This window comes from Streptomyces sp. NPDC028419 (assembly GCF_055565515.1).
Genome location: NZ_JBVHUE010000011.1, coordinates 1 through 111,087 on the forward strand (window position 1 = coordinate 1; position 111,087 = coordinate 111,087).

A 111,087-nucleotide genomic window follows, 5' to 3' on the forward strand; every position below is an offset into this window, starting at 1 on the left:
CCCCCCCCCCCCCCCCCCCCCCCCCCCCCCCCCCCCCCCCCCCCCCCCCCCCCCCCCCCCCCCCCCCCCCCCCCCCCCCCCCCCCCCCCCCCCGCCCCGGCAGGAGGGCGCCGGTGAGGAGTCGGCGCGGGATCCGCGGCCGCACATCCACGCGCTGGCGACCTCCGGCCGGCACACCGAGGCCGCCGCGCTCGCACGGGCGTGGGAGGAGCACGTCATCCAGCGGACGGGGCACGGGTCGCCGGAGGCGACCCGCTGGCTGGAGATCCGCGCCGACCTGGCCAGAATGGCGGGGACCTTCGGGACCGCGACCCGGCTGTGGACCAGCGCCGGGCTGATCCGGCTGGCCCGCCAGTCCCCCGACGCGCCGGAGGTGCACGCCGCGGCGGCGGGCGCCCTGTACTGCTGGACGCAGCTGAGGGACCAGGAGACGGCCCTCGACACCGCCCCCGAACTGATCAGGTTCCTGCGCGCGCTGCGTTCCTTCGACTCCCGGCACATCGAAATGGCCCAGCAGCGGCTGGAGTTCCTGCACCGCGCGCCCAGCCGGAGCTGACCCCGCGGGCTACGGCGCCTGGTGCGGCTCCGCGTACAGGCCCTCGATCAGCGCCCCGTACTTCTCCCGCACGACGCGCCGGCGCAGTTTCAGCGACGGGGTCAACTCCCCGGACTCCGGGCCCCATTCCTCGGTGAGCAGCCGGTAGCGCTTGATCTGCTCCGTGCGGTTGAGCCGCGCGTTGGCGGCCTCGACGGCGCGCGCGATCTCCCGCGCGACCTCCGGGTGTCCGGCCAGCTCGGCGGGGGTGGTGGCCGCGATGCCGTGGGCGGCGGCCCAGGCGGGGGCCAGTTCCGCGTCGAGCACGAGCAGGGCGACCAGGTAGGACCGGCCGTCGCCGTGCACCAGGGCCTGGCCGATCAGCGGGTGCTCCTTGACGGTGTTCTCCACCAGGGCGGGCGAGACGTTCTTGCCGTTCGAGGTGATGATCAGTTCCTTCTTGCGGTCGGTCAGCCAGAGGAAGCCGTCCTCGTCGATCCGGCCGATGTCCCCGGTCGGGAACCACCCCTCGGCGTCGGTGGCACCGTCCACCGTCCCGTCCGGCCGCAGGTAGCCGCTGAAGACGGTGGCGCCGCGGGTGAGGATCTCCCCGTCCTCGGCGAGCCGCAGTTCCAGCCCCTCGATGGGGCGGCCGACCGAGCCGAGCCGGAAGCCGTCGGCGCTGTTGACGGTGCACACGCCGGAGGTCTCGGTGAGCCCCCAGGCGTCCATGATGGTGATGCCCCAGCCCGCCCAGAACCGGACCACGTCCAGCGGCATCGGCGCGGTGGCGCTGGCCGTCCAGACCAGCCGGTCGAGCCCGGCCATGACCAGCAGGGGGTCCAGCACCCGCTCCTTGGCCAGGGCGTAGGCCGCCTCGACTGCGGGCGGGACCGCCTCGCCGCGCTCGCGGTGGCCCGCGCGGGCCCGGGCGGTGTCGTTGGCCGCCTCGATGGCGCTGCGCTGCTCCGGCGGCAGCCCGGCGAGCACCGCCCGTACGGACGCGGCGAGCTTCTCCCAGACCCGGGGCACGCCGAAGAACTGCACCGGGTGCAGTTCGCGGACCGCCCCCGCGACGGCGGTGGGATCGGCGCACAGCCGTACGTGGGCGGCGCGCAGCAGCGGCAGGTAGATGCCCAGGACCCGCTCGGCGATGTGCGCGAAGGGCAGGTAGCAGATGTGCTCGGCGTGCTCGGGCAGCTCGACGTGGCGGTCGAGGCGGACCGTCTGGAGCATCAGGTTGCGGTGGCTGAGCCGGACCCCCTTGGGGTCGCCGGTGGTGCCCGAGGTGTAGACGACGGTCAGCGGGTCCTCGGGACGGGCCTGGCGCCAGCCCTTCTCGAAGGCGTCGGAGCGGAAGGTCCGGGCGCCGCTCGCGAACAGCGAGCCGTACGTCCGGTGCGGGCCGGCGTCGGCGGCCTCGGCCACCACGAGCCGTTCCAGGGGGACCTCCGGGTCCGCGAGCAGCGGCTCCCAGCGGGCGAGTTCCCCGGCCCCTTCGACGACGGCGAGGCGGGCCCGGCTGTGCCGGGCGATGTGCGCGATCTGTGCGGGTGCGGAGGTCCCGTAGACGGTGACGGGCACCGCGCCGAGGTGGACGAGGGCGAGGTCGCTGAGCCAGTGCTCGGGGCGGTTGCCCATCATCATCAGGACGTGGTCGCCGCGCTCGACGCCCAGGGCCGCGTAGCCGGCGGCGAGGACGCCCACCTTGCGGCGCGCCTCGGACCAGCTGAGGGTGGTCCAGCCGGGGCCCTCGCGCCAGGAGAGGGCGGGGAGGTCGCCGTGGTCGGTGGCGTTGCGGGCGAGCAGCGCGGGCAGGGTGATCCCGTCGGGGCTTCCGGGCAGTCGCAGGTTCGTCGTCATGGGCAGCTCCTGGCCGTTTCACATCGTTGGTGCGACAGCAATACTGTTGAACACGAACGGGCCGAACGTAAGCCGAATGCAACGTGCTGATCAGAGAGCGAGGCGCAGACCATGACCACCCAGGCGCCCGAGCCCACGCTCACCGTCGACGAGCTGGCGTCCCGGGCGGGCGTGACCGTCCGCACCGTACGTTTCTACAGCACGCGCGGGCTTTTGCCCCCTCCCGTGATCGGACCGCGGCGGGTCGGCCACTACGGGCCGGAACACCTCTACCGGCTGGCCCTGATCGAGGAGTTGCAGCACCAGGGCATGACCCTGTCGGCGATCGAGCGCTACCTCGACGCGCTCCCGGACGACCTCAGCGCGCACGATCTGGCGATCCACCGCGCGCTGGTGGCGACCTGGGCCCCCGACGCGGCGCTGGAGTCCTCGCGCGAGGAGTTGGAGAAGCGGGTGGGGCGGCCCCTGTCGGACTCCGACGTCCAGCGGCTGACCGCGATGAACGTGCTGGCGCCGGCGCCGGACGGGGACGCCTTCCGGGTGGATCCGGGGCTGTTGCGGCTCGGGGTCGCGCTGCTCGACGTACCGATCGCGCACGAGACGATCATGACGGCGCGGACCGTGCTGATGGAGCACGCGCGGACCGCGGCGCACGAACTGACCGCGCTGTTCCGGGACGAGGTCTGGGGTCCCTTCACGCAGGGCGAGAGCGATCCGGAGCGGGTCGAGGCGATGAAGTCACTGTCCGCCCACATGCAACCGATGGTGGTCCAGGCTCTGGTGACGGCGTTTCAGCGTTCGCTCAAGGACGAGTTGCGGGCGGCGTTCACCGCGCCCGAGTGACCGGCGGGAGGGGGTGGGCCGGGTGCGGGGGCGCCGTGGCGGCGGGGTAGCTTTCCTGCCATGGCGATCATCCACAGGACCACGATGGACCCCGGCAAGCTGGAGCTCCTCGCCGCATGGCTGCCGGAGCGACCCTGGTACACCGCGAGCGGGCGGCCCCCGGAGCTGCTCCGGGCGGGCGGCTTCCGGCTCGACGATCCGCAGGGCGAGGTGGGCATCGAGTTCATGGTGGTCACCGACGCCTCGGGCGGGCGTCCGATCTCCTACCACGTGCCGGTCACCTACCGCGGGGCGCCGCTCGAAGGGGCCGGGGCGGGGCTGATCGGCACCTCGGAGCACGGGGTGCTCGGGCGGCGCTGGGTGTACGACGGCGCGCACGACCCGGTGTGCGTGGACCGGCTGCTGGCCCTGTTCCAGGGCCGCGCGCAGGCGCAGCACCAGAGCCTCAGTGAGGTCCCCGAGCCGGCCGTGAGCACGCGCTACGACGGCCCGGAGATCGCGGACTTCCCGCTCTCGCAGGTCCCGGAGGTCGCCGAGGACGCCGGGGGCACCCGGGTCCTGCTGCCCGGCGGCGCGCGGCTCGGGCTGACGCGCGTGCTGCGCGAGAACACCGACCCGGCGGGGGTGGTGGCCGAGTGGACCGCCCCGGACGGCGTCGCCCACCGCGGCACCTTCGCCTCGCTGGACCTCACCGGGAGCTGAGCCCCGGCCGCCGACGTCGCCCCGACGGTCCTCCTGGACCGCCGGGGCGCCCGGCACGGTGGGGGCGGTCAGTCGGTGAAGGTCTCGCCGCGCTCGGCCTTCCCGACGAGGAGGGCGGGCGGGGCGAACCGCTCGCCGTAGGCCGCGGCCAGCTCGCGCGCGCGGGCCACGAAGCCGGGGAGGGCGCCCTCGTACCCGTTGATGTACTGGATCACGCCACCGGTCCAGGCCGGGAAGCCGATGCCCATGATCGAGCCGATGTTGGCGTCGGCGACCGAGGTCAGCACGCCTTCCTCGAAGAGTCGGACGGTGTCGATGGCCTCGGAGAAGAGCATCCGCTCCTGCATGTCGACGAAGGGGATCTCCGTGCCCGGCTTCGTGAAGTGCTCGCGCAGGCCCGGCCAGATGCCGGCCCGCTTGCCCGCCTCGTCGTAGTCGTAGAAGCCCGCGCCACCGCTGCGGCCGGGGCGGCCGAACTCGTCCACCATCCGGTCGATGACCGTGTCCGCGGGGTGCGCCGCCCAGCTCCGCCCGGCCTCCTCGAAGGCCTTGCGGGTCTCGTTGCGGATCTTCCGGGGCAGGGTCAGGGTCAGCTCGTCCATCAGGGAGAGCACCTTCGCGGGGTAGCCGGCCTGGGCGGCCGCCTGCTCCACGGAGGCCGGCTCGATGCCCTCGCCGACCATCGCGACGCCCTCGTTGATGAACTGGCCGATCACCCGTGAGGTGAAGAAGCCGCGCGAGTCGTTGACCACGATCGGGGTCTTGTTGATCTGGCGGACCAGGTCGAAGGCACGGGCCAGGGCCTCGTCCCCGGTGCGCTCGCCCTTGATGATCTCCACCAGCGGCATCTTGTCGACGGGCGAGAAGAAGTGCAGCCCGATGAAGTCGACGGGGCGCGAAACCCCTTCGGCCAGGCCCGTGATGGGCAGGGTGGAGGTGTTGGAGCAGAGCAGCGCGTCGGGCTCGATGACGTCCTGGATCTCCTGGAACACCTTGTGCTTGAGGGAGGTGTCCTCGAAGACGGCCTCGATGACGGCGTCGCAGCCCGCCAGGTCGGCGGGGTCGGCCGTGGGGGTGATCCGGGCGAGCAGTTCGGCGCGCTTGGCCTCGGTGGTGCGGCCCCGGGAGAGCGCCTTGTCGAGGAGCTTCTCGGAGTAGGCCTTGCCCTTGGCGGCGGCCTCGGCGGTGACGTCCTTGAGGACGACCTCGATGCCCGCGCGGGCGCAGGAGTACGCGATGCCCGCGCCCATCATGCCCGCGCCGAGGACGGCGACCTTGCGGACCTCGCGCGGTGCGACGCCCTGGGGGCGGCTGGCACCGGAGTTGACGGCCTGGAGGTCGAAGAAGAACGCCTGGATCATGTTCTTGGCGGTCTGTCCGGTGACCAGCTCGGTGAAGTAGCGGGCCTCGATGGTCAGCGCGGTCTCGAAGTCGACCTGGGAGCCCTCGACGGCGCAGGCCAGGATGTTGCGCGGGGCCGGGTACGGGGCTCCGTTCAGCTGCTTCTTCAGGTTCGCCGGGAACGCCGGGAGGTTCGCGGCGAACTTCGGGTGGGACGGCGTACCGCCCGGGATCCGGTAGCCGGGGACGTCCCAGGGCTGCTGCGAGACCGGGTTGGCGTCGATGAAGGCCCGGGCCTTGTCGAGCATCTCCTCGCGGGTGGCGGCCAGTTCGTGGACCAGGCCGTTGTCCAGGGCGCGCCGCGGGGGGTACTGGGTGCCCTGGAGCAGCACCTTGAGGAGCGCGTCGGTGATGCCCATGAGGCGCACGGTGCGGGTGACGCCACCGCCCGCGGGGAGCAGGCCCAGGGTGACCTCGGGCAGGCCGATCTTGGAGCCGGGGGCGTCGAGGGCGATGCGGTGGTGGCAGGCGAGGGCGATCTCGTAACCGCCGCCGAGAGCAGCGCCGTTGATGGCGGCGACCACGGGCTTGCCGAGGGTCTCGATCCGCCGCAGGGAGCTCTTGATGGCGGTGCCGGTGTCGAAGGCGAGCTGGGCGTCCTCGGGGCGGAGGCGGATCATCTCCTTGAGGTCGCCGCCCGCGAAGAAAGTCTTCTTGGCGGAGGTGAAGACGATGCCCCGGATGGAGTCCTTCTCGGCCTCGGCGCGGTCGGCGATCGCCGCGATGGAGTCCTTGAAGGCCTGGTTCATCGTGTTGGCGGACTGGTTGGGGTCGTCGAGGATCAGGGTGACGACGCCGGTCTCGTCCTGTTCCCAGCGGATCGTGGTGGACTCGCTCATTTTCGCTACTTCCGTGTGAGAAAGGGGGGCTGCCGGGGACGGGGACGGTCAGAGGCGCTCGACGACGGTGGCGACACCCATGCCGCCGCCGACGCAGAGGGTGACGAGCCCGTAGCGCTTGTCCTGGCGCTCCAGCTCGTCGATGACGGTGCCGAGGATCATCGCGCCGGTCGCGCCGAGGGGGTGCCCGAGCGCGATGGCGCCGCCGTTGACGTTGACCTTGTCGAGGGAGACTCCCATGTCCGCGACGAAGCGCAGGACGACGCCCGCGAAGGCCTCGTTGATCTCGATGAGGTCGATGTCGTCGATGGTCAGTCCGGCCTTGGCGAGGGCCTTGCGGGTGGCCGGGGCGGGTCCGGTGAGCATGATGGTCGGCTCGGAACCGGAGACGGCGGCCGAGACGATCCGGGCCCGCGGCGCCAGTCCGTTCCGCTCCCCCGCCTCGCGGGAGCCGATCGCGACGAGCGAGGCGCCGTCGACGATGCCGGAGGAGTTGCCCGCGTGGTGGACGTGGTCGATCTTCTCGACCCAGTGGTACTTCTGCAGGGCGACGGCGTCGAAGCCGCCGAGCTCACCGATGTCCGCGAAGGACGGCTTGAGCCGCGCGAGGCTGTCGGCCGTGGTGCCGGGGCGGACGAACTCGTCGTGGTCCAGGACGACGAGGCCGTTGCGGTCGGTGACCGGGACCACGGACCGGGCGAAGCGGCCGTCCTTGATGGCCGCGGCGGCGCGCTCCTGGGAGAGCGCCGCGTACTCGTCGACGTCGCGCCGGGAGAAGCCGCCGAGGGTGGCGATCAGGTCGGCGCCGATGCCCTGCGGAACGAAGTTGGTGTCCCAGTTGGTCATCGGGTCGTTGAACCAGGCACCGCCGTCGGACGCCATCGGAACGCGGGACATCGACTCGACGCCGCCGGCGAGCACCAGGTCCTCCCAACCCGAACGGACCTTCGCGGCGGCCAGGTTGACCGCCTCCAGCCCGGAGGCGCAGAAGCGGTTCTCCTGTACGCCGGCCACCGTGTCCGGCAGCCCCGCGGCGATGGCCGCGATCCGCGCGATGTCCGAGCCCTGGTCGCCGACGGGGCCCACGACCCCGAGCACGATGTCGTCGATGGTCGCCGGGTCCAGGCCGGGGTTGCGCTCGCGCAGGGCGTGGATGAGGCCGACGACGAGGTCGATCGGCTTGGTGCCGTGCAGGGCCCCGTTGGCCTTGCCGCGGCCGCGCGGGGTGCGGATCGCGTCGTACACGTACGCTTCGGTGCTCACTGGTCATGCCTTTCGAGGGTTCGATGATCGGGCGGGGAGGGGAGGAGCCGGTCAGCCGAGCAGGGAACGGCCGATGATCTCCTTCATGATCTCGGTCGTGCCGCCGTAGATGGTCTGGATGCGGCCGTCCACGAACGCCCGCGCGACCCGGTACTCACTCATGTATCCGTATCCGCCGTGCAGTTGCAGACAGCGGTCGGCGACGCGCTTCTGGAGTTCGGTCGCCCACCACTTGGCCATCGAGGCGTGGACGGCGTCCAACTCCCCGTTCGCGTGGTCGACGATGCACCGGTCGAGGAAGGTGCGGGTGACGGCGCACTCGGTCGCCATCTCCGCGATCTCGAAGCGGATGTGCTGGAGCTTGGCGAGCGGCCGCCCGAAGGCCTCGCGCTCCTTGACGTAGGCGGTGGTGATCTCCAGCAGGTGCTCGGCGGCGGCGATGCCGGCCATCGCGATGCCCATCCGCTCCTGGGCGAGGTTGGTCATCAGATGGACGAAGGCGCCGTTCAGCTCGCCGAGCAGGTTCCCCTTGGGGACGCGCACGTCGTGGAAGAAGAGCTCCGCGGTGTCCTGGGCCTTCTGGCCGATCTTGTCGAGGTTGCGGCCGCGCTCGAAGCCCTCGGCGCCGCGCTCCACCACCAGCAGGGACAGGCCGTGCGCCCCGCCCTCGGGGGTGGTCTTCGCGACGACGATCACGAGGTCGGCCAGGATCCCGTTGGAGATGAAGGTCTTGGAACCGTTCAGCACCCAGTGGTCGCCGTGGTCCTCGGCGTGGGTGCGGATGCCCTGGAGGTCCGAGCCCGCGCCCGGTTCGGTCATCGCGATGGCCGTGATGGTCTCGCCCGAGCAGAAGCCGGGCAGCCAGCGGCGCTTCTGCTCGTCGGTGGCCAGCGAGGTCAGGTACGGCCCGATGATGTCGTTGTGCAGGCCGATGGCCAGCCCGGCGGCGCCCGCCCGGGTGAACTCCTCGGCGATGACCGCCGCGTAGCGGAAGTCGGGGTTCCCGCCGCCGCCGAACTCCTCGGGCACCGCGAGGCCCAGCAGCCCCTGGCGTCCCGCGGCCCGCCAGGCCTCGCGGCTGACGATGCCCTCCTTCTCCCACTGCTCGTAGTGCGGCAGCACCTCCTTGGCGAGGAAGGTGCGCACGCTCTCGCGGAACGTCTCGTGCTCGGGCTCGAAGATCCGGCGCTTCACGGGTTCTCAGTCCTCCAGCGGGTACAGGGCCGGGACGTCCCAGTCGCGGGCCACGGATGCGGTGTGCGCGCCCGGCAGGGCGGGGCCGCCGCGCACGGCGGCGGGGGTGGCGGAGAAACGGGGTGCGGGGGCCGGCTGGACGATCCCGCCGACGTCGGTGAAGGTGCCGCGGGCGGCGAGGTGCGGGTGGGCCGGGGCCTCGCGCAGCGACAGCACGGGGGCCACGCAGGCGTCCGTCCCCTCGAACACCTCGGTCCACTCCTGCCGGGTACGGGTCCTGAACCGGGCGGCGACGGCCTCCCGCAGCTCGCCCCAGCGGGCCAGGTCCTTGCGGGCGGGGGCCTGGTCCTTGATGCCGAGCAGGTCGGTGAAGGTGTCGTAGAACTGCTGCTCCAGCGCCCCGACGGCCATGTAGCCGCCGTCGGCGGTCTCGTACGTCCCGTAGAAGGGGCAACCGCCGTCGAGCAGGTTGGCCCCGCGCCGGTCCTGCCAGCCTCCGGCCGCCATCATCCCGTGGATCATCGACGTGAGGTGCGCGGTGCCGTCGACGATGGCCGCGTCGACGACCTGGCCGGTGCCGGTGGTGCGCGCGTGCTGGAGGGCGGCGAGGACGCCGATGACCAGGTAGAGCGAGCCGCCCGCGTAGTCGCCGACCAGGTTGGCGGGGACCGCGGGCGGCCCGTCCGGGGCGCCGATCATGCCGAGGGCGCCGGTGACCGCGATGTAGGCGATGTCGTGGCCGGCGCTGTGGGCGAGCGGGCCCTCCTGGCCCCAGCCGGTCATCCGGCCGTACACCAGCCGGGGGTTGCGGGCGTGGCACTCGGCCGGGCCGACGCCGAGCCGCTCCGCGACCCCGGGACGGAACCCCTCGATGAGCACGTCGGCCCGCTGGACCAGGTCCAGGACGCGGGCGGGGCCGTCGGCGGACTTGAGGTCCAGCAGGACCGAGCGCTTGTTGCGGTTGGTGACGTCGTAGGCGGGGTCGACGGCCAGGCCGCCCCCGCCGGGCCGGTCCACGCGGACGACGTCCGCGCCGAGATCGGCGAGGAGCATGGCGGCGAACGGTCCCGGGCCGATGCCCGCCAGCTCGACGACGCGCACTCCGGTCAGCGGGCCGTTCCCTGTCACTGCCATCGAGCCCCCAGCATCCGTGGTACCCCTGTGTGACACAACTGATGTAACACCAGTGATGCTAGGAACGGGCACGGCTCAGCACAACCCCTTGGAGCGGTCGACCGAGCAAGCGCTTAGCCGCTCGCGCTCCCCCTTCCTACCCCGCGGCCCCCGCGCCGTCAGCCGCCCCCGAGCGTTCGTCGAGCGCCTTCACGTGCCGCTTGAGGGCCACGGTCCGGTAGCTCTCCTCGACCCACTCGCAGACCACCTCGGCGCTCGGCGATCCCTGCCGCCCCAGCGGTACGGTGACCCAGCCCGAGCGGCCCAGCCCGTAGCCGGTGGGCGCGGCGCCGGGCGCGGTCATCGCGTGGGCGTGCAGCGCCTCGTCCTTCAGCTTGACCGAGAGGGCGGGCGGCTCGGGGCCGTCGGCGTTGCCCAGGAAGACGAAGACCTTGCCGTTGATCTTCGCCACGGCGCGCTCCGGATCCCAGGGATGGTCCTCCCGGGCCTCCGGCAGCCCGAGGGCGAACTCCCGCACTGCTTCCCACGTGCGTACCGCAGCCTTCATCGACGCCTCCCCTTCACCGCAGGTCCCACCTGCTCGCACGGACAGTCGATCCCCACGCTAGCCTCGGCGACCATCAGCAGTCGGGAGGAGCGGTGATGAACAGCCGGAACAGCGATCAGAACGCGCCACAGCCGTCGGAGCATCAGGACCAGCGGAGCGGGCGCGCCTACGACCTGGTGCTCTTCGGAGCCACCGGCTTCGTGGGCGCCCTGACCGCCGAGTACCTCGCCGCGCACGCGCCGGCCGGGTGCCGGTGGGCGCTCGCGGGACGGGACCCCGCCAAACTCGAACGGCTCCGCGACCGGCTCACCGCCCTCGACCCCCGCTGCGCGGAGCTGCCGCTGCTGCGCGCGGACGCCGCCGATCCGCGGGCGGTGCGCGAGCTCGCCGCCACCACGCGGGTGCTGGCCACCACGGTGGGCCCGTACGTGCACCACGGCGCGGAGCTGGTCGCCGCCTGCGCCGAGAGCGGCACCGATTACCTGGACCTCACCGGGGAGCCGGAGTTCGTGGACCGGATGTACGTCGCGCACGACGCGCGGGCCCGGGAGAGCGGCGCCCGGATCGTGCACGCCTGCGGTTTCGACTCCATCCCGGCGGACCTCGGCGCGTACTTCACCGTCCGTCAGCTGCCCGAGGGCGTACCGCTGACCGTGGACGGGTTCCTGCGCACGCAGGCCTCCTTCTCCGGCGGCACACTGGCCTCGGCGCTCGGCGCCTTCGGGCGCGGGCCGCAGACGCTGGCCGCCGCGCGGGAGCGCCGGCTGCACGAACCGCGGACGGTGGGCCGCCGGGCGCGGGGCCCGATCGGGGCACCCCGCTACAGCCGGGAGACCGGCACCTGGGCCCTGCCGCTGCCCACCTTGGACCCGCGGGTGGTGGCCCGCTCGGCCGCCGCCCTGGAGCGGTACGGTCCGGACTTCCGCTACCGGCACTACGCCTCCGTGCGGCACCTGCCGATCGCGGCGGCCGGTGCGGGCGCGGTCGGGGCCACGGTCGCCCTGGCCCAGATCCCGCCCGTGCGGCAGTGGCTCGGCGGGCTGTGGGAGCCGGGGCGCGGCCCGGACGCCGAGCGCAGGGCGCGCAGTTGGTTCACGGTCCGCTTCGTGGGCGAGGGCGGCGGGCGGCGGGTGTTCACGGAGGTCTCGGGCGGCGACCCCGGCTACGGGGAGACGGCCAAGATGCTCGGGGAGTCCGCGCTGTGCCTGGCGTACGACCGGCTCCCGGCGACCTCCGGGCAGGTGACCACGGCGGTCGCGATGGGCGACGCGCTGCTGGAACGGCTCCAGAAGGCGGGGATCCGCTTCCGGGTGGTGGACGAGCGCGCGGTGTGATCCCCCGCGCGGGCGGGCGCCCGGGGCGCGCGCCCGGGGAGTCTCAGCCGGCCTCGCGCAGGGCCCGGCGGCAGAGGGAGTCGGCGTGCCGGGTGGTCTCGGGGATCCGGAAGCGCGGGCTCAGGGCCAGGGTGTGCGCGGCCGCGTTGTCGAGGGAGACCCGGTGGCCCACCGAGACGTACACGGGCTTGATCCCGTCCTGCGTGCGCAGCGCCCGGCCGACCACGGAGCCGTCGGCGGCCAGGAGCGGGGAGAAGTCGCCCCTCCTGGCGCCCGGTTCCTCGTAGGTGAAGGTGAAGGGATTCTTCGCGACGCCGAGGGTCGCCAGTCCCGTGACCACGCCGAGGTGGCAGGCGAGCCCGAAGCCGCGCGGGTGCGCCAGCCCGTAGCCGTCGCAGACGACCAGCCCGGGGGGCGAGGTCAGCGCGTCCAGGGCGGCCAGGACGGTGGGCAGTTCCCGGAAGGCGAGCAGGCCCGGGACGTAGGGGAAGCTCACGTGCCCCACGGCGGTCGCCTCCTCGACGACCTCCAGCGTGCGCGCGTCCAGGACGACGGCCGCCGCGGCGACCAGGTCGCGCTCGTCGTCGTAGGCCACGTCGACACCGGTCACCAGGCCCTGCCCGACCGGCGGTCCGGCCTCGGTGAGCACGACCTGGTGGCGCAGTCGGTCCTGTATCGCCCGGGCCTCGGCCTCGTCCGCGGGGGTCTTCACACTCGTCATGAGGTGCGAGAGTAGCCTGGCGATCATGTTCGTAATGGAGTTGACCTACACCGCGCCCCTCGAAGCCGTCGAAGAGCACATGGACGCGCACATCGCGTGGTTGGGCGGCTACTACGCCTCGGGCGTCTTCCTCGCCTCGGGCCGCAAGGTGCCGCGCGAGGGCGGTGTGATCCTGGCGGGCGGGGTGTCCCGGGCCGAGATCGAGAAGATCGCCGCCGAGGACCCCTTCACGGTGGCGGGCGTCTGCGCCTACCGGATCACCGAGTTCATCGCGACCAGGACCTCGGCCGACCTGGCCGCGGTCCGCGAGGCTCCGCTCTCCTAGGTCGTCTCTTTCGGGGACCCGCCCGGTGGCGGCCGGCAGCCGCCACCGGTTGCCGCGCTACTCGCGGTCGCCCGGTTCCAACCGGGCGACCCGGCCCTTCTCCCCCGCCGCCCAGCACGCCAGGTCCGCGGTGCAGTCGACGGTGTCGAAGGAACCCGTGGCCAGCGGCCGCCAGCTGCGACCCGCGTCGAGCGTGACGTCCGTACCCGTCGGCCCGACCGCGAGGGCCACGGTCGCCGTGTACGGGACCCAGGCCACCCCGGAGCGGTAGGCGGGCGGCGCCGCGCCGGCCGGCCGCCAGGTGCGGCCCGCGTCGGCGGAGAGCGCCCCGGCCCGCGGGGACGCCTGGCCGGTGCGGTAGTCGCCGCCCACCGCGAGGCCGTGCCCGCGGTCGCGGAAGGCGAGCCCGAAGACCCCCTTGGCGGGGTCGCCCGCGGGCACGGTGGAATCGGCCGCGCTCCAGGTCAGCCCGCGGTCGGCCGAGTGCAGCACGCGCGCCTGCGCGCCGCCGCCGGTGGCCAGCCACACGTCGGCCGGGCCCGAGCTGACCAGGCACTGCCCGCTCGCGGCGAACCCGGCCTCGCCGGGCAGCGCGTCCGGCATCCCGGTGTTCGCCAGCACCCGCCAGCTGCGGCCGCCGTCCGCCGTGGACAGGATCCGGAACTTCCCGTCCACCGGGTCGCTCACGGCCAGCCCGTGGGCGGGGTCGAAGAAGGTCAGGCAGTCGTAGAAGGCGCGGGGGTCGGGGTTGCGGAAGGTCTCGGTCCAGCTGGCCCCGCCGTCCTCGGTCCGCCAGATCCGGGAGTCCTGGCCCTCGCCGATGGAGAGGGCGACCGCGCGCCGCGCGTCGAAGGCCTCGATGTCGCGCAGCTCCAGGCCGGCGGCGCCGGGCGGCGAGACGTCCGCCCAGCCGCGCCCGCCGTCCACGGTGCGCAGCACCTTGCCCTGGGATCCGGACACCCAGGCCGTCGAGCGGTCCACCGCGGCCAGCCCGCGGAACCGGGCGTCCGTGGCGGTGGCCTTGAGGGACCACTCCAGACCGGAAGGGGACCCGGACGCGAGGGCGGCCGACGGGCCGGGTGGGGTGGCCGACGGGCCGGGTAAGGGGGTGGTCCGCGCCTGGGCGGGAGCGGCCAACGCCCCGACCAGGGCTGCCGCGCACATGCCAACTGCCAGAAGTCTCATGGCGCCGGAAGCTAACGCACCCCGCGGTGGCCGTCCAGGGCGCCTCGCCACACCCTCACGGAGGGTGCCCGTACGGCAACACGAGTGATCGGTTGCGCTCGCGGAGTGAGCGAGATCCGGCCTTAGTTGAACCACCGCACAGACCTCCGGACCCACCACTTTCCCTTGTGCCCCATGACCACTGCCGACGGACCGTACGATCACACGACGGCGTTCCGGCCATTCGGTGACACAGCTCACTCCTTCCGCGCATGCACGGATTCGCGATTTCCCGCGTCTATCCGGATGCCGGGCCCCAGCCACAGTCCGGCAACCGATCGCCGCAAGGGAGCGAGCCTTGATCACCATCATCGAGCAGGCCGTGCAGGCCCGTCTGGTCGCCGCAGCGCCGAAGGTCGAGACCGTCCCCGTCACCTTCCATTACGACCGCTCGGATCCCTTCGCCGTCCGCATGGCCTTCCCCGCTCCGGCGACCCTCGAAGGCATCGAGGTGTCGTGGACCTTCGCCCGCGAGCTGCTGGAGGCGGGCCTGGACCGTCCCTGCGGCCACGGCGACGTGCGGGTGCGGCCGTACGGATCGGGCAGGACCGTGGTGGAGTTCCACGCTCCGGAGGGCGTCGCCATCGTCCTGATGGCCGCCGCCGAGCTGCGCCGCTTCCTGGAGCGGGCCGCGGCCGTGGTCCCGCCGGGGCTGGAACACCTGTACCTGGACGTGGACCACAGCCTGGCCGAGCTGATGCGCGACTCCTGTTGACGTCGACCGCCGGATGCCGGCGGCTCGGCTCCGGTCGGCGAAAACCGTTTGCGGGCGGCCTGGGCCCCCCGTAGCTTCGTAGACGCCCCATTGCCGCCGAAACGGAGTAGGACATTGCTCTTCTGAGGTCCGAGACACCGACCCCCCAAGCCCTTCGTCAGGAGCGCTCGTCGTCGGCTGTCTCCCCGCGTTGCACTGCACCATTCACGCAACCTGGAGGCCTCCATGAGCCATGCCCCTACGTTCGTCACGTGTTCCGCCCTGTCCTTCGACTGGCCCGACGGGACCCCCGTCTTCGACGGGCTCCAGCTCGCCGTCGGCCCCGGCCGCACCGGCCTGATCGGCCTCAACGGCTCGGGCAAGTCCACCCTGCTCAAACTGATCGCGGGTGAACTGACCGCGGGCGACGGCCAGATCGCCGTCGCCGGCACGGTCGGCCACCTCCCCCAGGGAGTCACCCTCGACACCACGCTGCGCGTGGACGAGGCGCTCGGAATCGCCGCGGTCCGCACCGCCCTGCACGCCATCGAGGCGGGCGAGGCCACCGAGGCCAACTTCACCGCGGTCGGCGACGACTGGGACGTGGAGGAGCGGGCGACCGCCACCCTCGACCAGCTGGGGCTGGGCCGGATCGGCCTCGACCGCACGGTCGGCGAGCTGTCCGGCGGCGAGTCCGTGCTGCTGCGACTGGCGGCCCTGCTGATCGCGCGGCCGGACGTCCTACTGCTCGACGAACCCACCAACGACCTCGACCTGCGGGCCCGACGCCGGCTCTACGCCGCCGTCGACTCCTGGACCGGCGTCCTGGTCCTGGTCAGCCACGACCGGGAACTGCTGGACCGGGTGGACCAGATCGCCGAACTGCGCGAGGGCGAGGTCCGCTGGTACGGCGGCAACTTCAGCGCGTACGAGGAGGTGCTGGCCGCCGAACAGGAGACCGCCGAGCGGCTGGTCCGGGTCGCCGAGGCCGACGTACAGCGCCAGAAGCGCGAACTGTCCGACGCCCACGTCAAGTTGGCCCGCCGCAAGCGGTACGGCCAGAAGATGAACGACACCAAGCGCGAGCCCAAGATCGTGATGGGCGAGCGGAAGCGACAGGCCCAGGTGTCCGCGGGCAAGCACCGCATCATGCACACCGAGAAGCTCGCGCAGGCGCGCGAACGGCTCGACCAGGCGGTGGAGGCGGTGCGCGACGACGACGAGATCCGCATCGAGCTGCCCGCCACCCTGGTCCCGCCCGGGCGCGGCGTGCTGACCCTGCGCGGCCTGCACCTGGCGCACGCGGCCTCGCCGGCCGTCCCGGAGGCGTGGGAACTGCGCGGGCCGGAGCGGATCGCCCTGGTCGGACGCAACGGCTCGGGCAAGACCACCCTGCTGCGCACGGTGGCCGGGCTGGTCCCGCCGGTGGCCGGGGAGGCGGCGGTGCACGTACCGGCGCGCTTCCTGCCGCAGCGGCTCGACGTCCTCGACGACGGGCTCTCGGTGGTGGAGAACGTGGCGCGGTTCGCGCCGCAGGCCACGAACAACGGGATCCGGGCGCGGCTCGCGCACTTCCTCTTCCGCGGCGCCCGGGCGGACCGGGCCGCCGGCACCCTGTCGGGCGGCGAGCGCTTCCGTGCGGCGCTCGCGGCGCTGCTCCTGGCCGAACCGGCTCCGCAGCTACTGATGCTGGACGAGCCGACGAACAACCTGGACCTGGCGAGCGTACGGCAGTTGACGGAGGCGTTGGATTCCTACGAGGGGGCGCTCATCGTGGCCAGTCACGACGTGCCGTTCCTGGAATCGATCGGCATCACCCGCTGGCTGCTGCTCGACGACGCACTGCGCCCGACCACGGCGCGGGAGGTCCGCGAGTCCATGTGGCAGGACTGAGCGGCACCCGGGGGACCGGGCGGGGCCGACCCGCCCCACCCGTCGACGCGCCCGGTGCTCCCCCCTTCGGGGGCGGGGTGCCGGGCGCGCGTCGTCGTACCGCCGAGCCTTCCGAGGGAGTCCTCCGGCACCGGGAGGTCGCCGCGTGTGACAATTGCACTACTGAACGTAGCGTACGTAGGTGCACAGTGCCACCAGTCGCATGACCGCCTACCGCTTTCTCAGGGCATTCCACGAGAGGGGAACCGCGCCATGCCACCGAGGAGCACGCCGACCGCCCGCCAGCAGCGCCTGGGCGCCGAGCTGCGCAGACTCCGCGAGCGGTCGGGCACGACCGTGCAGCAGGCCGCGGCGCTGCTGGGGGTCGACCGCACCCGCATCCCGAACATCGAGTCCGGCCGGCTCGGCATCACCGCGGAGCGGGTCCGCACGCTGGCCCACCACTACGCCTGCCCCGACGCCGCGCTCGTGGACCTGCTCGCGGGGATGACCCAGGAGCGCGACAAGGGATGGTGGGAGGAGCATCGCGCCCAGCTCCCGCAGGGGCTGCTCGACATCTGCGAACTGGAGCACCACAGCGTCGAGTTGCACACGGCCGTGACCGCGCACATACCCGGCCTGTTGCAGACCGAGGCCCACGCGCGGGCGGTCTTCGAAACCGCCGACCCGCCGCTCCCGGCGGCCGAGGTGCGGGCCCGACTGGCGCTGCGCATGGGCCGGCGGCGGATCTTCGCGCGCGAGCGGCCCCCGACCTACGAAGCGGTGGTGCACGAGGCGGCACTGCGCATGCAGTTCGGCGGGCCGGGGGCGGCCCGGGCGCAACTGGAGCACATCCTGGCGGAGTCGGAGCGCGAGCGCGCGACGATCCGGGTGATCCCCTTCACGGCGGGCGGCCTGCCCGGCGCGGGCCAGTCGTTCACCTACGCGGCGGCGACGATGAGCCAGCTGGACACCGTGCAGCTCGACAGCGCGCACGGGTCGGCGCTCCTGGACTCGCAGGAGGAGCTGCTGCGCTACCGGAGGCTGCTGGAGCGGCTGCGCGGCCTGTCGCTGAGCGTGAGCGCCTCGCGCGATGCCATCCGCGCGATCGCGCGGGACCTGTGAGGCCCGCGGGGAAACAGTGAACCCGCCGCACGCGGGACCCGTGTGCGCTCCGAGGGAACACCACAGGACGCCACGCACACCACGAACCACCACGGACGCGAACACCACGGACGCGGACACCACGGACACGAACCCCACGGACACCGGAAGAAGGACGACATGAGCGCGACGACCACCACGGCCACCGCCCCCGCCATCGACTGGGACCGCGCCTTCTGCAGCGAGGGCGCGAACTGCTTCCGCTTCGGCCGGGACGCCGACGGCAGGGCCTACATCGGCACGACCGGCTCCGCCGCCTACGTCTCGGACTCCACGGAAGCGCTCCGCGCGCTGATCACGGCGGTCAAGGGGGGTGCCGCGGATCACCTTCTGGTGTGACTTTGCGCGTCCCGGCGGCGCCTAGAACTGCATACATAACCGGACGTAACCAGGCACCCCCAGGGGTGGGGCTTGGTTCCTCTTGATGCCGCGCTTAACCTACGGGTTCGTAGGCTACGGAACCGTAGGTATTCGCTTTGTCCCCAGGAGCACCCGTGACGATCACCTCTCCCCACCTCGGCAGCTCGGAGGCGTGGACCGACGCCAAGCTGCTGTTCGCGCTGGAAGAGGTGGTGGAGAAAGAGCTCAACCGTCACCTGAAGGTGACCAAGGACTGGATGCCCCACGAGTACGTTCCTTGGAGCGACGGGCGCAATTTCCCGGGGTTCTTCGAGGACGGCGAGGAGTGGGCGGTCGGCCAGTCCAAGGTCACCGACATCGGCCGCACGGCGCTGGTGGTCAACCTCCTCACCGAGGACAACCTCCCCAGCTACCACCACGAGATCGCTTCCCTCTTCGGTCGCAACGGCGCCTGGGGCACCTGGGTGCACCGCTGGACCGCGGAGGAGGGGCGCCACGGCATCGTGATGCGCGACTACCTGCTCGCGTCCCGCGCGGTGGACCCGGACCAGCTCGAAGCGTTCCGGATGATGCACATGTCGGAGGGCTTCGAGTCCGACAACCGGCACTCGATGCTGCACTCGGTGGCGTACGTCGCCTTCCAGGAGCTGGCCACCCGCATCTCGCACCGCAACACCGGCCACCAGTCGGGCGACCCCGTCTGCGACCGGATGCTCGCCCGCATCGCGGCCGACGAGAACCTGCACATGATCTTCTACCGCAACCTGCTCGGCTCCGCCTTCGAGCTGGCCCCGGACCTGACGATGCAGGCCGTGCGCGACGTGGTCGTCAACTTCCGGATGCCGGGGCACGGCATGCCGGGCTTCGAGCGGGCCGCGGCGCAGATGGCCATCGGCGGCATCTACAACATGCGCATCCACCACGACGACGTGCTGAGCCCGGTGCTCCGCTTCCTCAAGGTCATGGAGATCGACGGCCTCGGCCCCGACGGCCAGCAGGCCCAGGACGAGCTGGGCATGTACATGGACGGCCTGGACTCCGAGGCCCGCAAGTTCGACGAGCGCCTCGCCGCCCGCGCGGCGCGCATCGCGGCCCGCAAGGCCTGAGGGCCGGCGGTCGGGGCCCGGTCCCGCGCCGTGTGAAGTGTGACGGCGGTCCCCCGGCGGAGCCCAGCTCCGCCGGGGGACCGCCGCGTTCGTGAGCGGGGCGGCCGGGCCGACGCGTCAACCGCGCGGGCGCAGGGCGTGGCGTTCGCCCTCCGAGAGACCGCCCCAGACGCCGAAGCGCTCGTCGTTGGCCAGGGCGTACTCCAGGCAGGCGACCCGCCCCTCGCACGCTCCGCACAGTCGCTTCGCGTCCCGCAGGGAGGACCCGGGCTCCGGGAAGAAGAAGCCGGGGCCGGTCTGCGCGCAGAGTGCCAGTTCGTACCAGGAGACGTCCGTCGTCGCCGTCGCCGTGCGTTCGCTCGTGTTCATCGACATGCGCAGATACTCACCGCGCCGGATGTACGTCCGATCAACGACCGATCAACACGGCCGCACGGCGTCGTTGATCGCACCGGGCGGCGCCCCCATCGGGGCGCCTCAGTCCTCGTGCCGGGCGCGGCTCGGTTGGACCCGCTTCGGTTCGCCCGGCATCTTCGGATAGTCCGGCGGGTAGGGCATGTCGCCCATGCCGCGCTCGTGCTCGTCGCGCTCCGCCAGGGCCAGGACCGCTTCCAGGCCGAAGGCGTGGTCGTCCATGTCCGCGTGGACGTCGCCCAGCTCGGCGAAGCGCTTCGGCATCGTCACGATGTCGAAGTCCCGCGGCTCGACCGCGTCCACCTCGTCCCAGCGCAGGGGCGCGGAGACCGGGGCGTGGGGGCGGGGGCGGACGGAGTAGGCCGAGGCGATGGTGCGGTCGCGCGCGGTCTGGTTGTAGTCGAAGAAGATCCGCTCGCCCCGCTCCTCCTTCCACCAGGCCGTGGTGACCTTGCCGGGCATCCGGCGCTCCAGCTCCCGGCCGAGCGCGATCGCGCAGCGCCGGACCTCGGTGAAGGTCCAGCGGGGTGCGATCGGCACGAAGACGTGCAGGCCCCGGCCGCCCGAGGTCTTGGGCCAGCCGCGCAGGCCCAGCTCTTCCAGCAGCGCGCGCAGCTCGTGGGCCGCCGCCACCGCATGGTGGTAATCCGTCCCCGGTTGCGGGTCGAGGTCGATGCGCAGCTCGTCGGGACGGTCGGTGTCCGCGCGTCGCACCGGCCACGGGTGGAAGGTCAGGCAGCCGAGGTTCGCGGCCCAGAGCACGGCGGCCGGCTCGGTCGGGCAGATCTCGTCGGCCGTCCGCCCGCTGGGGAAGGCGATGTGGGCGGTCGGGATCCACTCGGGCAGGTTCTTCGGCGCGCGCTTCTGGAAGAAGGACTCGCCGTCCACCCCGTCCGGGAAGCGCTCCAGGGTCGTCGGCCGGTCGCGCAGGGCGCGGGTGATGCCCTCCGCCACGGCCAGGTAGTACTGGGCGACGTCCAGCTTGGTCAGGCCGCGCTCGGGAAAGTAGATCTTGTCCGGGCTCGACAGCCGTACGGCCCGCCCGCCCGCTTCCAACTCGATCGCCTTGCCCGCAGCACCCATGTGCGCCACGGTAGGCGGGCCCGGCGCACCTCGCATACCGGGCGCGGCGGGACGTAGCGCCGCAGAATCGTAGGGACGGGTCGTCCGGAAGCTCAGGACGACCGAGAGGACCAGGTGGAGGTGGCGTGGACCTGCCCGTGATGCCCCCGGTGAAGCCGATGCTCGCGAAGTCCGTGTCCGAGATTCCCGCGGGCATGCAGTACGAGGCGAAGTGGGACGGCTTCCGCGCCATCGTGCACCGGGACGGCGACGAGATCGAGATCGGCAGCCGCACCGGCAAGTCCCTGACCCGCTACTTCCCCGAACTGGTCACCGCCTTCCGGGAGGAGCTGCCCCCGCGCTGCGTCGTGGACGGGGAGATCGTCATCGTTCAGGGAGGACGGCTGGATTTCGACAGCCTGACCGAACGCATCCATCCCGCGGCGTCCCGCGTCACCCTCCTGGCCGGTACCACCCCGGCCAGCTTCATCGCCTTCGACCTGCTCGCGCTCGGCGACGAGGCCCTCCTCGACACCCCGCTCGCCGACCGGCGCACCGCACTCGCCCGCTCCCTGTCCACGGCCCGTCCCCCCGTTCATCTGGCGCCCGCGACCACCGACCCCGCGCTCGCGCGGGAGTGGTTCGAGCGGTTCGAGGGCGCCGGGCTCGACGGGGTGATCGCGAAACCGCTCGATCTGCCCTACCGGCCCGATGCCCGCATCATGTTCAAGATCAAGCACGAGCGTACGGCCGACACCGTCGTCGCGGGTTTCCGTTTCCACAAGAGCGGTCCGATCATCGGATCGCTCCTGCTCGGCCTCCACGACGAGCACGGCACGCTCCAACACGTGGGCGTCTGCGCCGCCTTCCCCATGAAGCGCCGCGCCGAAATGGTGGAGGAGCTGGCCCCCCTGCGCATGCCGAGCCCCGAGGGCCACCCGTGGGCGGCCTGGGCCGAGGAGTCCGCCCACGAGGGCGCCCGCCTGCCGGGCGCCCAGAGCCGCTGGACCGGCAAGAAGGACCTCTCCTGGGTACCGCTGCGCCCGGAACGCGTACTGGAGGTCGCGTACGACACCCTCTCCCACACCGCGGCCCAGGCTCCCCGATTCCGGCACACGGCCCGTTTCCGGCGATGGCGCCCGGACCGTACCGCCGCATCGTGCACCTACGAGCAACTCGAAGAACCCGAGTACAACTTGAGCGACATCCTCCCCTCCTGACCCCGTCGTCCGCAGGTCACCACCCCACCCGCGGCGTAGCCCTCGGGACGAGCCCCGCCCGCGACCGGTAGCGCGAGCCGTAGCCGGTGGTCCATGGCACGGATTCAGCGGACCGGCCGGCGTCGCGGTCACGCCGCGCGAGCACGCTCCGGGAAGCACCGCCCCTCACGGCTCCGTGAGGGGCGAGGTGAGCTTCTCCCACTCCTCGCGGTCCGGGCCGGCCGTGCCCGGCGCGTAGTCGGGGCGCCGCGCCAACCACCGCGCGACCCGGGCCCGGATCTCCGGATCGGCGTAGGCCCGCTCCGGTGGGTCGACCAGGTGCCGCACGCGCGCCCGGGCCCGCATCACCTCCGGGTCGTCCAGGGCGCAGTCGAACAGCGCGGCCGTCTCGCGGGCCGTACCGGTGCGGCCGGCCCGGGTCGCGAACCGCTCCCCGACCGCCGCGTCCGCCACCACCTGGAAGTCGAACCACGGCTTGAGCGTGCGCACCGCCCACGCGTGGTGCTCGGCGGCGAACCGCGGCGACCCCGGTTCGCGGTGCGCCGTACGGGCCACGCGCAGCGCGGCCCACAGCGCGAGCGAGGTGCCCTGCGCCAGGGTCGGGTTGGTGTGGGTGATCGCGTCCCCGATCGGCACGATCCCGCTGACCACCGGTCCCCGCTCGTCGACCAGCGCGCTCCACCGGTTGTCCAGGCCCGCCGTGGCCATGACCTCGGACAGTGGTTCGGCGCCCAGCTCCAGCCAGGCCGCACCGGGCGGGAAGGCCCGCGCCACGGCCTCGAAGACGGCAGGATCCCGCAGCGCGGTGCGGGTCTCGTCCTGCGTGTGGACGAAGAGGGTCACCGCGAACGCCCCGTTGTCGGCCGGGAAGACGGCGCATCCGGCGAAGGGGCCGCCGGTGACCGCCCACGGGCGGCGCGGGCCCTCCGCGCGGCCCTCGGGCAAGCGGTACCAGCGGCAGAAGTAGGCGATCCCCGTGCGGTGGCGCTCCACGACCGCCGGCCGGCAGCCGGCCAGCGCGAGCCAGCGCTCGACGCCGCCGCGCCGCCCGCCCGCGTCCACGACGAGGTCGCCCGCGTACTCCCCCAGCGCCGTCTCCACCCCCCTCACCCGCACGCGGGCCCCGGTCGTCCCAGCCGTCCCCGCCGGACCGGCACCGGCCCCCGCTCCCGCCGCGCGCTCCGCCAGCAGCCCGGTGACCGGCTCGCCGTACCGCGTGACCACCCCGGACTCGCCGCGCAGCGCGGTGACCAGGGCGCTCTCCAGCACGATGCGCCGGGCCTGGAGCATGACGAGGTCCTCGTCCCCGGGTCGGGCGGGCGGGCGTTCGTCGAACCAGTCCAGTTCGTGCCGCTCCCGTGCGCCGAGGCGGAGCATCTCCCGGTACACGTCCGGCAGTTCGTCCCGCAGCAGCGTGCGCGCCGCCCCCAGCAGGACGTGGGGCTGGGTGGCCTGCGGCACGGAGGGGCGCCGCCAGCCGAAGAAGTCCCGGTCCAGGGCGGTTCCCGGGGCCCTGCTGTCGCGCTCGAACAGCTCGGCCGTGTGCCCGTGCCGCGCCGCGAGCAACGCGGTGGCCAACCCTCCGACACCGCCGCCGATGACCAGCACATGTGCCATTGCGTCCCCCAGAGCCGAAGGTGCGGTGCGAGCGGTACGACGATCAGATCGCCTCCAGAGCCTGTGCGGGCCGGGCCCGAGCGAAACCCGCACACACGAGCGAGCGCCTGGTGGGAGGAGGCGCACCGGGCCCCCCGGGCGCCGTCACCTCACCCGGTGACCCCTCCCGTCACCGCCGCCCGAGCCGCCGCCCCGACCTCAGCCGCCCGGACCTCCGCCCCCGTCAGATCCGCGTTGATCTCCATCCCCGCGCGCACCCCCTGCGCGGCCGCCGCGATCACGGTGTCCGTCGGCGAGGTCACGTTGCCCGCCACCCACACCCCGGCGAGCGCGGTCGCCCCGCTTGGCCCCGCCTCGACCGCCGTGCCGAGGTCATGACCGTCGCGCTCCTGCCGTACGGCCGTGATCCCCAGGCTGCTCAACACCCCCGAACGGGCCGTGAACCGCGGGGCCACGACCAGCGCCTCGCACCCGACGGCCGCCCCGCCCGCCAGGGTCACGCCGGCCAGTCGGTCCTCCCCGGTCAGCCTCAGCCCCCGGACCTCCCCCTCCACCACCTCGACGCCCCGCGCGGCCAGCGCCGCCCGGTCGCCCTCCGGCACCCGCCAGGTGTGCGCGAGCAGGGTGACCCGCGGGGTCCACTGCCGCCACAGGTGTGCCTGGTGCACCGCGAGCGGACCGGTGGCCAGGACCGCGAGCGGGCGGTCCCGCCACTCCCAGCCGTCGCAGTACGGACAGTGCAGTACGTCGCGGCCCCAGCGGGCGGCGAGGCCCGGTACCTCGGGCAGCTCGTCGCGCAGACCGGTGGCCACCAGGAGCCGCGCGGCGCGGACCGTGGAACCGTCGCCGAGGCGCACCAGGAAACCGCCCCCGGGCAACCGGTCGGCGGCGATGGCCGTACCGGGAACGATCCGGGCGCCGTAGCCGATCGCCTCCGCCCGCCCACGGGACAGCAGCTCGGCCGGGGGTACGCCGTCGTGGCCGAGGAATCCGTGCACGTGTGCGGCCGGGGCGTTGCGGGGGCTGCCCGAGTCGATCACCAGGACCGAGCGCCGGGCGCGGGCCAGGGTCACCGCCGCGCCCAGCCCCGCGGCCCCACCGCCCACGACCACGACCTCCGCGTCCACCTCCGCCTCGGCCCCGTCGTCCACACCCGCACCGGCAGCCGCACGCGCACCCGCACCGTTCGTCCTCATGCGGCGAGGATGCGCGCCGGGAGTCCCACTTGACAAATGGTGTTGCCGAAGCGGCAAATGGGATCATGGTTGCCGCCGAGAACGACGCGTCCGCGGGGTCCGACGAAGACGACCTCGCACGGGTGCTCACCACCGTGGGACCGCGCCTGCGCGCCCTGCGGCAGGAGCGCGGGACCACCCTCGCCCAGCTCAGCGAGGTCACCGGCATCTCCCTCTCCACGCTCTCCCGGCTGGAGTCCGGACACCGCCGGCCCACCCTGGAGCTGCTGCTCCCGTTGGCGAAGGCGCACCGCGTCGCGCTCGACGAGCTGGTCGGCGCCCCGGACACCGGGGACCCGCGGGTCCGCCCGCGCCCCTTCGTCCGGCACGGGACCACGTACATCCCGCTGACCAGGAACTTCGGCGGAGTGCACGCCTTCAAGCAGATCCTCCCGCCCGCCACCGAGCCGGTCCGCGACCCGCGGCTGGGCGTGCACGAGGGCTACGAGTGGCTGTACGTCCTGTCCGGACGGCTGCGCCTGGTGCTCGGCGACCACGATCTGGTGCTCGGTCCCGGGGAGGCCGCGGAGTTCGACACCCGCACCCCGCACGCCTTCTTCAACGCGGTCGCGCAACCCACCGAGTACCTCAGCCTGTTCGGGCCGCAGGGCGAGCGGATCCACGTGCGCGCCAGGCCCACCGCCCGGGAGAAGGACGCCTCATGAGCGCAGCACACGCCCGCCCCTCACGCGCCGCCGCGCGGGCCAACGCCGTCGTCGGGGTCGGTCTGGTCGTCGTGGCGGCCGACGGCCGGATCCTGCTCGGTCTGGCCCACGACGGGCGGTGGGAGTTGCCCGGCGGCAAGGTCGATCCCGGCGAGGGCTTCGAGCGGGCCGCCGCGCGGGAGTTGGCCGAGGAGACCGCCCTGCGGGTGGCCCCCGCGGACGTACGCGTCCTGGGCGTCCGGCTCGACGCGAACGCCGGGCTGACCCGGCTGACGGCGGCCGCGGTGACCGGGGCGGCCACGGGCACCCCGGCGGTCACCGAGCCGGACAAGATCGTCCGTTGGGAGTGGTTCGCGCCGACCGAGGTGCCGACCGCGCTCTACCCGCCGACGGCCGCCGTGCTGCGCACCTGGCGCCCGGACCTCGTCGCGCTCGCACCGGACCCCGCCCCCGCGTACGAGTACCCGACGCCGCCGGCATCCTGAGCGCACGGCGGGTCACGTCAGGTCGAGGACGGCCTTGCCGTGGAGGCGGCGCCCCAGCAGGGCCGCGACCGCTTCCCCGGCCCGCTCCCAGCTTCCGCGCCAGGCGATGCGCGGGTCCAGCGCGCCCGACGCCACCAGGTTCGCCAGACGGGTCAGGTCCGGGGCCAGGTCCGTACAGGCGAGCAGGAAGAAGGTGGTGAGGGTGCGGTCGTGGCGCCCCTGGTCGCCGAAGAAGGCTCCGTACGGGAAGGCCTCGCCCGCCTCGGTCGCGTGCCCCACGGACACCAGCGTGCCGCGCTCGGCCAACCGGGCGTAGGCGTCGACCAGTTGAGCGCCGCCCACCAGGTCGATGACGCCGTCGACCGGCTCGCCGACCGCCGCCGGGGCCGCCACCACCTCGTGCGCGCCGAGGGCCCGCAGGCCCGGACCGTGCGCGTCCGGGTCGCCGGTCGACGCGATGACGTGGGCACCACCCAGGCGGGCCAGCTGGACGGCGTACCGGCCGACGCCGCCCGTGGCGCCGGTGACCAGCACCCGCCTGCCGAGGATCGGGCCGAGCCGGTGCAGGGCGCGCAGGGCGCTGGCGCCCGCCACGGGGACGGTGCTCAGGGCGCCCGGGTCCGCGCCGACGGGGGCCGGTCCGGTCAGGGCGGTGTCCACCGCCCTGAGTTCGGCCCACGCCCCCTCCGCGCCGAGCGTCACCACGGGGGTGCCGACCGGCGGGCCCGAGCCGTCGGCGGCGGCGCGTTCCACCACCCCGGCCGCGTCCCAGCCGAGCACCGCGCCGTCGGGAGCGCCGTCGAGTCCGTGGCGCACCTCGCCGAAGTTGAGCGAGGTCGCGGTCACCCGGACGAGCGCCTGATGGGCGGCGGGGCGGGGGGCGGGGGCCGTTCCGAGGCGCAGGCCTCCGGGAGCGGAGCGGTCGACGAGCAGTGCGCGCATGGGTGTGGTGCCTTTCCTCCGGGACGGATGGCCGCGGGCGCGGCCGCACTGGTGACCCTCTGCACGATTGTGCCACTCAGTGGCATAAACCTATAGGAGGCGTTCGCGTCTTGGTTACACTGGCCTCGATGACTACCGATCCCCCGCCGCACGCGGGCGCCGAGCGCCCCTCGCTGCGCGAACGAAAGAAGGCCCGCACCCGCCGGGCCCTGGTCGACACCGCCCTTGACCTGTTCACGCGGCGCGGCTTCGACGGCGCGACCCTCGACGAGCTGTGCGACGCGGTCGACGTGTCCAAACGGACGTTCTTCCGCTACTTCAGCAGCAAGGAGGACGTCGCGATGGCGCCGACCCAGGACCTGTGGGCGGCCTTCCTCGACGACCTGGAGACCCGCGAACCGGGCGGCCGTCCCCTGCTGGAGATGCTGCAGGAGGCCCTGTCGGCCGCGCTCGACTCGATGCCTGACGACGGCTGGCCGGAACAGGTCCGCCTCGGCCGGCGGCTCGCGGCCGACACCCCGTCGATGGGCGCGCACGGCCTGGCCTTCTGCGACCGCACCAGCCGTACGGCGCTCGCGACCCTGCACCGGCGGTTCGACCTCGCGGACCCCGGCGACCCGCGCCCGCGGCTGGCCCTCGACATCCTGGTGGCGGCGTGCCACTGCGCCCTGGAGTCCTGGACCGCCACCGCCGGGGCACCCTCGCGGGCCGCACTCGCCGCGAGCCTGCGCGAAGCCTTCGCCGCGGTCCCCGGCAGCCTCACCGTGACGGCCGCCCCGCGCACCTCCCCCGCACCCGACGCCGGGACCTGAGGAGCGCCGCGCACCCGCCCGCTACGACCGCACCGCCGCGCGCGGCGCGAAGTTGCCCTCGCTCAGGTCCTCCGCCAGCAGCCGCTTCGCGATCGCGTCGGCCGCCACCCGCAGTTCGGCGCTGCGCGGCCGGCCGCGGTCGCGCTCCAGCTGGTCACCGAGCCAGTCGGCCCAGGCGGCGGAGATCACCCCGGCCTCGCGCGCACCGGCCGGGGTGTGCGCGAAGAAGCTGCCCTCGCGCGTCAGGTAGCCCTCCGCCACCATCCGGTCGAAGACGGGCACCAGCACCTCCGCGGGCAGCGAGCGGCGGGAGGCGATCAGACCGAGGCTGGCGTAGCCCACCGTGCGGGTCAGCAGGTCCACCTGCATCACCGCCCACGCGCCCGCCATGTCGAGCCGGGTGTCGGAGGCGCTGACGATGCCCCGCGCCTGCTCCGGGCCCATGGTCCGGACGATCTTGCCCACCGCCAGTTCCAACAGCTTGGCCGAATCCCCGGAGGCCGTCGCCGGCGAGGCGAAGCCGTCGCCCATGTCGGTCGAGCCGGCCTTGGCGGTGTCGCGCAGCGCGACCTGCTTGAGGAAGAGCGCGACGACGAAGCCCACCGCAGCGACCGGCACCGTCCACAGGAAGACGGTCTGCAACGCGTCCGTGTACGCGGAGATCACCGGGGCCGACTCGGCCGGCGGCAGCCCGTGCACGCCCTTCGGGTTCCCCGCCTGGGCGGCGATCTGCGCGGGGTCGCCGCCCGTGGCCCTGGCCGCCGCGGCCACGGCCGAGGTCAGGGCCGGCCCGAGGCTGTTGGCGTAGAGGGTGCCGAAGACCGCGGTGCCGAAGGCGCTGCCCAGGGTCCGGAAGAAGGTGACGCCCGAGGTGGCGGTACCCAGGTCGGCGTAGTCCACGGTGTTCTGCACGGCGATGGTCAGGACCTGCATCGACAGGCCGATCCCGACGCCGAGCACGAACATGTACAGCGATTCGAGGGCGACGCCGGTCCCCGGGCCCATCCGCGAGAGCAGGTAGAGCCCGATGCCCATGACGAGGGATCCCACGATGGGGAAGATCCGGTACCGCCCGGTCTTGCTGGTGACGTTGCCGCTGAAGATGGAGGCGATCAGCAGGCCGAAGACCAGCGGCAGGGTCCGCACGCCCGAGATCGTGGCCGAATCCCCGTCCACGTACTGGAGGTAGGTCGGCAGGAAGGTCATGGCGCCGAGCATCGCGAAACCGACGACGAAGCTCAGTACGGAGCACACCGTGAAGACCGGATTGCGGAACAGCCGCATGGGCAGCATCGGTTCGGCCGCGCGGGTCTCGGCCAGGCAGAACAGGGCGAGTGCGACCACGCCGCCCACGAAGAGACCGATGATGGCCGGCGAACTCCAGGCGTACTCGTTGCCGCCCCAACTCGTCCCCAGGATCAGCGCGCTGGAGCCGATCGCGACGAGGGCGATGCCGAGGTAGTCGATCGCCGGCCGCGCGCCCGACCGTACCGAGGGGATCGTCCGGGCCGCTGCCAGCACCACCAGGACGGCGATCGGCACATTGACGTAGAAGGCCCAGCGCCAGCTCAGGTGGTCGGTGAACAGCCCGCCCAGCAGGGGTCCGATGACCGTCGCGACGCCGAACACCGCGCCGATCGCGCCCTGGTACTTGCCCCGCTCGCGCAGCGGCACCACATCGGCGATCAGCGCCATGGAGGTGACCATCAGGCCGCCCGCACCGATGCCCTGCACGCCCCGCCACACGATGAGCAGGAGCATGTTGCTCGCCAGGCCGCAGAGGAACGAGCCGGTGATGAAGACGACCGCGGAGATCTGGAAGATGACCTTGCGCCCGAAGAGGTCGCCGAACTTGCCCACCAGCACCGTGGCGACGGTCTCCGCGAGCAGGTACGAGGTCACCACCCAGGACATGTGGTCGCCGCCGCCGAGATCCGCCACGATCGTGGGCAGGGCGGTGCCCACGATCGTCTGGTCGAGGGCTGCCAGCAGCACGCCGAGCATGATCGTGCCGAAGATGACGTTGCGCCGGCGCCGGTCGAGCACGGGCGGCGCGGCGGCTGTCACGGGAGCTGTGGTCACATGTCGCACTCTCACAGCGCCGCCGCCGGGCCGCATGCGGCGCTCGGCCGAACGGGTCACCCCGCGGGCCCCTGCGCCGAGCCCGTAAGAGGGGATCAGCGCAGGTAGGACAGGCCCGGATGGTCCTGCACGTAGCCGTCCAGCAGTCGCCGGGCCACCGCCACGGAGTCCACCAGCGGGTGCAGCGCGAAGGCCTTGACCGCGTCCCGGCGCGAGCCGCTGGCCGCGGCCGCCAGCACCTCCCGTTCGACGCCCTTGACCGCGGTCACCAGACCGACCGCGTGATAGGGCAGCGGATCGACGGCCACCGGATGCGCGCCGTTGGCGTCGACCAGGCAGGGCACCTCGATGACGGCCTGCGGGTCGAGCACCGACAGGGTGGTGCGGTTGCGGACGTTGAGGATCAGTGTGGCGCGCTCGTCCCTGGCGATGGCCCGCATCAGCGCGAGCGCGACCTTCTCGTACCCGCCGGACTCCAGGTCGCTCTCCTCGCGGTCCCCGGCGCCCGCCGCCTCGCGGTTCTCGGCCATGTAGGTGGCCTCGCGCTCGGCCCGGGTACGGTCCCACGCGGCGAGCGCCGCGCCGGGCCGCTGCCCGGGGCGCTCGGCCTCGGCATAGAAGGCCCGCTGCTGGTCGCGCAGGAAGGCGCCGCGGGTCTGCCGGGCCTCCTGGTACGCCCGGACCGTCTCGCGGTTGAAGTAGTAGTAGTGCAGGTACTCGTTCGGGATCGCGCCGAGCGAGCGCAGCCACTCCGCGCCGAAGAGCCGCCCCTCCTCGAAGGACTCCAGGGCTGCGGTGTCGGCCAGCAGCCGGGGCAGTTCGTCGCGGCCGCCGACGTGCAGGCCACGGACCCAGCCCAGGTGGTTGAGGCCGACGTAGTCGATCCACGCCTCTTCGGGGCGGGCGCCCAGCAGCCGGGCGATCCGGCGCCCGAGGCCCACCGGGGAGTCGCAGATCCCGATGACCCGGTCGCCCAGTTCCTCGGCCATCGCCTCGGTGACGAGCCCGGCCGGATTGGTGAAGTTGATGACCCAGGCCCCGGGGGCGGTACGGGCCACCCGGCGCGCGATCTCCCGCGCCACCGGCACCGTGCGCAGGCCGTACGCGATCCCGCCCGCGCCGACCGTCTCCTGGCCCAGCACTCCCTCGGCCAGCGCGACCCGCTCGTCCGTGGCGCGCCCGTCCAGGCCGCCGACGCGGATGGCGGAGAAGACGAAGTCGGCCCCGCGCAGGGCCTCGTCCAGGTCCTTGGTCGCGATCACTTCCGGCGCGTCGGACACCCCCGCGGCGGCGGCCTGGTCCGCGAGCACCCGGGCCATGGCGGCGAGCCGGCCGGGATCGGCGTCGTAGAGCGTCACGCGGGTCACCCGGCCCTCGGCGTGGTCGCCGAGCAGGGCCCCGTACACCAGCGGTACCCGGAAACCGCCCCCGCCGAGGATCGTCAGCCGCACGCCCAACCGCCCTTCGCCCGCGCGGCGTCGCCCGCCGCGCTCCGGGCCCGGGCTCCGAGGAGTGCTCCGCGCCCGTACCAGCCGTCCCGTGCCACGCATCGTGGCACGGCTCCCGCGCCACGCGTCCGTGCCACGTTCGGTGACACGGACGGCGGCGGGTGCGGCACGGCCTTCCGTGCCACGCTCCGCGGCACCAGTGTCACCCGGTCGGTCAGTCGACCGGCGACGGCACGGCGCGCAGCCGCGCCGAGGTCTGCGGCGGACGCCCGGCTCCGACCGGCGCGGGGCCGACCGGTACGCCCTGCGGCGCCGACAGGATCAGGGTGACCCGGGTCAGCCCCATCGCGTCCAACATACGGCCGGATTCCGCCACCGTCCGGCAGCGGGCCACGCCCCAGCGCGGGTCGGGGTGGCGCACGGAACGCACCGCTCCGTCGCGCTCGGCCGCATCGGCCCCGTAGGTGCTGAGCCAGTGCGGGACGCCGTAGCGGTAGGCGGCCTCCATGAACGGATCGCGGGCCACCTCCTGGCGGATGCTGCGCAGCCCCTCGTCGTCGGGGTCGGCGGCCAGGCTGGTCGCGAACTGCGCGAGCAGCGGTACGCACCAGCCCGGTTCGTGGTCCTCCAGCACGGCCGCGGCGTCCGGGTGGAACAGCACGAAGCGCAGGAAGTTGTCGTCGGGCAGCGCCGTGGGATGCGGGCGAACGGCCTGGAAGAGCCGGTCGAAGGCCGAGTTCGTGAGCGCCACGTCCCAGCGGTGGTCGACCAGGAAGCTCGGGTAGGGCACCGCCTCCATGAGCGCGGCGTAGTCGCGCAGGTAGTCCCGCTGTGCCGGGTCGGCGGGCAGCCGGTTCTCCTCGGCGGCGCGCCAGGTCGGCGGCGGATCGCGGTCCACCATGACGCGGAAGAGCCAGAAGCACTGGCGCTCGCTCATCTCCAGCGCTTCGGCGAGGGCGAGCAGCTTGCGGTCCGTCCACTCCTTGACCAGGCCGCGTTCCCAATTCCCGTACGCACGGACGCTGATGCGCAGACGGGCGGCCATGTCCTCCTGGCTGAGGTTCAGCTCTTCGCGCCGCTGGCGCAAAATCTCCTTGCGTCGCTCCGACCGCACCGCGCCACGGACGGGCTCTTCACCCGTCAGGCGCCCCTCACCGGCTCGGGCGAGGCCATCGGACGGGCCCACCGCTGCGAGATGTGGCACCGAGAGCTCCCCCTTCCTCACGGTCTGGATCTTCATTTCCGTGTGGCGATCCTGCTACCGACTTCATTCGAGTGTCAACTATTGTGGCAATTCCAGCCTCGTGACGGCTCATTCACGCCACAGCTGTGGCAAGTTCTAGCCCTTCGATGGGAGAAGGGTTAGCCTCCAGGAGCCGACCATGTGCCCGAACCGACCTTCGCGCGATCTAGGAGAACCACTGGTGACAGACGGCTTCCCGGCTCCCGTCGCGGTGGCCAACGTGCCCTTGGCAGCCACCGTAACGCGCGTCGCCGAACTCGCGGGCAAGCTAGGACGCGACCAGAGCGAGGTCTTCGACCTCCGTCGCCTCTCGGAGGCCTCCGGGGTCCCGGCCGACGTGGTCAAGGACCTGCTGGAGGGCCGCCCCACCGGCGAGCCCGACCTGCAGACCCGCTTCCTGCAACGCCTGGACCTGCTGAGACGCACCCGCGTCAAGCCCAACGGGCGCCGCTACACGCAGCAGGAGATCGCGGACGGCGCGGGCATGTCCCGACAGCAGGCCGGCGCCCTGATCAACGGCGACCGCCGGCCCACGATGGAGCACTGTGACGCGATCCAGCGCTTCTTCGGGGTGCACGCGGGCTTCCTGGCCGCCCACGACGCCGACGCCCTGACCGACGCGCTGCTGCGCACCGAGCAGCAGTTGCTCCAGGATTTCGCGGCGCGGGAGCGACAGCTCGCCTCCGCGCAGGCTTCAACGGGCGATCCGCTGGCAAGACTCCTCCAGGACCATGGTGTCCGGGGCATCGCCTGGCGCGCCGCCCAACTGCCCAGTGACAAACACCGGGACAAAGTGACGGAATGGCTGGACCTGCTCCTCGAAAGCGTCAAACCGACCCAATCATGACCCAGTCGAAAAGCTGGGTCTGACCCTTGAGTCCTGATCCGGATCCGCGCCGACGGGGAGAACGGTGAGCATAGGCAGAGAGCAGCGGCGGCTGTGCGGAGAGCTGGTGGCGGCCATCCGGCTGGCCGCCCCCGTGGAACCCGTGGACCTCTACACCACCCTGTGCAAGGGCATGAGCAAACACCGCGGGCGTCCGGTGGAGTTCCGCATGGCCTCGTTCCCCCCGGGGACGGCCAGCGGCCTGTGGCTCGACATGGAGGACCGTGACCTCGTCGTCGTGGAGGAGCGCACCGCCCCGGACCACCAACTGGTGATCCTCGGCCACGAGCTGTGGCACATGAAGGCGGGCCACTGCAGCCACCACGTGGACGGCGCGGCCGTGGCCGCCCGGTTGCTGTCCGAGGAGGCCGACCTGAGCGAAACGGTCCGCCGGGTCGCCGCGCGCACCCGCGCCGACGTCCAGGAGGAGACGGAGGCGGAGACCTTCGGCCTGCTGCTCGGCAGCAAGTGCCGTCCCTGGCTCTCGGCCTCCCTGGGGCCGGGACCGACCCAACGCGACGAGCTGGCGGGACGCATCGAGGCGTCCCTCGGCTACCGAGGACCCCGAGGCTGAGAACGTGCTGAACCCTGGGCTGCGGCCACTGACCCGGCTGAGAGCGGGCTGAACGAGTGAAGGGCCTGGACTTCTACATTCCGGCCGGCGTGCTGGTGATCGCCTTCACCTGCAAGCTGCCGGGGCTGATCCGGCACTGGCGCGATCCCCTGGTACGGGCCGTCAGCGTGCTCCTGCTCGTCGCCAGTTCGGTGTTCTTCTTCGCCGCGCCGCCCACGATCGCCGCCGTCAACCGGATCACCGGCGTACCCAACTTCTCGGCGCCGCTGGTCTACTGCATCCTCACCGCCTTCAGCGCGTCCTGCCTGCTGCTGCTGATCAACTGGCGGGGCGGCCCCGACGACCGCGCGCGCACCCTCTCCCGCTGGTGCGTGGGCTCGTACAGCGCCGTGATCCTGTCGCAGTTCTCCCTGTTCGCCCTCGGGGGCGCACCGGTGGAACGGCTGCGGGACTTCGACACGTACTACGCGAACACGCCCTACATCCGCGAGATGATCCTCATCTACCTCGTGGCGCACACCGTGGCCGCCGTCGTGATGACCGTGCTGTGCCGGCGCTGGTCCCTGCACGTGCGCGGTTCGCTGCGCTCGGGGCTGATCCTCATGGTCTGCGGGTTCATGCTCAACCTGGTCTTCGACGCGGCGAAGTTCGCCGCCGTGACGGCCCGCTGGGCCGGCCAGGACCTGGACGTGCTGAGCACCACCGTGGCCCCGCCCGTCGCCTCCTTCTCCGCCCTCCTCATCGGCACGGGCTTCGTGCTGCCGCTGGTCGTGCAGCGGCTGTCGGCCTTCTGGCAGACCTGGGCGACGTACCACCGGCTCGGGCCGCTCTGGCGCGAACTGCACACGGTCGTCCCGCACGGTTCGCGCGCCGTGCGGATCTCGTGGTGGTCGCCGGCCGACCTGCGCGTCACCCAACGGGTGGCCGACATCCACGACGGGATCCTGCACCTCGATCCCTACTTCGACCACGACCTGCGCGACCGCGCCCGGACCACCGCCCTCGCGGCGGGCGCGGGGACCGCCCAAGCCGATGCCACGGCCGAGGCGGTGATGGTCGCCGCCGCCGTCCGGGCGCGCGCGGCCGATCCGGAGGAGAAGGTCATCGGTTCGGCGGACGCCTACACCTCGCCGACCGCACAGGGACCGCGCGATCTCGAACGCATCTCGCGCGCCCTGCGTTCCCCCGCAGTAGCACGGACCCGCCGGCACGCGGCCAGCACGGAAAGCAGTCACCCATGAGCGAGACCACGAGCGGCGACCGGTCCTCCGGGCCGAGACGGATACCGGCGCCGCGCACCGCGGCCGAGCCCCCCGCCCGGGGCGCGGCGGCCGGTGGCCCGGCGGCCGGTGGCCCGGGTGTCGCCGGCGCGGCGGTCGCCGGGAGCGGTGCGCGGACCACGCGACGGGAGGCCGTCGTGATCGGTGGGGGCCTGACCGGAATGCTCGCCGCCGCGGCGCTCGCACCGTACGCCGACCGGGTCACCGTCATCGAGCGCGACGTCCTGCCCGCCACCCCCGCGGCCCGCGCCTTCCTCCCCCAGGCCCAGCACGCGCACCTGCTCTGGTCGGGCGGCGCCGAGGCGATCGAGGCCCTGCTGCCCGGCTTCTCGGAGCGGCTGCTCGCGGCGGGCGCGCACCGGATCCCGCTCACCTCGGGCATGGTGGCCCTCTCCCCCGGCGGCTGGTACCGCCGCTGGCGGCCCACGCACTACCTGTTCGCCGCGACCCGGGACCTGGTCGACTGGGCCGTGCGCGAGCAGGTCGCCGCCCTGGCCAACATCCGCGTGGTCCAGGACACCCGGGTGCTGGGGCTGACCGGCGACGCCGGGCGGGTCACGGGGCTGCGGATCACCACCGCGGAGGGCGGCGAGGAGCGCCTCGCGGCCGCCCTCGTCGTGGACGCGAGCGGCCGCGGCACCCGTACCCCGCAGTGGCTGCGCGACCTCGGCGTGCCGCCGGTGCGCGAGGAGCTGGTGGACTCGGGCCTGGTGTACGCGAGCCGCTTCTACCAGGCGCCGCCCGGTACCGAGAAGAACTTCCCCGTGGTCAACATCCAGTCCGTGGCCCACGATCCGCGGCCCGGCAAGACCGCGGTGATCATCCCCGTCGAGGGCGGCCGCTGGCTGGTCACCCTCTCCGGCACCCGGGGCGGCCAACCGACCGCGGACGGCGCCGCCTTCGAGTCCTTCGCCCGCTCCGCGCGCCATCCGGTCGTCGCGGAACTGCTCCAGTACGCCGAGCCGTTGTCCGAGGTGGCCACCTTCGGCCACACCGCCAACCGGCGCCGCTACTACGAGAAGTCCCGGGTCTGGCCCGAGGGGTACGTCGTCCTCGGCGACGCCGTGGCCTCCTTCAACCCGGTGTACGGCCACGGAATGTCGGTGGCGGCCCAGGGTGCGCGGGCGCTGCGCCGGTCGTTGGTGGAGGGCGGCGGGCTGCGGGCGGCCGGGCTGTCCCGGCGGACCCAGCGGGCGGTCGCCGCGCCGGTGTCGGTGGCCTGGGACCTGGCGACCGGGCAGGACATCTTCTATCCGGACGCCGTCGGCAAGCGCCCGGGCGCGGCCGACAAGCTGCTCTCGCGCTACGTGGGGCGCCTGGTGCGGACCGCCACCGCGGACTTCGTGGTGGCGACCGCGCTCACCGAGGTGATGACGCTGTCGGCGCCGATCACCACGCTGGTGCGGCCCCGGGTGCTGCTGCACGCGCTGCGCGGGCCGCGAATGCCCCAGCTCACCGGCCCGCCGCTGACGGAACGGGAGCTGGGCTTCACCCGGCGGACGGACCGGGCCGAACGGCCCGGGGCGGATCGCGCCGGGCCGGTGGAGCCGATGGAACCGGCCGGGACCTGACGGGCGGCCCGGCCCTGCGCGGCTACTTGCCGAGGGCGAAGGCCAGCGAGGGGAACAGGTCCTGGAACGGGGCCGCCGAATCGATTCCCTCCCGGCCGTAGGGGGCGTCGAAGCTCCACACCATGAACAGCAGGAAGACGATCAGCCCGCTGAAGAGCCCGGCCAGCAACAGTTCCCGTCCGGAGCGGCGGATCTGCAGGGTGAAGATCAGCCCGATGGTGACCAGGCCGCCGGCGAGCAGCCCGAACCAGATCACGCCCGGCAGGGTGGCGCCCGAACTCTGGGTGCGCGAGTGGCGGGCGTCGTCCGCGCTGGCGATCTGGTCCAGCAGCGGCTGGTAGGCCTGCGCCTGGAGTTCGGTCGCCGGGTTCTGGTGGGTGACGTCGCTGCGCAGGGTGCCCAGCAGGGCGGCGCCCTGGGGGGAGGAGTTCGCGCCGGAGGTCAGCAGCGGCCAGTCCACGTTGACGGTGTGCGTGACGTACGCGTCCACCTCGCCGCGGATCCGGTCGCGCACCGGCGCCGGGTAGACGTCGGCGCGCTGGGTCACCTCGTACAAGGACTGCGCCTCGCGGCGCACGTTGTCCTCGGCGGCGCCGCGCGCCTCCCAGACGCCCGCGATGGCCAGGCCGAGCACGATCGCGTAGACCACCCCGACCATCATCGTCATGTACTCGATGACGTCGGGGGTTTCGCTGGTGTCCTCGTCGGCGGCGACGCGGCGGTGCCGCAATGCGGTGCAGGCGAGGACGAGCGCGCAGACGAGCGCCATCGCGATGGCCAGGACCAGCCATTCGGACATGCGGGATCTCCCGTGGTGTGGATCGGTCGGTGGTTCGGGCGGTGCGGCCGGGGGCTACGGCTCAGGCGGTGCCGCTGCGGCCGCTGCGCCCGCGCGGGCGCAGCACGGCGGCCGCGAGGACGGCCGGGGTCGTGACGACGACCAGGAGCATCATGGTGGACATCCCGCCGGCGGCCGGTCGTCGGAGGGCCACGGGACGGTACGGGCGCACGTGGAACCCGGCCGTCGGCAGCGCCGCGGCCCGGGCGACGGGCGCGGGACCGGGCGCCGCGGGGTCCGGTGCGGCCTGCGGTGGCTCCGGCCGCGCCGCCACGGTCGCGGGCCGGGGCACGGCGGCCGGGCTCGGGGTGACGGCGGGCTCCGGCGCGGGCCGGGCCGGATGCCGGACGGTCGGCCCGGCGGGACCCGGCAGGGCCCCGCGGACGACGGCCGTCGCGGAGGGTCGGGCCGCGGGCGTCGGCGGGGCCGCGGGCTTGTGCCGGGCGGGCACGCACAGGTCCGCCCGAGCGCCCGCGGGCGGCACGTCCACGTGTCCCTGGAGCGGACAGCAGGCGACCACCAACCCGGCCCCGGCGAAGTACTGCCAAGCGGTCACCGCGCTGCCTCCTCGTCGTGCGTGCTCTCGGCTGAAGAAACGATTACGGGACGGCTTCGATACGCGGTGGATCAGTCAAGGTCGCCACCACGGGGTCGACTTCCGGCCATCCGGACCGCAGGACCCCGCCGGGCCCGGCCCCCTTCACCCGCCCGGCCCATTCCGCCACGGCACCCCACCCGCCCCCGGCCCATCATCGAGGGAGCAGAACCGCAGCTCAGCGGTGGTGAGAGGGACGGTGCCGGGTGGAAGCGAGCGATCGGGAAGACCTCGGAGCGCGGGTCGATGCGCTGATGGACGGCCTGGTGGCCGATCTGGAACGGCTGGCGGCGATCCCCTCGATCGCCTTCCCCGGCTACCCGCCGGAACCGGTCGAGGAGGCGCACGACCTGATCGTCTCGCTGCTGCGGGACGCGGGCGTGACGAAGGTGGAGCGCATCGACCTGCCCGACACCGCCCCGGTGATCTACGCCGAGATCCCGCCCCCCGACCCGGACGCCCCCACCGTGCTGCTCTACGGGCACTACGACGTCCAGCCCGCCGGCGCCCCGGGTCTGTGGCTGTCCCCGCCCTTCGAACCGACCCCGGTCCCCGGCGGCCTGCGGGCGCGCGGTATCGCCGACGACAAGTCGAACGTGATCGCGCACCTGGGCATGCTGCGGGCCTACGGAGGCCGGCCGCCCGTCGGGATCAAGATGGTGATCGAGGGCCAGGAGGAGTACGGCAGCGCCTTCGACGACTACCCGCCCACCGACCCCGGCCGGTTCGCGTGCGACGCGATGGTGATCGCGGACCTCGGCAACCTCCGCCCCGGCACGCCCACCCTCACCACCGGGCTGCGCGGCGCCTGCGAGGTCACCGTGGAGGTCCGCACCCTCGCAGAGCCCCGGCACAGCGGGGAGTTCGGCGGCGCCGCCCCCGACGCGCTGCTGGTCCTGCTGCGGGCCCTGGGCACGCTGCACGACGACGCGGGTGACGTGGCCGTCGCCGGCCTGCGGCGGGACCCGTGGGACGGCACGACCTACACCGAGGAGGAGTTCCGGGACCTGGCCTCCGTCAAGGGCGACCTGCCGCTGATCGGTACGGGCTCGCTGGGCGAGCGGCTGTGGAGCGGACCCGCGATCACCGTGATCGGCCTGGACGCCCCGAGCGTGGACCACGCGGCCTCGGCCGTGGTCCCCTACGCCCGGGCCAAGCTGAACCTCCGCTTCCACCCGCACCAGGACCCATTGGAGGCGCGGGCCGCCCTGGTGTCGCACCTGCGCGCGCAGCGCCCCTTCGGCATCCCCCTCACCGTCACCCCCGGGGACACCGGCCCCGGTTACGAGGCGCGCACCGGCGGCCCCGCCTACCGGGCGGCGCTGACCGCGCTGAAGGAGGCCTGGGGCTCGGAGGCCTCGTACGTCGCCACCGGCGGCTCGATCCCCCTGGTCAACGGCCTGGCCAAGGCGGCCCCCGGGGCCGAGGTGCTGCTCTTCGGCGCGCAGGACAGCATGTGCAACCTGCACGCGCCCAATGAGCGCGTGCTCTTCGCGGAGCTGCGCAACACCGTGGTCGCGATGGTCGCCTTCCTGCGCGAGTACGCCGCGGACCACCGCGCGGGAGGCACCCGGTGAGCGCCGCGAGCCCGGCCCCCACCCCCGCCGAGCCCGAGCTGGAGCCGGGGGCCGGGGGCGAACCGCCGCCCGCGCGGAAGTTCGCCTTCCCCAGCGCGCTGACCATCCTGGCCCTGGTCACGGTCGCGATCTGGCTGCTGGCCTTCCTCATCCCCTCCGGCCAGTACGACCGCAACGACAGCGGCGCCCCGGTCGCGGGCACCTACCACCGGGTCCCCGGCACGCAGAGCTTCACCGACCGGCTGAACGACCTCTTCCTCGCCCCGGTCAACGGCCTCTACGGCCTCCAGGACACCACCACCGGCCAGGTCGGCCCGAGCCTGACGGGTGCGCTCTACGGCAGCGCGGGCGTCTTCCTCTTCGTCCTGGCGATCGGCGCCTTCATCACGGTGGTCTTCGCGACCGGCGCCCTCGACCGGGGCATCGCCCGCCTCGCCCACCGGCTGCGGGACCGCGGCGCGCTGCTGATCGCCGCCGTGATGGTGGTCTTCGCCGTCCTCGGTACGGTGGAGGGCTTCGCGGAGGAGACCCTCGGCTTCTACGGCCTGCTGGTGCCGATGATGCTGGCCCTCGGCTACGACCGCCTCGTGGCCGTCGGCGCCTCGATCCTGGGCGCGGGCATCGGCGTCCTGTGCTCCACGGTCAACCCGTTCGCGACCGGCGTGGCCTCCTCGGCCGCCGACATCTCCTTGGGCGACGGGATCGTGCTGCGGTTCCTGATGTGGATCGTGCTGACGACGGTGACGGTCCTCTACGTCATCCGCTACGCGAAGCGGGTCCAGAAGGACCCGACCACGTCCCTGTGCGGCTTCCTGCCCGGGGACCAGGAGCAGAAGGCGACCGGCGACGAGGTGGCGGAGCCGGAGCTGACCCGGCTGCACAAGACGGTGCTGGTGCTGCTGGTCCTGGTCTTCGCCTTCATGATCTTCTCGGTGGTGCCCTGGTCGAGCGCGCTGACCGGCAAGGCGGACGCGACGCCGTACGGCTGGGAGCTGGACTGGTCCTTCCCGCAGCTCTCGGCGCTGTTCCTGTGCGCGGCCGTGCTGGTGGGCCTGGTGGCGCGGATGGGCGAGGCGAAGCTCAGCTCCACGATCATCCAGGGCGCCGCCGACTTCATCTCGCCCGCCCTGGTCATCATGCTGGCGCGCGGGGTCACCGTCATCATGAACAACTCGAAGATCACCGACACCGTGCTGCACTCCATCGAGGGCGTGGTCAAGGGCACCTCGTCCGGGGTCTTCGCGGTGATCGTCTTCCTGGTGAACCTGCCGCTGGCCTTCCTGATCCCGTCCACCTCGGGCCACGCCACCCTCGCCATGCCGATCCTGGCCCCGCTCGCCGACTTCGCGGGGGTCTCCCGCGCGGTGGTGGTGACGGCCTGGCAGTCGGCCAGCGGCTGGATGAACCTCTGGGTCCCGACCACCGCGGTGACCATCGGCGGCGTGGCCCTGGCCAAGGTCGGCTACGACAAGTACCTGCGCTTCGTGTGGCCGCTGCTGGCGATCCTCTTCGTCCTGATCTGCGGCTTCGTGGCACTGGGCGCGGCCTTGTAAGTACCGCGGGCGCACGCGAAGGGGCGCGGCCACCGTGTGGTGGCCGCGCCCCTTCGCGTCGGACGGGTGGTGCTCCGGGCCTCAGGCCGCGGCGTCGCTGCCGCCGAAGCGCTCGCGGTAGGACTCCAGGTCCTCTTCCGTGATCTTCGCGAAGAGCACCGGCGGCACGGTGAACGGGGTGCCCGCGGGGACCGCGTCCAGCGACTTCGCCTGCTCCGGGGTCACCCAGGTCGCCGTGTCGTCGGCCAGCTCGAAGGCGGAGCGCATGGCGCGGGTCGAGGCGGGGATGAAGGGCTCGGAGACCACCGAGTAGAGGTGGATGAGGTTCATCGCGGTGCGCAGGGTGAGCGCCGCGCCGTCCAGGTCGGTCTTGACCTCCAGCCAGGGGGCCTTCTCGTCGAGGTAGGCGTTGCCCGCCGACCACAGGGCGCGCAGCGCGGCCGCGGCCTTGCGGTACTGGAGCGTCTCCATGTGGCCCTCGTACTCGGCCAGCAGTTCGGCGATCTGCTCGCCGAGGCGGGCCTCCGCCTCGCCGGCGGCGCTGCCCGCGGGGACCTCGTCGCCGAACTTCTTGCGCGAGAAGGTCAGCACGCGGTTGACGAAGTTGCCGAGGGTGCCGCCGAGGTCCTTGTTGACGGTGGAGGCGAAGTGCTCCCACGTGAAGGACGAGTCGTCGGACTCGGGAGCGTTGGCGATGAGGAAGTAGCGCCAGTAGTCGGCGGGCAGGATCTCCAGCGCCTGGTCGGTGAAGACGCCGCGCTTCTGCGAGGTGGAGAACTTGCCGCCGTAGTAGGTCAGCCAGTTGAAGGCCTTGACGTAGTCGACCATCTTCCACGGCTCGCGGACGCCCAGCTCGGTGGCGGGGAACATCACGGTGTGGAAGGGGACGTTGTCCTTGGCCATGAACTGCGTGTAGCGCACGTCCTCGGCCTGGTACCACCACGACTTGTAGTCGCGGTTCGCCGAGTCGGCGTCCGCCCACTCCTTGGTCGCGGCGATGTACTCGATCGGGGCGTCGAACCAGACGTAGAAGACCTTGCCGTCGGCGGCCAGCTCCGGCCAGGTGTCGGCCGGGACCGGCACCCCCCAGTCGAGGTCACGGGTGATCGCGCGGTCGTGCAGGCCCTCGGTCAGCCACTTGCGGGCGATGGAGGAGGCCAGCTGCGGCCACTCCTCCTCGTGCTCGGCGACCCAGGCCTCGACCTCGCCCTGGAGCTTGGACTGGAGCAGGAAGAGGTGCTTGGTCTCGCGGACCTCCAGCTCGGTGGAGCCGGAGATGGCCGAGCGCGGCTCGATCAGGTCCGTGGGGTCCAGGACGCGGGTGCAGTTCTCGCACTGGTCGCCGCGGGCCTTGTCGTAGCCGCAGTGCGGGCAGGTGCCCTCGACGTAGCGGTCCGGCAGGAAGCGGTCGTCGACCGGCGAGAAGACCTGCCGGATCGCGCGCTCCTCGAGGAGGCCGTTCTCCTGGAGCCGGCGCGCGAAGTGCTGGGTGATCTCGCGGTTCTGCTCCGAGGAGCTGCGGCCGAAGTAGTCGAAGGACAGCTCGAAACCGTCGTAGATCGCCTTCTGCGCGTGGTGCGCCTGCGCGCAGAACTCGGCGACCGAGAGTCCGGCGGCCTTGGCGGCCAGCTCGGCGGGGGTGCCGTGTTCGTCGGTGGCGCAGATGTAGAGGACCTCGTGGCCGCGCTGGCGCAGGTACCGGGAGTACACGTCCGCCGGAAGCATCGACCCGACCATGTTGCCCAGGTGCTTGATCCCGTTGATGTAGGGAAGCGCGCTGGTGATCAGGTGTCGAGACATCCTCGGATGCTCCATTTCATACGTGCGGCGTGTGAAGGATCGTGAAGGGGCTCATCGTATCGAACCGACGAAACGCCACGTGCCGCATTTTCAGGGGGTGGGCCTTACACGAAAGCGAGGGCTGTGACCTCTGCGTCACCGCCCTCGCGCTCGCGGTCATGCTACAGGAGCGCTGATCACGCCCCGGCCGGCCAGGGACCGGCCGGGCGGGGGTCGGGCCGCGCGAGCGGAGCCGCGCGGCGGCGGATCTCCGGTCAGTCGCGGCCGCCGCCGGCGCCGTCGAGGGCCGTGATCAGGGCGCCGCTCGCGAGGCGGGCGGTCAGGGTCACCGGCGCTCCCTCGGGGCCGGCGGGGGCGGTGAGGCTGCGGCCGGTCGCCTCCGCGCGGACCGCGCCGGTGGCCGTGATGGACGCCACCTCCCGGCTGCCGGCGGCCAGTTCGTACCAGTGTCCGGCGGCCGTCTTCCACCGGGTGCCGACCAGGAGGTGCTGGCCGAAGCGGCCGCAGGCGGCGGTGGAACGGGCCCGGGCCACGTCCTGCGCCGGGCCCGCGGGCGGCCGCAGCCGGACGGACACGTCGCCGGGCCCGGCCCAGCCGGAGGCCCGGGTACAGGACCAGACGGCCCGGCCGCCGCCTTCGGGCAGCTCGGACGCGGCGAAGTCCCAGACGTTGACGGCCCGCACCGCGCCCCCGCGCAGCTCCCGCAGCCCGCAGGCGAGCGGCGCCCACGCGGCGCGGGCGGCGGGACCGGTCGCCTCCCTGGGCTGGCGCGCGGGCACGGCGTTCGGCCCGTCCGGCAGGGGCGTGTAGGTCAGGTGTACGGGCGACAGCGCGCCGAGATCGGCGAGCACGAAGGAGTGCTTCTCGACGATGCGGGTGGACGAGGTCAGTTCGAGTACGGGCCAGCCGGCGCAGGGTCCCGAGGCCCCGGGCACCGCAGCGGCGGCGGTGACCCCGTCGGCGGCCACGGCCAGCGGCTTCCCGGCGTCCGCCGGCCGCAGCAGGTCCACGGTGGCGGCCGTGGCGATCCAGGGGGCCAACAGGTAGCGGACCCGGCCGCCCGCCCGGCTCACCGCGAGGGCGCCCGCGGTGGTCACCCCGGCCTCGTCGGTACGGGCGAAGTCGAGCGCCCGCTCCCGCGGCCCGCCGGCGGCTTCGCCGTAGCGCACCACCCGGTCGGCGTCGAGCAGGAGCACCACCGCCCTGCCCTCGACGTCCCCGGCGTACAGCAGCTGAGGCGGCCGCCCCGGCGGGTCCGTCGGGGTCCCGGGTGCGGCGGTCACCGGCACCCGCGCCGATCTGCTGGCCCAGGCCCCCAGCGCCCGCGCGAGCAGTGCCCGGTCCCCCGCCCGCGCGCCGCGGGCGGGCCAGGCGGTGAAGTCGACCCGGGCCGTGTCGGACCAGGCGGCGGCCGGGATCCGCACCAGCCGGTCCGGGTCGAGCGCCCCGGCGGCCACGGCTCCGGCGGCGGGCCGCACGTCCGGCCCGGGCGGCGCCCCGTCGGCGACCGCGACCCCGGCGACCAGGGCCAGTACGGCCGCGGCCGCCCATCCGACCCGTACCCGGCGGCGTCGGCGCAGCAGGTCGGTGGGCCGGGTGTTGACCACGCAGGCGTCGAACTCCGTGGACCGCAAAAGCGTTTCGCCGACGGGCAGGGCCAGGGCCAGGCGCACGCTCCGCGCCGGGTCCGCCACTCCCGCGGCGGCCAGCACCCGGACCGTCCCCGCCTCGGCGAGCCCGTCCAGCCGGTGCAGCACGAAGGCCGCGCGGACCGCCGCGGGCACCCCGCCGAGCAGCCGGGCCGTCTCGTCGATCCCGCCCGCCGGGGGCCAGAGCCTGAGCCCCCACACGAAGGGGGGCGCGGGTGGCCATCCCCACCGGGCCAGGGCCGTCCCGGGCCGGCCGCCGGGGGCCAGCGCGGCCCGCAGCACGCGGGCCCGCACCTCCCCGAGCGGCCCGCCGGGGCCGGGGGGCGCGCCCGAGCCGTCGGGTGCGCCCCCCGGACGCCCCGGCTCGTCACCGGCGCGCGCCCGGGGCAACCCCCGCTGCACCGCCCGGTGCGCGCGCAGCACCCGGGCGTGCCGCCCGAGGCCGTCGGGGAGCGTCAGGTAGGCGAGCCGTACCAGGTGGGGGTACTGCTCGACGAGGACCGCCTCGGCTGCTTCGACGGCGGTGGAGCCGAATCGCTGTGATGTGCCCACGGTCCGACAAACGAGTGAATCTTGGGATGGTCACACGCCGCGCCCACGGGCCCACCGACCGGTCGCCGGCGGCCCGTGGACGAGCGCCCCGGAAGGCGCCCCGGCGCCGCCGGTCCGGCGCCGACCGGGCCCGACCACGGGAAACGTTCGTCGGCATATGCGGAACCGACAGTTCGTCGCGGTGCCGATCGAAGTCGATCACGAAACGCTCCGCATCGGACGGGCCGTCAACAGCTTTCCCCCGCTTCGCCCGCGGCCTTCTCGCGGCCGTGCGAACGCTGGCAGGGTGGGGGCGAGCACCTCCAGTGCCATGAGGGGGAGAGGTGGAGCGGTGAGCGATGGCGGACCGGAGGAATCCGGTGGGGCGGTGGGTCTGCCCAGCCGACGGCAGCGGCCGGCGACGCCGATGAGCCAGTGGGACACGCGGGCGCGCCTGTCGTACTGGGCCTTCCACACCGACCGGCGGCCCTCCTACATGAGATTCGCCTACCTCCAGCTGGGCTCCGACACCGATGCGGAGAACGCCGTCGACGCCACCTTCGACGCGATCATGAACGAGTGGCTCCGGATGCTCCACATGGACCGGTTGGAGGCGTACGCCTGGACCGTCCTCAAGCACCGCATCGTCGACCAACAGGGCAAGCGCGACCGGCGGCCGCGACCCATGGACATCAGCGCCTTCGAGGCCGCGCTCAAGGACGCCGCCGTCGATCCGTACGAGGTGCTGACCGACAGCATCCAGTTCTACTCGGCGGTCTCCCGGCTGGCCGAGCGGCAGCGCGACGCCGTGCTGCTGCGCTACGGACTGCACTGCACCACCGGCGAGGCCGCCCGCGTGATGGGCGTCGAGGAAGCCACCGTCCGCTCCCACCTCACCCAGGCGCGCCGCAGGCTCACCCGGCTCCTCGGCGGAGAGGACGGCGCGCCATGAGCCCCCACGGCGAGCACGCGGACCCCGCCGAGCTCCCTGGTCCCGTCGACCTACCGGTCCGCGCCGACCGGGCGGATCGCGGCGCCGGTGACCGCGGCGAGCACGCCCGCACCCTGGAGCACTTCCTGGCCCGCGCCCGGGTCCCGGACCGCTACCCGCACTACGACCTCGGCGCCGCCGAGACCCGGCTGCTGCTGCGGACCCGGGCCGCGGCCCGGGCCGCCGACGCCCGCGCCCGCCCGGGGCCGCCGGGCTGGAGCGATCCCGCGCGGGACCGGCCCGTGGAGGCCGAACAGGCCCGGCGCGACCTCAAGGCGGTCAGCCTGGCCGTGGTCTGCGGGCCCGGAGCCGGCGCCCGGCTGGGCGAGTTCATCGCGACCCGGCACGGCGACCCGCCCGGCGCCCTGGTCTTCGGCTGCCTGCTGCACCTCGCCGGACTGCGGGACGGCGCCCGCTTCTGGTGGCAGTTCGCGGCCGGTTCCGGCGCCGCGCACACCGGCTCCGCCGCCTACTGCCTCTTCCTCGACCACTCCCGGCGCGGCGAACACCAGGACGCCCGGATCTGGGCGGCCGAGCTAGCCCGCTCCGGCTACCTGCCCGGGGGGCCGCGCGACCTGCGGGAGATCCGGCTCTGCGCGCAGGCCCGGGTGCTGCGCCACGTCGACCAGTTCGAGGACGTCGACCTCGGCCCGGTGCCGCTGCCCCGCCCCGGCCTGCCCGAGGTGCTGCCCGCCTTCCTGCCCACGGCCCCGGCCCGCGAGCCGGACCCGGCGGCCGGATCCGACCCGCGGCCGGCCCCCCGGGCCCGGGCGGACGGCGACCCCGCTCCCCTGCCCCTTCCGGTACGCCGCCCCCCGCCGCCCCCGGCCGCGCGGCGCCGCGGGCCGGGCCCCGCGGACCCGGACGCCACCGGCGCCCTGGCGCGGGCGCGGCGCGCGCTGGCCGTCGTGGGCGTCCTCGAACGGCACCCGCTCGGTGTCGACGCCGCCCGGATCGGGCGGGAGGCGGGGCTGGTCGCCGCGGAACTCGGCCCGGTGCTGGCCATGCTGTGCGAGGAGGGGTACGCCTGCCGCCCCGCGGCGGGCGTCTACGGGCGGGGCCCCGCACTCGACCGGCTCGGCGCCCCCGGCGGGCACGGGCTCGCCGCCCAGCTCCAGCACACCCTGGCGCTGGCCCGGGACAGCGCGGGCGCCGCCTTCTACTTGAGCCGCTACGCCGAGGGCGAGGTCCGCATCACGCAGATGGCCGAGGGGCCCGGCACCCCGCCCGTCGACGAGTGGGTCGACTTCGGCGCGGCGGCCCACGCCAGCGCGGTCGGCAAGTGCCTGCTCACCCAACTCGACCGGGACGGTCGGGCCGACCACGTGGCGCGCCACCGTCCCGCCCGGCTCACCGCGCGGACCATCACCGACAGCCGGGTGCTCTTCCACGCCCTGGACGCGCTGGCCCCGGGAGAGCCGGTCTTCGACCTCAGCGAGTACGCCCCCGGCGTGGTCTGTTCGGCGGTCGCGCTCGCGACCGGCGGCGCGGCGAGCAGCCTGGCCCTGTCCCTGCCCGCGGGGCACGCCCACCGGCTGGGCGCCGCCACCGCCACCCTGCGCCGCAAGGCGGTACCGGTGTTGCTCGCCCTGCTCCTGTCGGGCGCGATCCCCCCGGACGGGGCGGCCGTGCGGGTCGAGCCGGATTCGCCCGCACGGACCCTGCGCCACCTGCGCAGCGTCTTCCGCACCCCGCACACGCGCGCCACCGCCTCGCCGGGGCCCCACCTGGTCAGCGATCCGGCCACCGAGGCGGCCTACCTCTTCGACGCGAGCCCCCGTTCGCGGGGCCGTGACGGCCCGGCCCTCGCCCTCCCCCGCACCTTCGCGCCCCTGCCGCCACTGGGTCCGGGCGGCGACCTCGTCGTGCTGCACACCTGACCGGGTCCGCCGGTCGCCCCGGGTAGGGTGTCGGATTGTGGCTGACCGTCGAACATCGATCATGGAGGGTGCCGCGCGGGTGATCGCCCGACGCGGTGTGCGCGGGCTGCGCGTGGAGGAACTCGCCGCCGAGGCGGGCGTGTCCACCGCGTTGATCTACTACCACTTCAAGGACCGCGCCGGAATCCTGCGCGCGACGCTGGAGTTCATCAACGACCGCGCGGGCCGCTACACGACGGAGCGCTCGCCCGACCTCCCCCCGCTCGACGCCCGCGGCGAGCTGGAACAGACGCTCCTGCTCGAACTGCAGGACGCGCCCGACGTCCGGGAGAACAGCACGGCCTGGGGCGAACTGCGGGCGTGCGCCGTCTTCGACCCCGATCTGCGGGACGATCTCGCCCGGGCGACCCGGGTGTGGGTGCGGGAGGTCGCCGAACTGGTCGGCCAGGTCCGCCCGATGGCTCCCGAGGCGGCCCTGTCCGGCGCCGCCGAGCGGCTGACGGCCCTGGTGGAGGGGCTGAGTTCGCGCTGGCTCAGCGGCAGCCTGCCGCTGCCGCACGCCCGCGACCTGATGGCCTCGGCCATCACCGCCGAACTGGACCGCCTGGGCTGAGCCCTCCCGGGCCGTCCCGCGGGGCCCGTCGCGGGTCTCAGGCCGCTGCCGGGCGGGGCAGGCGGAAGAGCACGTTCGGGCGGAGCGGGCCCTCGGGCGCGTCGGGGTCGTCGAAGTCGTCGGCCGGATCGCGGGTCATGCCGATCCTGCGCATCACCGCCTGGGAGCGGAGGTTGGTGGCCGTCGTCACGGCGAGCACCTCGGGGAGCTCCAGCACGTCGAAGGCGTGGGCCAGTACGGTCAGCGCGGCCTCGGTGGCGTACCCGTGCCCCCAGGCCGACCGGGCGAGGCGCCAGCCGATCTCCACTCCGCCGAACGGCAGCCCCTCGTCCACCTCGTCCAGGCCGGCGAAGCCGATGAACTCGCCCGTGGCCCGGACCTCGACGGCCCACCAGCCGTAGCCGCGCCGCTCGAAGCCGGCCTCGAAACGTGCCACGGAGGCGTCGCTCCCCTCCCGGGTGAGCACCTCCCCCAGGTGCTCGCGGACGGCGGGATCGGCGTTCATCGCCGCCCACGGTTCCCGGTCGGCGGCGCGCCAGCGGCGCAGGATGAGGCGGTCGGTGTGCAGTGCGTCCATGCCGCCCAGCCAACGCGATCCCCGGCTCCGGGACAAACCCTTTTCTACGATCAGTGCGTGTCGGCCGCCGCCGCCAGGAGGTGGCGAAGCCCGGGGCCGGGCGGGCCGGCCGGGGACGCACCGCCGAGGGCGGCGCCGACCGCTCCCGTCACCAGGTCGTGGAAGGGGGCGTTGCGCTCCCGCTCGGCCAACCGCAGCGGCAGGCCGGCCAGGTCCGCGATGGCGGGCAGCGCCAGCGCGGCCGCCGGGTGCCGGGCGGGCAGGGCGACGTACAGCGGGTCCTCCCAGAGCGGGATCGGCTCCAGGCCCCGGGCGGCGGGCACGGCCCGCACGAGTGCGGCGTCGAGCGTGCCCCCACGGACCCCCGCCAGCCGGTCCGCGACCGGTGACCCGGCGACCCGTACCCGCAGTTGCGGTGCCCGCTCCGCCAGCCGGGCCAGCAGCCGGTACACCCGGTCCCCGGGCCCCCGTACCGTGCCCAGCCGCAGCGTCGCGGTGTCGCCGGCGGCGAGCTCGGCGGCGATCCGCCGGGTCCGGTCGGCCGCGGCGAGGACCTCGCGCGCCTGCGGGAGCAGCCGTTCGCCGGCCGCGGTGAGGGCGACCCGGCGGGTGGACCGCTCGAAGAGGGCGAGGCCGAGTTCGCGTTCGAATGGGGGTGTCGAAGCGGTTCGAGGAGGTGCGCGGTGTGCGCGAGGTCCAGGAGAGGAGCTCCGGCGATGGAGAGGGAGACGGCGACGGACGGGTCGGGACGGGGCGCGGCCGGGGCCGGGGCCGCGGTGGTCATGCGGGCCGAGGAGGCCGAGTACGTACCGCTCCCGCACGGCGGCGGGTTCACCCTGCTGACGGACGGCGGTCCGCTCGGCGCCAACCGGCTGGCCCTGGGGCCGGGCGCGCCCGGCGCCGGATGGCACTTCCACGCCCGCTCGACGGAACTCTTCCACGTGCTCGCCGGGACGGCGGAGTTCCGGCTCGGCGAAGCCGTCGAGGTGGTCGGCGCGGGCGGTACGGTGCTGATCCCGCCCGGCCTGCCGCACGCCTTCGGCGCCGGCCCGGGCGGCCCGGCCGAACTGCTGGTCGTGCTCGGCCCGTCGGTACGGCGGTTCGACTACTTCCGCACGCTCGGCCGCGTCCAGCACGGCCTGCAACCCTTCGATGACCTCCTCCCCGAGCAGGACCGCTACGACGTCCACTTCGTCGATCGGCCCTGATGGCGGCCGCCCTTCCGCCCTCGGCTACTCTGCCGTAGCCGCGCGCCCGGGGGGGGGCCGTCGGGGAGAGGCGATCATGGAACACGACAGCGCGGTCAGGACGCCCGAAGGGCGATCGTGCCCCGAGTGCGGGCAGGCGCTCGACGCCGCCGACGAGCGGTTCACCGTGTGGTGCGCGGCCTGCGACTGGAACGTGGACCCGGCCGTCCCGGACCCCGAGCCCGGCCGGATCGCCGCGGTGCGCCGGCGGTTGGCGCGCCGGCACGGCGAGGAACTCGCCGCCACCATGTCCGGCGAGGACCCCGGTCCGGCGCGCGGTGACGCGGCGTCGCTGCTCGCCCTGGGGATCGCGCTGCTGGTGCACGGCCTGACCCTGGTGCTGGCGGTCGCGGGGGTGCTGCTGATCGCCCTGGGGTGGGACACCGGGGTCCAGCCGGTCGCGGGCGTCGTGCTGCTGGTGGTGGCCTTCGTGCTGCGGCCGCGGTTCGGCCGGCTGCCCCGGCACGGGCCGGCGCTCCACCGGGCCGACGCGCCCCGGCTGTTCGAGCTGATCGACGAGGTGGCCGGGGTCACGGGCACGACCGGGGTGCACGCCGTGGTGATCGACGGCGCCTTCAACGCCGCGGTGACGTCGTACGGACCGCGGCAGCGCCGCGTGCTGATCCTGGGACTCGGGCTGTGGGAGGTGCTCGCGCCGCAGGAGCGCGTCGCCCTGCTCGGCCACGAACTGGGGCACTTCGCGGGCGGCGACGTCCGGCACGGCCTGGCCATCGGACAGGCGCTGCGCACCCTGGTCCTCTGGCTGGACACGCTGGCCCCCAGCCGCGCGCACTCGGTGTGGGACACCCTGTTCAACGTCGTGACGTACCTCCCGCGGTGCGCGGCGTACGGCCTGCTCGTCCTGCTGGACCGGTTGACGCTGCGCGCCACGCAGCGCGCCGAGTACCGGGCGGACCTGAGCGCGGCGCGGGCCGGTTCGACGGCGGGCGCGGTGGGGCTGATGGAACGGCTGCTCGTCGCGGGGTCGGTCGAGGACGCGCTGCGCCGGGAGCGGGTGAACGCCCAGATGAAGGGGGGCGCCGCCGGGCGGGCCGTGCGGGAGGCCGCCGAGCGGGAGCTCTGGGAGCGGATCGCCGTCCACGCGTCCTCCCTACCGGCCCGTGAGTACGAGCGGCTGCTCCGGGTCGCCGCACGGCGCGGGCACGGCGTCGACGACACGCATCCGCCGACGCACCTGCGGCGCCAGTGCCTGACGCTCGGCGATCCACTCCCGGCGCGGGTGGAGTACGACGACGCGCGGGCCGCCGCGGTGGCCGCGGAGCTGGCTCCGGCCCGGGCCGTGGTGGCGCGCCTGATCGTCCGCGGCGACGCGTACTGACGCGCCGGTCCGCCGGGCGCCTCCCCTAGGCGGACAGTTCGTGTTCGATCGCGTCCGTCAGGAGCTGCCGGGCGTGGTCCAGCGGCAGCGAACCGCTGAGCCAGCGGACGCTGAGGCCCTCCAGGAGCGCGGTGAGCCGCTCCGCCGCGGCCGCGTGCGCGGGCGCCGTGCCCAGAGGGCGGGCGTGGGCCAGCAGGTCCGCGATCTCGTGGACCCAGGTGTGCGTGGCCTTGGCGACGTCCTCGCGCAGCTCGGGGTCGAAGACGGCGCTGGCCCGCAGCTCTCCCCAGGCCGTGCTGTTCTCGCGCACCTCGGGGGTGTCCTGGAGCTCCAGGAGCAGGACCTGCGTCAGCTCCGTACGGGGATCTTCCGGGTCCTGCCCGGGATCGCGCTCGGCGGTGTAGCGGTCGGCGCGGTCGCTGATGAACTCCAGGGTCCGGCGCAGGATCCCCGCGCGATCGGTGAAGTGGTAGTAGATCAGCGAGGTGGACACGCCGGCTTCGGCGGCCAACTCTCCCACGCGCAGCCCGCGCACGCCGCGTCGCGCGATCACCCGCGTGGCGGCCCTGAGTATCTCTGTTCGACGGTCTGACACGAGAGATCACTCTACCCGTGGCCGGATCCATAACTCCTTGGCCAGAAGTATTGACTGAATTTTCAGTTCAGAGGAGGATGCGGGACACATCACCGTTACGTCGTTCCCCATCCCCCCTTCCGCTTCGAGCTGACTGAATATTCAAACAGGAGAGATCATGACGCGTTTCCGGATGCCCGCCGAGTGGAGCCCGCACGAGCGCTGCCTCATGGCTTGGCCCACCCGGCAGGATCTGTGGGGTGCGGTCCTCGACACCGTCAAATACGAATACGCGCAGGTCGCGACCGCCATCGCCGCCTTCGAGCCGGTCACCATGGTGGCCCTGCCCGGCAGCGGGGCCGAGGCCCGGGAGCTCTGCGGCGCCGGAGTGGAGGTCATCGAGCTCCCCCTGGACGACTCCTGGTTCCGCGATTCCGGACCGGTCTTCGTGCTCGGGCCCGACGGGGAGCGGGCAGGCGTCGACTTCCGCTTCAACGCCTGGGGCGGCAAGCACCACCCGTACGACACCGATGACAAGATCTCCGCGGCCCTGCTGGACCACCTCGGCGTGGAGCGCGTCGACTCGCGGATGATCCTCGAAGGCGGCTCCATCACCGTCGACGGCGAAGGAACGCTGATCACCACCGAACAGTGCCTGCTCCACCCGAACCGCAATCCGGGGATGAGCAAGCGGGAGATCGAAGCGGAGCTGATCGCCCGCCTCGGCGTCACCAAGGTCATCTGGCTGCCGTACGGCGGGCTGCTCGACACCGAGACCGACGGCCACGTGGACGGCGTCTGCGCCTTCGTCGCCCCCGGCAAGGTGCTGGTCCAGCTCCCGGACGACCCCACCCACCCCGACTACGAGCGGATGCGCGCGAACCGCGCCGTGCTGGAGGCCGCCACCGATGCCGCGGGCCGCCGGCTGGAGGTCCTGGACCTGCCGCAGAGCGCCTTCGTCCAGGTCGACGGCAAGGAGACGGAGGTCGGCTACCTGAACTTCTACATCGCCAACGGCGGCGTGGTGGTCCCGGTCGCCGGCCTGCCCGGGGACGAGGGCGCGCTCGCCGTCATCGCCGCCGCCCTGCCCGACCGCAAGGTGGTCGGCGTCCGCACACGGGTGATCGCCTACGGCGGCGGTGGCGTCCACTGCATCACCCAGCAGGTGCCGTCGGCGGTCCCCCTCCCCGCCTGACCTGCTCCTCCCTCCCTCCCCCGCGTCCGGGCCCGCACGGCTGCGGCCCGCAGCGCGCCCAACCGTCGGCCAGCCGCCACCTCCCCCGTTGAGCATGGAAGAGAGAGCACCGATGTCCCGGTCCCGACCCCTGCCCCGGTCCCGCGCCCACAGGTCCCCGCGCGGCCGCTCCGCGCTCCCCGTCGCGGCGCTCGCCGCGCTCGCCCTGATCACCGCCTGTTCCGGTCCGCCCAAGAACGACGGCGCCGCGGGGGCCGCCCCGTACAAGCTCTCCGCCGGCACGCCGGCCGCCGCCGGGCCGCTGGACTCCTTCACCTGGGCCGTGTACGCCGAGCCGCCCACGCTGGACTACATCTCGGCCTTCGACTACCCGCAGAACACGATCCTGTCGAACGTCTGCGAGAGCCTGATGCGGTGGACCCCGCAGCTCACCACGGCCCCGGGGCTGGCGGAGAAGGCCACCAACCCCGATCCGAAGACCTGGGTGTACGACCTGCGCGCCGGGGTGCGCTTCCACGACGGCGGGGTGATGAGCGCCGACGACGTCGTGTTCAGCCTCGGCCGTCAGATGAACCCCGACAACGGAGCCGCCTGGAACAGCGAGTTCGTCAACGTCGAGACCGTGACCAGGACCGGTCCGCTCCAGGTGACGGTCAAGCTCAAGCAGCCAGACGCCATGTTCCCGCAGTACATGGCCACCGCCGCCGGCGTCGTGGCCTCCCGCGCCGGGGTGGAGAAGGCGGGCAAGGACTACGGCACCTCCGGCAGCCTGGACTGCACCGGCCCCTTCAAGCTGGGCACCTGGAACAAGGGCCAGTCGATCGAGCTCCAGCGCTTCGACGGCTACTGGGGCACCAAGGCCAAGTCGGCCAAGGCCGTCTTCACCTTCCTCACCGACCCGTCCGCCCGGACGAACGCGCTGCTGAACGGCGAGGCCGACGGCGGCTACCTGATCCCCACCGAGAGCTACGACCGACTGGGCAAGAGCGGGGTCGGGACGCTCTTCTTCGGCGAGGGCCTCAGCACGGTCAACGTGAACATGACCAACATGAAGGGAGTGCTCGGCGACGTCCGCGTCCGGCGTGCGCTCTCCCTGGCCCTGGACCGCCGCGGCTTCGTCAAGGCGGGTCTCGGCGGCGCGGGCACCGCCACCTCCTCGCTCACCACCAAGGCCGTCTGGGCCGGGGCCCCCGAGAAGGTCCGCGACTCCGCCTTCGCCGGCCTCCCCTCGCCCGACCAGAACGTCGAGGCCGCGAAGCGGCTGGTCGAGGAGGCGGGCGCCACCGGCAAGACGATGGTCATGGCCACGAGCTCGATCGGGCAGGACGTCTCGCTGCTGGCGACCGCGGTCCAGGACGCGGGCACCCGGATCGGGCTGAAGGTCCAGCTCAAGACGATCGCCCCGAACGCCTTCACCTCGCTGTTCACCGACCCCGCGGCGCGCGAGGGCATCGACATGTTCCCCGAGACGTACTACGACTCGGTCACCGACCCGATGGACCTGCTGAGCAACTTCCAGACCGGGGCCTACCAGAACTACGCGGGCTACAGCGACCCGGCCTACGACGCGCTCGTCGACAAGGCCAAGTCCACCTACGACACGGCCGAGCGCATGACGACCGCCGCCGAGCTGCAGAAGAAGGCGGCCGACCAACTGCTGTGGATCCCCGTCGCCGAGTGGCCCACCGCGGTCTTCCTGAACAAGCGGATCACCGGGGCGCCGACCACCATCTCCTACCTCTACTACCCGTGGGCGGCCGACGTCGGGGCGGCCGCGCGATGAGCTTCCTCAGATTCGCCGTACGACGGCTGGCCGAAATGGCGGCCACCCTGCTCTGCGCCTCCTTCGTGATCTTCGGCGCCATGTACCTGGCACCGGGCAATCCGGCCGGCTTCCTGCTGGGCGGCCGGTCGGCCTCCCCGGAGATGCTGAAGGCGATCAACGCGCAGTACCACCTGGACGACCCGTTCGCCGAGCAGTACGTCCGCTGGCTCGGCCAGGTGCTGCACGGCGACTTCGGCCGCTCGATCACCTACCGCACCGACGTGTCCCGACTGCTGGCCGACCGACTGCCGAGCACCTTGCTGCTGATCTCCATGGCACTGGTGCTGGTCGTCGTCCTCGGGCTGCTGCTCGGCTGGATCGGCGCGGTGCGCGGCGGCGGCGCCGACGCGACCATCCTGGTCACGACCACCTTCGCCATCGGCACCCCGTCGTTCGTCGCGGCGGTCCTGCTCCAGGGCCTGTTCGCGGTGAAGCTGCACTGGTTCCCCACCGGGGGCGGCGGCGACGGCCCGCTCGACATGCTGTGGCACCTGGCGCTGCCCGCCATCGCGCTCGCCCTCTACCTGATCGGCATGCTCGCCCGCGTCACCCGCGCCTCGATGCTCGACGTGCTCGGGCAGGAGCACGTCACGGTCGCCCGCAGCCGCGGCGTGTCCGAGGGGCAGGTCATCCGGCGGCACGTGTTCCGAAACGCCCTGGGCACCGTGCTCACCACCGGCGGGCTCATCGTCTCCACCCTGCTCGTCTGCACCGTCCTGGTGGAGTCGGCCTTCAGCGTGGGCGGCATCGGCCAGCTCCTCGAACTCTCCACCACCACCAAGGACTTCCCCACCGTGCAGGCCATCTCCCTCATCATGGTCGGGCTGTTCATGACGGTGAACCTCCTCGTCGACCTGATCCACCCGCTGGTCGATCCCCGGGTCTCCCTCGGTCCCGGGAGGTCCGCCGCATGACCACCACCTTGATCCGCCGCCCGGGCCTGGCCCGGATCCGGACCAACCGGGCCCCGCTCTCCCTGCTCTGCGCGGGCTTCGTCGCCGTCGTCGTCTGCCTCGCGGTGCTCGCCCCCTGGATCGCCCCCTACGACCCCAACGCCGTCGACCTGGGCAACGCGCTGGCCGGCCCCTCCACCGACCACCTCCTCGGGGTCGACGCGTCCGGTCGCGACACCTTCTCGCGGCTGGTGCTGGGGGCCCGTACCTCGCTCCTCGGGCCGCTCGGGGTGGTCTCCTTCTCCACCGTCGTGGGCGTCGCCATCGGTACGGCCGCCGCCTGGCGCGGGGGCTGGCTGGACTCCGTCCTGTCCCGCGGCACCGAGCTGGTCTTCGCCTTCCCCGGCATGCTGCTGGCCATCCTGATCGTCTCGGTCTACGGCGAGGGGCTGCTCGCCCCCGTCATCGCCCTGGCCATCGCCTACCTCCCCTACGTCAGCCGGCTCACCCGTTCCCTGGTGCTCGCCGAGCGCGCCCGCCCGTACGTGGAGGCCTACCAGGTGCAGGGCCACTCGGGGCTCCAGATCTGTCTGCGCCACGTCGTCCCCGCCGTCGCGCCGGTGGTCCTCGCGCAGTCGACGGTCAACTTCGGCTACGCCCTCATCGACCTCGCCGGCCTCTCCTTCCTGGGTCTGGGCGTGCCCGCCCTCACCCCCGACTGGGGCCGCATGGTCTTCGACGGCAACGCGGCCATCCAGTCCGGCTACCCGCTCTCCGCGATCATCCCCTGCGTGACCATCGTGCTGACGGTGGTCGCCTTCAACGTCGTCGGCGAGCGCTGGGCCGACAAGGTCGCCAGGAGGGACCGATGAACACCCTCGACATCCAGGGGCTGCGGCTGCACCTGCCGAACACCGCGAGGCCGGTGCTCGACGGCGTCGACCTGACCGTGGGCGTGCGCGAGACGGTGGCCCTGGTCGGCGAGTCCGGCTCCGGCAAGACGCTCACCTCGCGCGGCGTGCTGCGGCTGCTGCCCCCGGGCGCCCGCACGCAGGGGTCCGTCCGGGTCGTCGGCGACGACGTCCTCACGATGTCCTCCGGCAGGCTGCGCGCCCTGCGCACCAGCACGGTGGCCATGATCTTCCAGGACCCGCGGGCCGCCATCAACCCGATGCGCCGCGTCGGGGACTTCCTGACCGAGAGCCTGCGGCTCACCGCCAAGATGCCCCAGCGGGCCGCCGAGGAGCGGGCGGTCACGCTGCTGGACGCCGTCGGCCTCACCGCCGACGTGCTGCGCAAGTACCCCGGCCATCTCTCCGGCGGCATGCTGCAACGGGTCATGATCGCGGCCGCTCTGATGGGCGACCCGGCCCTGATCCTCGCCGACGAACCGACCACCGCCCTCGACGTCACCTCCCAGGCCGAAGTCGTCTCGCTCCTGGGCGACCTGCGCGAACGCTTCGGTACGGGGCTGCTCTTCGTCACCCACGACCTCGGACTCGCCGCCGCGATCAGCGACCGGGTCTACGTGATGTACGCGGGCCGGATCGTCGAGACCGGCCCCGCCGAGGCGCTGTTCGCCGCACCGCGCCACCCGTACACGGCGGCGCTGCTCGACTCCACCCCGCGCCTGGACGCGCCGCAGGGGCGGCTCGCCGCCATCGAGGGCCGGCCGCCCGGCCTGCGCGAGGAGCTGACCGGTTGCCCCTTCGCCCCGCGCTGCGCCTACGCCAGCGAGGTGTGCGCCGAGCGGGCGCCGGCCCTGCTGCCGGTCGCCGGCGAGCCGGCCCGCGGCACGTCCTGCCATCACAGCGAGCAGCTCGCGGGAAAGGTCGGTCATGGCTGAGACGGTGGTGAAGGTGGTGACGGCGGCGCCGGGCGCCGCGGCGCCCGGCCCGGAAGGAGAGCCGCCGATGAGCGGGAACACCGACGGAAACGTCCTGGAGGTCGTGGACCTGCGCCGGGCCTACGGGGGCGTGCGGGCCGTGGACGACGTGTCGTTCACCCTGGCCGCGGGACGGTCGCTGGGCATCGTCGGTGAATCGGGGTCGGGCAAGACGACGACCGCCCGCATCGTCGTGGGCCTGGAGCGGGCGGACAGCGGGCGCGTGCTGATCAACGGCCGGGACCGCGGCGGCCACCGGCGCGGCGCGGCCGCCCGGCTGGCCCGGGCCCGCGAGGTGCAGATGGTCTTCCAGGACCCCTTCCTCTCCCTCGATCCGCGCACCACCGTCGGCGGTGCGCTCCGCGAGACCCTGCGGTTGCACTTCCCCGGTACGGACCACGCACGGCGGATCGCCGAGCTGCTGGAGCAGGTCGGTCTCGGGGCGCGGGAGGCGGACGCGTTGCCCCGGCAGCTGTCCGGCGGGCAGCGCCAACGGGTGGCCATCGCCCGGGCGCTGGCCGTCGAACCGGCCGTCCTCGTCCTCGACGAGGCGGTGGCCGCGCTGGACGTCTCGGTGCAGGCGCAGATCCTCAACCTGCTCTTCGACATCCGCGCGGAGACCGGGATCGGGTACCTGTTCATCACGCACGACCTGGGCGTGGTGCGCTGCGTGACCGACGACGTCATCGTGATGCGTCGCGGGCGGATCGTCGAGGCGGGTCCGACCGCGCAGGTGCTCGCTGACCCCCAGCACCCCTACACCCGGCTGTTGTTGGAGTCCGTGCCCCGGCCCGGCTGGGATCCGCGGCGGATCGCGGCGGCCCGGCGCGCCTTGTGAGGGGCGCGCGGTAGGGGGCGGTGTTCGGGAGGGCGCGGTCGGGGGGATCCGGTCAGGGGCGCAGGGCCACCGCGGTCAGGCCGTCGACCAACGCCCGTACGGCCGCCTCGGCCTCGACCCGGGAGTCCAGTGACTGGATCGCGGCCAGGCCGTCGGCCGCGGCGGCGAGCGCCGTGCCGAGCGGGATCGGGTCGACGCCGCCGCCGTGCTCCTCGGAGAGCACCTGGAACAGCCGGACGAAGCAGTCGCGCCACCGCTGGTACTCGGCGTCCAGGGCGACCCGGACCCGCTCGTCGTTCAGCGCGAACCAGTGGAGCGCGGAGTGCAGGCGGGAGAGGTCCGGCCCCTCCGGCCGGTTCAACCGTACGACGACCCGCTCGGCGCGCTCGGCGAAGGAGCCGGGGGCGTCGACCGCGCGCTCCATCGGGGTGATCCACTCGCCCCGGATGTCTTCGACGACCGCGACGATCAGGTCGGTGCGGTCGTGGAAGTGGTAGTGGCACATCCCGTGCGAGATCCCGCAGAGCGCGGCGACGTTGCGGGTGCTGAAGCGTGCGAACCCCTCGCCCGCGAGGAGGGTCCGGGCCGCGGCGATCAGTTTCGCGCGGGTCTGGGCGCCCTTCGCCGAGGTGCGGGACCTGCTGGTCTTCGCGTCGGCCGGGCGGGTTTCGGGCGTACCGGGGTGATCGTCCTGAGCTGCTGCTGCCACGCGGTCACTGTAACGACTGCTCGTGCGCGGCACCGACCGGACGATCAACTGGCCGTTTCCGGGCGGGATATGGCTCTTCATCATGGTTCGTCATGCACCTTTCCCACATTATTGACCGAGCGCTCGGTCAGTAATACGTTCCGGCCCATCGGCGGAGCGCGATCCGCCCAGGGCTGACCGGAGGTCAGAAGTGAACGACCACGCTGGAACGCAGGAAACGACCGGGAGCACCCGGGGGACCGCCCGCCGGACGCTGGACCGCAGGGGCTTCCTGACCGCGGCGGGCTTGACGGCCGCCGGGGCCGCGCTGGCCGCGGTCGGCGGGGAGGCCTTCGCCGCCGTCCGTCCCGCACTCCGGGGCAACGCCGTCGCCGGGACCACTGCCGCCGGGGGCTTCGCCGTCCCGATCGACACCGTCCGGCACACCCGGACGTGGATGGCCTGGCCCGACAGCTCGGCCATCTGGGGCCGTTCGCTCTCCGGCGTCCAGGCGAACATCGCCCTGATCGCCAAGACCATCGCGAAGTACGAGCCCGTGATCATGTGCGCCAACTCCGCCTCCGCCGCGAAGGCCCGCAGCGCCTGCGGATCGGCCGTCACCGTGATCACCACGATCCCCGTCGACGACTGCTGGATGCGCGACAGCGGTCCGGTGTTCCGCACCAACGGCGCGGGCGGCCTCGACGCGGTGGGCCTGAACTTCAACGGCTGGGGCAACCAGCAGACGCACGCCAAGGACGCCCTGGTCGCCGGGCGGGTCGCGGCCTACGTCGGCGCCTCGTTCAGCACGGCCGGCTTCATCGGCGAGGGCGGCGCGGTCGAGACCGACGGCGCGGGCACGCTCATGGCCACGCGCAGCAGCATCATCAACCCGGACCGCAATCCGAACCTCTCCCAGGCCCAGATCGAGGCGGCCATGTGCAGCGCCTTCGGCGCCTCGAAGGTCGTCTGGTTCAAGGGGGTGCTCGGCCGGGACATCACCGACGACCACGTCGACGCCACCTCGCGGTTCCTCGAGGAGGGCAAGGGCCTGGTCCAGATGCCGCTGGCGAGCGACACCGACGCCTGGTCGAACGACGCGCGCCAGCAGTACCAGATCCTCTCCTCCACCACCAACGCCCAGGGCCACCAGGTCGCCGTCACCAAGCTCCAGGGCCCCGACTACAACAAGATCCGCTCCACCAACCCCGACTTCGTGGGCGCCTACGCCAACTACTACGTGTGCAACGGCGCCGTCATCGCGCCCCAGTTCGGCGACTCCAGTGCGGACGCCGCGGCCAGGACCACCCTCCAGCGCGCCTTCCCCGGCCGGGTCGTCGAGCAGCTCAACATCGACAGCCTCGGCGGGGGCGGCGGCGGTATCCACTGCGTCACCCAGCAGCAGCCCGTCCCGTAACCCCCGCTCCCCCTCCCCCGCTCCGTCTCCCCCTCCCCCGGTCCCCGGCGATCCGCCGGGGGCCGGGGGGCTTCGCGCGTGTCACTCCGGATCGTTCCGGAGGGCCCGCGGACGCTCCCGCCACTACCTTGTCGACGGCATCCGCCAGACCGACCAGCCCGGAGCCCGGGGAGCAGCGATGCAGACGACCGCCACCACCCGCCGAGCCCCCACCCCCACCCCCACCCCCGCCCCCGCGGGCCCGGACCTGGAGCACGAGGTGCTGCGGCGGGTGGGCTGCGGTCTGCGGGACGACGAGATCGCCGCCGCCCTCGCCCTCCCCGAGCAGGCCGTGGCCGGGCAGCTCGCGCGGATCCTGGTCAAGCACGGGCTGCGCGACCGGGCCGCCGCCATCGTCCACGCCTTCGACTGCGGCCTGGTCGTCCCCGGCCGCGGCCCCCGTACGCCGGCGGTCGGCGCGGCGGTGCGGGGCGCCGTCGCCCGGGCCGTCGCACCGGGGGTGCGCATCGGCGTACTCGGCCCCTTACAGGCGGCGCGCGACGGGCGCCCCCTGGACCTGGGACACCTGCGCCAGCAGGCCGTACTGGCCGCGCTGGCCCTGGGCGCCGGGCGGACCCTGAGCCAACAGGAACTGCGCGACGGCGTCTGGGGGACGGAGCCACCGGTCACGAACGTGGTGCCGGTGTACGTCTACCGGCTGCGCAAGACCCTGCGCGGCGAGGGCCCCGACGGCCCCGGGCCGGTCATCGCGCACGACCGGCGCGGGTACCGGCTGGTTGCCGGGGCCGTCGACGTGGACGCCGCCCGCCTGCAGGAGCTCGTCGCGCAGGTCGAAGCGGCCGATCGCGCGGGCGACCCGGCCGAGGCGGTACGGCTGTGCTCCCGGGCGCTGGAGCTGTACCGCGGTGAACCCCTGGCCGGCCTGCCCGGGCCGCTCGCCGAGTGGGAGCGGCTGCGGCTCACCGAGCGCAGGATCGCGCTCGCGCAGCGCAAGGCGCAGTGGCAGCAGCGGCTGGGCCGGCACTCCGAAGCGATCGCCGAGCTGTTCGCCCTGTCCGCGGCGCACCCCTTGAACGAGCCGGTGGCCGCGATGCTGATGCGCGCGCTGTACCGCACCGGCCGACGCGCCGACGCGGTGGGCGTGTTCGACCGCGCCCGCCTCCGGCTGGCCGAGGACCTCGGGGTGGCCCCCGGCCGGATGCTGCGCCGGACCCACGAGGTGATCCTGCGCGGGGACGAGGTCGCCCTCGTCCCCGGCCGGACTTCGCGGTGAACGGTCAGAACGGTCAGAACGGCCAGAACGGTCAGGAGGCGAAGGCCCGTTCCAGCCGGGGGACCAGGTCGCGGAGGTCCTGTTCCCAGCAGCCCGCGTTGTGGCCGCCGTTGCACTGGGTGCCCCACGCGGAGCCGTCGCCGTAGTTGACGTAGTAGTAGGGAAGGCCCCGGGCGTCCAGGGCGTCCTTGGCGTGCTTGGTCGCGCTCTCGACCCAGAACTCCAGGTCGCCGGGCCGGCCCCCGCCGTTGCCCACGTAGAGGGAGACCCCGACTCCCGCGAGCTTGTCCATGTGCTGGCCCGGGTCGACCTCGTTGAACCTCCAGTCGGCGTTGAAGACGGGGTAGGGCGAGCCGAAGGCCGCGTCGCTGTCGACGCTGGGTGCGTAGCCGACGAGGGAGGCGACGACGGCCAACCGCAGGTCCATCGACTTGACCGACAGATCGATGTCCCCCGACAGGGAGGCGGTCTGACCGAACAGGTCGGGCCGGACCTGCGCGAAGTGCAGGGCCCCGAAGCCGCCCATGGAGACGCCCGCGACGGCCCGGGACTTCTTGGCGGCGATGGTCCGCAGGTTCGCGTCGATGAACGGGATCACCTGGTTGAGGTGGAAGTTCTCCCAGTTCGCGGCGCCGGCGGGGGTCCGCTGGTTGAGCCAGTTCGCGTACCAGCCCCGGGCGCCGCCGTCCGGGATGACGGTGATCATCTCGTTCGAGGTGGTCAGCGCCGGATAGTTCTGCTGGATCGGGTCATCGGGCGAACCGTGCAGGAAGTACAGCACCGGGTAGCGCTTGGCCGGGGCGTCGTAGTAGCCGCTCGGCAGGATGATCTTGATGTGGTGCTTGCCCGCGACCTCGGGCGTGGTCACGGTGATGTAGAAGTTGGTGGCGCCGCCGACCGTGGAGTCGACCTGGGTCAGGCCGAAGCCGTCCGTCATCTTGGGCGGCTCGGTGCCGTCGGCGGCCTGCGCCGATCCCGCCGGCACCGCCAGTCCCACCACCGCGACCATCAGGGCCACCCACAGGCGCCATCTGCTCGATGTCCTCGTCACAACACGCTCCTTCGTGAGCCGTTCGGTGAGCTACTTCGTGTGATTGTGCGTGTGCTTGTGCGTGGGCCGTTCAGTCCAGGACCTTGACCTCCAGCTCCGGCGAGGCCGCGATGTCGTCCTCGGTGAAACGTTCGGTCACCCACCGGCCCGCCGAGAAGAGCTTGGTCTGGTCCGCGTAGTGCGGTGAATTCGGGTTGGCCGACTGCGAGTACGCCAGTACCGAGGACGCCTTCGGCGGCCCGTCGGCGGTGAAGCTCACCTGCTGGACGAAGCTGGACCCGAAGGTGATGTCGAGCTTTCCGTCGACCTGGCCGGGAGTGACCACGTTCAGCACGCCCAACTCCGATACCGAGCCGTGGATCGGGATCGACTCGCCGTTGCGGGTGATCTTCTGGACGTCCGACAGCGGCGCGTTCAGCGCAATTCCCGCATTGCGCAGCGCGAGGACCGCACGGCCGAAGGCGTCCCGGACGGCGGAGCTTCCCGCATCGAGCGAATTCGGCGTGTGCACCGGGTCCTTGGGGTCGAAGGGGACCCGCCACGGGAGCTTCTCGATCGACTGGCCGTTCAGCAGGAACGCCCAGTAGTTCTCGAACAGCCACGAACCCCGGCTGCCCGCCGTGAAGTCGTGGTCCTTCCAGGCCGCCAGGATCGGACACGCCTCGCTGACGTTGACGAGGTTGCCGTCCACCAGGATGAGCCCGAAAGGAAGGCCCTGGCACATCCGCACCGTGGCGTCGAGCGCCAGGTCGGCCGCCCTGCTGTTGTCGGCGAAGAGCAACTGCCGCATGTTCTCCGGCGTGAAGCCCCTGCCGGGCAGGCCGTCGGTGCCGTTGATCCGGTTCTGCGCGGTCAGGATCAGCTCCTGGGTGCGCAGCGAACGCGGCGCCGCCGTGTCGCCCATCACCCGGGGGAAGGCCAGCGGTTGCTCCGGATTGGCCAGCCAGGCGCTGTCGTTGGCGTTGCCCACGAAGTCCGACCGGATCAGGCGCGGCTGTTTGCGCGGGTCCAGCAGCCCCGGCGCCACCGCGTTCGGGTCGTCGGGCCAGGCACACGCGCCGCGCTTGCCGTCGAAGATCGAGACGGGCGGTACGTTCGGCAGCCGTAGCACCTGGTTGAACAGGAGCTTCCCGGTCTCGGTGAGGCACGACTGCGCGTGCGCGTCGGTGATGTTCGGGGTGGCCTGGATGTCCGCGTAGAGCGCCTTGCCCTTGCGGTCGGCGGCGACGGTGTTGAAGAAGGGGACGCCTTCGGTGCTCTCCAGCGTGCCCACCACCTCGCCCACGTCCTTGGCCTGGTCGAGGTGGAACCAGGTGTTCAGCGCCCGCAGGTTGCCCATGTTCGCGTCGCGCACCGCGTGCGCGCTGACCACCCAGGGCAGTGGGGTGCCCAGGACGGAGGTGGTGATCGGGCCGTACCGGGTGGACCACAGGGTCCTGGTGACCTTGCCGAGGGAGCCGTCCGCCTTCAGCACGTCGACGCCGACCTGCTGTGAGGTCATCGACTGCCAGGCGCCGTCGACCAGGTACTTCGTCGGGTTGAACGGGTCGACCTGTACGTCGAACAGCCCGAAGGGCGCGACCGTGGCGACCGTGTGGCTCCAGGCGACGTCGTCGTTGTGCCCGATGTTCACCGCGGGGAAGCCGAGCAGGCTGGCCCCGGAGACGTTCAGCTCCCCCGGGATCGTCAGCTGGCTCTGCCACATCCGGTTCTTGCCCTGCCAGGGGAAGTGCGGGTTGGCCAACAGCATGGCGGTGCCCCCGGACACCCCCTGCGAACCGACCGCCAGGGCATTGCTCCCCATGCTCCGCTGCCGGTTGACGGCGAGCGCGTCGCGGATCTTCGTCGCGGTCTCCTCGGGCGAGGAGGCCGGCGGCGCGGCGGCCGCGGCCCCCGCTCCCGGCGGCGCCGCGTTCACCATGCCGTCCAGCAGGGGGTCGGCGCTGCCCATGATGATCTCGGCGTGCGCGTGCCGGTAGACGTCCAGTTCCGTGATCGGCCGCACCCAGGCCGCCCCGCGGCAGGCCGGATCGGAGATGTTGGCCACCCCGGTCTCGGCCAGGTACCTGTTGTACCCCTGGACGTAGCCGCGGATGGCCTCCTTGACCTTGGGCTCCGGCCCGTCGGGAGCGGGCCGGTCGATCTGCCGCTCCACCACCCGGTCGTCGTTGATCCGCTGGAAGTACAGGTCGCTGTTGAGGTTGGTGGTGACGTTCTCGTTCTCGCCGGGACTCGCCCGGCCGTCGGGGCCCAGGTAGCGGGACCGCTGGGCGTTGACCATCAGGTAGGTGCCGGCCAGCGTGCAGATGTTGTCCTTGGCCGCCGCGTAGCCGTACCCCGTGCCCAGCCCCGTCCAGTTCGAGGCGACGATGTGCGGGATGCCGTACTCGGTGTACCGGATCGTCGGCTTGTCCGGCCCCGCCGCCTGCGCGCGCCCGGCGGCGGGTGATCCCGCGGCCGCCATGGTGCTCATCACCGCTACCGCGACCGCGGCCGCCACCGGCAGCCTCGCCCTCAATCTCCGCGCCATCGAGCCGTCCTTCCCCTGCGCTGCGCACTCCCGTCAGAACGCGGCCACGCTAAGGAGGCACGATGAAATCCCGATGACACCGGCGCTCGCCGGGGGGGTAGAAGCCCGTCATCCGCATGTTCGGTGCGAAGTCGAACGGGCCGGCCGCGCACCGGGCAAGGGTCACGGGGCGACGGGGGTGCTCGCGCCGGCGGCCGGTTCCTTGGCGGGCGCCGGGTGGTTCGGGGTGTCGGTCGGCGCGGTGGCGGCGCGCAGGGCGGCTTCGACGCGGCGGTTGCTGGTCATGGTGGCCGTGACGGCCGTCATGGTCAGCAGGAGGGCGGAAGCGGCGTACAGCGGGGTGCGGACGTCGTAGGTGGTGGCGAGCCAGCCGCCGAGGAAGGCGCCGAAGGGGGCGGCGCACATGGCCAGCATGCGGGAGGTGGAAGCGACGCGCCCCATCAGGTGGGCGGGGACGATCGCCTGCCGGAGAGAGGGCGCGAGGACCATCGTGGCGCCCATGCCGGCCCCGCAGACGGCCAGCGCGAGGCCGGCGACGTACGGGTTCGGGGCGGTGGCGAGGCCCAGGATGGCGAGTCCTTCGACCGCGGCCGTGCAGGTCAGCGCGGTGCCGGTGCCCAGGCGTCGGCCGAGCTGGGAGGCGATGGCCGCGCCGAGCAGGCCGCCGGTGGCCTCGGCGGTGAGGAGGAGGCCGAAGCCGATGCTGTCGATGCCCAGACGGTCGTGCGCGAAGAGGGCCAGTACGGTCTCCACCGCGAGGAAGGCGACGTTCCCGACCGCCGGACGGAGCGCGAGGCCGAGCAGGAGCCGATCCCGGAAGACGTACGCGGCGCCCGCGCGCGCTTGCCGCAGCAGTGACTCGCGGGCCTGCGGTACGGGCGGGGGCGCGGCCGGCAGCGAGCGTACGAGCAGGGCGGAGAGCGCGAAGGACAGGGCGTCCGCGAGGAGCGGTACGGCTCGCCCGAGGGCGAGCAGGGCGCTTCCGGCGGGCGGTCCCGCGAAGCCGGAGGCGGCGGTCTGGGCGCCGCGCAGGCGGGAGTTGGCGCGTTCCAGGAGGGCGGGCTCGCGGCCGAGGAGGTCGGGGAGGTAGGCCGTGGCGGCCGTGTCGAAGAAGAGTCCGCCGAGGCCGAGCAGGAAGGCGACGGCCGCGAGCAGTGGGACGCTCAGCAGGTCGAGGGCGGTGGCCACCGCCGCCATCGCGAGCAGCGCCGCGCGGGCGGCGTCCGTGACCCACATCGTGCGCCGGCGGTCCAGGCGGTCCACCAGCGCTCCGCCGAGGACGCCGAAGAGCAGCCACGGCAGCGTTCCGGCGGCGGTGACGACGGCGAGCGCCATCGGGTCCCGCGTCAGCGTGAGCGCGAGCAGCGGCAGTGCGGCATGGGTGACGCCGTCACCGAGCGAGGAGACGGTCTGCGCCGTCCAGAGCCGACCGAAGCCGTTCGGCAGGACTTTCGTGTCGGTGGTCACTGGGCGCCGCCTTCGGCTGGTTCGTGCGAGGTGGACGGGTGGAAGAGGGCGAAGACGAGCGAGGCGTCCGGCAGGGCCGGATCGGACAGTTCCCGGTATTCGTCGGCCAGGGCCTCCAACCGCTGCCCGAGTTCCTCGAACTGCTCGTCGGTGAGCCGCAGGTGTGCCATCCGTACGTGGCGCTCCCCGTCCGCCGGCGAGGCTTCCAGGTCGGCCACCGCGTGCCGCATCAGCAGGTCCGGCCCGCCTTCGCCCGGGTCCGGCAGCACGATCGACCGCGCGGCCATCGCGTAGTACCGCTCGGTGACCCCCCGGACCTTGCGCGTCCGGACGACCTTGACCAGGCCGGCCCGCTCCAGCAGCCGCACGTGGTAGCTCGAACTCCCCTTCGCGAGGCCCACCCTCGCGGCGATCTGCGTGATGGTCGCCGGCTCGAAGCGGAGCACGGCCATGATCCGGTGGCGCGTCAGGTTGGAAACGGCGCGCAGTTGGTCGTCCGTGGTGACGTGGAACGTCTCGGGAAGCTCGTCGGTTGGCATGTGAGTAATGGTCAACGTTTCTTGACCATTGCGCAAGGGGTTTCCTGCGAGGAAGTGACGGGGCGACAGGCCGGGCGGAACGCGGTGGTGGGAAACGGGGATGAGCGGCCGCGGGCGGTGGCCTACGCCGGCGCCCCCGTCCGGCCCTCAGGAGCAACGTGCCGCCGTCCTTCACGCACCGCATCACCAAGTACGACCCCGCCGATCGCGACGGGCACGGGCGCTACACCGGCGACGAGGAGGCGGTCAGCGACCACGGGCCCGTCGAGGCGGCATACCTGGCGGCGGTCGCGGCCTTCGCGCGGGACGCGGGGGTCGACCGGCTGGAGATGCGCGACCCCGCGGTCACCGGGTTCGCCCACTTCGGCGCGCAGACGCCCGTCGAGGGCCACGGCCTGGGCGACCTCTTCCCGCCCGACCTCACCGGCTACCACGACGGGGCCGAGGTCTCCCTTGCGGTGGCCCTCGAACTCGTCCGGGCGATGCTCCGCGACCAGGGGGCGTGGTGCCGGCTGGAGGTCGGGGACGCCTTCACCGTGCACGTCGGGTACGACCAGTACGTCTACATCGGCAGTGACCGGCCCTGTACGGACGCCGTGGCCCGGACCCGCGCGCTCGGCCTCTTCCCGGAACCGCTGCCCCGGTCCCCCTACGCGGCCGGGCTCGATGACGTGGAGGTCGTGGAAGCCGCCGACGAGGAGTTCTGGGCGCGCGTGCGGGCGGAGGTGGCGTCGCGGCGGGGCCTGCTGCTGGAGGAGAACCACGTCCGCAACGCCGCACGCTGGCACCGCCTCACGCCGCGGAACCTCGACGCGGTGCGGGCCGGCCTCGGCCCGCGGGCCCTGTTGAGCGTCTGGCCCGACCTGGTCCCCGACGTCGACGCCGTCCTGGCCGCGCTGCCCGAGGAGGACTCCGCGGAGTTCGTGTGGGAGGCGCAGGACGGAACGATCCGCTACGCGGTGGTCGACGACACCGACTACGCGCGCTTCGCCACCGTGGTCGCCGACGCGCGGGCGGCCCGCGCCCTGTCCCTCGACCTCGACCGACGCACCCCCCTCCTGCGCGCCGCCCTCCCCGACGCCGACGGGGTACTACGGGCCCGGTGGTGACCTCGCCCCCCGACCCGCCGAGCCGACCCGCCGGCGAGGCGGTGGGCGGGCCGGTACGGGGGTGCCACGGGGGGTGGTGGTACGGGGGTGGTGGTACGGGGGTGGTGGTACGGGGGTGGTGGTACGGGGGTGGTGGTACGGGGGTGGTGGTACGGGGGTGGTGCCCCGGTTGGTCAGCTCCAGGGCTGGGCGACCAGCCAGCTGGTGTCGGCAGCCCAACTGGCCGCAGCGTCCCAGACGTTGGCGCCACCGTTGCCGGCGATGTAGCCGGTGTAGTCGTAGTGGCGGAGGTACTTCGTCGGGAAGTTGGCGGACTTGAAGGATGTTCCTGTCCCACTGTTGCCCGACGTGGGACAGAAGGTGGCGTCCGCCGCGAACGAGCCACCGCCGGTGTCGGTGTTCAGGTAGAGCTGGTAGTTGAAGTGGCGCAGGAACTGGCCGGGTTTGTTGGCGGACTCGAAGGACACGCAGGAGGTGTTGGCCAGGCCGGCCCGGACGATCCAGGTGGCGTCGCCCTTGTCGGTGGCGGAGCTGGCGGAGTTGGTGCTGGAGATGACGGCCTTGGTGTCGGCGCTGTCGTGGCGCAGGTAGTGCATGGTGCAGCAGGGCCCGGTGGTGGCCCGCAGGGAGATTCGGGAGCCGGGGGTCAGGGTGCCGGTGCTGGTGGAGCCGCTGTTGTAGCCGGCGGCGGTGATGTTGGCCTGGACGGCGTTCTCGGTGGCGTCCGAGGGGTAGCCGGAGGTCATGACGCCTTCGTAGAAGGTGCCGGCACTGCCGTTGCTGTTGTCGCCGCCGATGCCGAGGATGATCGCGCCCTGCTTCTTCATGGGGTTGTAGCCCGAGTCGTTGGGGCGCACCCCGTTGTAGTAGGTGGACAGGCTGCCCGCCTGAGCGTCGCCGCCGCGGATGGCCCACTGGTTCGGGCCGCCCTTGAGCATGGCGGTCACGAACCGGTTGCTGACGGAGGGGATGTCGTTGAAGCCGCGGTTGACCCCGGAGAACAGGCCGTTCTCCAGGTCGGCCATGACCCAGGGGCCGTTGCCGCTGCCCCAGCCCCAGCCCTTGCTGTCGCCGAAGTAGAGGGCCTCCATGGTGCCGTTGCCGTCGTCGTTGCCGGTCGTCTCGGCGTTGCCGTAGTCGAAGCAGCAGCCGCCGTTGAAGTGCGTGCCGTCGAAGATCGCGTACATGCCCTCCGGCTGGTCGCCGGTCGCGATGCCGTTCGTGTGGTTGTTCCGGTAGCCGGTCCCGGGGGCCACGTAGACGCCGTACGCCTTGTGGCCGCCGACGGTGACCGGCGCCTCGAAGGCGTTGGCCAGGTTGTCGTTCCCGCCCGCGGCCGGCCCGGGCCACTGGCCCTTGAGCGCCTGGCTGAGGTTGTTGCCCTTGGGAGACTGGTCGTAGATGACGGTGATGACGCAACTGGTGTCGGCGCAGAAGGAGTCCTGCGCGGCGGCGTCGGCGTACCCGCCCGCGCTCAGCAGGCCGATGTTCCTGGTCGCACTGTCGGAGGCGCGCTTCACCTGGTAGAGCGGGCCGCTGTACGCCCCGTACAGCGCCCGGGTGGTGCTGTGCGCCGCCACACAGGGCGTGTTGCCGGCGGCGTAGATGTCGCACGGCCCCTGGGTGGCGGCCTGCGAGGTGGTGGCCGTGGCGGTGAGCAGGCCGACGGCGAGCACGGCAGCGGCACCGGCCGCGAGGACCGTGCTCCTGACGCTGCGGACCCACGGTGGTTTGAGCATGAAGAGCTCCTTCACGGGGTGGGGGTGCGACACTCGATGATTGTTAGCGCTAACAATTGTGCCGAGAGGGAGGGTTGGCCATGCCGAAGGAACCTGCACCTCAAAGCACTGCAACGGCCATCACTATGGCCACGGGCCGAGGCGCCGTCAACAGATCGCGCAACATGTTGTTAACGCAAACATACTTGCGCTCTACTACAACCCCGACGAGAAGGCAGGGCGACGGCGCCCGGGCGCACAGATCCGGCCCCCGGCACCAGCGATGGGGCCGAAGCACGTTCCGCAAGACAACGAGGCCCGGACAACAGGCCCTGTAGAGCCGTTCCTTGACGGCTGGGGTTGATCATGCGCCCCATGCGTTTCGGCCCGTCCCGGACCGCTGCTGGTCGTGCGTTGGCCACGTGGCCAACCGGCTACCAGGCCAACGGGTCCATGCGAGAACGTGACTAGCGCACTGATCACTCTTGCCCCGGGGCGCGTCCCTCCGCAGCTTGCAGGCGACCGCAACGGGAGGGGATCACGTGGCCGACCTGAAGCTGACCAAGATTGCCGGAGAAGACCCGGAGTACGACTCCGGCGACTGCGCCAACATCTTCACGACCGACCGGCCCGACACGACCGCCGTACAGGACTACCCGACCTACACCATGCCCGCAGAGGTTCAGAGCCTCGCCACCTTCCTCCGGGGTGAGCCCAAGCCCGACACGCACAACGCTGGGTGGCACGTGACCGTCAGGGATGCTGTGGCGACCTGCAACATCGAGATGGTGTGACTGCTGCTGCGGGTTCGACTACGAGCAAGGCCGCATGTGCAAGCTCGGCCGCCGCCGGTGCCCCGAGTGCGCCGAGTGCGCCGGAGGAACTGCCCAGCGCATCCGTTGGTGGGGCCGGCTGGGCCGAAGGTCCCGTGGCCGAGTTCCTGCGGGAGGCCGGCCACCCAGACCCGGATGCCGTCCACCTCACGGACGAAGCCCTCTTCGAGTGGCGCGGGGTAGGCCCCGAAACGTGGGCGGACTCCCTGCCGCGACTTTCGCGCCACCGTGTTGATTACCGGCCGTTCCGCCGAGAGTCATTGATCGGTAACGCTGCGTCCTGCGACGCTCTGACCAGGGCGGCAACGGGCCGACCAGGGAAGAGGATTCGGATATGCCTACCGAAGAGAACAGCGCTATGGAACAGCCGCTTCGCCAGATCGTCCTCAACGCAGGTGGGCAACCTGACGTTACCATCGGGAGGGTTCGCTCAGCCTCGGCCACCATCCAAGAAGACGCGACCAGCATCGTGGAGACCGACTTGGGTGCGATTCCGTCGCAGGTCCAGGCCCAGGAGTCGCCCACCGTCGCCGTTGCCCGCGAACGGCTCGTAGAAGCCATCGGGCGCGAGGCCGCATTCCTTGCCGACCAGCGCGCCGGACAGGCATCCGCAGGACTTGAGTCCCTTGCCCGCGCCTTCGCCCTGGTGGCCGGTTCTGCCACGGCGCTGGCCGCCTCGCCGGCGACTGCCCATCCGGCAATCAGCGGAAGGGCCTTGGCGGACCCGGTCGCGTTCGCCAAAGACTTCGTCGCCGGAGGCGTGTCAGCTTCCATCAGCAAGACCGCCCAGCCGCCGACGCAGGGATGAGGATCACGCATGTCTGAGAACGAAGTAACGCCCGAGGTAGACGACTTGGACACTAGCCCCGCGCAGACCACCACGACGGAATCACCCACCGTCTCCGTGGCCCGCGAACGACTCGTAGAGGCCATTGGGCGCGAGGCCGCATTCCTTGCCGACCAGCGGGTCGGACAAGCATCCGAGGGACTTGAAACCCTTGCCCGTGCGTTTGCTCTGGTGACATCGGGTGAGCTCACGGCCGTCACCGACACGGCCACACCCTCGCCCCGCTCACGGGCGCGGAAGCTCTCGCCCATGCTTGACCGCGTGATCACCCAAAAGACCGAGGAGTAGTCAGATAGGCAGGTCTGGCCTCGTGTCGGTGAGCCTCACGGCGGCCACCAGTGGTCAGCTAGGAACACCCGGAGACCTCGAAAAGGGGGCGGGGCCTTCGGGGCATGGGGGGCACCTTCGATCTTGTCAAGGGGCATTGTGGTGTGACGGACCGTCATGGGACGATGCCCGCGCGTTGACATACGGCCAACCGGCGAGAGGGCAGACATGGCGAGCGAGATCCCAGATCCTCCGCAAGTGACGCGACGGGACGACAGCGTCGGCGTGGCGTTCGACGAGCGTGTGGAGGTTTTCGTACCCAACGTCCAGGAGGACGACGAGGACTCCCAGGAAGACGCGACCACGGGCCGCGCCCAGTAGATACCGGCCCCGGCCCCGATCCAGGTGCAGGTGTCGCCCACCGCCGACTCCTCCACCCCGGTACAGCACGCCGATCATCCAGGCAGTTCCAGCAAATTGTCACCCTCGATCGGCCGCGGTCGCCGGGAGTGCCATCGCGCATCGTCTGCCTGGCCGTTCAGGGGCACGGTAGCCAGTCGGAAGCGGGCGTCCAGGGCGTCGAGCTCCGCTTGCCGCGCGGCCCGAATCCTGTCGGTGAACACGGGCCATGCCTCCGCGAGCCAGCGACGGCAGCGAAGCCTGTCCGCGTACTCCCAGATGAGTTCGGCGTCGAACCCCTCTTCGGCATCCTCCACCAACGCCTCCCACGCCTCCATCATGGCGTTGAGCGTCACCATCCCGTACCGCGCCGCCAAACCTCGGCTTGCCCGGTGCGCCGACTCGTAGTCATCCGCGCTGAGCGCCTCCATGTCCATGAACACAGCCTGCCAGCTGTGACACGCCGGATGGATGCGTCACCCAACAGGTGAAAGCACCGTGGCCAAGATGACGACCGGGCCGAGATGCAACAGCCCAGATCGCACGACCTTCCGCCATCCCATCAGTTCGCTTGCCTTCGGCCGCTCCGGGTGGATGCAGATCCTCAACTTCCTCTTCGCGGGCCTGCTGTCGCTGGTCTTCGCCGTGGGCCTGTGGCGTACGGGCCCTTCCCACTGGGGTGCACTGTCGATCGGTGTATGGGCGGTCGGTCTGCTGGGCGCAGGTGCCTGCCGCACGGATCCGGTGAGTGGTCCAGCGCCGCGTTCAGCCAGGATCAACGCTGGGTGGATCTGGGCGGGCTGATCCAACGCGTCTCACTCACGATCGGCTGGATCTGGCAGGTGCTGCTCGCCGTGCGCGTTCTGCACACCTGAGCGCACTGCGCCGCGAGGGCGCGGACGCGGCCCGTGGAGGCCGCCGGCCGTGGAGCCTTCCGTTGGAGGACCGAGGTCTGCTCGTGACTGCTCACTGGCGAACGAACGTGACGATGCGGCAGCTCGCTCCGCTGATCATTTACGGGACAGCCCTCAGACAGGTGGGGTTACCTGGGGACCACTCGCCGGGCTACGTGATCGCCCGGTACGGCCGCAGTAGGAAGAACGGAGCGCGGCGACTGGCCGCGTCCAGTGCGGGCCGACTCGGTCTCGCCGCCCTGGTCTGAGACAGGGTCTCCGGGCTGTTGGTCACGCGGTTGTGCACGCCACAGCCCTGTAAAGCAAAAAACCCCACATGAAGTGGGGTCTTAGCTGGTGTCCGAGGGGGGACTTGAACCCCCACGCCCGATAAAGGGCACTAGCACCTCAAGCTAGCGCGTCTGCCATTCCGCCACCCGGACAAGGTGGTCGGCCGCGGTCTCCCGCGGCGACAAGGGCAACTCTACCAAGGGCTCACAGCTCCGCTGACCAGGTATTTCGACGACGGATCCGGCTCCCGCCGCAGACGCGCCCCCGCCCGTCCACCGCGGCCGACGCGATCCCGGCCTGCCGCCGGAACGGACCGGTCCGGGGCGCCCGTGCTTGTCAGCCCCGTGCGCGATCATTCCGTCATGGTGACAGAAGCTGAGCTCGTGCAGGCGGCAGCGACGTTCGACCGGTCGTCGTGGGCCTCCGCGGTGGAGGACGCCCGGCATGCCCGCCGGAGGGTGGTGGACCAGTTCCCGCTGGAGAGCTGGCCGGCCATGTCGTTGGAGGAGTACGCACTCGGCACCGGGGGGGGGCGACGACGGTCCCCCGACGTACTGCCGACTGCTGGAGTTCGGCACCGACGCGATCGGCAGCATCCGGGGCGGAAGCGCCGCCAAACACATCATCTACCGCCACCGCAGCGGCGAATGGCGCCGCGCGGCCCCCCTGAAGAAGTGGGAGCCCGAAGCCGCCTGGGAACAGGTCCGCACCGAATTCATCATGGCCTTCGCCGGCGCGGAGAGCCGCGACTTCGACGTCATCGACGAGCTGGAGACGCTCACCTACGGCCAGGCCCTGGTGACGAAGTCGCTCGCGATCTACTTTCCCCAGCACTTCATGCCCATCTTCTCGGCCGCCCACGTCCGGCACTTCACCGAGCTGCTCGGCGGATCCTCCTACCGGACGTACGGCGGTGTCCGGACGTGGCGGGCCAACCGCGAACTGCTGCGGATGGTGCGCGCGAGGCCCGAGTTCGAGGGGTGGGACCCGCAGGAGGTCATGTTCTTCCTGTACGAGGAGTTCCCCCCGAGCCCCCCGCGACGTGACGTCTGGAAGATCTCCCCGGGAGAGCGCGGTCGCCTCTGGGAGGAGTGCCGGGAGCAGGAGCTCATCTGTGTCGGCTGGGGCGAGGTGGGCGACCTCGGGCAGTACGAGAGCGATACCGAACTGAAGAACGCCCTGGACGCCCACTGGCCCATGACGACCGGGGGGCACTTACGACTCGCACGCCAATTGCTCACCTTCCGCGATCTGGAGCCGGGCGACCTGATCGTGGCCAACCGCGGCAAGTCCGAGGTGCTCGGCCTGGGAACGGTGAAGAAGGACGTCTACTACTTCGACCCGACGCGTGAGCACCCGCACGTCCTCCCGGTGACGTGGGACCTCTCGTACGCACAGGTCCTCGAGGAACCGCAGAACGCCTGGCAGCAGACCTTCGCCAGGGTTCCCCAGACGCTCATGCGCCAGATCCGGGACGGGTGGTCCCGCGCCACCACCGATGACGTGCACTCGGGTGGCCCGGACGGACCGGGTGGGCCGGCCGGACCGGACCCGGCGGAGTGGCCCGGAGAGGTACTGCGGGTGGTGGGTGCGCTGGAGCACCGGGGTCAGGTCATCCTGCACGGCCCGCCCGGGACCGGGAAGACCCGGCTCGCCCTGAGCGTGGCGCTCGCGCTCGCGGGACGGGCCGAAGCGATCGGCGCACCCGCGCGGGAGCGGTCGGCCGCGGTCAGCGCGCTGCTCACCGCTCCGGCCGGGACGACGGCCGCCGACGGTCACGTGTCAGCGGTGAGCATGGTGACCTTCCACCCGTCCTACGGCTACGAGGACTTCGTCCAAGGGTTCAAACCCGACCTCGCCTCCGACGGAGCAGGGCTCAACCTCCAGCTTCAGGACGGCCTGTTCCTGCGCATCTGCAAGGCCGCCGCCCTGGCGCCGGACCGCACCTTTCTCCTGATCGTCGACGAGATCAACCGCGGCGATCTCCCCCGCATCCTGGGCGAGCTCGTCACGCTGCTGGAGATGGACAAGCGGGGCGTCCCGGTCACCCTGCCGACCAACGGGCAGCAGTTCCACGTGCCGCCGAACGTCCGGATCATCGGCACGATGAACACCGCCGACCGCAGCGTGGGGCACATGGACGCCGCCGTTCGGCGCCGCTTCGGCTTCGTCGAGGTCGCCCCCGACTCCGACGTGGTCGCGGGCGCTGCCGGGCCGCTCGACCTCGCCGTCTTCTTCGAAGGACTCAACGCCCGGATCAGCCGTGAACTGGGCCCCGATCACCGGGTGGGTCACGCCTACCTGCTGCGCGACAACAACCCTCTGACCACGGAGGAGGAATTCGCCGACACCTTCTACCACGACATCGTCCCGCTCGTGGAAGACCACTGCCTGGGGCGCACGGAGCTGCTTCGCACCATCCTCGGCGCGATCGTGGATCCCGACTCGGGGCGCATCGCCCGGATGAACCCGCAGGACCTCGCGGCCGGATTGGCCGCGGAATTCCTCACCGAATCGTCTGACCATGACCGGTGAAGCGCGCCGGGCCACCACCCGGCCGCCGGTGATCCGCCTGGGCGAATACGACACGGTTCGGCTCGGCAGCGAGCAGCTCAGCGAGGCCGATCGTCATCGGCTGCTCGGCATCAAGGCGAAGAAGCCCCCCACCCTGCGGGAGAACGCGAGCGGGTGGACCCTCAAGGCAGGGTCGACGGTGGGTCTGCTCCCCCTCGATCGGGTAAGACTCGTGCTCGAACCGAAGTTCGCGATCCCCGGGTCGCGGCTGATCTCCTGGCTCTGTTACGCCCAGGGCGTCCCGCTGCCGCACGAGGCGACCGCGCGGAAGTGGCTGACGAGCAGCGACGGTTACGCGGATCCGGTGTTGCCGGCGCTGCTGGCCGAGTGCGAGACCCTGTTCCACGAAGGTCTTCGGCGGGACTACGTCCGTACGGACCTGCTCGCCCCGACGCTGCGCGGCCGCCTGGACGTCCGGGCGCAGGCGACGCGCCGCTTCGGTGCCGTGGACCGCTTGCACGTCAGGACCTTCGAGCGGGAGGTGGAGACCTGGGAGAACCTGGTGTGCGGCGCCGCCCTCGCATCCGCCGTCCCGCGGGCCGCGAACCCGGTACTGGCCCGGGCGATCGAGGACCTGGCCCGGCGGTTCCCCCGGCCCCGACTGCCCGAAACGGCCGTCAAGATGCTCGCCCGCGCCCGCTACACCCGGCTGAACGCACGGTACCGGGCCGCCCACGCCTGGGCGCGACTGGTCCTGGGCGGCAGCGGCGGCGTGGCCGATCTCCTGGTGGACCGGGGACACCGCGCGGACAGCCTGCTCGTCGACATGGAAGCGCTCTGGGAGGGCGTCGTGCGCCGGATGGCGCGGGACGCGTCCGGCCCCTGCGGCGGCTCCCTCGTCCCCGCTACGGGAGACGACGGCATCGTCACGACCGGCCAGTTGCGGGACCGTAACCGCGCCTTCGCACCGGACGCCCTCATCCGGTTCGGGCCGCCGCATGGTCACCTCCTGCCGGTGGATGCCAAGTACAAGATGCACGCCCGGGAGAATGTGAGCGCGGCGGACCGGCACCAGCTCCTGACCTACGCCGCCGGGTACTCGCCGACCCACGCGCCGTCCGTGTTGCTGGTGCACCCGAGCGTCGACGGAGCCGTCCACCGCACGCTGCACGTGCGGGGACCGCGCGGACTGCTCGGAGTGATCGAGGTGCTCGGGATCGACACCGGACTCGACCCGGCAGTGGCCGGCCTCCCCTTGCGGAGGGTGATCGCCGATTTCGTCGAGACCGCCGGGCGGCCCTGAACACCCGGCAGTGGGAACGGCTGCGCGAGGGGGAGGTCTCTACGACGCCGACCGCATCACTTCGCCACGCGGGAGAACGCGCTGGTGTCGAGGTGCGCCAGTAGGTCGGCCGGGTCGTGGTGGACGGCGAGGGCTCCCGCTTCCTCCAGGTCCGTGCGCGCGATCCCTCCGCAGAGCAGGCCGACGGGCGCCACGCCCGCTCGGGCGGCGGCCTTCATGTCCCAGACCGAGTCACCGACGAACACCGCGCGCTCCGGCGGCACCCCGGCCAGTCGGAGGGCGTGCCGGACGGGGTCGGGCGCCGGTTTGCCCTGTTCGACGTCGTCGGAGGTCGCGGTGTCGCCGATGGCTTCGTCCGCGCCGATGGCTTGTCGCAGGGCTTCGAGTTCGTCGTCCTTGGCCGAGGTGACCAGCAGCACCTCCCACCCCTCCCCCGCGAGTGCGCGCAGCAGGTCGGCCGCCTGGTCGAAGGCCTGGATGCGGTCGAAGTAGGTGGCGTAGAGGGTGTCGTGGCCCGCGCTGAGCCGGTCGTCGCCGGAGCGGTCGCGGTCCTCGCCGAGGAGGTGGTCGAGGAGGTCCTCGCCGGGCAGGCCGATCGCGCGGTGGACCGCGTGCATGGGGACGTGATGACCGGCCTGGCGCAGCGCCTCCCACCAGGAGGTGATGTGGAGGTGGTTGGTATCGGTGAGGGTGCCGTCGACGTCGAAGAGGGCAGCGCGGTTCATGGACTTCTCCTCTCGGCCCGCGCGGTGCGGGCAGTAGTGCGTCCTCGGCCCAGCGGGCGGACCTTCGGGGGTTCCACGCGCTGTCAGCTCCCCTCCGCGGTGCCCCCGGCCCCACGGTGCGCGCGGGCAGTGGCAGGGGCGGGCTCTGCGACCCCCTCGCCGGCGGGTGCGGGCCCGGGCGGGGTCCCGGTGTCCCCGAAGGGCTTGCCGCCCAGGCCCTCGCGGTGGTGCGGGGTCCGCCAGCCGGACGGATCGGGCCCCGCCGCTACGATGCCGGTCGGGTTGATGCCGCTGTGCACCTGGTAGTAGTGGCGCTTGATGTGGTCGAAGTCGACCGTGTCGCCGAACCCGGGCGTCTGGTACAGGTCCCGGGCGTACGCCCACAGCACCGGGTCCTCGGACAGCTTCGACCTGTTGCACTTGAAGTGGCCGTGGTAGACGGCGTCGAAGCGCACCAGGGTCGTGAACAGCCTGACGTCCGCCTCGGTGATGTGGTCCCCCACGAGGTAGCGGCGGTCCGCCAGCCTCCGGGACACCTGGTCCAGGCGCCTGAACAGCGTCGCGTAGGCCTCCTCGTACGCACTCTGCTCCGTGGCGAAACCGGCCCGGTACACCCCGTTGTTGACGTCCCGGTAGATGCCCTCCATCACGTCGTCGATCTCCTCGCGCAGCGGCTCCGGATAGAGGTCGGGGGCGCCGGCACGGTGCACGGCGCGCCACTCGGTCGCGAGATCTAGGGTGATGCGCTGGAAGTCGTTGGTCACCAGCCTGCCGCTCGGGATGTCCACGATCGCGGGGACGCTGACACCGCCGGGACAGTCCCGCGCGCGGGCGTCGTAGGCCTCGCTGAGGTAGCGGATGCCGAGTACGGGATCCCGTCCCCCGGGGTCCAGGGTGAACCGCCAGCTGCGGTCGTCCTGGATCGGGTCCGCCACGGCCAGCGACAGGGCGTCCTCCAGGCCCAGCAGCCTGCGGACGACGAGCGCGCGGCTCGCCCACGGGCAGGCACGGCTCACCACCAACCGGTAGCGGCCGGCCTCGACGGGCCAGCCGTCCCTTCCGTCCGCCGTGATCCGGTCCGCGAAGAAGGCGTCGGAACGGACGAAGGTCCGCGTTCCGTAGTGCGCGTTGCCCATGATCACTCCTTCGGGGCATGAGCGTTGCCCGCCGGCCCCGGTGGTGTTCCCAGGTGGTGCCGCTGGAGCAGCTGGAGTCACCGCGCGTGTACCCGAGGAAGAGCCGGACAAGCGTGCCGGACCAGGGATCGGCGGCGTTCTGCCGGCGCGTCCGGGAGCGGGCCGGTACGGGGGCGGGGCCCGGTACGGGGGCGGGCGGGCGGGCCGGCGAGTGCCGGGTGCCGGAGCGGGTAGGCGCCGTACGCATCATCCTGGTTCAGCCGGTCTTGGGAGGCGGGTCATGACGCTGCACACCACCATCTGGAACTACCGAGCCGGTTCGGGCTATGAGCCGGGAGCCGATCTGACCGGCTTCAAGGTCGAGGCGACCGACGGACACATCGGGAAGATCGACGAGCATTCCGACGAGGCGGGGGCCGGATACATCGTCGTGGACACAGGCGTCTGGATCTTCGGCAGGCACGTGCTCCTGCCCGCGAGCACCATCCAGCGCATCGACCGCCCCGGCGAAACGGTCCACGTCGACCGCACGAAGGACCAGATCAAGGCCGCTCCCGAGTTCACACGGGAGCAACAGCCACGGGACACCGGGTACCTCGAACAGTTCGCCAAGTACTACGGCATGCCTCACATGTGACCGGACGAGCCGCACGCCGTCGGGTTCCCGCATGGCGATTCAGGTCTAGCGAAACCTGAAGGGCAAGTCGTACTATTTCAGACATGTCGCCGGTCAATTCTCGGACGAACTGGACGTTCATCACCCACCACGCCCGGATCCTCGCGATGATCATGCGTGATCCGGAAATCCGCGTACGGGACCTGGCCTCCGCCTGCGAAGTGACCGAACGGGCCGCCCAGGCCATCGTCACCGACCTGGAGACCGCCGGCTACCTCAGCCGGGTCCGCAACGGCCGGCGCAACCACTACGCGGTCGCGTCGGGCACGTTCTTCCGGCACCCGGCCGAGCGCCATCACGAGATCCAGAGCCTGCTGAAGCTGCTGGTCGACCTCGACCCGCCGGACGAGCCGACCAAGGCCCCCGACTCCGGCGCCGGCCCCCACGAACCGAATCCACGCACCTGATCACGAGCGCCTCCGGTCGGACCGCTCGCGCTACCCCGCACGACATGGCTTTGAAGGGAGAGAGGCCATGACCGACCACTCCGGCAGCCGACCCGCCACCACTCCCGCGGACACCGCCTGCGAGACCTTGCACCCCTCGGCCATCGCATTGGTCTTCGAACCCGGCCCCCAACGCGTCCTCGCGCGGGTGCGCGGCGAGATCGACATGGACGACGCGCGCGGCCTGCGCGAAGACCTCCTCACCGCCCTGACGTCCAGCCGCGCGGGGCTCGACCTCGACCTCTCCGCCGTCACCTTCTGCGACAGCTCGGGGCTTCACGTCCTGCTGGATCTGCACAAGCTCGCCACCGAGGCCGGCAAGAGCTTCGTCCTGACCGCCGTCAGCCGACCCGTCGCCCACTTGCTCCAGCTCACGGGCATCCAGCAGCTCCTGACGAGCCCCACCCCCTCGGACGGAACCACCCCCACCCACCCGGCCACCGCTCCCGTCTGACCCACGGGACACGTACGGCCCCCTGCGAACCGCAGGGGGCCGTACGTGTGACGCACAACGACAGAGCCGGTCGAAGCGACGTTCCGTCGCTTCGACCGGCTCCATGTGGTCAGTTGACCTTGGTGTCCGAGGGGGGACTTGAACCCCCACGCCCGATAAAGGGCACTAGCACCTCAAGCTAGCGCGTCTGCCATTCCGCCACCCGGACAAGGTGGTCGGCCGCGGTCTCCCGTGGCGACAAGGACAACCATAGCAAAGCTTCGGAGTGCTCTTCACCCATATAAACCGTGGTCAGCAGCCTGCCGGGGCGTCACACCGGGCGCCGGGCCCGCGCGGCGCCGTCGGGTGCACAGCCTGTCGCGCTGCCGGTACGCGCAGTGCGACACGCCGTGCGCCCGACGGACCCGCCGGAGTCACGGCAGCGGGTCACGGGCAGGGTCACGGGCAGGGGGTCCCAGGCGTCACGGGCAGCGGATGACCTGGCCCGCGTAGGAGAGGTTGCCGCCGAAGCCGAAGAGCAGGACGGGGGCGCCCGAGGGGATCTCGCCGCGCTCGACCAGCTTGGACAGGGCCATCGGAATGCTGCCGGCCGAGGTGTTGCCCGAGTCGACGACGTCGCGGGCGACGACCGCGTTCACGGCTCCGATCTTGGCGGCGAGCGGCTCGATGATGCGCAGGTTCGCCTGGTGCAGGACGACTCCGGCGAGGTCCTCCGGGGTGATCCCGGCGCGCTCGCAGGCCTTGCGCGCGAGCGGCGGCAGCTGGGTCGTGGCCCAGCGGTAGACGGACTGGCCCTCCTGGGCGAAGACCGGCGGGCTGCCCTCGATGCGGACGGCGTGGCCCATCTCCGGTACCGAGCCCCACAGGACGGGGCCGATGCCCGGCTCCTCGCAGGCCTCGACGACCGCGGCGCCCGCGCCGTCACCGGTGAGCACGCAGGTGGTGCGGTCGCTCCAGTCGGTGATCTCGGTCATCTTGTCGGCGCCGATGACCAGCGCGCGGGTGGAGGACCCGGCGCGGATGGCGTGGTCGGCGGTGGCCAGCGCGTGCGTGAAGCCCGAGCAGACGACGTTGATGTCCATCACGGCGGGGTTGCCGCCCATGCCGAGCTTGGCGGCGACGCGGGCCGCCATGTTGGGCGAGCGGTCGATCGCGGTCGAGGTCGCGACGAGAACGAGGTCGATGTCGTCGGGGGTCAGCCCCGCGCTCGCCAGGGCCTTGCCGGCGGCCTGGAAGGCCAGCTCGTCCACGGGCTCGTCGGGACCGGCCATGCGGCGGGTGTTGATCCCCACCCGGGAGCGGATCCACTCGTCGTTCGTGTCGACCATGGCCGCGAGGTCCTCGTTGGTGATCACTTTCGCGGGCTGGTAGTGCCCCAGAGCCACCACGCGTGAACCGGTCATGGGCAGGATCCCCCTCGTACGGCAGTCAGGATCACCCAGCTTCGCCTGCTACTGACCGGTACGAGGGCGCGTGACCCGACAGGTTCGTGCGGCGGAATTTGGAGATTCCGGAGGATCTTCCTGCGGAGCACGCGTATGGAGCGATACGGGAGAATGGGCCTGACAGGCCGGTGCCGGCCTCCGGACCGGCGCGAACGAGAGAACGGTGGGCTGATCACCATGGGACGGGTCACCGAGCGTCGCCGCGTCGTCCGGATCCGGGACGGGGTGGTCGGGACGCGCCCGGACACCCTGGTCGCCGAGGAACCGCTGGAGATCCGGCTGAACGGGAAGCCGCTGGCGATCACCATGCGCACTCCCGGGGACGACTTCGCGCTGGCGGTGGGCTTCCTGGTGAGCGAGGGGGTACTGGCGCACACCTCGGACGTCCGCGCGGTGACCTACTGCGAGGGCCAGGCCGAGGACGGCAGCAACACTTACAACATCGTCAACGTCCAGCTGGCCGCCGGGGTCGCGGTACCGGACATCACGCTGGAGCGGAACGTCTACACGACGTCGTCCTGCGGGCTGTGCGGCAAGGCCAGCCTGGACGCGGTGCGCACGGCGAGCCGCTTCCCGGGCCTCGACGCGGACCCGCTGCGCATAGCGGCCGACCTCGTCACGGAGCTGCCGGACCGGCTCCGCGCCGCACAGAAGGTGTTCGACAGCACCGGCGGGCTGCACGCGGCCGGGCTGTTCACGGCGACGGGCGAACTGGTCGACGTGCGCGAGGACGTGGGCCGCCACAACGCGGTGGACAAGATCGTCGGTCGGGCGCTGCGCGAGGGTCTGCTGCCGCTGGCCGGGTCGGTGCTGCTGGTGTCGGGGCGGGCCTCCTTCGAACTGGCGCAGAAGGCGGTGATGGCCGGGATCCCGATGCTGGCCGCGGTCTCCGCGCCCTCCTCGCTCGCCGTGGACCTCGCGGTCGAGTCGGGACTCACCCTGGTCGGCTTCCTGCGCGGCCGGAACATGAACGTCTACGCGGGCGAGGAACGGATCCTGCTGCCCGAGCCCCGATAGGGGCGCGGACCACCACCGCGGACCTCCACGGCCGGCCACCGCCGCGGACCCTCATTCAGAAAAGTTAGAAGGTATCACGCAAGCTATTGCCCTTCGCTGCGATCGAGTTATATCCTCTAACCATCGATTGAGCCACTAAGTGAGGGGAATTCCATGTCCGGTATCCGCCGCCAGCGCGGCATCCGTGCCGCCCTGTTAGCCGCGCCGCTCGCCATCGGCCTCCTCGGGACCGCGGTGGCCCCCGCCGAGGCTGCCCCCATGTCCGACCTCCACCTCCGGTCCGCCCCGTCGCTGACCTGCCGCGGGGTCGGCGTCGACCCCGACGCCCGCGTGCGGCACCGGGCCGAGATCCTCATCGACGCACCGCTGAGCACGGTCTGGAAGCTCCAGACCGATGTCGAGGGCTGGCCCGCCTGGCAGCCTCCCGTGACCGCTGCCGAGCGCCTCGACCACGGCCCCCTCCGCAAGGGCTCGGCCTTTCGGTGGACTACTCCGGTGCCCCCCAATCCGACTCCGGCCAGGAGCCTGGAGATCACCTCGACGATCGAACAGCTCAACCCCCGTTCCTGCATACGCTGGACGGGGCCGGCGGTCGGCGAGGGACTGCACATCGACGGCGTGCACGTGTGGAACTTCACCGCGACCCGTGGCGGGGTCCGGGTCACCACCGAGGAGACCCATACCGGCCCCCAGGTCGACGCCGACGTCCCCACGGCGACCGCCCTCCTCCGCCAGGGCCTCGAAGCGTGGCTGGCGGACCTCAAAGCCACTGCCGAAGCCCGCGCCACCGCTGAAGCCGGAGCCGGGGCCTGAGCCTGAAGCGGAGCCGAGCGCGGCGTGTGACGCAGTCCGTCAGTGCTGATCCGAGGCGGGCCGTGGCGGGAGCGTCAGCCGGGCGACGTACTCGTCGGTGAGGATGTCGCACGTGCACCAGTCACCCGCGCACGGGGCGCCCGCTTCGGCTCCATAAGGGCCGAGACCGGCCATGACCGCGAGCACCTGCGCACGTTCCGGCGCGCTCAGCACCGGGAGCACCGACCGGGGCGGGAGCCGCCAACCGGTCGGAGCATCGTCCACGTCGGCGATGACCCGCGCGTCGATGAACAGGGTGTACAGGGGGTGCTCGGGAAAGTCGTTGAGTCGCAGGACGTGCCAACGTCCCTCGACCCGCGCCGCGTAGGGGAAGACGCCGGTGCCCGTGTCGTGCCACGCGACCTGCGCGGGCACTGCGGGGAAACGGCTCATCACCTGGGCTCCGGGATCGTGAGCGGCTGACCGAACGGCTCGGCACACGACCGCTCGGACGGTCAGCCAGTCGGTCAGTCAGTCGTCGGTCAGTCGGTCAGTCGGTCAGTGAGTTGGTCGCACGGCTAGCGTCTGCGGCCGCGGGGGGTCTTCTTCGGGCTGGGGGGCTCGATGCGGTGCAGGTCGAGGGCGTCCGGCGGGAGGGCGACGCCGGGGCCGCCGGCCAGGGCCCAGTCGACGATGTCGTCGGTCGCGGTGTCGTCCATGACCCAGCCGAACCAGGTCGCGCGGGCGCCCTTGCGGCGGGCCTCGGTCGCGGGCTGTACGACGATCACGTTGGCCTGGGCGCAGGGGCCGAGGCAGTCGACGGTACGGACGTCGAGGCGTCCCTCGGAGTCCTCGGCGGCCGCGCGGAGCCGGGCCAGTTGACCGGCGTGGTCGGTGCCGGGGTTCTTGCGCGGGTCGCCGCAGCAGCAGCCGCGGCACACCACCAGGGTGCAGGGGCGTTCGGCGCGGGCGGAGTGGGGGCGTATCCAGGTCACCGACGCACGTTACCGGGCTCCGGGGGCGGGGTGTTGGGCCGTGCGGGAGACCTCCACCACACGCCCTGAGGGGAGTTCGGGGTCCGGGTCGGCCGCCCGGCGGCGGGCGAGCACGGCGCAGACCATCAACTGCATCTGGTGGAAGAGCATCAGGGGGAGCACCGCGAGGCTCGCCTGCGCCCCGAACAGCACGCTGGCCATCGGGAGTCCGGCCGCCAGGCTCTTCTTGGACCCGGCGAACTGGATGGCGATCCGGTCCGCCCGGTCGAAGCCGAGCCGGCCGGCGCCGTACCAGGTGACCAGCAGCATGACGGCGAGCAGCGCCGCTTCGACCGCCATCAGGGCGCCGAGCCGTACCACGCTCACCTGGTGCCAGACCCCGGCGACCATGCCCGCGCTGAAGGCGGCGTAGACGACGAGCAGGATCGAGCCGCGGTCGACGTAGCCGAGGACCGCCCGGTTGCGGGTGAGGAAGCCGCCGACCCAGCGGCGGAGCGACTGACCGAGGAGGAAGGGCAACAGCAACTGCAGGACGATCTTCAACAGGGAGTCGAGGGAGAAGCCGCCCGCGTCGTGGCCGAGCAGCCCGGCCGCGAGGAGCGGAGTCAGGAAGATGCCGGCGAGGCTGGAGAAGGAGCCGGCGCAGATGGCGGCGGGCACGTTGCCACGGGCCATGGAGGTGAAGGCGATCGAGGACTGGATCGTCGAGGGGACCAGGCAGAGGAACAGCAGGCCGCTGTAGAGCGGGGGTGTCAGGAGGGTGGGGACCAGGGCCCGAGCGGCCAGACCGAGCAGGGGGAAGAGGACGAAGGTGCAGGCCAGGACGGCGAGGTGGAGCCGCCAGTGGCGCAGGCCGTCGAGGGCCTCACGGGTGGACAGCCGGGCCCCGTAGAGGAAGAAGAGGAGGGCTACGGCGGCCGTGGAGGCACCGTCCGCGACGGGCGCGGCCGCGCCGCGGGCGGGCAGGAGCGCGGCGAGGGCGACGGTGGCGAGCAGGGCCATGACGTAGGGGTCCAGCGGGAGCCAGGAGGGCAGCGTGGGCATCTGCGGGCGGCGGCGCATGGCGGTACTCGCTCCCTTGCTGTCGGGCATCTGCTGTCGGGCATTCGCGGTCCGGCGGGGTCGCGCCCGGGTGGGCGCGTCGCCCCTTCATGGTCGGGGGCGCGGTGGCCATCGGGAAACACGCACACCGCTCTGACTGTCATCACAAAGTGCGATAGCGTGGAGGGCCATGACCGGTATGACGGGTATGTACGACCCGGTGCAGTTGCGTACGTTCCTCACGGTGGCCCAGACCCTGAGCTTCACGCAGGCCGCGGGGCGCCTCGGGGTGCGCCAGTCCACGGTGAGCCAGCACGTGCGACGGCTGGAGGAGGCCACGGGGCGGCCGCTGTTCCTGAGGGACACGCACAGCGTGGAGCTGACCGAGGACGGCGAGGCGCTGCTCGGCTTCGCCCGGACCATCCTGGCGGCGCACGAGCGGGCGGCCGCCTTCTTCAGCGGGACCCGGCTGCGCGGGCGCCTGCGGTTCGGGGCGTCTGAGGACTTCGTGCAGACGCGGCTGCCGGAGATTCTGGAGGGGTTCCGGCACGCGCACCCCGAGGTGGACCTGGAGCTGTCGGTCGAGCTGTCCGGGACCTTGCACGAGCGGTTGGACGCGGGGCGCCTCGATCTGGTGCTGGCCAAGCGGCGCGGTCCCGGGGACGAGCGGGGGCGGCTCGTCTGGCGGGACCGGATGGTGTGGATCGGTGCGGCCGGGCTGCGGGTGGATCCGGACCGGCCGGTCCCGCTGATCGTCTACCCGCCGCCCGGGATCACCCGGGCCCGGGCGCTGGAGGTACTGGAGCGGGACGGGCGCGCGTGGCGGATCACGTGTACGAGCGGCAGCCTGAGCGGTTTGATCGCGGCGGCCCGGGCCGGGCTGGGGGTGATGGCCCACACCCGCGGCCTGATTCCGCCCGGCCTGGTCCCGGTCGCGGACCGTGCGGGGCTGCCGGAGCTGGGGCGGGTGGAGTTCGCGCTGCTCCAAGGGCGCCGCCCGACCCCCGCCGCGGACGCCCTGGCCACGGCCGTCCTCACCGGCCCGGCCCGCCTGACCCGCCCGGACTGACCCCCCACACGTAGGCACCCGCCCGTACGCCCCCGTACGTACGCCCCCGTACGTAGGCCCCCGTACGGACACCCCGCCACCCGTGCGCGCAGCGCGCAGGTCTCGTGGAGATTCGCCGCAGGTCTTCCCCGTGGGGGCGTTCGCGCCTTGGTGCTCCCCGCTGACCAGTGATGATGGCGGCGAAAGCGGGCTCCCGGACCCCTCCCCCCGGGACCCCGACCTGGAGTACCGTCACCGGCGCCGTACGCAGCGGAGTCGTGCGCCGTACGGAGCGGAGTCGTGCGGAGAGGAGTCGGCTGTGCGCGAGATGACCGTCCCACCCGTCGTGACGGCCGCGCCCGTCGGGGGCCTGGCCGACGCCGTCTTCCAGTACGCCCGCGAGGACCCGGACCGGGTGGTGCTCGGCCGCAAGCTCGACGGCGTCTGGCAGGACGTCACCTCGGCGCAGCTGTGCGCGCAGGTGCTGGAGCTGGCGAAGGGCCTGCTGGCGCAGGGGATCCGCTTCGGCGACCGGGTCGGCATCATGGCGCGCACCCGGTACGAGTGGACCCTCTTCGACTTCGCCCTCTGGGCGGTCGGCGCGCAGCCCGTGCCCGTCTACCCCTCGGCCGCCGCCGACCAGGCGTACTGGATCCTCTTCGATTCCGGGTGCACGGCCGTGGTGGTCGAGGACGAGAACCAGGCCATGACGGTGGGTTCGGTGATCGAGGGCCTGCCGCAGCTGCGACGGCTGTGGCAGCTGGACGCGGGCGCCCTGGACCAGCTGGTCGCGGACGGGCGGGGGGTGTCGGACGACGTCGTGCACCGCCACCGCGGCGCGGTCACCCCGGATGCCGTGGCCACGGTCATCTACACCTCGGGCACCACCGGCCGCCCCAAGGGCTGCGTGCTGACCCACGCCAATTTCATGTACGAGGCGGACACCCTGGTGACCCGCTGGGAGTCGGTGTTCCAGGCGAAGTCGGGCGAGGAGCCCTCCACCCTCCTCTTCCTCCCGCTCGCCCACGTCTTCGGGCGGATGGTGGAGGTCGCCGCGATCCGGTCCCGGGTCAAGCTCGGGCACCAGCCGGTGCTGGCGGCGGCCGAGCTGATGCCCGACCTGGCGGCGTTCCGGCCGACGTTCGTGCTGGGGGTTCCGCACGTCTTCGAGAAGGTGTTCGCGGCAGCCCGGCGCAAGGCGGAGGCGGAGGGGCGCACCGGTCCCTTCGACCGGGCGGTGGAGACGGCCGTGCGCTACGCCGAGGCCCGTGAGCAGAAGGCCTTCGGCAGCGGTCCCGGCCCGTCGGCGGCGCTGCGGATGGAGCACCAGCTCTTCGACAAGCTGGTGTACGGGAAGGTCCGCGAGGCGCTGGGCGGCCGCATCCGCTACGCGATGTCGGGCGGATCCGCGATGTCGCGGCGGCTCGGGCTGTTCTTCGACGGCGCGGGGGTCACCGTCTTCGAGGGCTACGGCCTGACCGAGTCCTGCGCGGCGGCGACGGCCAACCCGCCGGGGGCGACGAAGTACGGGACGGTGGGCCACCCGATTCCGGGCACCTCGGTGCACATCGCGGACGACGGAGAGGTCTGGCTGAGCGGGGCGCACGTCTTCTCGGGTTACCTCAACGACCCGCCGTCGAGCGGAGCCGTGCTGCGCGGGGGCTGGTTGGCCACCGGGGACCTGGGGCGGCTCGACGCGGACGGCTACCTCACGATCACCGGGCGGAAGAAGGAGATCCTGGTGACCTCCAACGGGAAGTCGGTCTCGCCGACGGCCTTGGAGGAGCGGGTGCGGGCGCACCCGCTGGTGTCGCAGTGCGTGCTGGTGGGCAATGACCGCCCGTACATCGCCGCCCTGCTGACGCTGGACATGGAGGGGGTCGCGCACTGGTTGGCGATGCGCGGGCGCCCGCAGCCGCCCCTGGCCGAGCTGGTGCGGGACGAGGAGCTGATGGCGGAGGTGCGGCGGGCGGTGGTGACCGCCAACACCCGAGTGTCACAGGCGGAGTCGATCCGTACCTTCCGGCTGTTGCCCGAGCAGTTCAGCGAGGAGCGGGGGTTGCTGACCCCTTCGCTCAAGCTCAAGCGGCGGGCGATCGAGGCGGCGTACGAGCAGGAGGTGGCGGCGCTCTACCAGCACTGACCTCCAGCGCCGACTCCTACCTGACGGTTCGTCACTTTACCTGTCATTGATATTGACGAGTCGTCAGGTGCCGCACAGAATGCGGGGATTCCGACCGGAGGGAACTCCATCCATGCTGCGTCCGATCCGCGCCCTCGCCGCCGCCGCGGCGGCCCTCGCGCTCGTCTCCGCCTGCAACTCCGCCGCCAAGAACACCTCCTCGCCCTCCGGTACGGGCTCGGCCGCGAGCGCCGGGGCCGCCGCCCGCGGGGTGAGCGGCACCTCGATCAAGGTCGGCGGCATCGTGTCGATGACCTCCGCCAGCGGCTACAGCAAGAAGGACACCGACCTCGGGGCGAAGGCGCGCTACCTGCGGGCCAACGCGGAGGGCGGGGTGAACGGACGCGAGATCGACTACATCGGCGCGGAGGACGACGGCCAGGACCCCGCCAAGAACCTGGCGGCCGCCCGCAAACTGGTGCAGCAGGACAAGGTGTTCGCGGTCTCCCCCATGAGCTCGGTGACCTTCTCCGGCGCCGATTTCCTGGAGCAGCAGAAGGTCCCCACCTTCGGCTGGGGCACCACGCCCGCCTTCTGCGGACCGAAGCACATCTACGGCTTCAACGGCTGCCTGGTCCCCACCCCGGGCGGCACCCTGAACCAGACCTGGCCCGAGGGCATCGGCCAGGTCCTGGGCGGGGCGAAGGGCAAGTCCGTCGCCGTCATCGCCAATGACAGCGACGCGGGCAAGTTCGGCGTGCGGACCTTCTCGCAGGGCTTCGCGAGCGCCGGCTTCACCGTCTCCTACGCCAAGGCGAGCGTGCCGGCCACGGCGGTGCCGAGCGACTGGTCGGCGTACGTGAAGGACATCCTCTCCTCCAACGGCGGCAAGGCGCCCGACGCCGTCGTCTCCGTGATGCAGACCCCGAACAACATCGGGCTGTTCACCGCCCTCAAGCGCGCCGGCTACCAGGGGCTGCTGTCCGACCCGACCGACTACGACCCGGGGCTGCTCGCCAAGGACGCGACCAAGCAGGCCCTCGACGGGGTGTACGTCCTGCTCCAGTTCGAGCCCTTCGAGTCGCAGGACGCGAAGATGGCGCAGTTCAAGGCCGACATCAAGGCCGCCTCGGGCGGTAAGGAAGTCCCCCTGAACATGCACATGTTGACCGGGTACATGTCGGCGGACCTCTTCGTGTCGATCGCGCGGAAGGCGGGCCGGGAGCTGACCGTGGACTCCTTCCAGGCCGCCGCCCAGTCCTTCTCCGACACCGGGACCCTGATCGGTGACCGGGCCGAGCCGCTGGGGCAGAAGAACAGCTTCGGCTGCGGGGCGCTCGTACAGCTCAAGAACGGGGCGTACGAGGTCTCCGTACCGTTCAAGTGCTACGAGCCGATCCCCTTCAAGTAGGGGCAGCCCCATGGTCGATCTGCTCGTCTTCGTACTGAGCGGTCTGGTCTCCGGCGCCCTTTACGCGCTGCTGGCCACCGGGCTGGTGCTGTCCTACTCGGCCTCCGGCCTCTTCAACTTCGCGCACGGGGCCACCGCCTACCTGTGCGCGCTCACCTTCTACGAGTTGCACTCGGGGCTCGGTTGGCCGGCCGTCCCGGCGGCCCTGCTCGTCGTCCTCGTCCTGGCCCCCGGTCTCGGCTGGGGGCTGGACCGGCTGATGTTCCGGCGCCTCGCCCGGGTCGGGGAGAGCGCCCAGATCGTCGCGACCATCGGGCTGCTGGTCGCGCTGCCCGCCGCCGGGCTGTGGGTGGTGGGCCTGCTGGCGGACGCGGGCGCCGACGTGGTGCCCGCGGAGAACCAGTTCGGGCTGCCCGGAGTGGGGCCGAGCCCCGCGCGGTCCTGGGAACCGCTGCCCGGGGTCGGCATCGACTCCGACCAGTTGATCACCTGGGTGGTGACGGCCGTCGTGGCGGTGGCCCTGTGGGTGCTGATGCGCCACACCCGGCTCGGGCTGCGGCTGCGCGCCTGCGTCGACGACCGCTCGCTGACCGAGCTGCGCGGGATCGGCGCCGACCGGCTCTCCTCGATCGCGTGGATGATCGCTTCGGGCCTGGCCGGGCTCGCCGGGGTCCTCGCCACTCCCCTGCTCGGCCTGTCCGCGCACGACTTCACCCTGTTCCTCTTCGTCTCCGCGACGGCCGCGGTCATCGGGCGGTTCGTCTCCGTACCGCTCGCCTTCGCGGGCGGGCTGGGCCTGGGCGTCCTGCAGAACCTGGTCGCCGGGTACGCGACCTTCACCGACCGGATCACGGGCTTCCGTACCGCCGTTCCCTTCCTGATCCTCTTCGTCGGGCTGCTGGTGCTGACCCGGCGGGCCCGGACGGCCGGCACCGCCGCGGCCGACGCACCGCCGACCGACCACCTGGCGGGAGCCCCGTGGCGGCGGCGCTGGGGGCCGTGGGCGGCGGGCGCGGTGCTCGTGTGCGTGGCGCTGTACACCGTGACCACGCCGTTCTGGAGCGGGCTGATCGCCCAAGGGCTGGCGATCGCGCTGGTGTTCATGTCCTTCACCGTGCTCACCGGGCTCGGCTCGATGGTCTCGCTCGCCCAGGCCACCTTCGTGACCGGCGCGGCGCTGGTGGCCGGGCTGTTGATGAGCCACGGCTGGCCCTTCTTCCTGGCCCTGGCGGCCGGCACCCTCGCGGCCGCCGCCCTCGGCGCGCTCGTCGCGCTCCCCGCGCTGCGGCTCGGTGGCCGGTCACTGGCGCTGGCCACCCTCGCGCTGGCCTTCCTGGCCGACCAGGTCCTCTTCCAGCTGCCGTGGCTGCGCAACGGGGACAGCGGCTGGGCCGTGCCGCGACCCGTGTTCGGGCCGGTGGACCTCTCCGACGACCGGGCGATGGGCGTGGCGCTGATGGTGCTGGTGGCGCTGGTGGCCGCCGCCCTGAGCGCGCTGCGCGGCTCCCCGTCCGGGCGGGCGATGCTCGCCGTACGGTCCGCCCCCGCGGCGGCCGTGGCCTCGGGGGTGTCCGTGCTGCGCACCAAGCTGCTGCTGTGCACGGTGTCGGCGGGGCTGGCCGGCTTCGGGGGCGTGCTCTACGCCGCGTACAACACCCGGATCACGGCGACCGACTTCACCGCGCTGACCGGGCTGGTGTGGCTGGCCGTGGTGGTGGCGGCGGGGGTGCGCAGGCCGCAGTACGCGGTGGTCGCCGGGCTCGTCTTCGCGGTGGCTCCGCGGGTCCTGGCGGACTACGTGACCACCTCGCCCTACCTGCCGGTGATCCTCTTCGGGCTGGCCGGGGTCGCCCTCGCCAACGATCCGGACGGGTACTGCGCGGCGCTCCCGGCCCGCCTCGCCCGCCGGCGCGCGGCGGCCCGTACGGCCGCCGCGGCAACGACGGCGATCGCGACCGAGACCGCGGCGCCGGAGCCCGCGACCCGCGCCCCCGACCCGGACGCGGCCCTCGTACTGCGCGGGGTGCACGCCGGTTACGACGGCGCGGCCGTGCTGCACGGGGTGGACCTCACCGTCCGGCGCGGGGAGATCCTGGCCGTGCTCGGTCCCAACGGCGCCGGGAAGAGCACCGCTTGCAAGGTCGCCGCCGGGCTGCTCGGGGCCTCGGGCGGGGCCGTGTACGTCGGCGGGCGCGACGCGACGCGCGACGGACCCGTGCGCCGGGCCCGGGCCGGGGTGCTGCTGGCACCGGAGGGGCGCGGGATCTTTCCCTCGCTCACCATCGAGGAGAACCTCGCCCTGTACCTCCCCGACGCCCGCGCCCGGGAGGCCGTGTACGCGCGCTTCCCCCGGCTGCGCGAGCGCCGCGCGCTGGCCGCCGGCTCCCTCTCCGGCGGGGAGCAGCAGATGCTCGCGCTCGCCCCGCTGCTCCAGCGGCCGCCCGAGGTGCTGATCGCGGACGAGCCCTCGCTCGGGCTCGCGCCCCGGGTGGTGGAGGAGGTGTACGGGCTGCTCGCCGAGCTGCGCGACGCGGGCACGGCGCTGCTGCTGGTGGAGGAGAAGGCGGCCGAGATCCTCGGCATCGCCGACACCGTCGCCTACCTGTCCCAGGGCCGGGTCTCCTGGTGCGGACCGCGCACCGAGGTGGAGGCGGACCGGCTCACCGAGGCCTACCTGGGGATCGGCACATGACACGGATCACGACGGTGGGAGCGACCCGGGCCGCCGCGCCGGACGGGGGCCCGTACGTCCTGGAGGCCCGCGGGGTCAGCGTGCGCTTCGGCGGGGTCCGGGCGCTGACCGGGGTGTCGCTCGGCGTCCGGGCGGGCGAGGTGTGCGGGCTGATCGGGCCGAACGGGGCGGGCAAGACCACCCTGTTCGACGTCCTGTCGGGCATCCGGCGGCCGGACGAGGGCCGGTTGCTGCTCGACGGGGCGGACGTCACCCGCCGCTCCCCCGTCTGGCGCGCCCGGCACGGGATGCGCCGCACCTTCCAGCGCCAGCAGCTCTTCGGACAGCTCAGCGTCGCCGACAACCTGCTGGTGGCCCAGGAGTGGCGGGGCGGGGGCGGCGGGCTCCTCGCGGACCTGGTCGGCTCGCCGACCAGGCGCCGCCGCGAGCGCGAGCGACGGGCGCGGGCGGAGCGGGTGCTGGCCGACTGCGGGCTCGGGGCGCTCGGGGAGCGGTACGCGGGCGGCCTGCCGGTGGGCCGGGCCCGGATGGTGGAGCTGGCCCGGGCCGTCGCGGACCCGCCCCGCGTGCTGCTGCTGGACGAGCCGGCCTCGGGGATGTCGGCGCCGGAGCGGGAGCAGCTGGCCGCGGTGGTGCGCCGGCTGGCCGATCAGGAGGGGTGCGCGGTGCTGCTGGTCGAGCACAACGTGGCGTTCGTGATGGAGCTGTGCGCCCGGGTGGTGGTGCTGGACCTGGGAACGGTGCTGGCCGAGGGAACGGCGGCGCGGGTGCGGGCGGACCCGCGGGTCCGGGAGGCGTACCTGGGCGGCGCGTGAGGGCGGCGGGGCGCGCCTGGCGGGAATAGAGTGCCCGGGCGGCCGGTTGTCGCCGGTCGTACGGCACCTCGGGCCCGTACGACCGAGGGGCCCGTGCGGGTTCGTACGATCGCAGCACCGCACCCACCGCACCGAGTCGAGGGAACGACCAGACGTGAACCAGGTCCCCAGCATCAAGCTCAACAACGGCACGCTCATGCCCCAGCTCGGCTACGGCGTCTGGCAGATCCCGGACGCCGAGGCCGAGCGGGCCGTCGGGAGCGCCCTGGAAGCCGGGTACCGCAGCATCGACACCGCCTCGATCTACGGCAACGAGGCCGGCACCGGCAAGGCGCTCGCCGCCTCGGGCCTGCCCCGCGAGGAGCTGTTCGTCACCACGAAGCTGTGGAACGGTCCGTCCGAGACCTGGGGCCGCGACAACGTCCTGCGCGAGTTCGACTCCTCGCTCGCCAAGCTCGGCCTGGACCACGTCGACCTGTACCTGATCCACTGGCCGCGCCCGATGCGCGAGGACTACCTCGCCATCTGGAAGACCTTCGAGGAGATCGCCGCGAGCGGCCGCGCCAAGGCCGTCGGCGTCTCCAACTTCGGGCAGCCGCAGCTGGCGCGCCTCGCCACCGAGAGCTCCCTGGTCCCGGCCGTCAACCAGGTCGAGCTGCACCCGCTCTTCAACCAGGCCGAGCTGCGCGCTGTGCACGCCGGCCTCGGGATCGCCACCGAGGCCTGGTCGCCGCTGGGCCAGGGCAAGGAGCTGCTGACCCTGCCGGCCGTCGCCGCGGTCGCCGCCAAGCACGGGCGCACCGGCGCCCAGGTGGTGCTGCGCTGGCACCTCCAGCTCGGGAACGTCGTGATCCCGAAGTCGGTCACCCCGGCCCGCATCCGCGAGAACCTGGACGTCTTCGGCTTCGCGCTGGACGCCGAGGACCTCGCCGCGCTCGACGCCCTGTCCACGGCGGGCGGGCGGATCGGCCCCGACCCGGTCGGCTTCGACGGCTGAGCCGCGTGTACCTCATCCGGAACGTCGCCAGCGGCCTGCTGCTGGAGGTCGAGGGCACGTGGCGGGTGCGCGTCGGGCCCCAGGGGCCGCCGCCCCTGCCGGACGGCCAGCGGTGGGAGGTCGCGCCGGTGCACAGCGGCGGCGCGGTCTTCCACGTGGTGAGCGCGCTGAACGGCAAGCGGCTCGACGTCGCGAACGCCTCGACGGAGAGCGGCGCCCGGGTCCAGCTGTGGCGGGCGAACGCGTTCGGCGCCCAGGAGTGGCTGGTCGAGGAACACCTGGACGCGCCGGGCGTGGTCTCGCTGGTCGCCTGCATCAGCGGGTTGCCGCTGGAGGCGGCCGAGGACGGCCGGGCCCGCCAGGCCGAGGACACCGACTCGCCGGCGCAGTGGTGGCGGTTGGAGCCGGTGTGACGCCCGCGGGGCGCGGCGGGGCCACCGGCTCCGCCCCACCCCGCGGCCCGGTGCGTGGAGGGGGTGCTACGGCATCAGCTCGCGCCGTGGGCGGGAGCGAGGGCCTGTACGCGCTGGGCGAGTTCGAAGTCGGTCTCGGTCACCGCGTCGCCGGCGCTGTGGGTGTTCACCGCCAGGCGGACCGTGTTGTAGCCCAGGCTCAGGTCGGAGTGGTGGTTCAACTCGTCCTGGACGGCGGCGATGTGGGCGACCAGGGCGCTGGCCGCGATGTGCGTGCCGAGCCGGTAGGTGCGCACGATCCGGTCGTCCTCGAAGGCCCAGCCGGGGAGTTCCCGCAACCGGTCCTCGATCTCCTTCTGCGACAGCGGCTGACTCGACATGCGCTGGCTCCTTTGTCCCCGTGACGTGAAGTCAAGGTTCCCACAGCGCGCGCCGGAGCGAACCGTTCGCGCGCGGGCGCGCCCGGGTTAACGTCGCTCGTATGACGACGTCCGTGGGACCCCTGCTCCGCTCCTGGCGGGAGCGGCGCGGCATCAGCCAGCTGGAGCTGGCGGGCCGCGCCGATTCCTCCGCCCGGCACATCAGTTTCGTCGAGACCGGTCGGTCCCGGCCGAGCGAGGAGATGGTGGTCCGGCTGGCCGAGCGGCTCGACGTGCCGGTGCGCGAGCGCAACGCCCTGTTGCTCGCGGCCGGTTACGCGCCGCGCTACCCGCACACTCCGCTGGACGCGCCGCAGATGGCGGCGCTGCGGGAGGGGCTGGAGCGCCTGCTCGCGGCCTACGAGCCCTATCCGGCGCTGGTGGTGGACGGTACGTACACGGTCGTCGCGGCCAACCGGGGCATCGCCGTCCTGCTGGACGGGCTGCCGGAGCACCTGCTCGCGCCGCCGCTGAACGCGATGCGGATCACCTTGCACCCGCAGGGGCTGGCGTCCCGGATCCAGAACCTGGTCGAGTGGCGGGGACACCTGCTGGCCCAGATGGAGCGGCAGGTCGCGCTGGCCCGTTCGGAACCGCTGCGCGCGCTGTACGAGGAGGTGGCGGCGTACCCCGTCGCGAGCGACGGGCCGCGTCCGGCGGTCCCGACGGAGCCGATCGAGCCGCTGGCGCACCCCGTCGCGCTCCCGCTGCGGATCGTGCACGACGGGCAGCTGCTGTCCTTCGTCTCGACCATCGCCACCTTCAACACGCCGATGGACGTGACCGTCGCCGAGCTGGCCGTGGAGACCCTCCTGCCCGCGGATCCGGCGACGGCGAAGTACCTGCGCTCACTGGGCCCTTGAGGTCCTCGCCGCCCACTGGAGGGCGGCGAAGGCGGCGACGACCGCGGCCTGCGCCGGGATCCACACCAGGCCCGCGGTGGTCGGGGTGAACCAGAGCGCGAGCGAGAGCAGACTCAGCGCCACCCAGGCGCAGTTGATCTCGATGACCGCCATGACCAGTGCGGGGGCGGGTCGGGTGCGGGCGGCGAGCAGGCCGACGGCCGCGCCGTATCCCGCCAACAGGACGCCGAGCACGAGCAGCGGCGTGCGGTCCACCCCCAGCAGCCGACCGATCGGCGCGGCGAAGAGGGCGTAGGCGAGTCCGTTGCCGCCGGTGACGACGGCGTCCAGGGCGAGCAGGCCGCGCAGCGAGGTCAGCGGGGCGCGGGTGGTGAGTGGGGTCGCGGACATGGCGGATCGGCCTCCGTGAGGGTCGGGAGAGGGGGTGGGCGGCGGATCCCCGGCCGCGGTGCGGCCCTCCGGGATCCGGTGCCCCCACTCTCCCGTCCGCCGCCCGCCGGGTCGATTACCCCGCGGGTCATGCCGGCTCAGGCCGCGGCGCCGACCGCTTCCCGGGCGGCGGCGGCCTCGCCCGTCAGGACCTTGAGGCGGCCCGCGAAGAAGACCATGACCGCGCCCGCGGCGATCACGGCGGCGCCCTGCCAGAGGAAGTTCAGGCTCTGGCCGATCACCGCGTCGAGGCGGGGCAGCTGGGCGCCGATCGCGTCGCCGGTGGCGGCGGCGAGGAACCAGACGCCCATCATCTGGTTGGTGAAGGCGCGGGGCGCCAGCTTGGTGGTGACCGAGAGCCCGACCGGGCTCAGGCACATCTCGCCCATGACCTGGATCACGTAGACCCCGACCAGCCACATCAGGGAGACCTTCACCCCGGTGGAGGCGATCGCGGCGGCGCCCGACATGACCACGAAGGAGGCGCCGGTCAGCAGCAGGGCCAGGCCGAACTTGAGCGGCGTGCTCATGTGACGGCCGCGGCGCACCCAGAACGCGGCGAACACGGGGGCCAGGACGATCACGAACAGGCTGGGCAGGGACTGGGTCCAGCTCGCCGGTATGTGCCGGCCCAGCAGGCTCAGGTCGGTCTTCTGGGCGGCGAAGAGGTTCAGCTCGTTGCCCATCTGGTCGTAGACGAGCCAGAAGAGGGTGGCGGCCAGGAAGAGCCAGACGTAGGCGCGCAGCCGGGTCCGCTCGACCGGGGTGACCTTGGGGCTGCGGTACATCGACAGGAGCACGCCGGCCGGGACGACGACGGCGACGAGGGTGAGCACGAAGGTGATGTTGTCGATGCTCAGCGCGTGTCCGGCGGCCATCAGGGCGATCAGGACGGCGGTGAAGACGACGCCGTAGGTGCCGGTGTGGCGCACCCGGCGGCGCTCGGCGGGGGTCAGCCGGACCACCGGCTCGGTGCGCAGCTGCGCGGTCAGGCGGCGGCCGCCGAGGACGTACTGGATCAGGCCGAGGGCCATGCCGACGGCGGCGGCGCCGAAGCCCAGGTGCCAGTTGACCTCCTCGCCGAGGTAGCCGACGACGAGCGGGGCGATGACCGCGCCGAGGTTGATGCCCATGTAGAAGATCGAGTAGCCCGCGTCGCGCCGCTGGTCGTCGTCGGCGGCGTAGAGCCGGCCGACGAGGGCGGAGATGTTGGGCTTGAGCAGGCCGGTGCCGATGACGATCAGGACCAGGCCCGGCCAGACGGAGGCCGGGTCGGGGACGGCCATCAGGACGTGCCCGGCCATGATGACGACGCCGCCCCACAGGACGGCGCGGCGGGCGCCGAGGAAGCGGTCGGCGATCCAGCCGCCCGGGAGCGCCAGCAGCGAGATCATCGCCATGTAGACGCCTTCGACGGCCTCGGCGGTGCCCTCGTGAAGGCCCATGCCGCCGTGGCCGCGCGAGGCGGCGAGGAAGTGGACCAGGATGGCGACCATGCCGTAGAGGCTGAAGCGCTCCCACAGCTCGGCGAGGACGAGGGTGGCCAGCCCGCGGGGGTGGCGGGCCCGGCCCGGCTCCGGCGCGGCACGCCGCTTCTGCATGTCCATCGATCCGTTCACCTCCTCAGTGCAGCGCCCCGGCGGGGCGTCCCGGATCGTCCTTTCGGCCCGCGCGGGGGCATGCGGAACGCCCCGGACCGTTGGGCCCGGGGCGTTCGTCGTGCGTGCGGCTCCGGCGGGGGCAGGAGGTCCCGGTGGGCTCAGCCGAGGTCGGCCAGGCTCAGCCCGGCCTGGGCCGCGGCGGCCTGCACGGTCTGCTCCAGCAGGACGGCGATGGTCATCGGGCCGACGCCGCCGGGGACCGGGGTGATCAGCGAGGCGCGCGCGGCGGCCGACTCGAAGTGCACGTCGCCGCGGTTGCCGTCGTAGCCGGCGTCCAGGACCACCGCGCCGGGCTTGATGTCCTCGCCGCGGATGAACTCGGCCTTGCCGACGGCGGCGACCAGCACGTCCGCCTGGCGGATGATCGAGGGGAGGTCCTCGGTGCGGGAGTGGCAGTAGGTGACCGTGGCGTTCTGCCCCAGCAGCAGCATCCCGGCGGGCTTGCCCAGGATCGCGCTGCGGCCGACGACCACGGCGTGCTTGCCGGCCAGCTCGACCTCGTACTCGGCGAGCAGCCGCATGATCCCGCCCGGGGTGCAGGACACGAAGCCCGGCAGCCCGAAGCCCATGGCGGCGAAGGAGTGCATGGTGACGCCGTCGACGTCCTTGCCCGGGGCGATGGCCTCGAAGGCGGCGCGCTCGTCGATGTGGTGCGGCACCGGGTGCTGCAACAGGATCCCGCTGACCTCGGGGTCCACCGAGAGCGCGGTGAGGGTGGTCACCAGCTCCTCGGTCGTGGTGGAGGCGGGGAGCTCGACGTGGCGGGAGGTGATGCCCGCCTTGGCGCAACGGTTCTGCTTCATGCGTACGTACGTCACGGACGCGGGGTCCTCGCCGACCAGGACGGTCGCGAGGCAGGGGGCGGTGCCGGTGCGGCGGGTCAGCTCGGCGGCGAGGGCGCCGGTGCGCTCCGAGATGCGGCGGGCGAGGGCGGTGCCGTCCATCAGCTCGGCGCTGCGGTGCTGTGCCGGAACGGTCTGGGCAGTCGTCACGGGGTCTCCTGAACGTCGCTGCGGGATCGCGGATCGCCCAGGCGCGCGGCAGTCGACGGAGCGGGACACCTCGGTGCCGCGCTGCGTCGGGCCGCTCCCCGGTGGTGATCCACCCAAGCGCCAGTCACGGCCCGCCGACCATTGTAGTCGAAGCCCGAGGTCGGCCACGAGGCGGAGAATCAAGTGGATCACAAGGGGCGCAGCTGGGACGATCACCGCATGACATCTCATTTCGATCGGCTCGTCGCCGAGGCCGAGTCCGTGTCCGTGGACGGCTGGGAATTCTCCTGGCTCGACGGCCGGGCGACCGAGCAGCGCCCCTCCTGGGGCTACCAGGGACTCCTGGGCGAGCGCCTGGCGGGCGTACGGGCGGCTCTGGACGTCCAGACCGGCGGGGGCGAGGTGCTCGCCGGAGCGGGCCCCCTGCCGCCGCTGATGGTGGCCACCGAGTCGTGGCCGCCGAACGTCGCCAAGGCGACCCGGCTGCTGCACCCGAAGGGCGCGGTCGTGGTCTCGGACCCGGACGAGCCGCCGCTGCCCTTCGGCGACGAGGCCTTCGACCTGGTCAGCAGCCGGCACCCGGTGACCGTCTGGTGGGACGAGATCGCCCGCGTGCTGCGGCCCGGCGGCCACTACTTCTCCCAGCAGGTCGGACCGGCGAGCGTCTTCGAGCTCGTCGAGTACTTCCTCGGGTCGCAGCCGGAGGAGGTCCGGCGCGGCCGGCACCCCGACGACGCGGTGGCCGCCGCGGCCGCCGCGGGGCTGGAGGTGGTCGACCTGCGGTCGGAAAGGCTGCGTACCGAGTTCCACGACATCGGAGCCGTGATCTACTTCCTGCGGAAGGTCATCTGGATGGTGCCCGGCTTCACGGTCCACCAGTACCGGGACCGGCTCCGTGAGCTCCACGAACGGATCGAGCGCGAGGGCCCGTTCGTGGCGAACACCGCCCGATTCCTCATCGAGGCCCGCAAACCGGGACGATGAAGGGGGCCGACGGATTCGCGGCCGAAAGGTTGCACGGACACAGCGTGGCGCAGGTCACTCAATTCATGGCGTAACGAATCGACTCGGGCATGCGATGAACCGACAGGTGTCCTCGCGCGGCGCCGGAATAACGACCCCCCTCGGGCTCGTTCCACGAGTTCGCGCGATGATGTCCCGTCCCGCCCTTATATCTGCCGCAACGAGAGGCTCCTTGTGTCGCTCAGCCCGTCCCGTACGTTCCCTCCGGAGATCGCCGAATCCGAGGCCCTGGTCGCGCTCGTTGAGCGTGGCCGCGAGCAGGGTCACATCAACGGTGACGACGTGCGCCAGGCCTTCGAGGCCGGCCGCATCCCGGTGGACCAGTGGAAGCGGGTCCTGCGCAGCCTGAACCAGGTCCTGGACGAGGAGGGCGTCGCGCTGCACGTCAGCGCCGCCCCGGCCGCGAAGGCCCCCGCCAAGAAGGCCCGCAAGGCGGCTGCCGCGCCGGCCCGCACCGTGACCAAGAAGGCCGCCGCGCCGCGGCCCATCGGCGCGCGCAAGACCGCGGCCACCGCCACGGCGGCGGCGATATCCGCTCCGTCGACCTCCGTGACCGAGGAGGAGGCCGCGGCCGAGGCCGCGGCCGAGCCGAAGAAGCGGACGGTCAAGAAGACCGCCGCGAAGAAGGCGACGGCCACCAAGAAGACCGCCGCCACGAAGAAGAGCGCCAAGGACGGCGACGAGGGCGAGACCCCCGCGGCCGAGGGCGAGGAGTGGACCGAGGAGGACCTCGCCGACGAGGCGGAGGAGACCACTCCCGCGAAGGCGGGCACCCAGGGCTTCGTGCTGTCGGACGACGACGAGGACGACGCCCCGGCCCAGACGGTCATGGTGGCCGGCGCCACCGCCGACCCGGTCAAGGACTACCTCAAGCTGATCGGCAAGGTGCCGCTGCTCAACGCCGAGCAGGAGGTCGAGCTCGCCAAGCGCATCGAGGCCGGCCTCTTCTCCGAGTACAAGCTCGAAGAGGAGGAGGACCACAAGCCCGCGTTCAAGCGCGAGCTGGAGATCCTCGTCGAGGACGGGCGTCGGGCCAAGAACCACCTGCTGGAGGCCAACCTCCGCCTCGTGGTCTCGCTGGCCAAGCGCTACACCGGCCGCGGCATGCTCTTCCTGGACCTGATCCAGGAGGGCAACGTCGGTCTGATCCGCGCGGTGGAGAAGTTCGACTACACCAAGGGCTTCAAGTTCTCCACGTACGCCACGTGGTGGATCCGCCAGGCGATCACCCGCGCCATGGCCGACCAGTCGCGCACCATCCGCATCCCGGTGCACATGGTCGAGATCATCAACAAGCTCGCCCGCGTGCAGCGCCAGATGCTCCAGGACCTGGGCCGCGAGCCCACCCCGGAGGAGCTGGGCAAGGAACTCGACATGACCCCCGAGAAGGTCATCGAGGTCCAGAAGTACGGCCGCGAGCCGATCTCGCTCCACACCCCGCTGGGTGAGGAGGGCGACAGCGAGTTCGGTGACCTCATCGAGGACTCCGAGGCGGTCGTCCCGGCCGACGCGGTCTCCTTCACCTTCCTCCAGGAGCAGCTCCAGTCCATCCTGGGCACGCTCTCGGAGCGCGAGGCGGGCGTGGTCTCCATGCGCTACGGCCTCAACGACGGCCAGCCGAAGACGCTGGACGAGATCGGTCGCGTGTACGGGGTCACCCGTGAGCGCATCCGCCAGATCGAGTCCAAGACCATGTCGAAGCTGCGCCACCCGTCGCGCTCGCAGGTCCTGCGCGACTACCTGGACTAAGAGGTCCCGGTCGCGGCGGAAGCCCGCGCCGTACCGGCCGCCCGCGTCGCAGTTCGCGACACGGGCCGGCGGTACGGTGCGGGCTTCCGCGCGTTCGGCTACGCCTCGGCGCGGGCCCGCTGTTTGCGGGCCGACATGACGGCGTGGACGAGCACGCCCGCGAAGAGGAAGAGCACGCCCTGGTAGACGGCCTCGTACCCGGAGCCCGCGACCAGCCACATCGAGAAGCCGAAGGCCACGGCGGCCAGGATCCCGTCCCGGACGAGCCGTCCGGGGGCCACCCGCTCGCCCTGGCCCGACACCAGGAAGTAGATCTGCGCGGCGGTGGACAGCAGGTAGGGCACGGTCGCCGTGAAGGTGGTGACCAGGACCAGGACCTCGAAGACCCCCTGGGTGCCCGAGGTGTAGTTGTAGACGGTCAGCGCCGAGGCCAGCACGACGGTGACGACCACGCCGACCACCGGTACCCCGCGGCTCTTGCGTTCGAACGCCTTCGGGAAGAGGCCGTCCTTCGCCGCCGCGTACGGGGTCTGCGCGCTGAGCAGGGTCCAGCCGTTGAGCGCGCCGACCATCGAGACCACGGCGGCGCAGGCGACGAGGGTGCCGCCCCAGGTGCCGCCGAACATGGCGTTCACGGCGTCGGTGAAGGGCGCGGCGGAGGAAACGAGGGTGTCGTGGGCCACCAGGCCGAAGACGGCCACCGTCCCCAGCAGGTAGACGGTGGCGGCGCCGAGCGTGCCCAGGATGGTCGCGCGCCCGACGTTGCGGGCCGGATCGCGGACCTCTCCCGCGCTGACCGCGGCCGATTCCACGCCGAGGTAGGAGAAGAGCAGGATCGCGGCGCAGGCCGAGACGGCGCCGATCGCGCTCTGGTCGGTGCCCCGGAAGGGCCCGAGGTTGGCGGGGTCGAAGAAGAAGAGTCCGCCCACCGCCACCAGCAGGAGCGGAGCGAACTTCAGCACGGTGGCCACGAGCTGGACCGCTCCGACGTAGCGGGTACCCGCCAGATTGGCGAGGGCGGGTAGCCACTGCACGGCGAGGGCACCCAGACACATCGACCACTTGTGCGAGCCGATGGCCGGGAAGAGCACCGCGAGGTAGCCGACCGCGGCCACGGCCAGCGCCGCGTTGGAGACCCAGGTGGTGATCCAGTAGCTCCACGCCGCGAGGAACCCGGCGAAGTCGCCGAAGGCGGCGCGGGCGTAGACGTACGGGCCCCCGGTCTGCGGGAGCCGCCCGGCCAGGCGGCCGAAGACCAGCGCGAGGGCGATCGCGCCGAGGCTGAGGACCCCGAAGGCGACCAGGCTGATCGTGCCGAAGGGGGCGACCGAGGCGGGGAGGAGGAAGATCCCTCCGCCGACGATGTTCCCCATCACCAGGCAGGTGGCGACGGGGAGGCCGAAGCGGCGCGCGTGCGGGCTCGCGCCGGATCCGGGCTGGTCAGAGGTGTTCACGGCAGGGGTGGTGCTCACGGGTGGTACGCCTCGGTCGTTTCATATGGTGGACAGGGGGGCAGGTCGACACATGCTCCGGCACGGCAAAGGCCGCACCAAATCAGTGCTTTTCGTCCTGTCCGGCCACCTGTACGGAAGGAAGTGTTCCGCTCCGGACGCCCTCGGACCGGTGATCTTCCACCAGCGGCCGGGCCGCCGCCGGGCGCCGGTCCGTCACCGGGGCCCGGTCCGCCACCGGGACCTGCGGCCCGTCCTCGGCCTCCCGCAGCCAGCGTCGCAGCAGCGCGTGCACCGACTCCGCCCCGACGAGGTCCTCCTCCGGTGCGGTCAGCACCGTGGGCCACATCAGGAACGGGTGCCCCTGCTCGCCGCCCAGCCCGCCGTGCGAGCCGATCTGTTCCTCGAAGGCGTGCACGGCGCCGGTCGCCGGGTCGTACGCCGAATTCACCATGATGTCGGCGACGTGCGGGAAGGAGTCCGTGCGCCGGACGGCCTCGGCCGCGCCCGGGCCGAAGGCGGCCAGCAGCTCCTCCGCCTCCCCCGGTGCCGAGAGCCGCGCCACCGCCCCGCCCGGTCCCAGCACCTGGCCGTCCACCAGGAGGAAGCCCACCCCCGGATGCTCGGCCAGGGTGCTCAGCAGGGCCGGGTGGTCGCGCTCGATCCGCTCCCGGGTCGCCCGCCCCGGCACGTCCGGGAAGGAGACCAGGCCCAGGTTGCCCGAGGCCAGCACCACCGGTTCCGGACCGCGCGCCGGACGGGCCCGCTCGCCCTCCTCCACCGGGCGGTGCAGGGCGGTCAGCACCGCGGCCCGGGCCTCGGCCCCGCTGTGGGTGCGGCCCGCCCGGCGGCGTACCGGGAGCCCGCAGCCGGCCCGGACCAGGTCCTTCAGCGTGAGCCCGTACGCCCCCAGGAAGGTCTCGCCCGGGCTCTGGCCGTGGTCGGAGAGGAGCACGACCCGGTAGTCGCGGGGCGCGTGCTCGGTGACCCGGGCGATCAGCGCGAGGCTGCGGTCGAGCCGGGCGAGCACCTGGTCGGTGTCGTGGCCGTGCGGGCCCGAGTGGTGGGCCACCTCGTCATAGGCCACCAGGTCGGCGTAGACCGCGGCGCGCCCCGCGAGCATGTCGCCGATGACCGCGGCCACCACCACGTCCCGCTCCACCACCGTCGCGAAGGCCCGGATCACCGGGTACAGCCCGCCGCGCGAGACCCTGGGGGCCGCCCGGCGCAGCCGCGCCCGCACCGACTGGCCGATCTCCCGCGCCACCTCGGCGGCGAAGGACAGGAAGGTGCGCACCGCGTTGGCGGGGTCGGAGAAGTAGGCGAAGTACCCGGCCCGGGAGCGGTTGCCGGGCCCGCGCCGGGCCGACACCGACAGGACCAGCGCGAGCTGGTCCGCGCCGCCGCTGAAGAGGTTCCCGCGGCTGGCGCCGTCGAGGGGGAGCAGCCCGCGCTCACCGGTGCGGGCGCTCGCCCGACGCTCCAGCGCGGCGGCGCTGCTGGGCCGGTTGCAGACCACGACCTCGCCGGTGTCCTTCTCGTACCAGCGGAAGGCGGGCACGTCGAAGGTGGAGCCGTGCAGGATGCCGAGCTGGCTGGCGCCGGTCTGGCTCGACCAGTCGGTGCGCCAGGACGTGACCCGGTGGCTGCGGTCCAGCCACCCGGCCACCGTCGGCATCAGTCCGGTGCCAGCGGCGCGCCGCAGCACCTCGTACCCGACGCCGTCGAGCTGGAGGAAGACCAGTCCGGGCGCGGATTCGGCGGCGCCGGGCGCGCCCCGGCGCCCCTGGCGGCGGCGCTTGCGGTCGGCCAGCCGGTAGAGCCGTCGGCGGTAGGCCCCGTCGTCGCGGACGGCCAGCGCGGTGGAGGTGGCGGAGGCGACCGCGGACATCACGGCGGCCACGACGACCGCGGTCTCGGGGGCGGCCTCGCCGCGGCCGTTCGGGATCAGGTAGAGGGCGAGCAGCAGCAGCGAGCCGTTGAGGAAGAACACCAGCAGGCCGAGCACCAGCGCCGGCACCAGGAGCAGGGCCCGGACCACGACGGGCCAGACCAATGCGCTGAGCAGGCCGAAGGCTCCGGCGCCCCAGGCGGCGGTGAGCCCGATCCGGGTGATGCTGTCGCCGCCCGCGCCCCCGGGGTCCGGTTGGAGGTGGAAGTCCGGCAGGACCGCGGCCAACAACAGCATGGTCAGGGTGGACACCGCCCAGACGAGGATCACCCGCGCCAGGGCGCTGCCCGCGGTCCGCCATCGGCCTCGCAGCACGCCGTACCCACTTCGTGTCCCGGCCCGCGCCGAGCTCGCGGGCCCCGCCCCAGCGTCGCACAGCGAAGGTGACCGGGGCGGGTGACGTGGAAGGCGTACGGACGTACGAACGGCGGCGCGGCGCCCCGCCGTCAGGCGTCAGACGTCAGACGTCAGACGTCACGTGCCGTCGTAGCCCGCGGTGGGCATCGACATCCTGCGGTGCACCTCGGCCTTCATCCCCGAGGTGTACGCGGGCTCCTCGTGTCCGGCGGTCTCCAGCCGGACGCCGCGCCGCTCGCACTCGGCGGTGAACTCCTCGACCGAGCGCAGCGCCCGGCGCAGGACCCGCTGGTTGGGCGCGACGAACAGGTCCACCTGCCCGGACTCGACGTCGGACCACAGCCCGCAGTGATCGGCGCGCAGCCCGTAGACCAACAGCTTCCGGGTCACGACGTAGCCGTGGTCGGCGGCCCAGCGGGCGCACATGGCGTGCTGGGTGCGGGTGTCCACGACGAAGGGGTCGGCGTCCAGTTCCTCGAGCGGGGTCAGGCTGGCGATTGCGGCGACGCGCAGCTCATCCATGCCGACCGACCCTACTCCGATCCGGCCGCCACGAGGAGTGGGCCTTCGGCCACTGCGGGCGCGGGAGTGCGGGCGGTTCGGCCGGTGACCGCCTAGGCTCGCGGGGGACGTCCGGGGTACGAGCCCTCCGGGACGGGGCCGAGGCAGGGAGGGTCCGGGGTGCCGGTGGAGATCACGTGGTGGGGGCATGCCACCTGCACGATCGAGGATTCCGGGGTACGGCTGCTGACGGATCCGCTGTTCGCGCGACGGCTCGCCCACCTGCGGCGCCGGCGCGGCGCGGTGCCGCCGGCGGAGGCGGCCGTCGCGGACGCGGTGCTCGTGTCGCACCTGCACGCCGACCACCTGCACCTGCCCTCCCTGGCCCGACTGGCGCCGGGGACCCGGCTGGTGGTGCCGCGCGGGGCCCGGCGGGCCCTGCCGGGGCTGGCGCGGGTCGCGGGTGCGCGCGGGCTGCGGGTGACCGAGGTGGCGCCGGGCGAGGAGACCTCCGTGGGGCGGGTGCGGGTCCGGGCGGTCGCCGCGCGGCACGACGGGCGGCGGCTGCCGTTCGGTCCGCAGCTCGCGCCGGCGCTCGGGTACGTGGTGACGGGTGCGGCGACGACGTACTTCGCCGGGGACACCGGGCTCTTCGACACGCTCGCCGAGGAGGTCGGACCGGTGGACGTGGCGCTGCTCCCGGTCGGCGGCTGGGGCCCGTACCTCGGGCCGGGGCACCTGGACCCGGGGCGGGCGGCGCGGGCGCTGGCCCTGCTGGCGCCGGCGGCGGCGGTGCCGGTGCACTACGGGACGTACTGGCCGATCGGGATGGACGCCGTGCGCCCGCACGAGTTCCACGCTCCGGGCGAGGAGTTCGCGCGGGCGGCGGGGCTGCGGGCGCCGGGGGTGGCCGTGGCGGTGCCGGGGCACGGGGAGCGGGTGCGGCTGCCGTGATCCTGCACGAGGCGGTGCACCAGGTGCAGCAGGTGCCGGCGGAGAGCACCCAGCAGGTGGTGGGCTATCCGGCGCTCTTCGTGCTGGTGGCGCTCGGGGCGCTGGTGCCGGTGATCCCGACCGGGGCGCTGGTGAGTTCGGCGGCCGTGGTGGCCTTCCACCAGCGGTCGCTGCCCTTCGGGGTGGTGCTGGTGTGCGGGGTGGCGGCGCTGGGGGCCTTCCTCGGGGACGTCGCCCTGTATTGGCTCGGGCAGCGCGGGGTCCGCTCGCGCAGCGGTTCGCGGTGGTTGGAGGCCCTGCGCGGGCGGGCCACCCCGGAGCGGCTGGAGCAGGCGACGAGGAAGCTGGACGAGCACGGGGTGCTGGTGCTGGTGGTGTCGCGGCTGGTTCCGGCCGGGCGGATCCCGGTGATGCTGGCGTGTCTGCTGGCCCGGTTGCCGCTGGCCCGGTTCGCGCGCGGGGACGCGCCCGCGTGTCTGGCCTGGGCGGCGACCTACGGCCTGATCGGGATCGTGGGCGGGTCGCTCTTCTCCGAACCGTGGAAGGGCGTGGCCCTCGCGGTCGGCCTCACCCTGCTGATCAGCGCCGCCCCGGCGGTGTGGCGCCGGGTCCGGGGCGGGGCGGCCACGACCTCCTAGAGGGAGCGGGAGGAGCCGATGGGCAGGTCCCAGAGGTCCTCCCGGGGCAGGGCCGCGCGGCTCCAGGCGGTGCGGGCGCGCAGCAGCGGCTCCAGGACCGGTTCGGCGGACAGTACGAAGGTGGCCCAGTGCATCGGGGCCATCCGGCGGGCGCCGAGGTCGAGGCAGGCCCGTACGGCCTCCTCCGGGTCCGTGTGCACGTCGCGCAGCCACCAGCGCGGGGCGTAGGCGCCGATCGGCAACAGGGCCAGGTCGATGCCGGGGTGGCGGCGGCCGATCTCGCCGAACCAGTGTCCGTAGCCGGTGTCGCCCGCGAAGTAGACCTTCTTGCCCGCGGCGAGATCGGTGAGGACCCAGCCACCCCACAGGGTCCGGCAGGTGTCCAGCAGGGAGCGCTTGGACCAGTGGTGGGCGGGGACGAAGTCGAAGCGCACGCCGCCCAGCTCGACCGCTTCCCACCAGTCCAGCTCGGTGACCCGGGTGAATCCGCGGCGGCGGCACCAGCGGGCGAGTCCGGCCGGGACGAACAGGGCGGTGTGCCGGGGCAGCCGTTTGAGGGTGGCCGCGTCGAGGTGGTCGTAGTGGTTGTGGCTGATCACGACGGCGTCGACGGGCGGCAGGTCCTCCCAGCGCACCCCGACGGGGGTCAGCCGGGCGGGCGTGCCGAGGATCCGGCGGGACCAGACCGGGTCGGTGAGCACGGTCAGCCCGCCCAGGCGCAGCACCCAGCTGGCGTGCCCGGCCCAGGTGACGGCGATGGTGCCGGGGGTGGCGGGGGGCAGCGGCCCGGGCTCGTAGGGCAGGTCGGGGATCCCCCGCAACCCCTCGGGCGGGGGCCGCAGCGGGGGGGGGGGGGGGGGGGGGGGGGGGGGGGGGGGGGGGGGGGGGGGGGGGGGGGGGGGGGGGGGGGGGGGGGGGGGGGGGGGGGGGTGGGTGTGTGGGGGGTGGGACCCCCCCCCCCCCCCCCTCATCCCCCCCCCCCCCCCCCCCCCCCCCCCCCCCCCCCCCCCCCCCCCCCCCCCCCCCCCCCCCCCCCCCCCCCCCCCCCCCCCAGCCCGGGCAGCGGGGTGGTCAGCCGGTCGGCGAAGGACCGCGGCCACCGCCGCACCTCCCCCAGGGGCCGTACGTCCCCGGGCGCCCGTGTCTCCCCGGGCGTCCGCGCCTCCCCCGAGGGTCGGGCCCCCCTCGACGGCCGGCCGACGGGGTCGTGCGCCGCGGGGGCGCCCGCGCGGTGTTCCGTCTGATCCCTCATCAAGGATTCTCCGTTCACCGGCACGTCGGGTGCGGGGTGGGTCGGTGGCGCGGCGGGCGGTCGGGCCGCTCGGATCAGGTCAGCTCGGCGAGCACCGAGGCGAACCGGTCCAGGGACCGTCGTACGTGCGGGAGGGCGAGGGGGTCGGGGGCCAGCAGGGCGGCCAGCCGCTCCTCGGGAGTGGCGCCCAGCAGCGGGCCGGTCGACAAGCGGAAGCGCAGCGCGCCCAGTTCGTCGTCGAACCGCTGGCCACCGGGCGCGGGGGCACCGAGCCGGGCTCCCAGGTAGTCCTCCAGCTCCATGGCGTCGCCGACGCCGTGCCGGGCGAGTCCGGCGCGCAGCGGGGTCAGGTCGGCGTAGAGGTGGCGCCCCGCGCGCGGGGGCCGGGCCAGGGCCCCGACGGCGAGCAGCTCGCGGTGCGCGGCA

At 72.9% G+C, this 111,087-nt stretch carries 102 protein-coding genes, 2 tRNA genes, 2 pseudogenes and 1 riboswitch (1 of these 107 only partly in view); of the genes and pseudogenes, 59 read left to right on the forward strand and 47 right to left on the reverse strand.

The window, feature by feature from the left end; translation table 11 throughout:
• The first annotated feature begins 286 nt into the window (after window positions 1–286).
• Complete coding sequence (locus ACZ4UB_RS14905; protein ID WP_354380847.1) at window positions 287–556, forward strand: hypothetical protein; 270 nt, start codon at window positions 287–289, stop codon at window positions 554–556.
• A 9-nt stretch (window positions 557–565) separates the two neighbouring features.
• On the opposite strand, the gene ACZ4UB_RS14910 is transcribed toward ACZ4UB_RS14905, so the two are convergent.
• A complete protein-coding gene (locus ACZ4UB_RS14910; RefSeq protein ID WP_468070448.1) occupies window positions 566–2,398 on the reverse strand; it encodes an AMP-dependent synthetase/ligase in 1,833 nt (610 codons plus the stop codon).
• 111 nt (window positions 2,399–2,509) lie between these two features.
• On the opposite strand from ACZ4UB_RS14910, the gene ACZ4UB_RS14915 reads away from it, so the two are divergent.
• Both ACZ4UB_RS14915 and ACZ4UB_RS14920 read left to right on the forward strand, forming a co-directional pair.
• On the forward strand, window positions 2,510–3,241 hold the full coding sequence (locus tag ACZ4UB_RS14915; RefSeq protein WP_354380845.1) for a MerR family transcriptional regulator: 732 nt from the start codon (window positions 2,510–2,512) through the stop codon (window positions 3,239–3,241).
• A 60-nt stretch (window positions 3,242–3,301) separates the two neighbouring features.
• Window positions 3,302–3,943 carry a maltokinase N-terminal cap-like domain-containing protein gene (locus ACZ4UB_RS14920; RefSeq protein ID WP_468070449.1) on the forward strand — a complete coding sequence of 214 codons (642 nt, stop codon included), beginning with the start codon at window positions 3,302–3,304 and terminating at the stop codon, window positions 3,941–3,943.
• A gap of 68 nt (window positions 3,944–4,011) precedes the next feature.
• On the opposite strand, the gene ACZ4UB_RS14925 is transcribed toward ACZ4UB_RS14920, so the two are convergent.
• From ACZ4UB_RS14925 to ACZ4UB_RS14945, 5 genes are all read right to left on the reverse strand, one after another.
• On the reverse strand, window positions 4,012–6,183 hold the full coding sequence (locus ACZ4UB_RS14925) for a 3-hydroxyacyl-CoA dehydrogenase NAD-binding domain-containing protein (RefSeq protein ID WP_468070450.1): 2,172 nt from the start codon (window positions 6,181–6,183) through the stop codon (window positions 4,012–4,014).
• A gap of 48 nt (window positions 6,184–6,231) precedes the next feature.
• The gene (locus ACZ4UB_RS14930; RefSeq protein ID WP_354380842.1) at window positions 6,232–7,446 is read right to left on the reverse strand and encodes an acetyl-CoA C-acetyltransferase; all 1,215 of its coding nucleotides are present in this window, start codon (window positions 7,444–7,446) and stop codon (window positions 6,232–6,234) included.
• A gap of 51 nt (window positions 7,447–7,497) precedes the next feature.
• Window positions 7,498–8,640 (reverse strand): acyl-CoA dehydrogenase family protein, encoded by a 1,143-nt coding sequence (locus ACZ4UB_RS14935; protein ID WP_468070451.1) that lies wholly within the window; start codon window positions 8,638–8,640, stop codon window positions 7,498–7,500.
• A gap of 6 nt (window positions 8,641–8,646) precedes the next feature.
• The gene (locus ACZ4UB_RS14940; RefSeq protein WP_468070452.1) at window positions 8,647–9,774 is read right to left on the reverse strand and encodes a CaiB/BaiF CoA transferase family protein; all 1,128 of its coding nucleotides are present in this window, start codon (window positions 9,772–9,774) and stop codon (window positions 8,647–8,649) included.
• A gap of 136 nt (window positions 9,775–9,910) precedes the next feature.
• Window positions 9,911–10,321 (reverse strand): MmcQ/YjbR family DNA-binding protein, encoded by a 411-nt coding sequence (locus ACZ4UB_RS14945; protein ID WP_468070453.1) that lies wholly within the window; start codon window positions 10,319–10,321, stop codon window positions 9,911–9,913.
• A 95-nt stretch (window positions 10,322–10,416) separates the two neighbouring features.
• On the opposite strand from ACZ4UB_RS14945, the gene ACZ4UB_RS14950 reads away from it, so the two are divergent.
• Complete coding sequence (locus tag ACZ4UB_RS14950; RefSeq protein WP_468070454.1) at window positions 10,417–11,655, forward strand: saccharopine dehydrogenase family protein; 1,239 nt, start codon at window positions 10,417–10,419, stop codon at window positions 11,653–11,655.
• A gap of 43 nt (window positions 11,656–11,698) precedes the next feature.
• On the opposite strand, the gene ACZ4UB_RS14955 is transcribed toward ACZ4UB_RS14950, so the two are convergent.
• On the reverse strand, window positions 11,699–12,376 hold the full coding sequence (locus ACZ4UB_RS14955) for an endonuclease V (protein WP_354380837.1): 678 nt from the start codon (window positions 12,374–12,376) through the stop codon (window positions 11,699–11,701).
• A gap of 25 nt (window positions 12,377–12,401) precedes the next feature.
• Between ACZ4UB_RS14955 and ACZ4UB_RS14960 the strand changes: the two genes are divergently transcribed.
• Window positions 12,402–12,701 carry a YciI family protein gene (locus tag ACZ4UB_RS14960; RefSeq protein ID WP_468070455.1) on the forward strand — a complete coding sequence of 100 codons (300 nt, stop codon included), beginning with the start codon at window positions 12,402–12,404 and terminating at the stop codon, window positions 12,699–12,701.
• Between the two features lie 57 nt (window positions 12,702–12,758).
• Here ACZ4UB_RS14960 and ACZ4UB_RS14965 read toward each other — a convergent pair whose 3' ends face one another.
• Window positions 12,759–13,877 carry a WD40/YVTN/BNR-like repeat-containing protein gene (locus ACZ4UB_RS14965; RefSeq protein ID WP_468070611.1) on the reverse strand — a complete coding sequence of 373 codons (1,119 nt, stop codon included), beginning with the start codon at window positions 13,875–13,877 and terminating at the stop codon, window positions 12,759–12,761.
• A 346-nt stretch (window positions 13,878–14,223) separates the two neighbouring features.
• On the opposite strand from ACZ4UB_RS14965, the gene ssgD reads away from it, so the two are divergent.
• From ssgD to ACZ4UB_RS14990, 5 genes are all read left to right on the forward strand, one after another.
• Window positions 14,224–14,640 carry a spore wall synthesis regulator SsgD gene (gene ssgD / locus ACZ4UB_RS14970; RefSeq protein WP_354380835.1) on the forward strand — a complete coding sequence of 139 codons (417 nt, stop codon included), beginning with the start codon at window positions 14,224–14,226 and terminating at the stop codon, window positions 14,638–14,640.
• 225 nt (window positions 14,641–14,865) lie between these two features.
• Window positions 14,866–16,512: an ABC-F family ATP-binding cassette domain-containing protein gene (locus ACZ4UB_RS14975; RefSeq protein WP_468070456.1), complete on the forward strand. Its 1,647-nt coding sequence runs from the start codon at window positions 14,866–14,868 to the stop codon at window positions 16,510–16,512.
• A gap of 252 nt (window positions 16,513–16,764) precedes the next feature.
• Window positions 16,765–17,616: a helix-turn-helix domain-containing protein gene (locus ACZ4UB_RS14980; RefSeq protein WP_468070457.1), complete on the forward strand. Its 852-nt coding sequence runs from the start codon at window positions 16,765–16,767 to the stop codon at window positions 17,614–17,616.
• 159 nt (window positions 17,617–17,775) lie between these two features.
• The gene (locus ACZ4UB_RS14985) at window positions 17,776–17,994 is read left to right on the forward strand and encodes a hypothetical protein (protein ID WP_354380832.1); all 219 of its coding nucleotides are present in this window, start codon (window positions 17,776–17,778) and stop codon (window positions 17,992–17,994) included.
• A gap of 155 nt (window positions 17,995–18,149) precedes the next feature.
• Window positions 18,150–19,121 (forward strand): acyl-ACP desaturase, encoded by a 972-nt coding sequence (locus tag ACZ4UB_RS14990; protein WP_468070458.1) that lies wholly within the window; start codon window positions 18,150–18,152, stop codon window positions 19,119–19,121.
• A gap of 117 nt (window positions 19,122–19,238) precedes the next feature.
• Here the strand turns inward: ACZ4UB_RS14990 and ACZ4UB_RS14995 are convergent, their stop codons facing one another.
• Together ACZ4UB_RS14995 and ligD are read right to left on the reverse strand one after the other, a co-directional pair.
• Entirely contained in the window at window positions 19,239–19,496 is a 258-nt protein-coding gene (locus ACZ4UB_RS14995) for a WhiB family transcriptional regulator (protein WP_385772264.1), read from the reverse strand.
• Between the two features lie 102 nt (window positions 19,497–19,598).
• Window positions 19,599–20,618, reverse strand: a complete 1,020-nt coding sequence (gene ligD, locus ACZ4UB_RS15000; protein WP_468070459.1) for a non-homologous end-joining DNA ligase — start codon at window positions 20,616–20,618, stop codon at window positions 19,599–19,601.
• Window positions 20,619–20,743: 125 nt separating this feature from the next.
• Here ligD and ACZ4UB_RS15005 point away from each other — a divergent pair, with 125 nt between their 5' ends.
• Window positions 20,744–21,817 carry an ATP-dependent DNA ligase gene (locus ACZ4UB_RS15005; RefSeq protein ID WP_468070460.1) on the forward strand — a complete coding sequence of 358 codons (1,074 nt, stop codon included), beginning with the start codon at window positions 20,744–20,746 and terminating at the stop codon, window positions 21,815–21,817.
• A 165-nt stretch (window positions 21,818–21,982) separates the two neighbouring features.
• Here the strand turns inward: ACZ4UB_RS15005 and ACZ4UB_RS15010 are convergent, their stop codons facing one another.
• Window positions 21,983–23,434, reverse strand: coding sequence for an NAD(P)/FAD-dependent oxidoreductase (locus tag ACZ4UB_RS15010; protein WP_468070461.1), 1,452 nt, complete (start codon window positions 23,432–23,434; stop codon window positions 21,983–21,985).
• Window positions 23,435–23,583: 149 nt separating this feature from the next.
• Window positions 23,584–24,630 (reverse strand): NAD(P)/FAD-dependent oxidoreductase, encoded by a 1,047-nt coding sequence (locus ACZ4UB_RS15015; protein ID WP_468070462.1) that lies wholly within the window; start codon window positions 24,628–24,630, stop codon window positions 23,584–23,586.
• Between the two features lie 65 nt (window positions 24,631–24,695).
• Between ACZ4UB_RS15015 and ACZ4UB_RS15020 the strand changes: the two genes are divergently transcribed.
• Complete coding sequence (locus ACZ4UB_RS15020) at window positions 24,696–25,334, forward strand: helix-turn-helix domain-containing protein (RefSeq protein ID WP_468070463.1); 639 nt, start codon at window positions 24,696–24,698, stop codon at window positions 25,332–25,334.
• The gene (locus tag ACZ4UB_RS15025; protein WP_468070464.1) at window positions 25,331–25,819 is read left to right on the forward strand and encodes an NUDIX domain-containing protein; all 489 of its coding nucleotides are present in this window, start codon (window positions 25,331–25,333) and stop codon (window positions 25,817–25,819) included. The genes ACZ4UB_RS15020 and ACZ4UB_RS15025 overlap by 4 nt, the downstream gene beginning before the upstream one ends.
• Window positions 25,820–25,831: 12 nt before the next feature.
• Here the strand turns inward: ACZ4UB_RS15025 and ACZ4UB_RS15030 are convergent, their stop codons facing one another.
• Window positions 25,832–26,761, reverse strand: coding sequence for a zinc-binding dehydrogenase (locus tag ACZ4UB_RS15030; RefSeq protein ID WP_468070465.1), 930 nt, complete (start codon window positions 26,759–26,761; stop codon window positions 25,832–25,834).
• Window positions 26,762–26,889: 128 nt separating this feature from the next.
• Between ACZ4UB_RS15030 and ACZ4UB_RS15035 the strand changes: the two genes are divergently transcribed.
• Window positions 26,890–27,573: a TetR family transcriptional regulator gene (locus ACZ4UB_RS15035; RefSeq protein ID WP_468070466.1), complete on the forward strand. Its 684-nt coding sequence runs from the start codon at window positions 26,890–26,892 to the stop codon at window positions 27,571–27,573.
• Between the two features lie 21 nt (window positions 27,574–27,594).
• Here ACZ4UB_RS15035 and ACZ4UB_RS15040 read toward each other — a convergent pair whose 3' ends face one another.
• The 3 genes from ACZ4UB_RS15040 to ACZ4UB_RS15050 form a co-directional block, all read right to left on the reverse strand.
• Window positions 27,595–29,691 carry an MDR family MFS transporter gene (locus tag ACZ4UB_RS15040; protein WP_468070612.1) on the reverse strand — a complete coding sequence of 699 codons (2,097 nt, stop codon included), beginning with the start codon at window positions 29,689–29,691 and terminating at the stop codon, window positions 27,595–27,597.
• A 59-nt stretch (window positions 29,692–29,750) separates the two neighbouring features.
• Window positions 29,751–31,106 carry a 6-phospho-beta-glucosidase gene (locus ACZ4UB_RS15045; RefSeq protein ID WP_468070467.1) on the reverse strand — a complete coding sequence of 452 codons (1,356 nt, stop codon included), beginning with the start codon at window positions 31,104–31,106 and terminating at the stop codon, window positions 29,751–29,753.
• 211 nt (window positions 31,107–31,317) lie between these two features.
• Complete coding sequence (locus tag ACZ4UB_RS15050; protein WP_468070468.1) at window positions 31,318–32,190, reverse strand: MmyB family transcriptional regulator; 873 nt, start codon at window positions 32,188–32,190, stop codon at window positions 31,318–31,320.
• 337 nt (window positions 32,191–32,527) lie between these two features.
• Between ACZ4UB_RS15050 and ACZ4UB_RS15055 the strand changes: the two genes are divergently transcribed.
• The 4 genes from ACZ4UB_RS15055 to ACZ4UB_RS15070 all read left to right on the forward strand — a co-directional run bounded on the left by ACZ4UB_RS15055 (window position 32,528) and on the right by ACZ4UB_RS15070 (window position 36,657).
• Entirely contained in the window at window positions 32,528–33,193 is a 666-nt protein-coding gene (locus tag ACZ4UB_RS15055; RefSeq protein ID WP_354380821.1) for a helix-turn-helix transcriptional regulator, read from the forward strand.
• Between the two features lie 64 nt (window positions 33,194–33,257).
• Complete coding sequence (locus ACZ4UB_RS15060; RefSeq protein ID WP_354380820.1) at window positions 33,258–33,806, forward strand: toxin-antitoxin system, toxin component; 549 nt, start codon at window positions 33,258–33,260, stop codon at window positions 33,804–33,806.
• A gap of 56 nt (window positions 33,807–33,862) precedes the next feature.
• Complete coding sequence (locus tag ACZ4UB_RS15065; RefSeq protein WP_468070469.1) at window positions 33,863–35,047, forward strand: MAB_1171c family putative transporter; 1,185 nt, start codon at window positions 33,863–33,865, stop codon at window positions 35,045–35,047.
• Window positions 35,044–36,657 carry an NAD(P)/FAD-dependent oxidoreductase gene (locus ACZ4UB_RS15070; protein ID WP_468070470.1) on the forward strand — a complete coding sequence of 538 codons (1,614 nt, stop codon included), beginning with the start codon at window positions 35,044–35,046 and terminating at the stop codon, window positions 36,655–36,657. The genes ACZ4UB_RS15065 and ACZ4UB_RS15070 overlap by 4 nt, the downstream gene beginning before the upstream one ends.
• 22 nt (window positions 36,658–36,679) lie before the next feature.
• Here the strand turns inward: ACZ4UB_RS15070 and ACZ4UB_RS15075 are convergent, their stop codons facing one another.
• Together ACZ4UB_RS15075 and ACZ4UB_RS15080 are read right to left on the reverse strand one after the other, a co-directional pair.
• Window positions 36,680–37,456: a bestrophin-like domain gene (locus ACZ4UB_RS15075; RefSeq protein ID WP_468070471.1), complete on the reverse strand. Its 777-nt coding sequence runs from the start codon at window positions 37,454–37,456 to the stop codon at window positions 36,680–36,682.
• Between the two features lie 61 nt (window positions 37,457–37,517).
• A complete protein-coding gene (locus tag ACZ4UB_RS15080) occupies window positions 37,518–38,051 on the reverse strand; it encodes a hypothetical protein (RefSeq protein WP_468070472.1) in 534 nt (177 codons plus the stop codon).
• A gap of 293 nt (window positions 38,052–38,344) precedes the next feature.
• Between ACZ4UB_RS15080 and ACZ4UB_RS15085 the strand changes: the two genes are divergently transcribed.
• Both ACZ4UB_RS15085 and ACZ4UB_RS15090 read left to right on the forward strand, forming a co-directional pair.
• Window positions 38,345–39,667, forward strand: a complete 1,323-nt coding sequence (locus tag ACZ4UB_RS15085) for a M20/M25/M40 family metallo-hydrolase (RefSeq protein WP_468070613.1) — start codon at window positions 38,345–38,347, stop codon at window positions 39,665–39,667.
• Window positions 39,664–41,220, forward strand: a complete 1,557-nt coding sequence (locus ACZ4UB_RS15090; protein ID WP_468070473.1) for a YfcC family protein — start codon at window positions 39,664–39,666, stop codon at window positions 41,218–41,220. Before ACZ4UB_RS15085 ends, ACZ4UB_RS15090 begins: the two co-directional genes overlap by 4 nt.
• Before the next feature lie 81 nt (window positions 41,221–41,301).
• On the opposite strand, the gene metG is transcribed toward ACZ4UB_RS15090, so the two are convergent.
• Both metG and ACZ4UB_RS15100 read right to left on the reverse strand, forming a co-directional pair.
• Window positions 41,302–43,020 carry a methionine--tRNA ligase gene (metG, locus tag ACZ4UB_RS15095; protein WP_468070474.1) on the reverse strand — a complete coding sequence of 573 codons (1,719 nt, stop codon included), beginning with the start codon at window positions 43,018–43,020 and terminating at the stop codon, window positions 41,302–41,304.
• A gap of 254 nt (window positions 43,021–43,274) precedes the next feature.
• A complete protein-coding gene (locus tag ACZ4UB_RS15100) occupies window positions 43,275–45,221 on the reverse strand; it encodes a hypothetical protein (RefSeq protein WP_468070475.1) in 1,947 nt (648 codons plus the stop codon).
• Between the two features lie 331 nt (window positions 45,222–45,552).
• Between ACZ4UB_RS15100 and ACZ4UB_RS15105 the strand changes: the two genes are divergently transcribed.
• The 3 genes and pseudogenes from ACZ4UB_RS15105 (at window position 45,553) to ACZ4UB_RS15115 (ending at window position 48,684) form a co-directional block, all read left to right on the forward strand.
• Complete coding sequence (locus tag ACZ4UB_RS15105) at window positions 45,553–46,152, forward strand: RNA polymerase sigma factor (protein ID WP_468070476.1); 600 nt, start codon at window positions 45,553–45,555, stop codon at window positions 46,150–46,152.
• A gap of 917 nt (window positions 46,153–47,069) precedes the next feature.
• A pseudogene (locus ACZ4UB_RS15110) lies at window positions 47,070–47,789 on the forward strand (IclR family transcriptional regulator domain-containing protein); the annotation flags it as partial.
• Window positions 47,790–48,108: 319 nt separating this feature from the next.
• A complete protein-coding gene (locus ACZ4UB_RS15115; RefSeq protein ID WP_468070477.1) occupies window positions 48,109–48,684 on the forward strand; it encodes a TetR/AcrR family transcriptional regulator in 576 nt (191 codons plus the stop codon).
• 37 nt (window positions 48,685–48,721) lie between these two features.
• Here the strand turns inward: ACZ4UB_RS15115 and ACZ4UB_RS15120 are convergent, their stop codons facing one another.
• Both ACZ4UB_RS15120 and ACZ4UB_RS15125 read right to left on the reverse strand, forming a co-directional pair.
• Window positions 48,722–49,261 (reverse strand): GNAT family N-acetyltransferase, encoded by a 540-nt coding sequence (locus ACZ4UB_RS15120; protein WP_468070478.1) that lies wholly within the window; start codon window positions 49,259–49,261, stop codon window positions 48,722–48,724.
• 50 nt (window positions 49,262–49,311) lie between these two features.
• Window positions 49,312–50,082, reverse strand: coding sequence for a LysR family transcriptional regulator (locus ACZ4UB_RS15125; RefSeq protein ID WP_468070479.1), 771 nt, complete (start codon window positions 50,080–50,082; stop codon window positions 49,312–49,314).
• Here ACZ4UB_RS15125 and ACZ4UB_RS15130 point away from each other — a divergent pair.
• Both ACZ4UB_RS15130 and ACZ4UB_RS15135 read left to right on the forward strand, forming a co-directional pair.
• A complete protein-coding gene (locus tag ACZ4UB_RS15130; RefSeq protein WP_468070480.1) occupies window positions 49,978–50,469 on the forward strand; it encodes a cupin domain-containing protein in 492 nt (163 codons plus the stop codon). The genes ACZ4UB_RS15125 and ACZ4UB_RS15130 overlap by 105 nt on opposite strands.
• Before the next feature lie 76 nt (window positions 50,470–50,545).
• Window positions 50,546–51,847, forward strand: coding sequence for a M48 family metalloprotease (locus tag ACZ4UB_RS15135; protein WP_468070481.1), 1,302 nt, complete (start codon window positions 50,546–50,548; stop codon window positions 51,845–51,847).
• 25 nt (window positions 51,848–51,872) lie between these two features.
• On the opposite strand, the gene ACZ4UB_RS15140 is transcribed toward ACZ4UB_RS15135, so the two are convergent.
• The gene (locus tag ACZ4UB_RS15140) at window positions 51,873–52,442 is read right to left on the reverse strand and encodes a TetR/AcrR family transcriptional regulator (protein WP_354380808.1); all 570 of its coding nucleotides are present in this window, start codon (window positions 52,440–52,442) and stop codon (window positions 51,873–51,875) included.
• A 157-nt stretch (window positions 52,443–52,599) separates the two neighbouring features.
• Between ACZ4UB_RS15140 and ACZ4UB_RS15145 the strand changes: the two genes are divergently transcribed.
• The 6 genes from ACZ4UB_RS15145 to ACZ4UB_RS15170 all read left to right on the forward strand — a co-directional run bounded on the left by ACZ4UB_RS15145 (window position 52,600) and on the right by ACZ4UB_RS15170 (window position 59,057).
• On the forward strand, window positions 52,600–53,616 hold the full coding sequence (locus ACZ4UB_RS15145; RefSeq protein WP_468070482.1) for an agmatine deiminase family protein: 1,017 nt from the start codon (window positions 52,600–52,602) through the stop codon (window positions 53,614–53,616).
• Between the two features lie 112 nt (window positions 53,617–53,728).
• On the forward strand, window positions 53,729–55,399 hold the full coding sequence (locus ACZ4UB_RS15150) for an ABC transporter substrate-binding protein (RefSeq protein WP_468070483.1): 1,671 nt from the start codon (window positions 53,729–53,731) through the stop codon (window positions 55,397–55,399).
• On the forward strand, window positions 55,396–56,355 hold the full coding sequence (locus ACZ4UB_RS15155; RefSeq protein ID WP_468070484.1) for an ABC transporter permease: 960 nt from the start codon (window positions 55,396–55,398) through the stop codon (window positions 56,353–56,355). Before ACZ4UB_RS15150 ends, ACZ4UB_RS15155 begins: the two co-directional genes overlap by 4 nt.
• Window positions 56,352–57,206, forward strand: coding sequence for an ABC transporter permease (locus ACZ4UB_RS15160; RefSeq protein WP_468070485.1), 855 nt, complete (start codon window positions 56,352–56,354; stop codon window positions 57,204–57,206). The genes ACZ4UB_RS15155 and ACZ4UB_RS15160 overlap by 4 nt, the downstream gene beginning before the upstream one ends.
• Window positions 57,203–58,180 (forward strand): ABC transporter ATP-binding protein, encoded by a 978-nt coding sequence (locus tag ACZ4UB_RS15165; protein WP_468070486.1) that lies wholly within the window; start codon window positions 57,203–57,205, stop codon window positions 58,178–58,180. The genes ACZ4UB_RS15160 and ACZ4UB_RS15165 overlap by 4 nt, the downstream gene beginning before the upstream one ends.
• 67 nt (window positions 58,181–58,247) lie before the next feature.
• Window positions 58,248–59,057 carry an ABC transporter ATP-binding protein gene (locus tag ACZ4UB_RS15170; RefSeq protein WP_468070614.1) on the forward strand — a complete coding sequence of 270 codons (810 nt, stop codon included), beginning with the start codon at window positions 58,248–58,250 and terminating at the stop codon, window positions 59,055–59,057.
• A gap of 52 nt (window positions 59,058–59,109) precedes the next feature.
• On the opposite strand, the gene ACZ4UB_RS15175 is transcribed toward ACZ4UB_RS15170, so the two are convergent.
• A complete protein-coding gene (locus ACZ4UB_RS15175; protein ID WP_468070487.1) occupies window positions 59,110–59,766 on the reverse strand; it encodes a TetR/AcrR family transcriptional regulator in 657 nt (218 codons plus the stop codon).
• Window positions 59,767–59,956: 190 nt separating this feature from the next.
• Here ACZ4UB_RS15175 and ACZ4UB_RS15180 point away from each other — a divergent pair, with 190 nt between their 5' ends.
• Window positions 59,957–61,162 (forward strand): agmatine deiminase family protein, encoded by a 1,206-nt coding sequence (locus tag ACZ4UB_RS15180; protein ID WP_468070488.1) that lies wholly within the window; start codon window positions 59,957–59,959, stop codon window positions 61,160–61,162.
• 178 nt (window positions 61,163–61,340) lie between these two features.
• Window positions 61,341–62,435: a BTAD domain-containing putative transcriptional regulator gene (locus ACZ4UB_RS15185; protein WP_468070489.1), complete on the forward strand. Its 1,095-nt coding sequence runs from the start codon at window positions 61,341–61,343 to the stop codon at window positions 62,433–62,435.
• A 31-nt stretch (window positions 62,436–62,466) separates the two neighbouring features.
• On the opposite strand, the gene ACZ4UB_RS15190 is transcribed toward ACZ4UB_RS15185, so the two are convergent.
• From ACZ4UB_RS15190 to ACZ4UB_RS15205, 4 genes are all read right to left on the reverse strand, one after another.
• Window positions 62,467–63,486 carry an alpha/beta hydrolase gene (locus tag ACZ4UB_RS15190; RefSeq protein ID WP_468070490.1) on the reverse strand — a complete coding sequence of 340 codons (1,020 nt, stop codon included), beginning with the start codon at window positions 63,484–63,486 and terminating at the stop codon, window positions 62,467–62,469.
• Window positions 63,487–63,556: 70 nt separating this feature from the next.
• Window positions 63,557–66,016, reverse strand: coding sequence for a penicillin acylase family protein (locus ACZ4UB_RS15195; protein WP_468070491.1), 2,460 nt, complete (start codon window positions 66,014–66,016; stop codon window positions 63,557–63,559).
• 162 nt (window positions 66,017–66,178) lie between these two features.
• The gene (locus tag ACZ4UB_RS15200) at window positions 66,179–67,462 is read right to left on the reverse strand and encodes an MFS transporter (protein ID WP_468070615.1); all 1,284 of its coding nucleotides are present in this window, start codon (window positions 67,460–67,462) and stop codon (window positions 66,179–66,181) included.
• A gap of 17 nt (window positions 67,463–67,479) precedes the next feature.
• Window positions 67,480–68,022 (reverse strand): ArsR/SmtB family transcription factor, encoded by a 543-nt coding sequence (locus ACZ4UB_RS15205; RefSeq protein ID WP_468070492.1) that lies wholly within the window; start codon window positions 68,020–68,022, stop codon window positions 67,480–67,482.
• A gap of 158 nt (window positions 68,023–68,180) precedes the next feature.
• On the opposite strand from ACZ4UB_RS15205, the gene ACZ4UB_RS15210 reads away from it, so the two are divergent.
• Complete coding sequence (locus tag ACZ4UB_RS15210) at window positions 68,181–69,131, forward strand: RNA-binding protein (RefSeq protein WP_468070493.1); 951 nt, start codon at window positions 68,181–68,183, stop codon at window positions 69,129–69,131.
• Window positions 69,132–69,304: 173 nt separating this feature from the next.
• Here the strand turns inward: ACZ4UB_RS15210 and ACZ4UB_RS15215 are convergent, their stop codons facing one another.
• Complete coding sequence (locus ACZ4UB_RS15215; RefSeq protein WP_468070494.1) at window positions 69,305–70,870, reverse strand: alpha-L-arabinofuranosidase B; 1,566 nt, start codon at window positions 70,868–70,870, stop codon at window positions 69,305–69,307.
• A gap of 521 nt (window positions 70,871–71,391) precedes the next feature.
• Between ACZ4UB_RS15215 and ACZ4UB_RS15220 the strand changes: the two genes are divergently transcribed.
• The 4 genes from ACZ4UB_RS15220 (at window position 71,392) to ACZ4UB_RS15235 (ending at window position 73,177) form a co-directional block, all read left to right on the forward strand.
• Window positions 71,392–71,643, forward strand: coding sequence for a hypothetical protein (locus tag ACZ4UB_RS15220; protein WP_468070495.1), 252 nt, complete (start codon window positions 71,392–71,394; stop codon window positions 71,641–71,643).
• A gap of 373 nt (window positions 71,644–72,016) precedes the next feature.
• Window positions 72,017–72,490, forward strand: a complete 474-nt coding sequence (locus ACZ4UB_RS15225) for a hypothetical protein (RefSeq protein WP_468070496.1) — start codon at window positions 72,017–72,019, stop codon at window positions 72,488–72,490.
• Window positions 72,491–72,499: 9 nt separating this feature from the next.
• Window positions 72,500–72,817 carry a hypothetical protein gene (locus tag ACZ4UB_RS15230; protein ID WP_468070497.1) on the forward strand — a complete coding sequence of 106 codons (318 nt, stop codon included), beginning with the start codon at window positions 72,500–72,502 and terminating at the stop codon, window positions 72,815–72,817.
• A 237-nt stretch (window positions 72,818–73,054) separates the two neighbouring features.
• The gene (locus ACZ4UB_RS15235; RefSeq protein WP_468070498.1) at window positions 73,055–73,177 is read left to right on the forward strand and encodes a hypothetical protein; all 123 of its coding nucleotides are present in this window, start codon (window positions 73,055–73,057) and stop codon (window positions 73,175–73,177) included.
• A gap of 74 nt (window positions 73,178–73,251) precedes the next feature.
• Here ACZ4UB_RS15235 and ACZ4UB_RS15240 read toward each other — a convergent pair whose 3' ends face one another.
• Complete coding sequence (locus ACZ4UB_RS15240; RefSeq protein ID WP_468070499.1) at window positions 73,252–73,632, reverse strand: hypothetical protein; 381 nt, start codon at window positions 73,630–73,632, stop codon at window positions 73,252–73,254.
• Between the two features lie 70 nt (window positions 73,633–73,702).
• Here ACZ4UB_RS15240 and ACZ4UB_RS15245 point away from each other — a divergent pair, with 70 nt between their 5' ends.
• Together ACZ4UB_RS15245 and ACZ4UB_RS15250 are read left to right on the forward strand one after the other, a co-directional pair.
• Window positions 73,703–73,999, forward strand: a complete 297-nt coding sequence (locus ACZ4UB_RS15245; protein WP_468070616.1) for a DUF998 domain-containing protein — start codon at window positions 73,703–73,705, stop codon at window positions 73,997–73,999.
• Between the two features lie 73 nt (window positions 74,000–74,072).
• Window positions 74,073–74,204 (forward strand): annotated as a pseudogene (locus tag ACZ4UB_RS15250) (helix-turn-helix domain-containing protein); the annotation flags it as partial.
• 239 nt (window positions 74,205–74,443) lie between these two features.
• Here ACZ4UB_RS15250 and ACZ4UB_RS15255 read toward each other — a convergent pair.
• Window positions 74,444–74,531: transfer RNA gene (locus tag ACZ4UB_RS15255), tRNA-Leu, on the reverse strand.
• 292 nt (window positions 74,532–74,823) lie between these two features.
• On the opposite strand from ACZ4UB_RS15255, the gene ACZ4UB_RS15260 reads away from it, so the two are divergent.
• On the forward strand, window positions 74,824–76,914 hold the full coding sequence (locus ACZ4UB_RS15260; protein WP_468070500.1) for an McrB family protein: 2,091 nt from the start codon (window positions 74,824–74,826) through the stop codon (window positions 76,912–76,914).
• Entirely contained in the window at window positions 76,904–78,196 is a 1,293-nt protein-coding gene (locus ACZ4UB_RS15265; RefSeq protein WP_468070501.1) for an McrC family protein, read from the forward strand. The genes ACZ4UB_RS15260 and ACZ4UB_RS15265 overlap by 11 nt, the downstream gene beginning before the upstream one ends.
• Before the next feature lie 56 nt (window positions 78,197–78,252).
• On the opposite strand, the gene ACZ4UB_RS15270 is transcribed toward ACZ4UB_RS15265, so the two are convergent.
• On the reverse strand, window positions 78,253–78,921 hold the full coding sequence (locus ACZ4UB_RS15270; protein ID WP_468070502.1) for an HAD family hydrolase: 669 nt from the start codon (window positions 78,919–78,921) through the stop codon (window positions 78,253–78,255).
• An 83-nt stretch (window positions 78,922–79,004) separates the two neighbouring features.
• The gene (locus tag ACZ4UB_RS15275; protein ID WP_468070503.1) at window positions 79,005–80,057 is read right to left on the reverse strand and encodes a glutathione S-transferase family protein; all 1,053 of its coding nucleotides are present in this window, start codon (window positions 80,055–80,057) and stop codon (window positions 79,005–79,007) included.
• A 280-nt stretch (window positions 80,058–80,337) separates the two neighbouring features.
• Between ACZ4UB_RS15275 and ACZ4UB_RS15280 the strand changes: the two genes are divergently transcribed.
• The 3 genes from ACZ4UB_RS15280 (at window position 80,338) to ACZ4UB_RS15290 (ending at window position 81,633) form a co-directional block, all read left to right on the forward strand.
• Window positions 80,338–80,694, forward strand: coding sequence for a PRC-barrel domain-containing protein (locus ACZ4UB_RS15280; protein WP_468070504.1), 357 nt, complete (start codon window positions 80,338–80,340; stop codon window positions 80,692–80,694).
• 83 nt (window positions 80,695–80,777) lie between these two features.
• Window positions 80,778–81,140 carry a MarR family transcriptional regulator gene (locus tag ACZ4UB_RS15285; RefSeq protein WP_468070505.1) on the forward strand — a complete coding sequence of 121 codons (363 nt, stop codon included), beginning with the start codon at window positions 80,778–80,780 and terminating at the stop codon, window positions 81,138–81,140.
• A 67-nt stretch (window positions 81,141–81,207) separates the two neighbouring features.
• Window positions 81,208–81,633, forward strand: a complete 426-nt coding sequence (locus ACZ4UB_RS15290) for an STAS domain-containing protein (RefSeq protein ID WP_468070506.1) — start codon at window positions 81,208–81,210, stop codon at window positions 81,631–81,633.
• A gap of 120 nt (window positions 81,634–81,753) precedes the next feature.
• Here the strand turns inward: ACZ4UB_RS15290 and ACZ4UB_RS15295 are convergent.
• Together ACZ4UB_RS15295 and ACZ4UB_RS15300 are read right to left on the reverse strand one after the other, a co-directional pair.
• Window positions 81,754–81,841 (reverse strand) — tRNA-Leu (locus ACZ4UB_RS15295).
• A 253-nt stretch (window positions 81,842–82,094) separates the two neighbouring features.
• Complete coding sequence (locus tag ACZ4UB_RS15300) at window positions 82,095–83,036, reverse strand: beta-ketoacyl-ACP synthase III (RefSeq protein ID WP_468070507.1); 942 nt, start codon at window positions 83,034–83,036, stop codon at window positions 82,095–82,097.
• A gap of 219 nt (window positions 83,037–83,255) precedes the next feature.
• Between ACZ4UB_RS15300 and fdhD the strand changes: the two genes are divergently transcribed.
• A complete protein-coding gene (fdhD, locus tag ACZ4UB_RS15305; RefSeq protein WP_468070508.1) occupies window positions 83,256–84,095 on the forward strand; it encodes a formate dehydrogenase accessory sulfurtransferase FdhD in 840 nt (279 codons plus the stop codon).
• Between the two features lie 153 nt (window positions 84,096–84,248).
• The gene (locus tag ACZ4UB_RS15310; protein WP_468070509.1) at window positions 84,249–84,908 is read left to right on the forward strand and encodes an SRPBCC family protein; all 660 of its coding nucleotides are present in this window, start codon (window positions 84,249–84,251) and stop codon (window positions 84,906–84,908) included.
• Window positions 84,909–84,947: 39 nt separating this feature from the next.
• Here ACZ4UB_RS15310 and ACZ4UB_RS15315 read toward each other — a convergent pair whose 3' ends face one another.
• The 3 genes from ACZ4UB_RS15315 to ACZ4UB_RS15325 all read right to left on the reverse strand — a co-directional run bounded on the left by ACZ4UB_RS15315 (window position 84,948) and on the right by ACZ4UB_RS15325 (window position 86,944).
• Window positions 84,948–85,340: a hypothetical protein gene (locus tag ACZ4UB_RS15315; protein WP_468070510.1), complete on the reverse strand. Its 393-nt coding sequence runs from the start codon at window positions 85,338–85,340 to the stop codon at window positions 84,948–84,950.
• Window positions 85,341–85,465: 125 nt separating this feature from the next.
• Complete coding sequence (locus ACZ4UB_RS15320) at window positions 85,466–85,882, reverse strand: (2Fe-2S) ferredoxin domain-containing protein (RefSeq protein WP_467955882.1); 417 nt, start codon at window positions 85,880–85,882, stop codon at window positions 85,466–85,468.
• Between the two features lie 9 nt (window positions 85,883–85,891).
• Window positions 85,892–86,944 (reverse strand): bile acid:sodium symporter family protein, encoded by a 1,053-nt coding sequence (locus tag ACZ4UB_RS15325; protein WP_468070511.1) that lies wholly within the window; start codon window positions 86,942–86,944, stop codon window positions 85,892–85,894.
• Between the two features lie 187 nt (window positions 86,945–87,131).
• On the opposite strand from ACZ4UB_RS15325, the gene ACZ4UB_RS15330 reads away from it, so the two are divergent.
• From ACZ4UB_RS15330 to ACZ4UB_RS15360, 7 genes are all read left to right on the forward strand, one after another.
• Window positions 87,132–87,992: a LysR substrate-binding domain-containing protein gene (locus tag ACZ4UB_RS15330; RefSeq protein WP_468070617.1), complete on the forward strand. Its 861-nt coding sequence runs from the start codon at window positions 87,132–87,134 to the stop codon at window positions 87,990–87,992.
• Window positions 87,993–88,299: 307 nt separating this feature from the next.
• Window positions 88,300–90,114: an AMP-dependent synthetase/ligase gene (locus ACZ4UB_RS15335; protein WP_468070618.1), complete on the forward strand. Its 1,815-nt coding sequence runs from the start codon at window positions 88,300–88,302 to the stop codon at window positions 90,112–90,114.
• A 112-nt stretch (window positions 90,115–90,226) separates the two neighbouring features.
• Window positions 90,227–91,504: an ABC transporter substrate-binding protein gene (locus ACZ4UB_RS15340; protein WP_468070512.1), complete on the forward strand. Its 1,278-nt coding sequence runs from the start codon at window positions 90,227–90,229 to the stop codon at window positions 91,502–91,504.
• Between the two features lie 10 nt (window positions 91,505–91,514).
• Window positions 91,515–94,196 (forward strand): ABC transporter permease subunit, encoded by a 2,682-nt coding sequence (locus ACZ4UB_RS15345; protein WP_468070513.1) that lies wholly within the window; start codon window positions 91,515–91,517, stop codon window positions 94,194–94,196.
• Window positions 94,193–95,011 (forward strand): ABC transporter ATP-binding protein, encoded by an 819-nt coding sequence (locus ACZ4UB_RS15350; protein ID WP_468070514.1) that lies wholly within the window; start codon window positions 94,193–94,195, stop codon window positions 95,009–95,011. Before ACZ4UB_RS15345 ends, ACZ4UB_RS15350 begins: the two co-directional genes overlap by 4 nt.
• A gap of 154 nt (window positions 95,012–95,165) precedes the next feature.
• The gene (locus ACZ4UB_RS15355; protein WP_468070515.1) at window positions 95,166–96,008 is read left to right on the forward strand and encodes an aldo/keto reductase; all 843 of its coding nucleotides are present in this window, start codon (window positions 95,166–95,168) and stop codon (window positions 96,006–96,008) included.
• 5 nt (window positions 96,009–96,013) lie between these two features.
• Window positions 96,014–96,421, forward strand: coding sequence for an RICIN domain-containing protein (locus ACZ4UB_RS15360; RefSeq protein ID WP_468070516.1), 408 nt, complete (start codon window positions 96,014–96,016; stop codon window positions 96,419–96,421).
• 74 nt (window positions 96,422–96,495) lie between these two features.
• Here the strand turns inward: ACZ4UB_RS15360 and ACZ4UB_RS15365 are convergent, their stop codons facing one another.
• Window positions 96,496–96,801 carry a 4a-hydroxytetrahydrobiopterin dehydratase gene (locus tag ACZ4UB_RS15365; RefSeq protein ID WP_468070517.1) on the reverse strand — a complete coding sequence of 102 codons (306 nt, stop codon included), beginning with the start codon at window positions 96,799–96,801 and terminating at the stop codon, window positions 96,496–96,498.
• A 101-nt stretch (window positions 96,802–96,902) separates the two neighbouring features.
• On the opposite strand from ACZ4UB_RS15365, the gene ACZ4UB_RS15370 reads away from it, so the two are divergent.
• The gene (locus tag ACZ4UB_RS15370; RefSeq protein WP_468070518.1) at window positions 96,903–97,703 is read left to right on the forward strand and encodes a helix-turn-helix domain-containing protein; all 801 of its coding nucleotides are present in this window, start codon (window positions 96,903–96,905) and stop codon (window positions 97,701–97,703) included.
• On the opposite strand, the gene ACZ4UB_RS15375 is transcribed toward ACZ4UB_RS15370, so the two are convergent.
• The 3 genes from ACZ4UB_RS15375 to ACZ4UB_RS15385 form a co-directional block, all read right to left on the reverse strand.
• Window positions 97,689–98,093, reverse strand: a complete 405-nt coding sequence (locus tag ACZ4UB_RS15375) for a hypothetical protein (RefSeq protein WP_468070519.1) — start codon at window positions 98,091–98,093, stop codon at window positions 97,689–97,691. The genes ACZ4UB_RS15370 and ACZ4UB_RS15375 overlap by 15 nt on opposite strands.
• Before the next feature lie 137 nt (window positions 98,094–98,230).
• A complete protein-coding gene (locus ACZ4UB_RS15380) occupies window positions 98,231–99,739 on the reverse strand; it encodes a peptide MFS transporter (RefSeq protein WP_468070520.1) in 1,509 nt (502 codons plus the stop codon).
• Between the two features lie 152 nt (window positions 99,740–99,891).
• Window positions 99,892–100,737, reverse strand: a complete 846-nt coding sequence (locus ACZ4UB_RS15385; RefSeq protein WP_354383187.1) for a bifunctional 5,10-methylenetetrahydrofolate dehydrogenase/5,10-methenyltetrahydrofolate cyclohydrolase — start codon at window positions 100,735–100,737, stop codon at window positions 99,892–99,894.
• Window positions 100,738–100,813: 76 nt separating this feature from the next.
• Window positions 100,814–100,923, reverse strand: a riboswitch (ZMP/ZTP riboswitch).
• Between the two features lie 81 nt (window positions 100,924–101,004).
• Here ACZ4UB_RS15385 and ACZ4UB_RS15390 point away from each other — a divergent pair.
• On the forward strand, window positions 101,005–101,769 hold the full coding sequence (locus ACZ4UB_RS15390; protein ID WP_468070521.1) for a class I SAM-dependent methyltransferase: 765 nt from the start codon (window positions 101,005–101,007) through the stop codon (window positions 101,767–101,769).
• Between the two features lie 213 nt (window positions 101,770–101,982).
• Window positions 101,983–103,557: an RNA polymerase sigma factor gene (locus tag ACZ4UB_RS15395; RefSeq protein ID WP_467955870.1), complete on the forward strand. Its 1,575-nt coding sequence runs from the start codon at window positions 101,983–101,985 to the stop codon at window positions 103,555–103,557.
• A gap of 98 nt (window positions 103,558–103,655) precedes the next feature.
• On the opposite strand, the gene ACZ4UB_RS15400 is transcribed toward ACZ4UB_RS15395, so the two are convergent.
• From ACZ4UB_RS15400 to ACZ4UB_RS15410, 3 genes are all read right to left on the reverse strand, one after another.
• Window positions 103,656–105,029, reverse strand: coding sequence for an amino acid permease (locus ACZ4UB_RS15400; protein ID WP_468070522.1), 1,374 nt, complete (start codon window positions 105,027–105,029; stop codon window positions 103,656–103,658).
• Window positions 105,030–105,111: 82 nt separating this feature from the next.
• Entirely contained in the window at window positions 105,112–107,274 is a 2,163-nt protein-coding gene (locus tag ACZ4UB_RS15405) for a phage holin family protein (protein WP_468070523.1), read from the reverse strand.
• 159 nt (window positions 107,275–107,433) lie between these two features.
• On the reverse strand, window positions 107,434–107,838 hold the full coding sequence (locus ACZ4UB_RS15410; RefSeq protein ID WP_468070524.1) for a hypothetical protein: 405 nt from the start codon (window positions 107,836–107,838) through the stop codon (window positions 107,434–107,436).
• 159 nt (window positions 107,839–107,997) lie between these two features.
• Here ACZ4UB_RS15410 and ACZ4UB_RS15415 point away from each other — a divergent pair, with 159 nt between their 5' ends.
• Window positions 107,998–108,771, forward strand: coding sequence for an MBL fold metallo-hydrolase (locus ACZ4UB_RS15415; protein ID WP_354383157.1), 774 nt, complete (start codon window positions 107,998–108,000; stop codon window positions 108,769–108,771).
• Window positions 108,772–108,773: 2 nt separating this feature from the next.
• Window positions 108,774–109,409, forward strand: a complete 636-nt coding sequence (locus tag ACZ4UB_RS15420; protein ID WP_468070619.1) for a DedA family protein — start codon at window positions 108,774–108,776, stop codon at window positions 109,407–109,409.
• On the opposite strand, the gene ACZ4UB_RS15425 is transcribed toward ACZ4UB_RS15420, so the two are convergent.
• Complete coding sequence (locus ACZ4UB_RS15425) at window positions 109,406–110,380, reverse strand: MBL fold metallo-hydrolase (RefSeq protein WP_468070525.1); 975 nt, start codon at window positions 110,378–110,380, stop codon at window positions 109,406–109,408. The two genes, ACZ4UB_RS15420 and ACZ4UB_RS15425, sit on opposite strands and share 4 nt — an antisense overlap.
• Window positions 110,381–110,735: 355 nt before the next feature.
• A protein-coding gene (locus ACZ4UB_RS15430; RefSeq protein ID WP_354383185.1) for an aminotransferase class I/II-fold pyridoxal phosphate-dependent enzyme crosses the window boundary here: on the reverse strand, window positions 110,736–111,087 show its end. Its footprint extends 866 nt past the window's final position; only the last 352 of its 1,218 coding nucleotides appear in the window; its start codon lies off the right edge, out of view; its stop codon occupies window positions 110,736–110,738.

Bases quoted from the DNA above. Each gene is read 5' to 3' on its own strand.
- ACZ4UB_RS15380 (WP_468070520.1), bottom strand. From the start codon at position 99,739: ATGGACATGCAGAAGCGGCGTGCCGCGCCGGAGCCGGGCCGGGCCCGC.
- ACZ4UB_RS15315 (WP_468070510.1), bottom strand. From the start codon at position 85,340: ATGAGCCGTTTCCCCGCAGTGCCCGCGCAGGTCGCGTGGCACGACACG.
- ACZ4UB_RS15185 (WP_468070489.1), top strand. From the start codon at position 61,341: ATGCAGACGACCGCCACCACCCGCCGAGCCCCCACCCCCACCCCCACC.
- ACZ4UB_RS14960 (WP_468070455.1), top strand. From the start codon at position 12,402: ATGTTCGTAATGGAGTTGACCTACACCGCGCCCCTCGAAGCCGTCGAA.
- ACZ4UB_RS14950 (WP_468070454.1), top strand. From the start codon at position 10,417: ATGAACAGCCGGAACAGCGATCAGAACGCGCCACAGCCGTCGGAGCAT.
- ACZ4UB_RS15335 (WP_468070618.1), top strand. From the start codon at position 88,300: ATGACCGTCCCACCCGTCGTGACGGCCGCGCCCGTCGGGGGCCTGGCC.
- ACZ4UB_RS14910 (WP_468070448.1), bottom strand. From the start codon at position 2,398: ATGACGACGAACCTGCGACTGCCCGGAAGCCCCGACGGGATCACCCTG.
- ACZ4UB_RS15390 (WP_468070521.1), top strand. From the start codon at position 101,005: ATGACATCTCATTTCGATCGGCTCGTCGCCGAGGCCGAGTCCGTGTCC.
- ACZ4UB_RS15245 (WP_468070616.1), top strand. From the start codon at position 73,703: ATGACGACCGGGCCGAGATGCAACAGCCCAGATCGCACGACCTTCCGC.
- ACZ4UB_RS15085 (WP_468070613.1), top strand. From the start codon at position 38,345: ATGGACGGCCTGGTGGCCGATCTGGAACGGCTGGCGGCGATCCCCTCG.
- ACZ4UB_RS14985 (WP_354380832.1), top strand. From the start codon at position 17,776: ATGAGCGCGACGACCACCACGGCCACCGCCCCCGCCATCGACTGGGAC.
- ACZ4UB_RS15145 (WP_468070482.1), top strand. From the start codon at position 52,600: ATGACGCGTTTCCGGATGCCCGCCGAGTGGAGCCCGCACGAGCGCTGC.
- ACZ4UB_RS14980 (WP_468070457.1), top strand. From the start codon at position 16,765: ATGCCACCGAGGAGCACGCCGACCGCCCGCCAGCAGCGCCTGGGCGCC.
- fdhD (WP_468070508.1), top strand. From the start codon at position 83,256: ATGGGACGGGTCACCGAGCGTCGCCGCGTCGTCCGGATCCGGGACGGG.
- ACZ4UB_RS15035 (WP_468070466.1), top strand. From the start codon at position 26,890: ATGACTACCGATCCCCCGCCGCACGCGGGCGCCGAGCGCCCCTCGCTG.
- ACZ4UB_RS15300 (WP_468070507.1), bottom strand. From the start codon at position 83,036: ATGACCGGTTCACGCGTGGTGGCTCTGGGGCACTACCAGCCCGCGAAA.
- ACZ4UB_RS14995 (WP_385772264.1), bottom strand. From the start codon at position 19,496: ATGTCGATGAACACGAGCGAACGCACGGCGACGGCGACGACGGACGTC.
- ACZ4UB_RS15135 (WP_468070481.1), top strand. From the start codon at position 50,546: ATGGAACACGACAGCGCGGTCAGGACGCCCGAAGGGCGATCGTGCCCC.
- ACZ4UB_RS14975 (WP_468070456.1), top strand. From the start codon at position 14,866: ATGAGCCATGCCCCTACGTTCGTCACGTGTTCCGCCCTGTCCTTCGAC.
- ACZ4UB_RS15020 (WP_468070463.1), top strand. From the start codon at position 24,696: ATGGTTGCCGCCGAGAACGACGCGTCCGCGGGGTCCGACGAAGACGAC.
- ACZ4UB_RS15075 (WP_468070471.1), bottom strand. From the start codon at position 37,456: ATGTCCGAATGGCTGGTCCTGGCCATCGCGATGGCGCTCGTCTGCGCG.
- ligD (WP_468070459.1), bottom strand. From the start codon at position 20,618: ATGGGTGCTGCGGGCAAGGCGATCGAGTTGGAAGCGGGCGGGCGGGCC.
- ACZ4UB_RS15365 (WP_468070517.1), bottom strand. From the start codon at position 96,801: ATGTCGAGTCAGCCGCTGTCGCAGAAGGAGATCGAGGACCGGTTGCGG.
- ACZ4UB_RS14905 (WP_354380847.1), top strand. From the start codon at position 287: ATGGCGGGGACCTTCGGGACCGCGACCCGGCTGTGGACCAGCGCCGGG.
- ACZ4UB_RS14920 (WP_468070449.1), top strand. From the start codon at position 3,302: ATGGCGATCATCCACAGGACCACGATGGACCCCGGCAAGCTGGAGCTC.
- ACZ4UB_RS15385 (WP_354383187.1), bottom strand. From the start codon at position 100,737: ATGGACGGCACCGCCCTCGCCCGCCGCATCTCGGAGCGCACCGGCGCC.
- ACZ4UB_RS14945 (WP_468070453.1), bottom strand. From the start codon at position 10,321: ATGAAGGCTGCGGTACGCACGTGGGAAGCAGTGCGGGAGTTCGCCCTC.
- ACZ4UB_RS14925 (WP_468070450.1), bottom strand. From the start codon at position 6,183: ATGAGCGAGTCCACCACGATCCGCTGGGAACAGGACGAGACCGGCGTC.
- ACZ4UB_RS15030 (WP_468070465.1), bottom strand. From the start codon at position 26,761: ATGCGCGCACTGCTCGTCGACCGCTCCGCTCCCGGAGGCCTGCGCCTC.
- ACZ4UB_RS15160 (WP_468070485.1), top strand. From the start codon at position 56,352: ATGACCACCACCTTGATCCGCCGCCCGGGCCTGGCCCGGATCCGGACC.
- ACZ4UB_RS15310 (WP_468070509.1), top strand. From the start codon at position 84,249: ATGTCCGGTATCCGCCGCCAGCGCGGCATCCGTGCCGCCCTGTTAGCC.
- metG (WP_468070474.1), bottom strand. From the start codon at position 43,020: ATGTCTCGACACCTGATCACCAGCGCGCTTCCCTACATCAACGGGATC.
- ACZ4UB_RS15280 (WP_468070504.1), top strand. From the start codon at position 80,338: ATGACGCTGCACACCACCATCTGGAACTACCGAGCCGGTTCGGGCTAT.
- ACZ4UB_RS15285 (WP_468070505.1), top strand. From the start codon at position 80,778: ATGTCGCCGGTCAATTCTCGGACGAACTGGACGTTCATCACCCACCAC.
- ACZ4UB_RS15425 (WP_468070525.1), bottom strand. From the start codon at position 110,380: ATGAGGGGGGGGGGGGGGGGGTCCCACCCCCCACACACCCACCCCCCC.
- ACZ4UB_RS15010 (WP_468070461.1), bottom strand. From the start codon at position 23,434: ATGGCACATGTGCTGGTCATCGGCGGCGGTGTCGGAGGGTTGGCCACC.
- ACZ4UB_RS15290 (WP_468070506.1), top strand. From the start codon at position 81,208: ATGACCGACCACTCCGGCAGCCGACCCGCCACCACTCCCGCGGACACC.
- ACZ4UB_RS15330 (WP_468070617.1), top strand. From the start codon at position 87,132: ATGTACGACCCGGTGCAGTTGCGTACGTTCCTCACGGTGGCCCAGACC.
- ACZ4UB_RS15155 (WP_468070484.1), top strand. From the start codon at position 55,396: ATGAGCTTCCTCAGATTCGCCGTACGACGGCTGGCCGAAATGGCGGCC.
- ACZ4UB_RS15070 (WP_468070470.1), top strand. From the start codon at position 35,044: ATGAGCGAGACCACGAGCGGCGACCGGTCCTCCGGGCCGAGACGGATA.
- ACZ4UB_RS14915 (WP_354380845.1), top strand. From the start codon at position 2,510: ATGACCACCCAGGCGCCCGAGCCCACGCTCACCGTCGACGAGCTGGCG.
- ACZ4UB_RS15225 (WP_468070496.1), top strand. From the start codon at position 72,017: ATGCCTACCGAAGAGAACAGCGCTATGGAACAGCCGCTTCGCCAGATC.
- ACZ4UB_RS15350 (WP_468070514.1), top strand. From the start codon at position 94,193: ATGACACGGATCACGACGGTGGGAGCGACCCGGGCCGCCGCGCCGGAC.
- ACZ4UB_RS15325 (WP_468070511.1), bottom strand. From the start codon at position 86,944: ATGCGCCGCCGCCCGCAGATGCCCACGCTGCCCTCCTGGCTCCCGCTG.
- ACZ4UB_RS15170 (WP_468070614.1), top strand. From the start codon at position 58,248: ATGAGCGGGAACACCGACGGAAACGTCCTGGAGGTCGTGGACCTGCGC.
- ACZ4UB_RS15265 (WP_468070501.1), top strand. From the start codon at position 76,904: ATGACCGGTGAAGCGCGCCGGGCCACCACCCGGCCGCCGGTGATCCGC.
- ACZ4UB_RS15375 (WP_468070519.1), bottom strand. From the start codon at position 98,093: ATGTCCGCGACCCCACTCACCACCCGCGCCCCGCTGACCTCGCTGCGC.
- ACZ4UB_RS15205 (WP_468070492.1), bottom strand. From the start codon at position 68,022: ATGCCAACCGACGAGCTTCCCGAGACGTTCCACGTCACCACGGACGAC.
- ACZ4UB_RS15215 (WP_468070494.1), bottom strand. From the start codon at position 70,870: ATGCTCAAACCACCGTGGGTCCGCAGCGTCAGGAGCACGGTCCTCGCG.
- ACZ4UB_RS14940 (WP_468070452.1), bottom strand. From the start codon at position 9,774: ATGGCAGTGACAGGGAACGGCCCGCTGACCGGAGTGCGCGTCGTCGAG.
- ACZ4UB_RS15150 (WP_468070483.1), top strand. From the start codon at position 53,729: ATGTCCCGGTCCCGACCCCTGCCCCGGTCCCGCGCCCACAGGTCCCCG.
- ACZ4UB_RS15120 (WP_468070478.1), bottom strand. From the start codon at position 49,261: ATGGACGCACTGCACACCGACCGCCTCATCCTGCGCCGCTGGCGCGCC.
- ACZ4UB_RS15130 (WP_468070480.1), top strand. From the start codon at position 49,978: ATGGAGAGGGAGACGGCGACGGACGGGTCGGGACGGGGCGCGGCCGGG.
- ACZ4UB_RS15195 (WP_468070491.1), bottom strand. From the start codon at position 66,016: ATGGCGCGGAGATTGAGGGCGAGGCTGCCGGTGGCGGCCGCGGTCGCG.
- ACZ4UB_RS15270 (WP_468070502.1), bottom strand. From the start codon at position 78,921: ATGAACCGCGCTGCCCTCTTCGACGTCGACGGCACCCTCACCGATACC.
- ACZ4UB_RS15040 (WP_468070612.1), bottom strand. From the start codon at position 29,691: ATGCGGCCCGGCGGCGGCGCTGTGAGAGTGCGACATGTGACCACAGCT.
- ACZ4UB_RS15275 (WP_468070503.1), bottom strand. From the start codon at position 80,057: ATGGGCAACGCGCACTACGGAACGCGGACCTTCGTCCGTTCCGACGCC.
- ACZ4UB_RS15015 (WP_468070462.1), bottom strand. From the start codon at position 24,630: ATGAGGACGAACGGTGCGGGTGCGCGTGCGGCTGCCGGTGCGGGTGTG.
- ACZ4UB_RS15025 (WP_468070464.1), top strand. From the start codon at position 25,331: ATGAGCGCAGCACACGCCCGCCCCTCACGCGCCGCCGCGCGGGCCAAC.
- ACZ4UB_RS15345 (WP_468070513.1), top strand. From the start codon at position 91,515: ATGGTCGATCTGCTCGTCTTCGTACTGAGCGGTCTGGTCTCCGGCGCC.
- ACZ4UB_RS15410 (WP_468070524.1), bottom strand. From the start codon at position 107,838: ATGGATGAGCTGCGCGTCGCCGCAATCGCCAGCCTGACCCCGCTCGAG.
- ACZ4UB_RS15230 (WP_468070497.1), top strand. From the start codon at position 72,500: ATGTCTGAGAACGAAGTAACGCCCGAGGTAGACGACTTGGACACTAGC.
- ACZ4UB_RS14955 (WP_354380837.1), bottom strand. From the start codon at position 12,376: ATGACGAGTGTGAAGACCCCCGCGGACGAGGCCGAGGCCCGGGCGATA.
- ACZ4UB_RS15165 (WP_468070486.1), top strand. From the start codon at position 57,203: ATGAACACCCTCGACATCCAGGGGCTGCGGCTGCACCTGCCGAACACC.
- ACZ4UB_RS15240 (WP_468070499.1), bottom strand. From the start codon at position 73,632: ATGGACATGGAGGCGCTCAGCGCGGATGACTACGAGTCGGCGCACCGG.
- ACZ4UB_RS15370 (WP_468070518.1), top strand. From the start codon at position 96,903: ATGACGACGTCCGTGGGACCCCTGCTCCGCTCCTGGCGGGAGCGGCGC.
- ACZ4UB_RS15260 (WP_468070500.1), top strand. From the start codon at position 74,824: ATGCCCGCCGGAGGGTGGTGGACCAGTTCCCGCTGGAGAGCTGGCCGG.
- ACZ4UB_RS15340 (WP_468070512.1), top strand. From the start codon at position 90,227: ATGCTGCGTCCGATCCGCGCCCTCGCCGCCGCCGCGGCGGCCCTCGCG.